General features: G+C 57.7%; 111 protein-coding genes and 1 tRNA gene (1 of these 112 only partly in view). 46 read left to right on the top strand and 66 right to left on the bottom strand.

Going from position 1 to position 113,814, the window contains the following annotated elements:
• Positions 1-2,173, top strand: the 3' portion of a protein-coding gene (locus tag B149_RS18015; RefSeq protein ID WP_018125405.1) for an ATP-binding protein. It extends 527 nt beyond the left edge of the window; 2,173 of the gene's 2,700 nt are visible here — the last part of the coding sequence; its start codon lies beyond the left edge, outside the window; its stop codon occupies positions 2,171-2,173.
• 323 nt (positions 2,174-2,496) lie between these two features.
• Complete coding sequence (locus B149_RS0111985; RefSeq protein WP_018125404.1) at positions 2,497-4,185, top strand: potassium channel family protein; 1,689 nt, start codon at positions 2,497-2,499, stop codon at positions 4,183-4,185.
• Positions 4,186-4,256: 71 nt separating this feature from the next.
• Here the strand turns inward: B149_RS0111985 and B149_RS0111980 are convergent.
• From B149_RS0111980 to B149_RS0111970, 3 genes are all read right to left on the bottom strand, one after another.
• A tRNA-Ser gene (locus B149_RS0111980) sits at positions 4,257-4,350 on the bottom strand.
• Between the two features lie 80 nt (positions 4,351-4,430).
• Positions 4,431-4,889 (bottom strand): nucleoside deaminase, encoded by a 459-nt coding sequence (locus B149_RS0111975; RefSeq protein WP_156816815.1) that lies wholly within the window; start codon positions 4,887-4,889, stop codon positions 4,431-4,433.
• A gap of 31 nt (positions 4,890-4,920) precedes the next feature.
• Positions 4,921-5,730, bottom strand: coding sequence for a phosphoribosylformylglycinamidine synthase subunit PurQ (locus B149_RS0111970; protein WP_018125402.1), 810 nt, complete (start codon positions 5,728-5,730; stop codon positions 4,921-4,923).
• Positions 5,731-5,898: 168 nt separating this feature from the next.
• On the opposite strand from B149_RS0111970, the gene B149_RS0111965 reads away from it, so the two are divergent.
• The 15 genes from B149_RS0111965 to B149_RS18730 all read left to right on the top strand — a co-directional run bounded on the left by B149_RS0111965 (position 5,899) and on the right by B149_RS18730 (position 17,630).
• Positions 5,899-7,536 (top strand): CTP synthase, encoded by a 1,638-nt coding sequence (locus tag B149_RS0111965; protein WP_018125401.1) that lies wholly within the window; start codon positions 5,899-5,901, stop codon positions 7,534-7,536.
• Positions 7,537-7,542: 6 nt separating this feature from the next.
• Entirely contained in the window at positions 7,543-8,349 is an 807-nt protein-coding gene (kdsA, locus tag B149_RS0111960; RefSeq protein ID WP_018125400.1) for a 3-deoxy-8-phosphooctulonate synthase, read from the top strand.
• The gene (locus tag B149_RS0111955; RefSeq protein ID WP_018125399.1) at positions 8,346-8,870 is read left to right on the top strand and encodes a KdsC family phosphatase; all 525 of its coding nucleotides are present in this window, start codon (positions 8,346-8,348) and stop codon (positions 8,868-8,870) included. Before kdsA ends, B149_RS0111955 begins: the two co-directional genes overlap by 4 nt.
• A 1-nt stretch (position 8,871) precedes the next feature.
• Complete coding sequence (gene lptC / locus B149_RS0111950) at positions 8,872-9,498, top strand: LPS export ABC transporter periplasmic protein LptC (protein ID WP_018125398.1); 627 nt, start codon at positions 8,872-8,874, stop codon at positions 9,496-9,498.
• Between the two features lies 1 nt (position 9,499).
• A complete protein-coding gene (locus B149_RS0111945) occupies positions 9,500-10,342 on the top strand; it encodes an LptA/OstA family protein (RefSeq protein WP_018125397.1) in 843 nt (280 codons plus the stop codon).
• Positions 10,343-11,068 (top strand): LPS export ABC transporter ATP-binding protein, encoded by a 726-nt coding sequence (lptB, locus tag B149_RS0111940; RefSeq protein WP_018125396.1) that lies wholly within the window; start codon positions 10,343-10,345, stop codon positions 11,066-11,068.
• Positions 11,069-11,309: 241 nt separating this feature from the next.
• A complete protein-coding gene (gene rpoN / locus B149_RS0111935) occupies positions 11,310-12,737 on the top strand; it encodes an RNA polymerase factor sigma-54 (RefSeq protein WP_018125395.1) in 1,428 nt (475 codons plus the stop codon).
• 39 nt (positions 12,738-12,776) lie between these two features.
• Positions 12,777-13,319 carry a ribosome hibernation-promoting factor, HPF/YfiA family gene (gene hpf / locus B149_RS0111930; protein WP_018125394.1) on the top strand — a complete coding sequence of 181 codons (543 nt, stop codon included), beginning with the start codon at positions 12,777-12,779 and terminating at the stop codon, positions 13,317-13,319.
• 3 nt (positions 13,320-13,322) lie between these two features.
• On the top strand, positions 13,323-13,772 hold the full coding sequence (locus B149_RS0111925) for a PTS sugar transporter subunit IIA (RefSeq protein WP_018125393.1): 450 nt from the start codon (positions 13,323-13,325) through the stop codon (positions 13,770-13,772).
• A 6-nt stretch (positions 13,773-13,778) separates the two neighbouring features.
• Positions 13,779-14,663 carry an RNase adapter RapZ gene (gene rapZ, locus B149_RS0111920; RefSeq protein ID WP_018125392.1) on the top strand — a complete coding sequence of 295 codons (885 nt, stop codon included), beginning with the start codon at positions 13,779-13,781 and terminating at the stop codon, positions 14,661-14,663.
• 6 nt (positions 14,664-14,669) lie between these two features.
• Positions 14,670-15,116: a PTS sugar transporter subunit IIA gene (locus tag B149_RS0111915; RefSeq protein WP_018125391.1), complete on the top strand. Its 447-nt coding sequence runs from the start codon at positions 14,670-14,672 to the stop codon at positions 15,114-15,116.
• Entirely contained in the window at positions 15,117-15,575 is a 459-nt protein-coding gene (locus B149_RS0111910; RefSeq protein ID WP_018125390.1) for a PTS sugar transporter subunit IIB, read from the top strand. It begins immediately after the preceding gene.
• A 4-nt stretch (positions 15,576-15,579) separates the two neighbouring features.
• Positions 15,580-16,266, top strand: coding sequence for a PTS sugar transporter subunit IIC (locus tag B149_RS17115; RefSeq protein ID WP_342661893.1), 687 nt, complete (start codon positions 15,580-15,582; stop codon positions 16,264-16,266).
• A 94-nt stretch (positions 16,267-16,360) separates the two neighbouring features.
• Positions 16,361-17,284, top strand: a complete 924-nt coding sequence (locus tag B149_RS0111900; RefSeq protein WP_018125388.1) for a manganese-dependent inorganic pyrophosphatase — start codon at positions 16,361-16,363, stop codon at positions 17,282-17,284.
• A gap of 187 nt (positions 17,285-17,471) precedes the next feature.
• Positions 17,472-17,630, top strand: a complete 159-nt coding sequence (locus tag B149_RS18730) for a hypothetical protein (RefSeq protein WP_018125387.1) — start codon at positions 17,472-17,474, stop codon at positions 17,628-17,630.
• A 42-nt stretch (positions 17,631-17,672) separates the two neighbouring features.
• Here the strand turns inward: B149_RS18730 and B149_RS0111890 are convergent, their stop codons facing one another.
• Positions 17,673-18,518: a sugar phosphate nucleotidyltransferase gene (locus B149_RS0111890; RefSeq protein ID WP_018125386.1), complete on the bottom strand. Its 846-nt coding sequence runs from the start codon at positions 18,516-18,518 to the stop codon at positions 17,673-17,675.
• Between the two features lie 113 nt (positions 18,519-18,631).
• Here B149_RS0111890 and B149_RS0111885 point away from each other — a divergent pair, with 113 nt between their 5' ends.
• Positions 18,632-19,921 (top strand): deoxyguanosinetriphosphate triphosphohydrolase family protein, encoded by a 1,290-nt coding sequence (locus B149_RS0111885; RefSeq protein WP_018125385.1) that lies wholly within the window; start codon positions 18,632-18,634, stop codon positions 19,919-19,921.
• 52 nt (positions 19,922-19,973) lie between these two features.
• On the opposite strand, the gene porB is transcribed toward B149_RS0111885, so the two are convergent.
• The 8 genes from porB to B149_RS0111845 form a co-directional block, all read right to left on the bottom strand.
• Positions 19,974-20,933, bottom strand: a complete 960-nt coding sequence (gene porB, locus B149_RS0111880; protein ID WP_018125384.1) for a pyruvate synthase subunit PorB — start codon at positions 20,931-20,933, stop codon at positions 19,974-19,976.
• Positions 20,926-22,098, bottom strand: coding sequence for a hypothetical protein (gene porA, locus B149_RS0111875; RefSeq protein WP_018125383.1), 1,173 nt, complete (start codon positions 22,096-22,098; stop codon positions 20,926-20,928). Before porA ends, porB begins: the two co-directional genes overlap by 8 nt.
• Position 22,099: 1 nt before the next feature.
• Positions 22,100-22,390: a 4Fe-4S dicluster-binding protein gene (locus B149_RS0111870; protein WP_018125382.1), complete on the bottom strand. Its 291-nt coding sequence runs from the start codon at positions 22,388-22,390 to the stop codon at positions 22,100-22,102.
• A 115-nt stretch (positions 22,391-22,505) separates the two neighbouring features.
• Entirely contained in the window at positions 22,506-23,294 is a 789-nt protein-coding gene (locus B149_RS0111865) for an amidohydrolase family protein (RefSeq protein ID WP_018125381.1), read from the bottom strand.
• Between the two features lie 88 nt (positions 23,295-23,382).
• Positions 23,383-23,796 carry an acyl-CoA thioesterase gene (locus B149_RS0111860; protein WP_018125380.1) on the bottom strand — a complete coding sequence of 138 codons (414 nt, stop codon included), beginning with the start codon at positions 23,794-23,796 and terminating at the stop codon, positions 23,383-23,385.
• 3 nt (positions 23,797-23,799) lie between these two features.
• Positions 23,800-24,987, bottom strand: coding sequence for a cofactor-independent phosphoglycerate mutase (locus B149_RS0111855; RefSeq protein WP_018125379.1), 1,188 nt, complete (start codon positions 24,985-24,987; stop codon positions 23,800-23,802).
• 9 nt (positions 24,988-24,996) lie between these two features.
• Positions 24,997-26,307 carry a homoserine dehydrogenase gene (locus tag B149_RS0111850; RefSeq protein WP_018125378.1) on the bottom strand — a complete coding sequence of 437 codons (1,311 nt, stop codon included), beginning with the start codon at positions 26,305-26,307 and terminating at the stop codon, positions 24,997-24,999.
• Between the two features lie 6 nt (positions 26,308-26,313).
• Entirely contained in the window at positions 26,314-27,489 is a 1,176-nt protein-coding gene (locus B149_RS0111845) for an aminotransferase class I/II-fold pyridoxal phosphate-dependent enzyme (protein WP_018125377.1), read from the bottom strand.
• Positions 27,490-27,841: 352 nt separating this feature from the next.
• Between B149_RS0111845 and B149_RS0111840 the strand changes: the two genes are divergently transcribed.
• The 6 genes from B149_RS0111840 (at position 27,842) to recD2 (ending at position 34,773) form a co-directional block, all read left to right on the top strand.
• Positions 27,842-28,768, top strand: a complete 927-nt coding sequence (locus tag B149_RS0111840) for a branched-chain amino acid transaminase (protein WP_018125376.1) — start codon at positions 27,842-27,844, stop codon at positions 28,766-28,768.
• 84 nt (positions 28,769-28,852) lie between these two features.
• A complete protein-coding gene (gene dnaX / locus B149_RS0111835; protein WP_018125375.1) occupies positions 28,853-30,916 on the top strand; it encodes a DNA polymerase III subunit gamma/tau in 2,064 nt (687 codons plus the stop codon).
• A 26-nt stretch (positions 30,917-30,942) separates the two neighbouring features.
• A complete protein-coding gene (locus B149_RS0111830; RefSeq protein WP_018125374.1) occupies positions 30,943-31,257 on the top strand; it encodes a YbaB/EbfC family nucleoid-associated protein in 315 nt (104 codons plus the stop codon).
• A gap of 9 nt (positions 31,258-31,266) precedes the next feature.
• A complete protein-coding gene (gene recR / locus B149_RS0111825) occupies positions 31,267-31,872 on the top strand; it encodes a recombination mediator RecR (RefSeq protein WP_018125373.1) in 606 nt (201 codons plus the stop codon).
• 80 nt (positions 31,873-31,952) lie between these two features.
• Positions 31,953-32,498, top strand: coding sequence for a pyruvate ferredoxin oxidoreductase subunit gamma (locus B149_RS0111820; protein ID WP_018125372.1), 546 nt, complete (start codon positions 31,953-31,955; stop codon positions 32,496-32,498).
• A 61-nt stretch (positions 32,499-32,559) separates the two neighbouring features.
• Positions 32,560-34,773 carry an SF1B family DNA helicase RecD2 gene (gene recD2 / locus B149_RS0111815; RefSeq protein ID WP_018125371.1) on the top strand — a complete coding sequence of 738 codons (2,214 nt, stop codon included), beginning with the start codon at positions 32,560-32,562 and terminating at the stop codon, positions 34,771-34,773.
• Between the two features lie 106 nt (positions 34,774-34,879).
• On the opposite strand, the gene B149_RS0111810 is transcribed toward recD2, so the two are convergent.
• From B149_RS0111810 to B149_RS0111795, 4 genes are all read right to left on the bottom strand, one after another.
• Positions 34,880-35,224, bottom strand: a complete 345-nt coding sequence (locus B149_RS0111810; RefSeq protein ID WP_018125370.1) for an Hpt domain-containing protein — start codon at positions 35,222-35,224, stop codon at positions 34,880-34,882.
• A gap of 23 nt (positions 35,225-35,247) precedes the next feature.
• Positions 35,248-36,699 (bottom strand): RtcB family protein, encoded by a 1,452-nt coding sequence (locus B149_RS0111805; protein ID WP_018125369.1) that lies wholly within the window; start codon positions 36,697-36,699, stop codon positions 35,248-35,250.
• Between the two features lie 178 nt (positions 36,700-36,877).
• Positions 36,878-38,254, bottom strand: a complete 1,377-nt coding sequence (locus B149_RS0111800) for a multiheme c-type cytochrome (protein WP_018125368.1) — start codon at positions 38,252-38,254, stop codon at positions 36,878-36,880.
• A 23-nt stretch (positions 38,255-38,277) separates the two neighbouring features.
• On the bottom strand, positions 38,278-38,808 hold the full coding sequence (locus tag B149_RS0111795; protein WP_018125367.1) for a cytochrome c3 family protein: 531 nt from the start codon (positions 38,806-38,808) through the stop codon (positions 38,278-38,280).
• A gap of 240 nt (positions 38,809-39,048) precedes the next feature.
• On the opposite strand from B149_RS0111795, the gene trkA reads away from it, so the two are divergent.
• Both trkA and B149_RS0111785 read left to right on the top strand, forming a co-directional pair.
• Positions 39,049-40,413: a Trk system potassium transporter TrkA gene (gene trkA / locus B149_RS0111790; protein WP_018125366.1), complete on the top strand. Its 1,365-nt coding sequence runs from the start codon at positions 39,049-39,051 to the stop codon at positions 40,411-40,413.
• Positions 40,414-41,865, top strand: a complete 1,452-nt coding sequence (locus B149_RS0111785) for a TrkH family potassium uptake protein (protein ID WP_018125365.1) — start codon at positions 40,414-40,416, stop codon at positions 41,863-41,865.
• An 89-nt stretch (positions 41,866-41,954) separates the two neighbouring features.
• Here B149_RS0111785 and nadB read toward each other — a convergent pair whose 3' ends face one another.
• From nadB to nadC, 3 genes are all read right to left on the bottom strand, one after another.
• Positions 41,955-43,544 (bottom strand): L-aspartate oxidase, encoded by a 1,590-nt coding sequence (gene nadB, locus B149_RS0111780; protein WP_018125364.1) that lies wholly within the window; start codon positions 43,542-43,544, stop codon positions 41,955-41,957.
• A 103-nt stretch (positions 43,545-43,647) separates the two neighbouring features.
• Positions 43,648-44,685 (bottom strand): quinolinate synthase NadA, encoded by a 1,038-nt coding sequence (gene nadA, locus B149_RS0111775; RefSeq protein ID WP_018125363.1) that lies wholly within the window; start codon positions 44,683-44,685, stop codon positions 43,648-43,650.
• A 10-nt stretch (positions 44,686-44,695) separates the two neighbouring features.
• Positions 44,696-45,559 (bottom strand): carboxylating nicotinate-nucleotide diphosphorylase, encoded by an 864-nt coding sequence (gene nadC / locus B149_RS0111770; protein ID WP_018125362.1) that lies wholly within the window; start codon positions 45,557-45,559, stop codon positions 44,696-44,698.
• A gap of 157 nt (positions 45,560-45,716) precedes the next feature.
• Here nadC and mgtE point away from each other — a divergent pair, with 157 nt between their 5' ends.
• Positions 45,717-47,051: a magnesium transporter gene (mgtE, locus tag B149_RS0111765; protein ID WP_018125361.1), complete on the top strand. Its 1,335-nt coding sequence runs from the start codon at positions 45,717-45,719 to the stop codon at positions 47,049-47,051.
• Positions 47,052-47,165: 114 nt separating this feature from the next.
• Here the strand turns inward: mgtE and B149_RS0111760 are convergent, their stop codons facing one another.
• From B149_RS0111760 to ileS, 10 genes are all read right to left on the bottom strand, one after another.
• A complete protein-coding gene (locus tag B149_RS0111760) occupies positions 47,166-47,693 on the bottom strand; it encodes a DUF3750 domain-containing protein (RefSeq protein ID WP_026167589.1) in 528 nt (175 codons plus the stop codon).
• Between the two features lie 251 nt (positions 47,694-47,944).
• Positions 47,945-48,208, bottom strand: a complete 264-nt coding sequence (locus B149_RS0111755) for an RNA recognition motif domain-containing protein (RefSeq protein WP_018125359.1) — start codon at positions 48,206-48,208, stop codon at positions 47,945-47,947.
• A gap of 334 nt (positions 48,209-48,542) precedes the next feature.
• On the bottom strand, positions 48,543-49,277 hold the full coding sequence (locus tag B149_RS0111750) for a protein phosphatase CheZ (RefSeq protein WP_018125358.1): 735 nt from the start codon (positions 49,275-49,277) through the stop codon (positions 48,543-48,545).
• A 28-nt stretch (positions 49,278-49,305) separates the two neighbouring features.
• Positions 49,306-49,815 (bottom strand): PilZ domain-containing protein, encoded by a 510-nt coding sequence (locus B149_RS0111745; RefSeq protein WP_018125357.1) that lies wholly within the window; start codon positions 49,813-49,815, stop codon positions 49,306-49,308.
• A gap of 14 nt (positions 49,816-49,829) precedes the next feature.
• A complete protein-coding gene (locus B149_RS0111740) occupies positions 49,830-50,273 on the bottom strand; it encodes an NIL domain-containing protein (RefSeq protein ID WP_018125356.1) in 444 nt (147 codons plus the stop codon).
• 54 nt (positions 50,274-50,327) lie between these two features.
• Positions 50,328-51,236, bottom strand: coding sequence for a tol-pal system protein YbgF (gene ybgF / locus B149_RS0111735; RefSeq protein ID WP_018125355.1), 909 nt, complete (start codon positions 51,234-51,236; stop codon positions 50,328-50,330).
• Positions 51,233-51,460: a PLD nuclease N-terminal domain-containing protein gene (locus B149_RS0111730; protein WP_018125354.1), complete on the bottom strand. Its 228-nt coding sequence runs from the start codon at positions 51,458-51,460 to the stop codon at positions 51,233-51,235. The genes ybgF and B149_RS0111730 overlap by 4 nt, the downstream gene beginning before the upstream one ends.
• Positions 51,453-52,211, bottom strand: coding sequence for a prolipoprotein diacylglyceryl transferase (gene lgt / locus B149_RS0111725; protein WP_018125353.1), 759 nt, complete (start codon positions 52,209-52,211; stop codon positions 51,453-51,455). The genes B149_RS0111730 and lgt overlap by 8 nt, the downstream gene beginning before the upstream one ends.
• Complete coding sequence (gene lspA / locus B149_RS0111720; protein ID WP_018125352.1) at positions 52,192-52,683, bottom strand: signal peptidase II; 492 nt, start codon at positions 52,681-52,683, stop codon at positions 52,192-52,194. The genes lgt and lspA overlap by 20 nt, the downstream gene beginning before the upstream one ends.
• Positions 52,684-52,685: 2 nt before the next feature.
• Entirely contained in the window at positions 52,686-55,505 is a 2,820-nt protein-coding gene (gene ileS, locus B149_RS0111715; protein WP_018125351.1) for an isoleucine--tRNA ligase, read from the bottom strand.
• Positions 55,506-55,759: 254 nt separating this feature from the next.
• Between ileS and B149_RS0111710 the strand changes: the two genes are divergently transcribed.
• On the top strand, positions 55,760-57,052 hold the full coding sequence (locus tag B149_RS0111710; protein ID WP_018125350.1) for an MFS transporter: 1,293 nt from the start codon (positions 55,760-55,762) through the stop codon (positions 57,050-57,052).
• A 101-nt stretch (positions 57,053-57,153) separates the two neighbouring features.
• Here B149_RS0111710 and proC read toward each other — a convergent pair whose 3' ends face one another.
• From proC to B149_RS0111590, 24 genes are all read right to left on the bottom strand, one after another.
• Positions 57,154-57,954 (bottom strand): pyrroline-5-carboxylate reductase, encoded by an 801-nt coding sequence (gene proC, locus B149_RS0111705; protein ID WP_018125349.1) that lies wholly within the window; start codon positions 57,952-57,954, stop codon positions 57,154-57,156.
• Positions 57,955-58,377 carry a nucleoside-diphosphate kinase gene (ndk, locus tag B149_RS0111700; RefSeq protein WP_018125348.1) on the bottom strand — a complete coding sequence of 141 codons (423 nt, stop codon included), beginning with the start codon at positions 58,375-58,377 and terminating at the stop codon, positions 57,955-57,957.
• A gap of 69 nt (positions 58,378-58,446) precedes the next feature.
• Positions 58,447-59,241, bottom strand: a complete 795-nt coding sequence (locus B149_RS0111695) for an ABC transporter ATP-binding protein (RefSeq protein WP_026167588.1) — start codon at positions 59,239-59,241, stop codon at positions 58,447-58,449.
• Between the two features lie 5 nt (positions 59,242-59,246).
• Entirely contained in the window at positions 59,247-60,146 is a 900-nt protein-coding gene (locus tag B149_RS0111690) for an ABC transporter permease (protein WP_018125346.1), read from the bottom strand.
• A gap of 98 nt (positions 60,147-60,244) precedes the next feature.
• Positions 60,245-61,192: an ABC transporter substrate-binding protein gene (locus B149_RS0111685; RefSeq protein ID WP_018125345.1), complete on the bottom strand. Its 948-nt coding sequence runs from the start codon at positions 61,190-61,192 to the stop codon at positions 60,245-60,247.
• Positions 61,193-61,329: 137 nt separating this feature from the next.
• Positions 61,330-62,307: a flagellar motor switch protein FliM gene (gene fliM, locus B149_RS0111680; protein ID WP_018125344.1), complete on the bottom strand. Its 978-nt coding sequence runs from the start codon at positions 62,305-62,307 to the stop codon at positions 61,330-61,332.
• A 274-nt stretch (positions 62,308-62,581) separates the two neighbouring features.
• Positions 62,582-63,898 carry a divergent polysaccharide deacetylase family protein gene (locus tag B149_RS17110; protein ID WP_018125343.1) on the bottom strand — a complete coding sequence of 439 codons (1,317 nt, stop codon included), beginning with the start codon at positions 63,896-63,898 and terminating at the stop codon, positions 62,582-62,584.
• Positions 63,899-63,916: 18 nt separating this feature from the next.
• Entirely contained in the window at positions 63,917-65,200 is a 1,284-nt protein-coding gene (locus B149_RS0111670) for a S41 family peptidase (protein WP_018125342.1), read from the bottom strand.
• Positions 65,201-65,255: 55 nt separating this feature from the next.
• Positions 65,256-66,362, bottom strand: a complete 1,107-nt coding sequence (locus B149_RS0111665) for a murein hydrolase activator EnvC family protein (RefSeq protein ID WP_018125341.1) — start codon at positions 66,360-66,362, stop codon at positions 65,256-65,258.
• Positions 66,363-66,974: an endonuclease III domain-containing protein gene (locus B149_RS0111660; RefSeq protein ID WP_425386879.1), complete on the bottom strand. Its 612-nt coding sequence runs from the start codon at positions 66,972-66,974 to the stop codon at positions 66,363-66,365.
• 41 nt (positions 66,975-67,015) lie between these two features.
• Positions 67,016-67,876: a 50S ribosomal protein L11 methyltransferase gene (gene prmA, locus B149_RS0111655; RefSeq protein WP_018125339.1), complete on the bottom strand. Its 861-nt coding sequence runs from the start codon at positions 67,874-67,876 to the stop codon at positions 67,016-67,018.
• 66 nt (positions 67,877-67,942) lie between these two features.
• Complete coding sequence (locus B149_RS0111650) at positions 67,943-68,185, bottom strand: hypothetical protein (protein ID WP_018125338.1); 243 nt, start codon at positions 68,183-68,185, stop codon at positions 67,943-67,945.
• Between the two features lie 60 nt (positions 68,186-68,245).
• Positions 68,246-69,058, bottom strand: a complete 813-nt coding sequence (locus B149_RS0111645; protein WP_018125337.1) for an alpha/beta fold hydrolase — start codon at positions 69,056-69,058, stop codon at positions 68,246-68,248.
• Positions 69,055-69,489 carry a tRNA (N6-threonylcarbamoyladenosine(37)-N6)-methyltransferase TrmO gene (tsaA, locus tag B149_RS0111640; protein ID WP_018125336.1) on the bottom strand — a complete coding sequence of 145 codons (435 nt, stop codon included), beginning with the start codon at positions 69,487-69,489 and terminating at the stop codon, positions 69,055-69,057. The genes B149_RS0111645 and tsaA overlap by 4 nt, the downstream gene beginning before the upstream one ends.
• Positions 69,490-69,497: 8 nt before the next feature.
• A complete protein-coding gene (thiL, locus tag B149_RS0111635) occupies positions 69,498-70,451 on the bottom strand; it encodes a thiamine-phosphate kinase (protein WP_040372719.1) in 954 nt (317 codons plus the stop codon).
• Positions 70,452-70,462: 11 nt separating this feature from the next.
• Positions 70,463-72,595, bottom strand: coding sequence for an ATP-dependent helicase (locus B149_RS0111630; RefSeq protein WP_018125334.1), 2,133 nt, complete (start codon positions 72,593-72,595; stop codon positions 70,463-70,465).
• On the bottom strand, positions 72,595-73,893 hold the full coding sequence (locus B149_RS0111625; protein WP_018125333.1) for an alkaline phosphatase family protein: 1,299 nt from the start codon (positions 73,891-73,893) through the stop codon (positions 72,595-72,597). Before B149_RS0111625 ends, B149_RS0111630 begins: the two co-directional genes overlap by 1 nt.
• Positions 73,894-73,937: 44 nt before the next feature.
• Positions 73,938-74,819, bottom strand: a complete 882-nt coding sequence (locus B149_RS0111620; protein ID WP_026167593.1) for a DUF2156 domain-containing protein — start codon at positions 74,817-74,819, stop codon at positions 73,938-73,940.
• On the bottom strand, positions 74,803-76,188 hold the full coding sequence (locus B149_RS0111615; RefSeq protein ID WP_018125331.1) for an MATE family efflux transporter: 1,386 nt from the start codon (positions 76,186-76,188) through the stop codon (positions 74,803-74,805). Before B149_RS0111615 ends, B149_RS0111620 begins: the two co-directional genes overlap by 17 nt.
• A 145-nt stretch (positions 76,189-76,333) precedes the next feature.
• Entirely contained in the window at positions 76,334-77,053 is a 720-nt protein-coding gene (locus tag B149_RS0111610; RefSeq protein ID WP_018125330.1) for an energy-coupling factor ABC transporter ATP-binding protein, read from the bottom strand.
• Positions 77,050-77,817: a cobalt ECF transporter T component CbiQ gene (gene cbiQ, locus B149_RS0111605; RefSeq protein ID WP_018125329.1), complete on the bottom strand. Its 768-nt coding sequence runs from the start codon at positions 77,815-77,817 to the stop codon at positions 77,050-77,052. The genes B149_RS0111610 and cbiQ overlap by 4 nt, the downstream gene beginning before the upstream one ends.
• Positions 77,818-77,888: 71 nt before the next feature.
• The gene (locus B149_RS0111600; RefSeq protein WP_018125328.1) at positions 77,889-78,443 is read right to left on the bottom strand and encodes an HDIG domain-containing metalloprotein; all 555 of its coding nucleotides are present in this window, start codon (positions 78,441-78,443) and stop codon (positions 77,889-77,891) included.
• A gap of 31 nt (positions 78,444-78,474) precedes the next feature.
• Entirely contained in the window at positions 78,475-79,428 is a 954-nt protein-coding gene (locus B149_RS0111595; protein ID WP_018125327.1) for an ABC transporter ATP-binding protein, read from the bottom strand.
• Positions 79,425-80,402 carry an ABC transporter ATP-binding protein gene (locus B149_RS0111590; RefSeq protein ID WP_018125326.1) on the bottom strand — a complete coding sequence of 326 codons (978 nt, stop codon included), beginning with the start codon at positions 80,400-80,402 and terminating at the stop codon, positions 79,425-79,427. Before B149_RS0111590 ends, B149_RS0111595 begins: the two co-directional genes overlap by 4 nt.
• Positions 80,403-80,476: 74 nt before the next feature.
• Here B149_RS0111590 and trmFO point away from each other — a divergent pair, with 74 nt between their 5' ends.
• The 6 genes from trmFO (at position 80,477) to B149_RS0111560 (ending at position 86,070) form a co-directional block, all read left to right on the top strand.
• The gene (trmFO, locus tag B149_RS0111585; RefSeq protein WP_018125325.1) at positions 80,477-81,790 is read left to right on the top strand and encodes a methylenetetrahydrofolate--tRNA-(uracil(54)-C(5))-methyltransferase (FADH(2)-oxidizing) TrmFO; all 1,314 of its coding nucleotides are present in this window, start codon (positions 80,477-80,479) and stop codon (positions 81,788-81,790) included.
• Positions 81,791-81,868: 78 nt separating this feature from the next.
• Positions 81,869-83,029: a M48 family metallopeptidase gene (locus B149_RS0111580; protein WP_040372716.1), complete on the top strand. Its 1,161-nt coding sequence runs from the start codon at positions 81,869-81,871 to the stop codon at positions 83,027-83,029.
• Between the two features lie 85 nt (positions 83,030-83,114).
• Positions 83,115-84,458, top strand: a complete 1,344-nt coding sequence (locus B149_RS0111575; RefSeq protein WP_018125323.1) for an MATE family efflux transporter — start codon at positions 83,115-83,117, stop codon at positions 84,456-84,458.
• A 32-nt stretch (positions 84,459-84,490) separates the two neighbouring features.
• Complete coding sequence (locus B149_RS0111570) at positions 84,491-85,075, top strand: TetR/AcrR family transcriptional regulator (RefSeq protein WP_018125322.1); 585 nt, start codon at positions 84,491-84,493, stop codon at positions 85,073-85,075.
• Between the two features lie 67 nt (positions 85,076-85,142).
• Positions 85,143-85,667: a carboxymuconolactone decarboxylase family protein gene (locus tag B149_RS17105; protein ID WP_018125321.1), complete on the top strand. Its 525-nt coding sequence runs from the start codon at positions 85,143-85,145 to the stop codon at positions 85,665-85,667.
• A 64-nt stretch (positions 85,668-85,731) separates the two neighbouring features.
• Positions 85,732-86,070: a hypothetical protein gene (locus B149_RS0111560; protein ID WP_018125320.1), complete on the top strand. Its 339-nt coding sequence runs from the start codon at positions 85,732-85,734 to the stop codon at positions 86,068-86,070.
• A gap of 78 nt (positions 86,071-86,148) precedes the next feature.
• Here the strand turns inward: B149_RS0111560 and greA are convergent, their stop codons facing one another.
• Complete coding sequence (greA, locus tag B149_RS0111555) at positions 86,149-86,640, bottom strand: transcription elongation factor GreA (protein ID WP_018125319.1); 492 nt, start codon at positions 86,638-86,640, stop codon at positions 86,149-86,151.
• Positions 86,641-86,806: 166 nt separating this feature from the next.
• Positions 86,807-87,562: a flagellar protein FliT gene (locus tag B149_RS0111550; RefSeq protein ID WP_018125318.1), complete on the bottom strand. Its 756-nt coding sequence runs from the start codon at positions 87,560-87,562 to the stop codon at positions 86,807-86,809.
• 230 nt (positions 87,563-87,792) lie between these two features.
• On the opposite strand from B149_RS0111550, the gene B149_RS0111540 reads away from it, so the two are divergent.
• Positions 87,793-89,352: a DEAD/DEAH box helicase gene (locus tag B149_RS0111540; RefSeq protein ID WP_018125316.1), complete on the top strand. Its 1,560-nt coding sequence runs from the start codon at positions 87,793-87,795 to the stop codon at positions 89,350-89,352.
• A gap of 58 nt (positions 89,353-89,410) precedes the next feature.
• Here the strand turns inward: B149_RS0111540 and aroC are convergent, their stop codons facing one another.
• The 4 genes from aroC to aroL all read right to left on the bottom strand — a co-directional run bounded on the left by aroC (position 89,411) and on the right by aroL (position 93,133).
• Positions 89,411-90,475: a chorismate synthase gene (gene aroC, locus B149_RS0111535; protein ID WP_018125315.1), complete on the bottom strand. Its 1,065-nt coding sequence runs from the start codon at positions 90,473-90,475 to the stop codon at positions 89,411-89,413.
• An 8-nt stretch (positions 90,476-90,483) separates the two neighbouring features.
• The gene (locus B149_RS0111530; RefSeq protein ID WP_018125314.1) at positions 90,484-91,143 is read right to left on the bottom strand and encodes a potassium channel family protein; all 660 of its coding nucleotides are present in this window, start codon (positions 91,141-91,143) and stop codon (positions 90,484-90,486) included.
• A gap of 12 nt (positions 91,144-91,155) precedes the next feature.
• Positions 91,156-92,520 carry a TrkH family potassium uptake protein gene (locus B149_RS0111525; protein WP_018125313.1) on the bottom strand — a complete coding sequence of 455 codons (1,365 nt, stop codon included), beginning with the start codon at positions 92,518-92,520 and terminating at the stop codon, positions 91,156-91,158.
• A gap of 100 nt (positions 92,521-92,620) precedes the next feature.
• Positions 92,621-93,133, bottom strand: a complete 513-nt coding sequence (gene aroL / locus B149_RS17100) for a shikimate kinase AroL (RefSeq protein ID WP_018125312.1) — start codon at positions 93,131-93,133, stop codon at positions 92,621-92,623.
• A 91-nt stretch (positions 93,134-93,224) separates the two neighbouring features.
• Here aroL and B149_RS0111515 point away from each other — a divergent pair, with 91 nt between their 5' ends.
• The gene (locus B149_RS0111515; RefSeq protein WP_018125311.1) at positions 93,225-93,716 is read left to right on the top strand and encodes a hypothetical protein; all 492 of its coding nucleotides are present in this window, start codon (positions 93,225-93,227) and stop codon (positions 93,714-93,716) included.
• 31 nt (positions 93,717-93,747) lie between these two features.
• Here the strand turns inward: B149_RS0111515 and B149_RS18925 are convergent, their stop codons facing one another.
• The 4 genes from B149_RS18925 to B149_RS0111495 all read right to left on the bottom strand — a co-directional run bounded on the left by B149_RS18925 (position 93,748) and on the right by B149_RS0111495 (position 95,937).
• Positions 93,748-93,879, bottom strand: a complete 132-nt coding sequence (locus B149_RS18925) for a hypothetical protein (RefSeq protein WP_018125310.1) — start codon at positions 93,877-93,879, stop codon at positions 93,748-93,750.
• A gap of 9 nt (positions 93,880-93,888) precedes the next feature.
• Entirely contained in the window at positions 93,889-94,197 is a 309-nt protein-coding gene (locus B149_RS0111505; protein ID WP_018125309.1) for a tetratricopeptide repeat protein, read from the bottom strand.
• A gap of 194 nt (positions 94,198-94,391) precedes the next feature.
• On the bottom strand, positions 94,392-95,009 hold the full coding sequence (locus tag B149_RS0111500) for a FlgO family outer membrane protein (protein WP_156816814.1): 618 nt from the start codon (positions 95,007-95,009) through the stop codon (positions 94,392-94,394).
• 85 nt (positions 95,010-95,094) lie between these two features.
• Entirely contained in the window at positions 95,095-95,937 is an 843-nt protein-coding gene (locus B149_RS0111495) for a purine-nucleoside phosphorylase (protein ID WP_026167585.1), read from the bottom strand.
• A 98-nt stretch (positions 95,938-96,035) separates the two neighbouring features.
• Here B149_RS0111495 and B149_RS0111490 point away from each other — a divergent pair, with 98 nt between their 5' ends.
• From B149_RS0111490 to B149_RS0111455, 8 genes are all read left to right on the top strand, one after another.
• The gene (locus B149_RS0111490; RefSeq protein WP_018125306.1) at positions 96,036-96,785 is read left to right on the top strand and encodes a motility protein A; all 750 of its coding nucleotides are present in this window, start codon (positions 96,036-96,038) and stop codon (positions 96,783-96,785) included.
• Positions 96,786-96,788: 3 nt separating this feature from the next.
• Positions 96,789-97,532, top strand: a complete 744-nt coding sequence (locus tag B149_RS0111485) for an OmpA/MotB family protein (protein ID WP_018125305.1) — start codon at positions 96,789-96,791, stop codon at positions 97,530-97,532.
• Between the two features lie 47 nt (positions 97,533-97,579).
• Entirely contained in the window at positions 97,580-97,951 is a 372-nt protein-coding gene (locus B149_RS0111480; protein ID WP_018125304.1) for a PilZ domain-containing protein, read from the top strand.
• A gap of 65 nt (positions 97,952-98,016) precedes the next feature.
• Entirely contained in the window at positions 98,017-99,369 is a 1,353-nt protein-coding gene (locus B149_RS0111475; RefSeq protein ID WP_051069564.1) for an ATP-binding protein, read from the top strand.
• Positions 99,370-99,372: 3 nt separating this feature from the next.
• Positions 99,373-101,640, top strand: coding sequence for an acetyl-CoA carboxylase carboxyl transferase subunit alpha/beta (locus tag B149_RS0111470; RefSeq protein WP_018125302.1), 2,268 nt, complete (start codon positions 99,373-99,375; stop codon positions 101,638-101,640).
• Between the two features lie 47 nt (positions 101,641-101,687).
• Positions 101,688-102,335: a biotin/lipoyl-containing protein gene (locus tag B149_RS0111465; protein WP_018125301.1), complete on the top strand. Its 648-nt coding sequence runs from the start codon at positions 101,688-101,690 to the stop codon at positions 102,333-102,335.
• Positions 102,336-102,344: 9 nt separating this feature from the next.
• Positions 102,345-102,689, top strand: coding sequence for a hypothetical protein (locus tag B149_RS0111460; protein ID WP_018125300.1), 345 nt, complete (start codon positions 102,345-102,347; stop codon positions 102,687-102,689).
• Positions 102,690-102,724: 35 nt separating this feature from the next.
• The gene (locus B149_RS0111455) at positions 102,725-103,261 is read left to right on the top strand and encodes a single-stranded DNA-binding protein (protein WP_018125299.1); all 537 of its coding nucleotides are present in this window, start codon (positions 102,725-102,727) and stop codon (positions 103,259-103,261) included.
• 39 nt (positions 103,262-103,300) lie between these two features.
• On the opposite strand, the gene B149_RS18010 is transcribed toward B149_RS0111455, so the two are convergent.
• From B149_RS18010 to B149_RS0111440, 3 genes are all read right to left on the bottom strand, one after another.
• Positions 103,301-105,463 (bottom strand): hybrid sensor histidine kinase/response regulator, encoded by a 2,163-nt coding sequence (locus B149_RS18010; RefSeq protein ID WP_018125298.1) that lies wholly within the window; start codon positions 105,461-105,463, stop codon positions 103,301-103,303.
• A gap of 96 nt (positions 105,464-105,559) precedes the next feature.
• Positions 105,560-106,468, bottom strand: a complete 909-nt coding sequence (locus tag B149_RS0111445; protein WP_018125297.1) for a hypothetical protein — start codon at positions 106,466-106,468, stop codon at positions 105,560-105,562.
• 3 nt (positions 106,469-106,471) lie between these two features.
• A complete protein-coding gene (locus tag B149_RS0111440; protein WP_018125296.1) occupies positions 106,472-109,681 on the bottom strand; it encodes a DEAD/DEAH box helicase in 3,210 nt (1,069 codons plus the stop codon).
• Positions 109,682-109,868: 187 nt separating this feature from the next.
• On the opposite strand from B149_RS0111440, the gene B149_RS0111435 reads away from it, so the two are divergent.
• Positions 109,869-111,455: a peptide-binding protein gene (locus B149_RS0111435; RefSeq protein WP_083909222.1), complete on the top strand. Its 1,587-nt coding sequence runs from the start codon at positions 109,869-109,871 to the stop codon at positions 111,453-111,455.
• 3 nt (positions 111,456-111,458) lie between these two features.
• A complete protein-coding gene (locus tag B149_RS0111430; RefSeq protein WP_018125294.1) occupies positions 111,459-113,630 on the top strand; it encodes a RelA/SpoT family protein in 2,172 nt (723 codons plus the stop codon).
• Positions 113,631-113,814 lie beyond the last annotated feature (184 nt).

The following is a 113,814-nucleotide window of genomic DNA, read 5'->3' as shown; positions in this document are numbered from 1 at the left end:
CGGCCTAGGACTCATATGTCGCGTTGCGGTGTATGATGAAGGGCATTTCTGGGGTCTTGTTTCCATGGTCCTTGATCTTCCTGAAGTATTTGATGAAATTAATATTTCGGGGCTTACGCAGAGCGTGGATATGAGCCTGGCCAATGAAGACGGAGCGGTCTTTTTCGGCCTTGATGCGGGGGACGGTCGGGAGATCATTACCAGCAGAATCCCCATGCCGGAGGGATATTGGACGCTTGCCATGTCTCCGAAACAAGGGTGGGGAGCAGATGACGGCTGGGCCTTGTGGCCGTTTCGCATTCTGGCTTCCCTTGTGGTGTTGCTAATTGGGATCGCCGTATACCTGCTTTCCAACAAGGCAGAAAGATTGAGACGGGCGGTGGATGAGCGCACGACCGAACTGATCGAGGTCAACTCGCAACTTCAGGCGGAGAACGACAGGCGCAAGGCTGCCGAAGAAACTCTCAGAAGAGAGCTGGCCATCAATCACGCCCTTGCCGACATAGCGGTGGCACTTACCGAACCCGGGGCCGATATCAACAGCGTTTCCAAAGTGGTGCACCGGCACGCTCTCAATATTACGGGCAGCAGGGTGGGCTATGTCTCCTCAATCGACTCCGAAAGCGGCGAAAACATCTGTCATGTCACCACTCCAATGTTTTCCGACGGCAGTTGCGATCTCGCCTCAGGCAGGGTCCCATTCCACAGCGGAACGGGTGGATATAAAGGAATATGGGGGCAAAGCCTCAATACCATGACGGGATTCTACACCAATGACGTTCGCTCGCACGAAGTGTATGGCGCCATCCCCGAAGGTCATCTTCCGGTGGAGACCTTTCTCTCCGTGCCGGCAGTTTTCGAAGGAGAGCTACACGGACAAATAGCATTGGGCAATGCCGATGAACCATATGATGAAAAGGACCTGAGCCAGATTCAGTCTCTTGCGCGGCTCTATGCCATGGCGATCTACCGCATCCGTTCAGAGAAAGCCGTAATGGATGCCAAGGAGCTTGCCGAATCCGCGAGTCGCGCCAAAAGCGAGTTTCTGGCCAACATGAGTCATGAAGTCCGCACTCCGCTTAATGGTGTGAAGGGTATGCTTCAGCTTATTCAGTATTCCAAGCTGGATAGCGAACAAAGCGACTATGTTGAGACAGCACTGGAATCCGTGGACCGGCTTACAACCCTTCTTGCCGACATCCTCGACATCTCCAGAGTGGAAGCAGGGCGCATTCAGCTCAGGCACGAACCGTATGTTCTGGCTGAAGCCGTGGAAAAAGTCAGACAACGTTTCGGGCTTGCCTATGATCAGGCAGGGGTGGAACTGAAAACGGATGTCGCAGCCAAGCTGCCTGCGGTTGTGATAGGGGATGGCTTCAGGGTTGAGCAAGTGTTGGATAATCTGGTTGGCAACGCTCTGAAGTTTACCGAAGCCGGGAGCGTGACCATTATGGTGCGCCTTGAATCTGATGAGGAGACCGGTGCGGAAATGGTTCTTTTTGCTGTCACTGATACCGGTATTGGGATCCCCGAAAAGAATCTGGAGAAACTGTTCGAGCCTTTTGTGCAGGGTGATCAAGGATATACACGGAAATATCAGGGTGCGGGGCTCGGTCTCGCCATTTGCCGGAAACTCGTTGAACTCATGGGGGGGCGGATTTGGGTTGAAAGTGAGCCTGGAGTCGGCGCCACGTTCTCGTTTACCGTTCCTCTCGAAAAAGGGATGAATGCACGGGATGCTGAAGCCGAGTCCGCGGTGGACTCCAATGAGATTGTGGGCTCTCCCAAGGTGCTGTTGGCCGAAGATGATCGGGTCAGCCGCATGTTCATCGAAAACGCCTTGAAGCGTATCGGCCTGCGATACGAGTCGGTGGCAAGCGGCGACATGGCTCTGAAATCTCTTGAAGAAGGGGATTACGATTTGGTGCTCATGGACGTGCAGATGCCAGTCATGAATGGAATCGAGGCCACCCGGCTTATTCGTGACGGCATAGCGGGGGATCGCCACAAGAGCATTCCCATCATCGCCATAACAGCCTACGCCATGAGCGGCGACAAGGAGATAATGCTCGAAGCGGGGATGGACGATTATCTTTCAAAACCAATGAACATCAGTGAATTGCACACGAAGCTGGCTCAAGTGACCTCCGCTCATTCGGCGGCCAATGACTGAGTGATATGTATACGGCGCAGCAGAAAGAAAGCATCGGCTCATTGGTCGGTGCTTTTGTTTTTTCAAGGATAAACGTGAGGGTGAATCTGCTCGGCGTTGTGATTAATTCTGTTCCCTTGCGAGTGGGTGAAGGGAAACAGGTATGGCCCTTGAAGGGGCTTCATGGTAAAGGTCAAAACCGTGATTGTCCTTTATGGTCGGCAGCTTGTTTCCACCATGCTGGCCGCTGTGAATAGGCGATAAGGACGGGCCGAACCTTTCAGACAGTCGTTACGGGGCATGACCGCTCAGAGTGGACGCAATAAACAAAGCAGAGCGAATCGATGAAATTTCTTCCTTCCCAGTTGCTGTATTTTTTTCATGATCGTCGTGCGCAACGGAATCTTCATTCCCTTATCAGATTCGTTCTGTTCCTCTGTTTCTTTATCGCGCTCTACAGTGTCCTTTTTCATATCCTCATGGAAATGGAAGGACAGCATTATTCATGGGTTACGGGCATCTATTGGACTTTGACGGTCATGTCTACGCTCGGCTTCGGCGACATTACCTTCACCTCGGACATCGGAAGGATTTTTTCTCTTTGCGTGCTCATGTCAGGCATTGTCTTTCTGCTTGTGATGCTGCCTTTCACCTTCATCCAGTTCTTTTATGCGCCGTACCTTGAAGCACAGAGCAAATCGAGAGCGGCCCGCGAACTGCCCGAGGATACCTCCGGACACCTTATCATCATCGGCTCGGACAGAATCGCGCTCAGTCTTGCGACTCGCGTCAGGCAGTTCAACTACAAATACTGCATTCTGGTCAACGAGGTTAACCATGCTCTTGATCTGGTGGATCAGGGGTACAAGGCCGTGGTGGGCGATTCGGACAACCCGCAGACATACAAGCTTCTGCGGGCGGATCAGGCGGCCATGATCGTCTTGTTGAGCGATGATTTAAAAAATACCAATGCAGCCTACACGCTTCGTGAAGTGGCTCCAGACGTGCAGGTGGTTGCCAATGCCGATTCGGAAGAGTCGGTGGATATCCTCCAGCTGGCAGGCGCAAGTCATGTTTTCCAGTTCATGAGTATGCTCGGTGAGATGCTCGCCCGGCGCACCCTCGGCACTGGCGCTCGGAGCAATGTCATCGGCAATATCAAGAAGCTCAACATTGCTGAGGCACCTGCCGTCAATACGCCGCTTGTGGGCCAGACCGTCAAGGGCTGCGGTCTGCGCGACGCCACCGGGATGAACATCGTCGGCTTGTGGGAGCAGGGCCGACTGGTGCCAGCACTGCCGGATACCGTCATCGGTGCCAAAACGATCATGATTCTTGCCGGGACCGAAGAGCAGCTTGATGCGTATGACGACTTCGTCGGCCCGGCCCCCTCCATGGATGCGCCGGTGCTTATCCTGGGCGGCGGACGAGTGGGGCAGTCTGCAGCCCGATTACTTAGTCGGCGAAACGTTGACTATAAGATTGTTGAGAAAAACAAGAAGCTTATCAAGGACGAAAAGCACTATGCCCATGGCAGCGCATCGGACCTTGAGGTATTGAAGGCGGCCGGAATCGATAGCGCTCCCTCGGTGTTCGTCACCACACACAACGATGACCTGAACATCTATCTGACAATTTATTGCAGGCGCCTCAGGCCGGACATTCAGATCATCAGCCGCGCCACGTTCGACAGAAACATTACGGTGCTGCATAAGGCTGGTGCCGACCTCGTCATGTCCTATGCGACCATGGCTGCCAACACGATCATCAACCTGCTGAGTCCGGGCAAAGTCATGACTCTCACGGAGGGCCTGAACATCTTCCGAGTCGAAGTAGGCTCATCCCTTGCCGGAAAAACACTCATGGAAAGCAACATCCGCGACGACACCGGCTGCAGCGTCATCGCCGTATCCCGCGGCGAAGAAATGGAAATCAACCCCGACCCGACACTCCCCCTTGAAAACGGCGCCTCTCTCCTCGTCATCGGCGCAGCCGAAGACGAGCGACGCTTCCTTGAGAAGTATCAGGTCTAAGGGATAATCTATGTTTTGATGAAGTGAAAAAGCCCTCACGACCATGGCCGTGAGGGCTTTTTGGATTGTTGTGGCGGAGAGGGTGGGATTCGAACCCACGTACGGGGGATACCCGTAACTCGATTTCGAGTCGAGCGCGTTACGGCCGGACTTCGCTACCTCTCCGCGTTTGGTGCGGCAATATGGCTAATGCCGAATGGGATGCCGTTTATAAACGCTGTCGCCGTTGGATGCAAGTATGAATTTCAACGGTTTTTACGGCGGCTTCGGAAAAACTGTTGCAGAACCGAGGCGCACTCTTTTTCCATGATTCCCCCGACCTGCCAGAGGCGGTGGTTGGAGAAGCTGAGGGAGTGTCCTTCAAGGTTGGACACCAAAGCGCCGCGTTTAGGGTCAGTCGCGCCGAAGATGACGCCGGATACCCGGGCGTGAAGGATGGCGCCCACGCACATGAGGCAGGGTTCGAGCGTCACAGCGAGGATGGTTCCGGGGAGCCTGTAATTGTTCAGCGCTGATGCGGCGCGGCGCAGACAGAGCACTTCGGCATGAGCGGTGGGGTCGTTGAGCGCGATGGGACCGTTATGTGCCGATGCGATCAACTTGCCGCTTGAGTCGAAAAGCGCCGCGCCGATGGGAGCTTCCTCCGCATCGGCCGCGGCGTGTGCTTCGTGCAGGGCGACGTCCATGAGGGCCCGCCAGTTCATATCCTCGGGAGGAACGGGCGAAGGACGCAACCTACTTCTCCTTCAGATACCGCACGCCACCTTCAAGCAGGGCGGTGCCAAGGGTGCCCACGTCACCTCGCGTCCAGTGCGGGTGGTTCGTGGGATGGTTGAAGGCTTCCGGGTGCGGCATCAGGCCGAGAATGCGGCCGCTGGGATCGGTGAGACCGGCGATGCCCAAGGGAGAACCGTTGGGGTTGTAGGGGTATTCCATGCTTACTTCACCCGTCTCGGGGTGAATGTATTGCAGGGCGATCTGCTGGGATTTGCTCAGCTCGTCGAGCATCTTTTCGTCACTGGCGATGATCTTTCCCTCGCCGTGGCGTACCGGGACGTAGAGGGTGTCTATGTCCTTGGTGAAGACACAATGAGAGTCGGGGTTTGCTTTGAGCGTGACCCAGCGGTCTTCGTATTTGTTCGAATCATTGTAGGAAAGCGATACCTGCCGCTCGAAGTACCTGCCGCCTACTGCGGGAAGCAGGCCCAGCTTGACCATGAGCTGGAAGCCGTTGCAGATGCCGAGGATGACTCCTCCCGCATCGAAGAAAGCTTTGAGCTGGTCCAGAACCGGCTTGCCGTTTTCGTCTTCGGACCAGCGCCAGCGGTGAGCCGCTGCCTGAGCCGCGCCCAAGTCGTCTCCGTCGAGGAATCCGCCGGGGAAAATCAGGTAGTTAAAGTCTTCCATGCGGACCAGACCGCGTGAAATATCGGAAAAGTGCACAATCGTGGCGTCGTCCGCTCCCGCCTTTTTGACGGAATGAGCGCATTCCTGTTCACAATTGGTGCCGTATCCGGTAATGACCAGTGCGTTGACGCGGGCCATGGATTCATCCTCCCGTATTGACATATCCGTGCGGCCCTGCAAAATACTCGTGGCCGCGTTGCTTGCCGACGTACATACGTGCGGGCGCGGCAGCAGTCAACAATCCGGGCAGGAGCCCGGTATCATTTTATTAAGTCAATAGGTTCAACCAAGGGGCAAACCGAAATCATGAAAACCAAGTTCATCTTCACAACGGGCGGCGTTCTTTCTTCTCTGGGCAAAGGCCTGGCTGCCGCTTCCATCGGCGCATTGTTGCAGGCTCGCGGGCTCAAGGCCACCATCCAGAAGCTCGACCCGTACATCAACGTCGACCCCGGAACGATGAACCCGTTCCAGCACGGTGAAGTATACGTGACCGACGACGGCGCGGAAACCGACCTCGACCTCGGGCACTACGAGCGTTACCTCGATGTGCCCATGAGCCAGCGAAACAACTACACCTCCGGCTCCATCTACAACACCGTCATCCAGAAGGAACGCCGCGGCGACTACCTTGGTGGTACGGTGCAGGTCATTCCCCACGTCACCAACCAGATCAAGGAATCCATCCTGAGCATGCCCCGCGACGAGGATGTGGCTCTCATCGAAATCGGCGGAACCGTGGGCGACATCGAAGGCCTGCCGTTTCTGGAGGCCATCCGCCAGCTGAAGAACGAGCTGGGCAAGGAGAACGTCCTCTACATCCACCTGACCCTCGTGCCTTACATGCGGGCTGCCGGTGAACTCAAGACCAAGCCGACGCAGCATTCCGTCAAGGAACTGCGCAGCATCGGCATACAGCCGGACATCATTCTCTGCCGTTCCGAAGTGAACCTTGATGAGGACATCAAGCGCAAGATCGCCCTGTTCTGCGACGTGGACCGCGACGCCGTGTTCAGTGCCGTGGACGTGAAAAATATCTACGAAGTGCCGCTTTCCTTCTATGAGGAAGGAGTGGATCAGAAGATTGCCATACTGCTCAAACTTCCGGCCAAGAACGCCGTTCTGGAACCGTGGGAAGAACTGGTGGACAAGCTGCAGAATCCGGCTGGCACGGTTCGCATCGGCGTCGTCGGGAAGTATGTGGATCTCACCGAGGCTTACAAATCCCTGCATGAAGCCCTTGTGCACGGCGGCGTGGCCAACGACGTGAAGGTGGAACTGGAATACGTCAATTCCGAAAAGATCACGCCCAAGAACTACGAGCGCAAGCTCAAGCATCTTGACGGCATCCTCGTTCCCGGCGGCTTCGGCTCCCGCGGCGTGGAAGGAAAGATCCTTTCCATCAAGTACGCACGTGAAAACAAGGTCCCGTTCTTCGGCATCTGCCTCGGCATGCAGTGCGCCGTCATCGAGTTCGCGCGCAACGTGGCCGGACTGGAGAGCGCCAACTCCGAGGAATTCGATCAGACCGTGCAGAACAACGTCATCTACCTGATGACCGAGTGGTACGACTTCCGCACCAAAAAGACCGAAGTGCGCGACGAAAGCTCCGAGAAGGGCGGCACCATGCGCCTTGGCGCCTACCCGTGCAAGCTGCACAAGGACACCAACGCGCACAAGGCCTACGGCGTTGCCAATATCGATGAGCGCCACCGTCATCGTTACGAATTCAACAACAAGTTCTCCGAAGTCCTCAAGGAAAACGGACTGGTTCTTTCCGGAACCTCGCCGGACGGTGAGTTGGTCGAGATCGTTGAAATTCCGGATCATCCGTGGTTCCTCGGCTGTCAGTTCCACCCCGAGTTCAAGTCCAACCCCATGCGTCCGCATCCCCTGTTCCGCGACTTCATCAAGGCCGCGAAGGAAAACAAGTCGGACGACTAGGAGCCTATGGAATCCGCCAAGCTTTACGAATCCTGCCGGTCCGGCCTGTTTTTCATGGCCGGACCGTGCGCGCTTGAGAGCCGGGAATTGGCGCTCGACGTGGCCCGTCACTTGGCGGACATGGCGAAGCGACTTGATCTGAACCTGATTTTCAAAAGCTCTTTCGACAAGGCCAACCGGACCTCGGTGACGAGTTTTCGGGGGCCGGGCATGTCGCGCGGGTTGGAGATACTGGCCGAGGTCAAGGAAACCACCGGACTGCCTGTGGTCACAGATATTCATATGCCCGAGCAGGCCGCCGTGGTCGCCGAGGTGGCGGACGTCATTCAGGTGCCCGCCTTCCTGTGCCGTCAGACGGACCTTCTCGTGGCAGCCGGTGAGACGGACCGGATCGTCAATGTCAAAAAGGGACAGTTCCTTGCTCCCTGGGACATGGACAATGTGGTCGGCAAGCTGCGTTCCACTGGCAATGAGAAAATCTGGCTCACCGAACGCGGTGCCATGCACGGCTACAACAACCTTGTTGTGGACTTTCGTTCCGTGCCCGAGATGCATGCGTTCGATGTTCCTGTGGTCTTTGACGCCACGCACTCGGTTCAGAAGCCGGGCGGTCAGGGCGCCAGTTCGGGCGGCAACCGTGAATATGTGCCCGTCCTTGCTCGTGCAGCCGTTGCCGCAGGCGTGGACGGAGTTTTCATGGAAGTGCATCCGGATCCGGATAAGGCGCTGTGCGACGGCCCCAACAGCCTGCACCTCGACAGTGTGGAGCCGCTCGTCAAGCAGCTGCTCGCCGTGCGGGAGGCCATCTCATGAGTCGTGCACAGGAGTTGGCCGCCAAAACGGAACTTCTGGTGCTCGACTGCGACGGCGTGCTGACCGACGGAGGCCTGTACTACGACGAGTCCGGGATGCGCATGAAGCGCTTCAATGTGCAGGACGGGCTGGGTATCAAGATCGCGCAGGCCGCAGGGCTTGAAGTGGCGGTCATCACCGGGCTGAATCAGCCGCCGGTAGAGCGTCGCATCAAGGAACTCGGCATCCGACATTATTATCCCGGCAATCATCACAAGGTTCCGCTTTTCGAGGAAATCTGTGAGAATGTCGGAGTTGGTGCGCAGAACGCAGCTTTCATGGGAGACGACTGGGTGGATGCCGGTGTGATGAAGGCTGCCGGATTCGCCATGGCCGTTCCCAACGCCCAGCCGGAGATACTGAACATGGCCGACTGGATATCCACGAAGCGCGGCGGCGACGGCGCGGTGCGGGAGGCCATATCCTTTATCCTCAAGCACCGGGGCCTGCTCGACGAACAGTGGAACAAGTGGGTGGGGTGACATGAAGCTTCGGCCGCTCCTGCTTTGGGGAGCGATCTTTTTCAGCGGCATCGTGTTCGGGTTCATTGTGAAGGAGTATGTTTCACAATCCGAACCCGAAAAGCCCGCGCGCGCCGAAAAGCAGACGCTTGAGGACAGTCCGCTGGTTTCCAGTACGGAAATCAGCGCGGAGGACATCCTGTTGGAGCAGGGGAGCGAAGGTGCGCTCGACTGGAAGCTGCAGGCGCGAAAGGCTGCGTACGATCAGGACAATGGGCTTGTCGTTGTCGAGCGTCCACAGCTCACTGCCTACTTCGGTGATGATCGGCAGGAAGTGTACGTGCGCGCCGACGCTGGCGAAGTGGACCAGCAGAACGATAACCTTACCCTGTACGACAACGTGGACGGACGTTTCGGCATGTTTACGGTTCAGGCCAAGAATTTCGATTATGTCGGAGCCATCGACAAGGTCGTCATCAAAGGTGGCGTGTCCGTGGCCCGGCCCGACCTTGAAGTGAACGCCACAGCTGTCGAGATAGACCTTCTCTCACGGCAGATGGTGGCGGCCGGCGGTGTCGAGGCGGTCGTGAGCACCAGCGCGGTCGGCTCAGACGGGACTTCCGAGCCTGACGAACAAGCGGAGCAGTAATATGTTTTTCAATCGAGTCCTGTACTTCATGTTGGCGGCCCTGTTTGTGGCGCTCCCCGTAACTGACACCTCTGCCCAGGAGTTGGGCGAACTGCGCGAAACTTCGGCGAATCTGAACGTTCGCGAGGCCAGAAATCCCGGCGCAGAGCACGTGCGGACCCTCATGAAAGGTGATCGCGTGCGGGTGGCGCATCCCAAGGACGGTTGGGTTGCCGTCTTTGAACCTGACGCCACCGATTATCCCGAAGCCGAGGCTATCGGCTACGCCAACGCAAAGTATCTCGATAAGGTTCCCGATCCGCGCAAGACCTCAGCAGACAAGGGCAAGGCTCAGGCGCCTGCCGAAGTCGAACCGGCCGAAGGTGCCGGACAGGTTGTATCCGACATTCAGGATGTCCCGCCCAAGCCGCAAGGGCCCACCGGCGTTCCTGTCAAGGTCAACGCGGACCGCATGACCTACGACGAGCAGGGTAAGGTCGTCGCATTCGAGGGTAACGTGGTTGCCAAGCACGAAGGACTCACGCTCACTGCGGACAAGGTCTCCGCTTTCTTCGTCACGGGGGATAAGCGTTTCGACGTGAAAGGCATTGACCGCATCGTCGCCACTGGCAACGTTCATGCGGAGAAGGGCAATACTTCCGGTGACTGCGGCAAGCTGACCTATCTGGTCGAGCCGCGTATCCTGGTCATGGAGCAGGAGCCTGTGCTGCGTGACGGCCCCAACAGCATCACCGGCGAGAAGATTCGTTTTTACGTTCGTGAAAACCGCAGTGAAGTGGTCGGCGGCAAGGGCAAACGCGTCGAGGCCGAGTTTTTCACCAACAGCGGTCTGGAGATTCAGTAGATGGAAAAAGGCCTTTCCGCCTCCGACCTCAGCAAACGCTATGGTCGCAAGGAAGTCGTTCACAGCATCCGGCTGTCGCTCGGTCGCGAGGAAGTCGTGGGGCTGCTCGGCCCCAACGGCGCGGGCAAGACCACGACGTTCTACATGCTGGCCGGGATCGTCAAACCGTACTCCGGTGACGTTTATCTCAACGGCAGAAATATCACCGACCTGCCGTTGCACGAACGGGCCCGTCTGGGCGTGAGCTATCTGCCGCAGGAAAGTTCCATCTTCCGCAAACTGACGGTTCGCCAGAACCTCCAGATAATCCTTGAGCAGACCGACATGACGCCTCGCCAGCAGCGCGAGCGTGCAGACGAGCTCATGGATATGTTTTCCATTACCAAGCTGGCCGATCAGGCATCCATGTACCTTTCCGGCGGCGAACGGAGAAGGCTTGAGATCGCCCGCGCGCTCATCATGAGCCCGGACTTCATTCTGCTCGACGAACCGTTCGCCGGCATCGACCCCATCGCGGTCATCGACATTCAGGAGATCATCTCCGTGCTCAAGAGCATGGGTATCGGTATTCTCATCTCCGACCACAACGTCCGGGAGACCCTGAATATCTGCGACCGTGCCTACCTCGTGTACGAGGGCACCATCATCCTCGACGGCACCCCCGCCGACATCGTCCAGAGCTCTCGGGCCCGCCAGATTTATCTGGGCGAAGACTTCTCGCTCTAGCTTTTTTCAAGAGTTCCACCCTTTGGTCGTTTACAGTCGCCCGGAAGGTTGGTACAGTTTTTTCATGCTCATTGTATTGCGTATGTAAAATCAACATTTGCGGTTGGTTATCCGGTCTTTCTTGCGGTAGCCGAAAGCATGTGGCATACTCTTACACAAGAGATTCGGGCTGTGTGCCCGAATCAAATGACCAATTTATGTCGAGAACCGGGTGGGACGCCCGCACGAATAGAGAAACCGTATGGGGCTTGAACTCAGGCAACAACTCAAGCTGACGCAGCAGCTGGTCATGACGCCACAGTTGCAGCAGGCAATCAAGCTGCTGCAGATGTCGCGCCTTGAGCTGGTTGAAACGGTTCAGCAGGAGCTTCTTGAAAACCCGTTCCTGGAGGAGTCCGAGAACGAGGCGGTTCAGGAGGCGCCCGAAAAGGAGTCCGACACGCTCAAGGAAGCGGGTGAGGGCACCGATGAATCCGTCATGCGCGATGCGGACTGGGACAACTACATGGGAGAATTCTCAAGCTCGTCCAAGCAGTCGCAGGTTCGTGAGTACGAGTCCCCTGAAGAGGGCCTGACGTTCGAAGCCCGTCTTGCCTCCAAGCCATCCCTTGAAGGGCACCTCGGCTGGCAGATCCGTCTCTCCGACTTCACGGATCAGGAAGTCGCAATCACTGACGTTATCATAGGCAATCTCGACTCCAACGGCTATCTTCATGCCAGCATGGAAGAGCTTTGCGAGATGATTCCCGGTGTTGATGGGGAGCTTGTCGAGTCGGTCGTCAAGCGCATTCAGCGCCTTGATCCGGTGGGAGTTGCATCCCGTACGCCGCGGGAATGTCTGCTCGTCCAGATGGAGATGCTTGGCATCGACGATCCCATCCTCGTTTCGATAGTCACCGAGCACCTTGAAGACATCGAAAAGAACCGCTTCAAGCCGCTGGCCCGCAAGTTCAAGATTTCTCTGGAAGAGCTCAAGGGGTACCTTGAAGAGCTTCAGAAGCTCGACCCTATGCCCGGAGCCAATTTTTCCAGTACGGAGCCGCATTACGTCAGCCCCGACGTGTATGTATACAGCTACGGGGACGACTTTGTGATCGTGCTCAACGAGGATGGTCTGCCGCGTCTGCAGATGAACCAGTTCCTCGCCGATACGGTGCAGGGCAGGGCGGACCTGGACAAGGAATATTTCCGTGACAAGATGAGCTCCGCCGCGTGGCTGATGAAGAGTCTGTATCAGCGTCAGCGCACGCTCTACAAGGTCATGGAGAGCATTGTGAAGTTCCAGCGCGAGTTCTTCGAGGAGGGCGTGACCAAGCTCAAGCCGCTGATCCTCAAGGAAGTGGCCGAGGACATCAACATGCATGAGTCCACGGTCAGCCGCATCACCACGAGCAAGTACGTGTCCACTCCGCACGGTATTTTCGAGCTCAAATTCTTTTTCAACAGTGCTCTCGACCTCGGCGACGGTTCGCAGGTCGGGTCGGAAAGCGTCAAGGCGCTCATAAAAAAACTCATAAGCGAGGAGGAGCCGAAAAAACCGCTCAGCGACGAAAAGATCGGCGAGATACTCAAGGAGCGTTTGGATGTGAACATCGCCCGCAGGACCGTGGCAAAGTACCGGTCCGCCATGGGGATTCCATCATCGTCCAAGCGCAAGAGCTATTTTTAGTAAAGGCTTGTCATTACCCAATAACCAGGAGGGTATACCATGAATGTCAGCTTCACCTTCAAGAACTTCGATCCGTCTCAGCATCTGCGGGATTACGCCAACAAGCGCTTCGCCAAGCTCGGCAAGTTCTTCAAGGACACCGACAATGCGGATCTTCAGGTGAACCTCATGGTGGAGAAGCTCCGTCACAAGGCGGACGTTATCCTGGATGCGGACACCGTGCATCTGACGGCTATCGAAGCCTCAGAGGACATGTACGCCACCATTGATCTGGTGCTGGACAAGCTTGAGGCGCAGCTTCGCAAGCAGCGTGAGAAGATGAAGGGCAAGACCAGAAAGGTCCGCCAGGAGCGGGAAGTTCGCATGAACTACCTGAACTACGGTGATGACCGTCGCGCCGAACCCACCATCGTGGGGACGGACAGCTATGTGCCCAAGCCCATGTCCGTGGACGAAGCTGCCATGCAGCTCGACACCATGGATCATGAGTTTCTCGTCTTCAGAAATAGCGAAACCGAGGGCGTCAACGTCATCTACAAGCGCGACAACGGAGACTTCGGCCTCATCGATCCCGGATTCTGATCAATGAAACTTGGTGATTACCTTGATAAGGACCTGATTCTCTCCGACATGGCCTCGGCCGACAAGGCCGGGGCCCTCGGAGAGCTTGTCGTTCCACTGCAGGAACGCTTCCCGGAAATGGATTCCGACCTTGTTCTGCGCGTTCTCAAGGAACGGGAGGAGCTCGGAACTACCGGCATCGGGGACGGCGTGGCCATACCTCACGGCAAGCTGGATTCTCTGGACCAGATTGCGGTGGTGGCGGGCCGAAGCCGCGACGGACTTGATTTCGAGGCGCTCGATTTCAAGCCATGCCACATTTTCTTTCTCGTGCTCGCGCCGGAACAGGTTGCCGGGATGCATCTGCGTATTCTTGCGCATATTTCAAGGCTCCTGAAGGACGATTCCTTCCGTAAGGCATTCATGGAAGCGGAAGGGCAGGATGAACTCTGGAAACTGCTCAAGAGCGCATAGCAGGCCATGACTCCACGCAATGCTTTTACGGTGATCATCGTAACCGGTCTTTCGGGCGCGGGTAAAAGTACCGCCATCCGGGTTTTTGAAGACCTTGGATTCTTTTGCGTGGACGGACTGCCGGTGAGCATGGCACCTAAGCTGGCCGAGCTTTTCCGCCAGAAGGACGACCCCCGGCAGCGCGGACTCGTGCTTGGACTCGATCTGCGGCAGGACGATTTTCTCGAAGAGTGGAATGAAGCGTTGGAATCCATGGACAACATGGGTGCCCGTGTCGAAATCTTTTTCGTGGAAGCGCGGCTCGAAACGCTCGTGACGCGTTACGCCATGACTCGCCGTCCGCACCCTCTTGAGAGTTCCAGCCTCGGCCTGGAACAGGCTCTGGAAAAGGAACGTGATCTGCTCGCGCCGATCCGCCAGCAGGCTGCGCTGGCCATCGACTCCACACAGTACTCGGTGCATGATCTGCGCCGCGTCATTCAGGAGAAGTGGACCACAGTACAGGAACCCGCCCGCGGTATGCGTGTTCATGTGTTGTCCTTCGGTTTCAAGTATGGAATGCCGATTGAAGCGGATCTGGTGTTCGATATGCGCTTTCTGCCCAATCCTTACTTCGATGCCGACCTCAAGGCGGGGTCCGGCAAGGATGACGAAGTGGCTGAATTCGTACTCGGCAGGGAGCCGGGCAGTGAGTTCATTGGCCGGTTCAGGGACTTCATTGACTACATTCTGCCTCTCTATGCTGACGAAGGGCGGTACAGAATAACCATTGCCATCGGGTGCACCGGCGGCAGACATCGCTCCGTGGCAGTGGCAGAGAATCTTTTTGCCAATCTGAAGGACAACGGATACTCCGTAACTCTGGAACACCGACACATGGAACTTGGGTAGGCACTCATGGCTGAGACCGGACAGGAAATCGGCGCTGGCGTCCTCGTGGTGACGCACGGAGCCTTCGGAAGGGAACTCATCAACGCGGCAGAGACCGTGCTCGGACCGCAGGAGCGTACCGAGTCGGTGGGCGTGGATGTGGACAAGGGCGTGGACAAGACCGTGGAAGCCATCAGGAGCGCCATTCAGCGCAACTCCGACAACCGCGGCACCATCATCCTTACGGACCTTTTCGGTGGCTCTCCAACGACCTTGAGCCTTTCGTTGCTCAAATCGGAGAAGGTTGAAGTTGTCACCGGCGTCAACCTGCCGATGTTGGTCAAGGCGCTTCAGTCACGCCAGAAGCCGCTTGCGGAAATTGCATCTGACGCGGCGGAGGCCGGACGACAGGGCATCAAGGTGGCCGGCGCGCTGCTCAATGCCAAACCGGGCTCCAAAAAGGGGAAGCACTAGATGGCGCTCATTCGCATCGACAGCCGCCTCATTCACGGTCAGGTCATTGAGTCCTGGCTTCCCTACACCGGTGCAACGGTCATCGTCGTGGCCAACGATGAGCTATCGGTCGATATTATGCAGCAGCAGATAATGTCGCTTGCCATCCCCGGCGGGGTGGAATGCCTTTTCGTTCAGCTCGACGAGCTGGAGGCCCAGCTTTCGGATCTGGCCGAAGAAGACGTGCTGGTGCTGGTTTCCAATTGTGCCGATGCCCGCCGCGCGTACGATCTGGGGTGGTCCTACGATGACCTGAATATCGGCAACGTGCATTATAGCCCCGGAAAAAAGCAGTTTTCTCCCAGCGTCTCGCTCTCCTCGGAAGAGGAAGGGTGCCTGCGCTATCTTTACAAGAAGGGTGTCGTGCTCGATTTTCGGTGCGTGCCCAACGATCCGGTACAGGTGAGGTTCCCCGCATGATCGCATCGCCATACATCTGGTTCGCTGTCGTCGCTTTTTTTTTGCCCTCTTCGCTCTTTTCCGAAGCACTATAAGCATCGGGCTGCTTGAACGCCCGCTCGTCATCGGCCTGTTCTGGGCGATGGTGACTGGCCACTTCGAAACATGCATGGCGATCGCCATCTTTTTCGAGTTGTTCTGGCTTGATCTGCTGCCGGTGGGAGCTTACATTCCGCCGCACCTTACCGCCGCCGCGTTCGCCTCGCTCGCCATCGTCAGTTGGTTTGAGATGGTGGATCCTTCAAGAGTCATGGTGGTCCTTTTCGCTTCCATGCCGCTGGCGTGGCTGGGAGCCCAGCTTGAGGGCGTTCAGCGCATGCGTGAAAAGAAAAGCTACAACCGGCTTCTCAACTGGTCACGCAAGCCCGTTCGACACGATCTGCCGGGACAGCTCATCCTGCGCTCCGCGCTAACGCATTTTGTTGCCGCCTTTGTCCTTTTTTATGTCATACTTCTCGGATATGTTTGGATTTTCGAGATGCTTCTGCCGCGCATCGGTGGCCTGTTGTCCTCATTGCAGGTCCAGTGGGCACATCTGCTCGTTGCAGCCACGCTCGGCGGGGTCATGGCGCTACGCGTAAGGCGTGCATATGCCGTACTTTTTGCCTGTGCAGCGCTTGTGCTCTTTTTCTCATTCCGCCATGCTTTCTGACTTGGCAGTCGGTGGACTTTGTGATAAATGGAACATTCTTGATTTTAGGGTGTAGCCGTTTGCTGCAAACCAATCCATTTTAGGAGGACTTGATATGGCTATCGTAGTTGTTGGACACAAGAATCCGGATACCGACACCATTGCTTCCGCCATTGCGGTTGCTGATCTGTGGACCAAGCGCGGAATGGAAGCCAAGCCCATCGCTCAGGGCGAAATCGCTCCCGAAACCGCCTTCGTTCTGGAAAAGTTCGGTTTCTCCGCTCCCGAAGTGATGACCGACGCCACCGATCAGAAGATCGTGTTGGTCGACCACACCGACCTTTCCCAGTCCATGGACAACCTGGACAAGGGTGAACTTCTGGGCGTTGTGGACCACCACAAGCTCGGTGATGTCACCACCCCGAACCCGCTCGAAATGTGGGTCTGGCCCGTCGGCTGCACCGGCACCGTCATCAAGGCCATGTATGACTTCTACGGTATCGAAATGCCCAAGAACGTCGCCGGCATCCTGCTGTGTGCCATCCTGTCCGACACCGTCATGTTCAAGTCCGTCACCTGCACTGACGCCGACAAGAAGGCCGTTGAAGAACTGGCCAAGATCGCCGGTGTTGCTGACGTGATGGCTCTGGGCATGGAAATGTTCAAGGTCAAGTCCGCCGTTGACGGCGCTTCCGCCGACGAACTGGTTTTCCGTGACTACAAGGACTTCGACATGTCCGGCAACAAGGTCGGCATCGGCCAGCTGGAAGTCGTGGACCTGTCCATGCTGGACGCCCACAAGGAAGCCCTGCAGGCCGAGATCGAAAAAGTGAAGGCCGATGGCCGTCACTCCGTCTTCCTGCTGCTCACCGACATCATGAAGGAAGGCTCCGAAATGCTGATCGCTTCCGACGACGCTTCCGTTGTCGAGAGGGCTTTCGACGGCATCAAGGTCGACGGCAACTCCGTCTGGCTGGAAGGCGTGATGTCCCGCAAGAAGCAGGTTGCTCCCAACTTCATCAAGGCTTTTGAAGGCTAATAACCGCAAGAGCTTGTTGTAGCGCAAAGTCAGGCCCGGTGCGATCGGCGTACCGGGCCTTTTTTGTGTCAAAATTTCACAAGCTCAGTTATTAATTCGTGGCGCTGCGTTTACACGGTTCCCCCGGAACGGTATAAGAGAGAATGTGATAACACCCTTTCGAACCGTTAAATTGGAGGAACGATCAATGGCAAATTGTCATGAAATGAAGCCCGGCGATATCTACTACTGCGAAAAATGCGGGCTTGAACTCAAAGTCGAAAAGTCCTGTTCATGCAGCCCGGGCGGAGGAGATTCCTGCACCGTGCCGCTTTCCTGCTGCGGTCAGGAGATGACCAAGAAGTAGGTTCATAAAAATCCCCCTGCCGAGCTTCGGCAGGGGGATTTTTTACTCTTCGGTGGTTCTTGCAAACTCTTGTGCACAACGCCAGAACCCTTCCGGGTTGCCGGTATCGTGTACCTCTTCGGCGATGGGTAGCCCGTAGATAGGAATGTCAGCTTCAAGCATCGCGCGCCGGACCATTCCGTCACTCAGCTCCTGCCGTCCTATCTCGGCAAGCCCCTTTTCAATGAAGTCGAAGTAGTGGGGTAAGGCGATATACATGCCGCAGGTCCGCATTTCGCCTTCATGCCGAGGTTCGAAATGGCCTTCTTCCTTGGCAAGGATGGTCTTCAGGCGGATGCGGTTTCCTTCGGAGAAATCCTCAAGATCAACACGTCCGGAATTGCTGATGCAGTGTTTGTTTTCGTCGTTGACCTGCATAAGCGCGACAAGGTCGGCTGGAGCTTTGGCAAACTCGTCGATCAACCTTTTCATCACGCCTGACGGCCTGCATACGTTGTCAGGATAGACAACGGCAAAAGGGTTTTCCTCCACCACTTCCCGGGCAAGAAAGATGGCTCCGCATTCACCGTCAAGCTGTTCCTGTTCTATGAAATGAAACCTGCTTTCACCGAGCACCGCATCCAGTTCGTTTTGATGTTCATCCTTCATGCCGCCGGGATATTCACCTTTTTCGAACAGCGTGCGGATGATTTCCTTGCCGCGTCTGAGGATGATGGTGAAATCCCGTATGCCGGCATTGAAGCCGTCGAGCACCACATGCTGAATGGCTGCACGACCACCAATGGGGAGCATTTCTTTGGGAAAATGGCCGGGGATGCCTGGAATCGCACCTGCCATTCTTCGCCCGAGTCCAGCCGCGGGAATGACCATATGTCGAATCTCGTTCATGGAGTATCCTTTTTGTTTTCCGGACCATATCCTGCGTAAGCCCGCTTGTCACCGACAGGTTTTCTTTTTACGGATGCTGGGCTAGATTGCCGGAAACCCTCTGGAGATCAATCGTGCTCAGCAGCTTTTACAACGACTTCGACACCGAATGCCAGAACCATGGTCAGACCCGAAAGGAAAAGGGGCGCACCCCTTTTGAACAGGACCGTGACAGGATCATATATTCACCGGCGTTCCGCCGTCTGCAAAACAAGACGCAGGTTTTCCTGTCCGGCGAGTTCGATTTCTACCGCACCCGTCTGACTCATTCCATCGAGGTTTCGCAGATTGGCCGTTCCATCTGCAATCACCTGAACCGACAAGACGAAAGCCCGCTCGGCGACGATTTCATCGTGGACCAGAATCTTGTGGAAGCGATCTGTCTGGCGCACGACATCGGGCACCCCTCATTTGGACATGCCGGTGAGGCCGTGTTGAACGAACTCATGTACAAGCGCGAGGCGGGTGGCTTCGAAGGAAACGCCCAGAATCTGCGCATCCTTGATGATCTGTTCTATCGCAACGGAGCGGAATGGAAGGGCATGAACCCCACTCGTGCTTTCCTTGACGGGATGCTCAAATACAAGACTCTTCATGCGGACTCGGAAAAGAAGGAAAACCATTTCGTTTACGACTTCCAGCAGACCACGCTGGATTTCGTATCAGGTCAGCCGTCGTTCCGTGATGCCCTTGAGGGTGACGAGGACAACCTCAATTCCTTCAAGAGCATAGAATGCCGCATCATGGACTGGGCTGACGACATCGCCTACAGCATCCACGACGTCTCCGACGGCATTCAGGCCGGATTCGTTACCGTGAAGACGATTCGCAACTGGCAGGAATCCAAGAGCGAGGACTACACTGGCGAAGACGACGCACATCTTACTCGATTGTGCGAAGCCGTCATGAACGATAGGCATAACGGTTATCTCAACGGCATGATCGGCAAGTTCATTCACGGCACCACCGTTGTGGAAAGGCGAAATTTCCTCTCGGACCGCACCAACCGTTACGCGTACGACATCAAGGTCGATCCTGCCATGCGTAAGCTTTGCAAGCTCATGAAGAAGCTTTCCATGGCGCTTGTGTTCCGGACACCGCAGATTCACCAGACAGAGTACAAGGGCCGCAGGATTCTCAAGAAACTCTTCGAGGTGTTTGAGAAAGAGTACGTGCTGCTGGAAAAACCGCGCTATCAGCTTCTGCCCGCGCATTACGGGCGTGCCATTGCGGCCGCGGCGGATGACAAGTGGAAGTATCGCATTATCTGCGACTACATCTCCGGCATGACCGACGGCTTCGTGGTGCGGACCTACCGTAGGCTGTTCGATCCCCAGTTCGGCTCCATCACCGATCTGGTCTGATTCGGATCGAGCAACGAAGAATCCCCCGCATCGTTTCGATGCGGGGGATTTTTTATTCTTCACACTTGGCGGTAGCCTGACAGAACCGTTCAAGCTCCTCGTAATTATCTTCCACCGTTTGCTGGATGAAGCCGATTTCCTTCTCCGTGAGGTGCCGGAAGCGGCGCTGAAGCTTCAGGTAGTCGCCGATGGGCTTGACCTTCTTGATCTTTTTGGTGAAGCCGAATCGGCCACCCACCACTTCATAGAGTGGGAACAGGTTGGTTTCCACCGCGAGTTTGGCGATCTCGATGGATTTTTCGCCCTTGCTTCCCCAGCCGGTGGGGCAGGGGGAGTAGATATGCAGATAGGCCGGGCCGTCCACGGCGAGCGCCTTGGCTACCTTGTCCATGAGGTCCGTGGGATGGCTCGGGCTGGCCGTGGCAACGTATGGCACGCCGTGCTCTGCGATGATGCGCGGCATGTTCTTCTTCTGCGTGTGTTGGCCTATGCTCTCCGTGCCGCAGGGCGAAGTAGTGGTGGATGCACCGTAAGGCGTAGAGCTTGAACGCTGAATACCCGTGTTCATGTATGCCTCGTTGTCGAGACAGACGTAGAGCAGATTGTGCCCGCGCTCCATGGCTCCGGACAGGGAGCCGAAGCCGATGTCCGCCGTGGCGCCATCGCCGCCGAAGCACAGGATATTCGGTTTTGACGAGACTTTTCCTTTGCGGTGAAGTGCCTTGATGGCTGCTTCCACGCCCGATGCCACTGCCCCCGCATTTTCGAAGGCCACGTGAATCCACGGCACCTTCCAGGCGGTCTGCGGGTAGGGGGAGCTGATGATTTCCATGCAGCCGGTGGCGTTGCATACTATGGTATCCGGACCGGCCACACGGGTGACCATGCCCATGGCCAGTACCTCGCCGCACCCCTGACAGGCGCGGTGTCCCGAGGAGACCATGGATTCCATCTTGTGAATTTCCTTGAGCTTCGTCTTGTCGACACCGCTCAGGTCGATATCTTTAAGCATCGCTGTCCAACCCCCAGAGCGTGTAGGTTTCGGCCAGTTCGCCCTTTTCTGCCAACTCGACCATCTGCACGAAGTCGTCCACCGGCACGTCGCGTCCGCCTATTCCGGCAATGACGTTGACGATTTCCGGAGCATCAAGGCGACCGTAGAAGACGCTTTTCAACTCCTGCGCCACGGGACCGTTGACGGAACCAGGGCTTATGGCGCGGTCGATTACGACCAGCTTTTTGGCGCCGCTGACCGCGTCCATGAATTCCTCGACCGGGAAGGGTCTCCAGAGACGGATGCGAGCCTGTCTCACGGCTTTGCCATTGGCGTTCATGCGATCAACGGCGGTCATGACGGATTCGCCGAGTGACCCCATGGTCACTATGACGGTTTCCGCATCCTCGGCGCCGTTGGTCTCCACCAGTCCGTACTGTCTGCCGAACGTGTGGTTGAGGTCATCTATCACCTCGCTGACCACGGCCTTGGAGTCGAGAAGCGCTTGTTCACACTGCTTTTTGGCTTCGAGGTAGACCTCTGGGACGCCAACCGGCCCGAAGGTGACGGGATCGGCGGTGTCCAGCTTGATCTGCGGTTCATACGGCTTCAGGAAGGCGTCCACCACCTCCTGGTCCGGGATGGTGATGGGTTCGATCATGTGGGACATGATGAAGCCGTCCATGTTGACCACCACGGGCAGCATCACCCGCTTGTCTTCGCCGATGCGGAATGCGGCCCACGTGAATTCGAGCGCTTCCTGACCATTCTCCACGAACAGCTGGACCCAGCCTATGTCGCGTTCGGCCATGATGTCGGAGTGGTCGTTCCAGATGGAGATGGGGCCGGACAGGGAGCGGTTGGCCACGGTCATGACCATTGGCAGCCGCATACTGGATGCGATGAACAGAATCTCGTGCATCAGCGCCAGTCCCTGCGAAGACGTGGCCGTGTAGACGCGCGCTCCGGCCGCCGCGGCGCCCACCGCCGCGCTCATGGCTGAGTGCTCGGACTCTACAGGAATGTACTCTGCATCAAGCTCTCCGTTCGCCACGAATTCGGACAGCTCTTCCACGATGTGGGTCTGGGGGGTGATGGGGTAGGCGGAAATCACGTCCGGCGCGGCCATTTTGACCGCATCCGCCACTGCCAGGGATACTTCGGTTCCGATTCTGCGTGCCATGCTACTTTTCCTCCATGACCATCGTGATGGCGGTCTTGGGGCATTCGTTGGCGCAGATGCCGCAGCCCTTGCAGTAGTTCAGGTCCGGACGGAAAAAACCGTCCTCGTGTTCCGAAATGCAGAACTCGGGACAGAATACCGCACACATGGTGCACTTGATGCACTCATCCTCGTTCAATACGGGGACGAGCGTCCGCCAGTCGCCTGTCTTGAGCGCGGCGGCGTTGCCGGGATCGCGAATGGCCGCTCCCGGTTCCAGCCGCTGCCACGCGCAGATGGACTGTTTGCTCATGCCAAGCCTCCTCCTTGGTTGACTGTAATGCAATCCTTCGAGGCTTCTTTTTTAGCAAACTCCCTGCGCTTTCACAAAAGCAATTCGGCAAACGGCAGGAGGAAACCGTGAACGGTTACACGTCCAGCAGGACGGACGCGTGGGTGAGAATCCTTTCCATCTGGCTGCCGTTCAGACCGAGCCGATGTTCAAGGGTATGCAGCTCCCCGCCCGGGTCGTAGAGGGGGTAGTCGCTGCCGAACAGCAGGTGCTCAAGTCCGTGATGATTCGCGAGGTCGCCGAGAAGTTTGTCGTCCACGAATTCGAGCGTGCTGGAGGTGTCGAAATAGACGTCCTTGCCGCAGAGGTATTCCAGAACGTGGTCCCAGTGACGATAGCCACCCATGTGTGCGGCGATGATGGTCGGCTCCGGGAATGTCTCGCGAATGGCGGCCAGTTTTTTGGGGCAGGAGGGGTTTTTGTCCGGCGGCAGCACGTCGCCCACGTGGAACATGAGTGTGAAACGACCGTTCACGATTTCCATGAGTTCGTAGAATTCGGGATCATCCATTCTAAATCCCTGAAAGTCGGGATGGAATTTCAGGCCCTTGATACCTTTGCGCTCCAGCCGCTGCAACTCTTCCTCGATGCGGTCATAGCCCGGATGCATGGTGCCGAAGGCGATGATGCGCGGGTCACCGGCCATGAGCTCAAGTGCCCAGTTGTTGGCGGGAATGACCTGCGAGGGATCGGTGGCGGCGGTGTGGATCACCACTCCGTCCAGCCCGGCCTTGTCCGCTCGGTCGAGCAGATCGCAGGGGGTGCCGGTGCCGACGGGCGCAATCCCGTAATGACCGTGCAGCTGCTGTAGGACCTTGTCGGCAATTTTCGGATGGAATGCGTGTGTGTGAACGTCGAGTTTCATGATGTGTTTTCCCGTTTGATGCTCGTACGAAAACAATGTGCCTGCCGTAACGGCAAGCCATTTCAGAGAAAGCGGTGGTGGGCGAAGGTTATCGGAACAGGTCGCGCAGCCAGTCCGGGCAGCGAACGATGCGTCCGTCCGGGGACACGCAGGCGTGTTCGGTCATGCCTGTGGCGTAAACCGTGGACATGTCCGCGTCGCGGATTTCGTAGGCGAAACGCATGGAGGCTTTTTTCCATTCCTCCACGCCCACGCGCACGATGACTTCCTGATCGTAGCTCACGGGCTTGCGGTATCGGCAGCAGGCCTCGCGCACGGGCAGGATGACGCCGCGTTTTTCCACCTCTGCGTAGCTCATGCCCAGCTCACGCATGGCGAAGCTGCGGGCACGCTCGAAGAGGTGCAGGTATTCGGCGTTGTACAGGACGCCCATGGCGTCGGTTTCACCGTATGAGACGAAGTGGCGGTATCGGAACTCCGGCTGGGGGAACTCCCGGGGCATTGGCTATTTCCTTGTTTTTTCGACGGCGAAGGGCAGAAGGCCGTGTCCGTCTTCTATGCGGATGCCTGTCGAATCTGCGCTCTTCTCCGTGAAGTTGTCAAGGTTGGATGCCTCGCATCCGGGACCGTTGACAATGAAGGGTACCGGGTCCTTGGTATGCGTGCGTTCCACACAGGGGGTGTAGTGGTCACAGCAGACCAACCATGCGGTCTCCTCATTCCTGAGCGCCTCGCGAAGCGGGGCCAACACGCGGCTGTCGAAACGTTCGATAGCCTCGCGCTTTTCCTCCGGGTCGCCACCATGACCGCATTCGTCCGGGCCTTCCAGGTGGACGAAAACAAAGTCGCCGGTCTCAAGGAATTTGAGCGCGGCTTCGACTTTGCCTTCATAGTTGGTATCCAGCAGCCCTGTTGCGCCGGGAACATCGATGACCTCCATGCCGGATGCGAAACCGAGGCCCTTGATAAGGTCCACTGCGGATATGACAGCACCCTTCATGCCGAAAAGATTCTCAAAGCCGGGGAGTGAGAGCGGACGGCCCTGACCCCACGGCCAGATGGCGTTGGCGCGCGTGGTTCCGTTCCTTACCAGAATTTCACGGGCTTCCTGCAACAGATCCCAGAACTCGGGGTTGCGCGAATAGCGCTGCATGTCGCGGTTGATGGGCTTGTCGAGAATGTCGTGGGGCGGGTTGATGTCCAGCTCCGCCTCTGCGTCGAGCGCGCCGTCTTTCTGCACCAGCAGGTGCCGGTACTGGACGCCCGGAACAAAGCTGTAGGTGTCGTTGCCTACCAGCTCCTGCATCTTCTCCACGAGCGGTCTGGACTGCTCGGTCTCGATGTGGCCGGCCGAGTAATCGCGCATGATGCCGTCCGGACCGTAGTCCTCGACGGTCACGAGGTTCATGCGCCAGATCAGGTCATCCTTGCCTGCCTGAAGATTTTGCGCGGCGGCCTCGATGGGGCCGCGTCCCGTGTGGTACTTTTCGGGGTCGAACCCGAGCAGTGCCATGTTGGCCACGTCGGATCCCGGGGGCATGGATTTCGGGATGGTTGCGCAGCGGCCGACCATGCCGGTGCGGGCCAGTTCATCCATGGCGGGCGTGTTCGCCGCTTCAAGTGGTGTGCGGTGTCCGAGTGCCTCGTGCGGCCAGTCGCCCATGCCGTCGGCAACGAGAAAGAGAAATTTCATATGCCTTCCTTAGAGGATTCTGAAGCTTACGCAGGGCTGAACAGTGAAGTCCATGGCGTCGATTTCGTCAATGCAGGCGGCTACGTCGCGGGCGCGGGATTCGTGGGTGATGAAGACCACGGGAACGCCTTCGGACTGTTCGTCGCCTTTCTGTACCGCCTGGGCGATGGAGATGGAGTGGTCGGCCATGCTCTTGGAGATGGCAGCCATGACGCCGGGGCGGTCCGCCACGGTGAATCGGAAATAATAGCTGCTGCGGGATTCCTCCGGCGGCAGGATTTCGGCCAACGGGATATCCGCGTTGCGGAAACCGGTGTTGTCCGGGCGATACGCTTCGTCGCAGCCGCTACGGTCGATGTGCTTGGCGAGGTCGATGATGTCGGCCAGGACGGCGCTGCCGGTGGGTGTGTCGCCCGCGCCCTGGCCGTGCAGCATGACCGGACCCACGGCGTTGCCCACCACGCGCACGGCGTTGTAGTTGCCGCCAACGCGGGCCAGCAGGAAGGTGTACTTGACCAGCGCCGGGTGCACGCCCGCCTCAATCTTGCCGTCCACCACGCGGGCGTGCGCCATGAGCTTGATGCGGTAGCCGAATTCGCGGGCCAGCTCGATGTCCAGCGGGGTCACGGCGGTGATGCCCTGAATCGGCAGTTCTGAAAGGGGATAGTCCAGCCCGAACGCGAGGCGGGACAGGACGCAGAGCTTGTGCGCGGCGTCGAAGCCCTCCACGTCGAAGGTCGGATCGGCCTCGGCATAACCGAGGTCCTGCGCCTTGGACAGGGCGGTGGCGAAATCCATGCCCTTGGTGGTCATTTCGGAAAGAATATAGTTCGCCGTGCCGTTCAGGATGCCGAGCATTTCCAGCACGCGATCTCCCGCGAGGCTGTTCTTGAGCGTCTGAACGATGGGGATGCCACCGGCGCAGCTGGCCTCGAAGGACAGCCCTGTGCCGTTTTCCCGAGCGATGGCGAACAGTTCCGGCCCGCGCTCAGCGAGCAGATGCTTGTTGGCTGTGACAACGTGCTTGCCCGCTTCGAGCGCGGACCGGATCAGGTCATATGCGGAATCCAGACCGCCCATGCATTCCACCACGATGTCAATTTCGGGGTCCGTGGTGAGTCGGGTGAGGTCCGTGGTGAACTCGGTGCCGGGAGCGGTTGCTGCGGCGCGGGGCTTGTTGAGGTCGCGCACCACCACGGTGGCGATTTCAAGCCTGCGTCCGATGCGGCGTTCGATCCATTCCCCGTTTTCTTCGAGGATTGCGGCAAGGCCGGAGCCGACGGTTCCGAATCCGGCGAGTCCGAGTTTCACACTTTTCATCTGATATTACCCCTTTGCGAAGAATTTTCGCAGATTTCGTATTGCCTGATTGGTTCGGTGACGGTTTTCCACGAAGGCGAACCGCACGTGGTCGTCGCCGTACTGGCCGAAGCCGAGTCCCGGAGAGACGGCCACTTCCGCTTCCTTCAGGAGCATCTTGGAAAACTCGACAGATCCCATGTGCCTGAATTCCTCGGGAATCTGGGCCCACAGGAACATGGTCGCCTTGGGCGGTTCCACTTCCCAGCCGATGCGGTTGAGGCCCTCGCACAGGGCGTCACGCCGATCCTTGTAGATGTCCATGATCTCGGTCACGCATTCCTGATCACCGTTTAATGCGTGCGTGGCTGCCACCTGTATTGGAGTATAGATGCCGTAGTCAAGATAACTCTTGATTCTGGTGAGCGCCTGAACCATGTCCTGATTGCCGCAGCAGAAGCCCACGCGCATGCCGGCCATGGAGTAGCTCTTGGTGAGCGAGAAGAACTCGACGCCCACGTCCTTGGCCCCGTCCGCCTGCAGGAAGCTCGGCGCTTCGTAACCGTCAAAGGTGAAATCCGCGTAGGCGAGGTCGTGGATGACGTAGAGTTCGTGCTCCTTGGCGAAATCCACGATGCGCTGGAAGAACGCGATATCCACGCACTCGGTGGTGGGGTTGTGCGGGAAGTTGATGATCAGCAGCTTGGGGCGCGGCCAGCTGTGCGTGACGGCGACCTTGAGATCCTCGAAGAAGTCCCGGTCCTTGCCAATGGGCACGCGGCGCACGTCGGCCCCCGCGATGATGGATGCGTAAGGATGGATGGGGTAGGCCGGATCCGGTGCGAGCACCACGTCGCCGGGCGTGAGCATGACCAGCGCGAGGTGCGCGAGTCCTTCCTTGGCACCCATGGTGACACAGGTCTCCATGTCCTTGTCGAGGTAGACGTCATAGCGGCGCTTGTACCAGTCCGCTATCGCCTTGCGCAGCCCCTTGATGCCCTTGGACGCCGAATAGCGGGAGTTGCCGGGGCGGTACGCCGCCTCGCTGAGCTTGTCCAGGATATGCTTGGGGGTGGGCACGTCGGGGTTGCCCATGCCCAGGTCGATGATGTCGGCGCCCTGGTGGCGCATCTTCATCTTCAGTTCGTTGACCTGAGCGAAGACATAGGGCGGCAGCCGGTGCACGCGGGCGAATTGCTGCATGGACGGAACTCCTCGCTGTTGAAAGGTTTTTGTTGGAACTTGTTTTCATATCCGCGCCCCATGGCCGCTGTCAAAGTGAAATTTGTTTTCCGAAAAGGTTTTTGAAGGTATGAAATCCCATTGAAGACGAGGGGTTGCGTTTCCAAAGCAGCGGAAGAAAAAGCCCGTTTCTTTCAGTTCGGGTGAATATGTTTCGCAAAAGCTTTTTCATTGGAAAAAACAAGGGGAAGCCGGGAGGTTGAAGAACCGTTTTGTGTCCGTCTTTTTTACGTCGATTCTTGACCACGGCACCGCCTTTTATTAGCTTCATTCGTTCAATAGTCGGGAAATACCCATTAAGGAGAGCATAGAAATGGTTCAACAGTCCGAGTACATCTGGTTCGACGGCGAACTGGTCCCCTGGGAGCAGGCTAACGTCCATGTCCTTACCCACGCCCTTCATTACGGCACGGGCGTTTTCGAAGGCATTCGCGCTTACGAATGCACCGACGGCAGCTCCGAGGTCTTCCGTCTGAAGGAACACATGGTCCGTCTACTGGATTCCGCCAAGATTCTCGGCATCAAGGTGCCCTACAGCCTCGAAGAGCTGGTTCAGGCCACCGACGAAACCCTCAAGGCCAACAAGCTCAAGGGCGCCTACGTTCGTCCGCTGGTCTTCGTGGGCGATGGCGCCATGGGCGTTCATCCCGGCAACAACCCGATCCGCGTGTGCATCGCCACCTGGCCGTGGGGCGCGTATCTGGGCGACGAGGCGCTTGAAAAGGGCATCCGCGTCCGCTGCAGCTCCTACACCCGTCACCACGTGAACGTGATGATGACCAAGGCCAAAGCCTGCGGCAACTACGTGAACTCCGTTCTGGCAAAGACCGAGGCCGTTGCTGACGGTTACGACGAAGCCATCCTGCTCGACACCACTGGCCACGTTGCCGAAGGGTCCGGCGAGAACATCTTCATGGTCAAGGACGAAGTGCTCTACACCCCGCATCTCTCGCAGGTGCTGGGCGGCCTGACCCGCGACTCCGTTATTCAGCTCGCATCCGATCTGGGATACGAAGTCCGCGAAATGGCCATCGGCCGCGACATGCTTTACACCGCCGACGAAGTGTTCTTCACCGGCACCGCCGCCGAGCTGACCCCGATCCGCGAGATTGACCGTCGTCAGGTGGGAGAAGGCAAGGCCGGGGACGTCACCAAGGCGTTGCAGACCGAGTTCTTTAAGATCCTCAAGGGCGAAAACGAAGATTACGAGCACTGGCTGCACCGTTATTCGGTGGATTAGCGGCCGCTGTTCTGCTATTGACCGGGGAGTCCGGCGGCACTGGCCGGACTCCCCGTTTTTTATATCGACCGAGCGAGCATCAGCATGAGCACCAGCAGCCTTACCGCCAAGTACCGTCCCCAGACCTTCGCCGACGTGGCGGGGCAGGAGGCGGTCAAGACCATCCTTTCCCGCGCGGCCGAAAACGACCGCGTCGCGCCCGCATACCTTTTCAGCGGCACCCGGGGGGTAGGCAAGACCACCGTGGCGCGAATCTTCGCCAAGGCGCTCAACTGCGTGAACGCGCCCACGTCGGAGCCGTGCAACGAATGCGCCCACTGCAAACAGATCACCGCAGGGGCCGCCGTTGACGTCATCGAAATGGACGGCGCATCCAACCGCCGCATCGACGACATCCGCTCCCTCAAGGAAGACGTGGGGTACGCGCCCATCGACGCCCGTTACAAGGTGTTCATCATTGACGAGGCACACATGCTCACCAAGGAGGCCTTCAACGCGCTGCTCAAGACGCTTGAAGAGCCGCCGCCGCGCGCCACCTTCATCATGGCCACCACCGAGGCCCACAAATTTCCGGCCACCATCATCAGCCGTTGCCAGCATTATACCTTCAAGATGCTGCCTCAGGCAGGTCTGGTGGCGCATCTGGCCGCAATCCTCGACAAAGAGGGCATCCCCTTCGAGCAGGGCGCGCTGGACATTATCGCCAAACGTGGCGCTGGCAGTGTTCGCGACTCCATGTCGCTTCTCGGACAGTCCCTTGCCCTTGGCGGCGACAGTCTCAGCGAGGCCGATGTCCGCAATTTCCTCGGCCTTGCCGGACAGGACGTCTTCTTCCGGCTCATGGAGGCCGTTCACGAGCGAGATCTCGTGGGACTCGGCACCATGCTTCGCGAAGTGCTCGATCAAGGGCTGGACCTCGGGTTCTTCCTGCGTGAACTCGTGGGCTGTTGGCGCAACATGTTTCTGCTGCGTCAGTCCGGCCGTTCCGCTTTGGAGTTGCTCGGATTGTCCGGCGAGGAAGCCGAAACATGGATGGAATGGGCAGGCAAGTTCGAGCCCGCGCACATCCACGCAGCTTGGCAGATGACGCTGGACGGCCAGAAGCGGGTCATGTCGAGCCTTGAGCCGGCACTGGCCCTTGAACTGCTGCTGTTCAACCTCGCCTCGCTGCCGGAACTGGTGAATCTTTCAGATGTCGGCAAGGGCGGAGCACCGCAGGGACCTTCCCGCGGTGCTCCGACAGCTGGCCCGCGTCCCGGTCAGCCGGGGATGAATCGCGGCCAGCAGACGCCGCGTCCGCAGAACAGACCGGCACCGCCCCAGCCGGGTGCGCCGCAGGGCGGGCAGGCTTCCCGGCCGCCACAGTCTCCGCAGCGTCCCAATCCTCAGGGCGGAGCGCAGCCCAAGGCTGCCGCACCGCCGCCTCAGGCACCGCCGCAACCGCCGGCAGGCGCTCCAAATCCGCCGCCCGCGCCGCCGAGGGGGGCGCCGAATCCGCAGGTGCCACCGCCACCGCAGCCGCCGGGGCAGGGTGCCATCCCGCCCCCGCCTCCTCCGCCGCAGCCCATGGATCCCACGGTTCCGCCGCAACAGTCGCCTCAGTCCGGGCAACGGGAATCCGGCGCGAAACCTTCGGCTCCGAGGCAACACGGACAGCAGCAGCGCCAACCGTCATCGACTCCCGACCAGGAGCCTGAGCCGGGCCGGTTCGAGGGCATACCCGATCCGGCGGACGCTGAAGGATGTTCCTGCGAGATACCCGATCGATCGGGCGATCTCCCGGAGCCGACCGGTCCCCGATCGTGGAACGGCTTCGTTGAATACATCTGCACCTCGGATTGTCAGGGCAAACCTGCTCAGATTCGGCAGGCCACGGGGGAATTGAAAGGGGACACCCTGACGATCACCTGCGGCAGCAACTTCCTTTGCAGAACGCTTACGGAACCGGCCACGAATGGACTGCTCAAAGGATTCGCGGAGAAATATTTCGGACCGGGCACGAAAGTCGTAGTGGAAACCGTCGACCTGCCCGAAAGGAAAAGTTACAAGCAGCTTCATACCGAGGCCGAGGCCAATCCGGTCGTGAAGAAGGTGCTTGATCGCTTCGGGGCGCTGATTGAAAACGTGTCCCCGATCAACGGTTATTAATCGAATAGAACAGCAAGGAGATCATAATGCGCGGAATGAATGAAATGATGCGTCAGGCCCAGATGATGCAGAAGAAAATGACCCAGATTCAGGAAGACCTGAAGACCCGCGAAGTGGAATCTTCCGCAGGCGGCGGCATGGTCAAGGTCAAGGCCACTTGCGGCAAGGAAATTGTTTCCGTGGAGATCGAACAGAGCGTGGTGGATTCCGGCGACGCCGAAATGATCCAGGACCTCGTGCTGACCGCCGTGAACGACGCGCTCAAGACCGCCGGCGAAGTCATGGAAAAGGAAATGTCGGCCGTCACCGGCGGCATGAAGCTGCCCGGCGGCCTCTTCTAGGGGGATTTTGTGAGCAGACTTCCGGCCCCGCTTCAGGAAGCGGTGGACCAACTCTCCAGCCTGCCGGGCATCGGCCCCAAGTCGGCCCTGCGCATTGCGCTCACGCTGCTGAAGATGCCGCCTGAGAAGGCGCGCGGAGTCGGCGGCAGCATCATCGAGCTGCGTGAAAGCCTGTGCATGTGTGAGGACTGCGCGAGTCTGGCCGAAGCCAGTCCCTGCGCTCTGTGCTCGGATCCGGAACGCGAACGCTCGCGCATGTGCATCGTGAGCGAGTGGGACGCGCTTCTGGCTCTTGAGGAGATGGGCATGTTCAAGGGGCGTTATCTTGTCCTCGGCGGCCTCATCTCTCCTCTGGACGGGGTGGAGCCGGGGCACCTTGAGTTCGACAGGCTGCGACGGCACCTCGACTCCGGCGAAGTCGAAGAGCTGATTCTCGCCCTCGGTGCGACCATGGATGCGGAAAGCACGGCTTCCTACATCAAGAACATGGTTGAGAAGGAATACCCCGGCGTGACGGTGACCCGTCTGGCTCAGGGGATTCCCATCGGCGGCGAAGTCAAGTATATGGATAAGGAGACCCTCAGGCAGTCCCTGTTGCACAGGCACGGGTTCTGACGGTCCAGCAACGCCAGGGTCGGTTTCTTTTGCGAGGGATTGCGTGCCGGCCCCAGGCACAACCTTCCAACGGGGGAAACATGATCGAGATCAGGCTGCACGGCAGAGGTGGACAAGGTGGCGTAACGTCCGCGGAACTGCTGGCAAAGGCTGCCATTGCCGAAGGCAAGTACGCGCAGGCGTTTCCGAGCTTCGGCCCGGAACGGCGCGGGGCGCCGGTGATGGCATTCGTACGTGTCGATGACGAGCAGATCAGGCTGCGGGAGAAAATCTACTCCCCGGACATCGTGCTTGTGCTCGACCCAAGCCTTCTGGACATCGTGGATGTGGCGGAAGGCCTTTCGGAAAACGGAACCGTGGTGGTCAACTCCGCCATGACGCCCGAGGAACTGAAAGAGAAGTACGGATTCCCGAAGGTCGCTACCGTGGACGCCAACAAGGTCGCCATGGAAGAACTCGGGGTTCCCATTACCAACACGACCATGCTCGGAGCGCTGCTCAAGGCCTCCGGCATCATCGGTGTGCAGGAAATGGAAGAGCCCATCGGCGAACGCTTCGGCGGCAAGCTTGGCCCCAAGAACTTCAAAGCTCTTGAACGGGCCTACGGCGAAACAATGGTTGCCTAGCGGCCACACACGACGATTCCATCAGGGCCGGGGAGGACCCGGCCTTTTTTCATGCGAGCCAATGAGCGATAACGAACTGAAAACACTTGCCTCCGCTGAAGTCCGCTCCATCGTCTTCCAGAACGAGGAGAACGGCTACACGATCGCGCGCGTTACGGCCAAGGACGAACCGGGACAGATTACCGTCACCGGAACCATGGGTGATATTTCACCTGGCGAGGTGCTTGATCTGCGTGGCAAGTGGAAGGTTCATCCCAAATTCGGACCGCAGTTCGAGGTCCGCACTTTTGAACAAACCAGACCCGCCACCGAGCAGGGCGTTGTCCGCTTCCTTCAGACCTCCATCAAGGGAGTAGGCGAAAAAACCGCCCAGTTGCTGTTGGAAACCTTCGGCATGGGGATTCTGGACATCCTCGACGAGGACCCGGAACGGTTGCTTGAGGTCAAGGGCATCTCAAAGCGCAAGCTCAACGACATCGTGGAATCGTGGTCCAAGCAGAGAACCATCAAGAATCTGCTGGTATTCCTGCAATCCAATGGAGTGCCTACCACGTGGGCCGGAAAGATATTTCATCTCTACGGTGCCCAGGCCGAACAGAAGCTGCGCGACAATCCGTACGATCTCGCTTACGAGATTCGCGGCGTCGGGTTCCGCACGGCGGACCGCATGGCCCTGAAGCTGGGCTTTCCCCCGGATGCTCCGCAGCGGCTTGAGGCGGCCATCATCTACACGCTTTTCTCCCGGTGTGAGCGAGGAGGCCACCTTTTCATCTCCAAGGATGCACTGTTGGACGAAGCCGCGCGCATGATGGAGGGCGTGGATTTCGACAAGCTCGAAACCGCCCTCTATTCGCTTGAGGAAAAGAAGCGCGTCCGGATCGAGGACCTGCCCGAACAGGAAGTGGACGAGGCGGTCTACCTCATGCATTTCTACCATTACGAAAACGAAGCGGCCCAGCGATTCTACCAGCTGGTGAGCCACCCCACGCCGGTCAGTCGCGACAAGATCGCCGAGGCGCTGCCCAAAGTCGAGGAGACTCTCGGCTTTTCCCTCTCCGACGAGCAGCGCGAAGCGGTCTTCGAGGCGTGCGGGAACAAGGTCTTCATCATCACTGGCGGTCCCGGTACCGGTAAGACAACCATCACCAAGGCCATCGTGCTCACACTCAAGGAGCTCGGGCTGAAGATCAAGCTGGCCGCTCCCACGGGACGTGCGGCAAAACGGCTTTCCGAAGCAACCGGCATGGGTGCGCAGACCCTGCACAGGCTCTTGCAGTATCAGCCGGACGGTGGCTTTCATTACGATCAGGACCAGAAGCTCAAGGCGGACGTGCTGGTGGTGGACGAAGCCAGCATGATTGATGCGCAGCTTTGCGTGGCGGTGCTCCGGGCGTTACCCCATACCTGCCGTCTGGTCTACGTCGGTGATGTGAACCAGCTACCGAGCGTGGGACCGGGCAACGTGCTCGCCGACATGCTCAACTCCGAGCGCATCCCCAGCGCGCGACTGTCGCATATTTTCCGTCAGGCGCAGGAGAGCTTCATCGTCGTCAACGCGCACCGCATCAATAACGGGCAGATGCCGAGACAGCATCCCATGCCCGCTCCGGAGGCCGATTATTACTGGATTCCACAGGAAGATTCGGCAAAGGTCCAGAAGCTGATTCTGGACAGCGTGTGCGAGCGTATCCCCGAGGTCTACGGCATGGACCCCATGCGGGACGTGCAGGTGCTCACACCCATGCATAAAGGCGATGTGGGCACGCAGGCGCTCAACCTTGCACTTCAGGAGCGCCTGAATCCCTTCAAAGGTCGGGAAGTGAAGCGGGGCAACACCAGTTTTCGCAAAGGCGACAGGGTGCTCCAGTTGCGGAACAACTATGACAAGGACGTTTTCAACGGCGACCTGGGCTGGGTGGCGGATCTTGATCCGGAAGATACCGAATTGTTGGTAGAATTCGACGACGGCAACACTGTGCACCTCGAAAGCTCCGATTTGGACGATCTTTCTTTGGCCTACGCCGTGAGCGTGCACAAGTCGCAGGGCAGCGAGTATCCGGCGGTGGTCATGCCCGTTGTGACCCAGCACTACATCATGCTTCAGCGAAATCTACTCTACACGGGACTGACCCGGGCGCGAAGCCTCGCTCTGATGATCGGCTCGGACAAGGCGCTCAAGCTGGGATTGAACAACGTCACCTCGGGCAAGCGGGGGACGAACCTCTCGTTCCGCCTGCGGCACCTCTTCGACAACAGTCTCCTGCACGCCGGGTAGGCTGCTCCATAAAACAAGGGCTGCTCCGGGGGGAAACAGCCCTGAATTCCGAACGTCAGCGGTGACGTCGGAGACATGTCCTTTGCGGCGAACGGCTCGCCTTTGATTACTCCCGAGCCATGAAATCGAACATGAAGGCGTAAGTGTCGTGCATCTCGGTCTCCAACTGGCTGAAACACTGTTGGGCCTGCTGCATGTCGTTCGCCTTGGTGGCCTTTTCCAACAAGAGACAGGCCTGCCTGACGCGTTCCGCACCGATGGTGGCGGAGCCGCCCTTGAGCGAGTGGGCCAGATGCCTCAGCGTATCCACGTCTCCCGAATTCAGCGCTTCTCGAATCTGTTGTATCCTCTTGGGTTCCTGGCTGACGAAAACCGCGAACATCTTCTTGATGAAAGGTCGCTTCTCAGCCATGGAATCAAGGAAGGAAGAGTCGATAATCTCCGTGGTCATGGTGGTATACCTCCCCTCGACTGTTACCCTTTTATGCAAATCATCGGCATGAGTCTGGCAACCGGAGCCGCGAGACCCGCGCCTGTCACGGACGTAATGACATCGCTACTTTTCTTGTACGCGTCCGGAGCTTCTTCGGCAACGGATTTGAGACTTTTGCTGCGAACAAGTATCCCTTTGTGACGAAGGGATTCCCCGATGTCCATGCCGTCGAATTTTCTCTTCGCTTCCGTGCGGGACAGAGCACGCCCGGCACCATGGTTGGCCGAGCCGAAGCTCTTGCGCATGGCCTCCTGTGTGCCGGCCAGAATGTATGAGGCAGAACCCATGCTTCCGCCGATGAGCACTGGCTGTCCCGCTTCCCGAATGTCTTCCGGAAGGGAGGGATGACCGGGAGGATAGGCCCGCGTGGCACCCTTGCGGTGCACGAAGAGTTTGCGCGTACCGTGCTCGCCCTCATGCCGTTCGACTTTGCAGGTGTTGTGCGACACGTCATAGAGAAGGGGCAGGGTGGCTTCGGGCATGACCGAGGCAAAGGCCTTTCTCACAAGATGCGTGATGACCTGCCGGTTGGCGAGGGCACAGTTGATACCGCAATGCATGGCGGCCAGGTAGTTCTGTGCTTCCTTGGAGTCGATGGGCGCGTGGGCGAGCTGTCTCGGATGTTTCGATTTGGGGGCACCGCTTTTGGATTTCTTCCCCTTTCTGCTCTTGGTTGGAGCCATGGCGTTGAGGAAATCCGTACCGATCTGATGACCGAGTCCGCGCGAGCCGCAGTGGATGCTGACTAGTGCGTCACCCTCTGAAATCCCGAAGATGTCGGCTTTTTCCGCGTCCAGTATTTCCTCGACATACTGCACTTCGAGGTAATGGTTTCCACCGCCGAGGCTGCCAATCTGGTTGCGGATGCGTTTTTTGGCCTCTTTTGAAACTTTGGAAGGATTGGCCCCGCGCGAAATACCGTTGTCCTCAATGCGCTCCAGATCGGCCTTTTGGCCGAGGCCGCGTTGCACGGCCCAGGTGGCTCCCCTTGTCAGCATCTCATCCAGTTCGTCGCCTTCAAGGACAATGTCACCACCGCGTCCGACTCCGGCCGGCACGGATGCAAACAGTGTGTCTGCCAGTTTTTCCTGATGAGCGAGGATGTCGTCCCGAGTCAAGCCGGTCAGCAGGGTACGGACTCCACAGGCAATGTCGAAACCGACACCTCCCATTGAAATGACGCCCCCTCGCTGCGGATCGAAGGCCGCAACACCGCCGATGGGAAAGCCGTATCCGGCGTGGGCGTCGGGCATGGCCATGGATGCGCGGACGATGCCGGGCAGGCAGGCCACATCCCTTACCTGTTTCAGCACCTCTTCGTCCATGTCGGCGAGAATGGATTCGGAAGCGAAGATAATCCCGGGCACCCGCATGTCGCCATGGATGGGCAGTTCCCATTCGAATGGGCTTTTCTGGACAAGATGACGCTTCATATCGAAGCATTATAACTCGATATGCGGCTTGTGTTCAATACATTTTCCGTAGACAGGCTTTCGCGGGGCGATTTTGTTGAAAGCGGGTGCAAAACGGGTTCTACCAACGTCAGGAAAAAAGGCCCCCGCCTTCAAGTTGAAGACGGGGACCGGGGTTCCTTGTCGCGATCCGGGCGGGCTACTTCATGGGCATGTTGGGGCGTTCCGTGCTTCCGCCGGTGCCGGGGAAGGGCTCATACTTCGGAGCGGGTTCGCCGGTGCCGAGGATTTTCTCGGCCTCTTCCATGAAGACCATGTAGCGGTGCTTGCACTCGAAGAAACCGTGCCACCACGCATAGTCCGGGGCCATCATGGCCGCGCCCATGCGTGCTCGACGTCCTTCGTGGTGCCAGAGGAAGTAGTACTCGATTTCGGGCTTCTGGTCGAAGGGGTTATCCTTGTCGAGCAGACCCTTCTCGTACATTTCGTCCAGCTTGGCCTTTACAGGCTTGTAGTACGTCTCGTTGTAGTTCTCCACAGCCTGATCAAGCTTGTTGTAATGGTCATCAACCCATTTCTGGCCGTGGCACTGCTTGCAGATTTCCTTCATCTTGTCGCGCTCGGTCTTCCAGTCGGTCTTGGCCGGGAACGGCTTGAAGTTCTCGGGGCGGACCGTGAGCGGCGCCTGAGTTTCCCAGCTGAGGCGTTCGGTGACGTCATGAGTGGTCATGACTTCGCCCGCGCCGGACATGTGGCAGCTGGCGCAGGTGGGACCGCGGTAGTCCACGCCGGGCGTCCAGGTGCCGGGTGCGGCACGCCAGTTGTACTCGTCGCCGAAGGCGTCATAGATGGCGCCGTGCTTGGATTCGTTGTAGATTTCGATCTGCGGATGGTCCGGACCGAGGTGGCACTGGCCGCAGGCTTCGGGCTTGCGAGCTTCCATGACCGAGAAGCGGTGCCTGGTGTGACAGCTGGAGCAGGAGCCAAGGCTGCCGTCCAGGTTCACGCGGCCGACGCCGACGTTCGGCCAGGTGTCGGGGTCGAGTTCACCTTCTTCGTTCACCTTCAGGATGCTGCCGTGACAGGCGTAGCAGCCGGTGGAACGTTCGACGGTGTTGTTCAGACCCTTTTTCATCCAGAAGTCGATCTTCCAGACAATGATGTTGGTGTTGGCGTGCTTGGAGCGGCTGTACTGCTTTACCTCGTCCGGGTGGCAGCGGGAGCAGTCCTTCGGGGTGACCACGCCTGCCACCGGGACTTTGTATTCGCTTACACCCCATTTGGTGTCGGAGCGCTCGTACTGTTTGTAGTGAGATTTACTGACGTCCTTGTCGTGTTCGTCAGCCTGGTGGCAATCGAGACAGGTGATGTTGGCGGCAGCGTGACGGCTTGCCGCCCAGTCCGCGAAGAGTCCGGGTGATTCCTGCTTGTGGCACTGGAGACAGGCCATGGCCTGTTTCGACATGCCGCGCTCAATGCGGAATTCCTTTTTCTTCTGCAGATCAGCGCCGGAGGCCGGGGCTGCCAGAAGCAGCAACGCGGCCAGAAGCGTCAACAGCGTGTAAGTCTTTCTCATCTCCTCTTATCCCCCTTTGATGATTAGAGACCTGGTCGCTTGTAGTTGTAGTAGGGCCGGTCGACGTGAACCAGATTCTTGTGGCAGTCGAGACATTTCTTCTCGTAGCCGGGCCTCGGGTACATCACCTGCTTGTGCGCCAGCATGGCTCCTCGCTTGTAGGGCATGTAGAGCAGGTTGCGGTGACATTTGAGGCACTGTTCGTTCTTGATGGACTTGCGGGCCTTGGCGGCTTGTTCCTCCCGGTCGTACTCCACCCCCATGAAGTGCGCGACAACGTCTTTTATGCCGTGTGCGGTCTTGGTATAAAAGAAGTTCACAGTGTCTTGAGGGGCCGGAAGGTGGCAGTCCATGCAGTCTGCCACGAAGCCCTGTGGGTTGTTCACGTGCGTCGACGTCTTCCAGGCCATGTAGGCGGCCTGAATCTCATGGCATGAAGCGCAGAACTCCGGCGTGGAGGTCCGCACCATCGTGTAGTACGCCATGCTGAAGATCGGGAAGCCGAGAACAATCCCGAGGACGATCCACAGGATCGGCCGATAGGGTTTTTTCATAGGCAAGCTCCGTCCTGTTTTTGGTTTTACGACAAGGATTTAAGCCATGTTACTCCTTTGCGACCATCAAAGATTTGATTCAGGTCAAAAAAGCACGACTGTTTTAAGGGGTATCACAAATTTATAGAATTTCCAGAATTATTATATTGCTTATCAAGGGTTAAGGGAAAGTTGCGAAAAGGGGTAAACGAGCGTAGAGAGTTGGCCGTCGGCAATAGCTGAAACAGCAAGGAGTCTGAATTGCGGATAATCATCGTCGGAGCCGGAGAAGTCGGCTTTCACATCTCGCGCCGTCTGGCCGTGGAGAACAAGGAAGTCGTGGTCATCGACCGATCGGAGAAAGCCCTCAAGAGGGTTGCCGAGGCCACTGACGTGCAGACCATTCAGGGTTCCGGCAGCAGCCCGCAGGTGCTTCTCGATGCAGGCATCAAAGGCGCGGACATCATGCTTGCGGTGACGGACAGTGACGAGATCAACATCCTCTCCTGTTTCTACGCCAATCAGCTTTCTCCCAACCTGACCAAACTGGCCCGCATCAGAAACGATGACTACACGCACTTTGCCGAACTCATCAAAAACGACGCCATCGGGATTCGCAAGATCATCAACCCCGACCTTGAGGTGGTCAACGCCATCCTGAGGCTGATGAGCGTTCCCGGAGCCGTGGAAATCAATGAGTTCGCGCAGGGCAAGATCCGCCTCATCGGCGTGAACCTGCCTGCCAAATCTCCGGTCATCGGCACCAAGCTTTTGAACCTGCGCGACCGCATCGGCGAGACCCCGGTGGTCATCGCGGCACTGGTCAGGGACGACGAACTCATCATCCCTAGCGGCGTGGACGAAATCCGACAGGGCGACATGGTCTATTTCGCTTGCGACATCCGCGATCAGGACGAAGTGCTGGAAAGCCTCGGCATCCACAGCGAGCCGGTGAGCAAGGTGCTGATCGTGGGGGGCGGCAATATCGGCTATCATCTGGCCAAGGCGCTTGACTCGAAACATTTCCATACCCGCGTCCTGGAGACCGATCCGGAACGCTGTCAGTTCCTGTCCGAAAACCTCGACCGGCCCATCGTGCTACAGGGCGACGGAACCGATCAGGACGTGCTGCACGAGGAAAACGTCGGCAATATGGATATGGTTATCTCCGTGACAGGGGATGAGGAGATCAATATCCTTACCTGTCTGCTGGCCAAGAGCCTCGGCGCGAAGAATACCACCACGCGGGTGAACAACTTCGCCTACATGCGGCTCATCGACCCCATCGGCATCGACCACCTCGTGTGCCCGCGGCTTTCGGCCATCAACTCGATCCTTCATTTCATCAGGCGCGGCAAGGTGATATCCACCGCCAGCATCAAGGCCGACGCGGCCGAAGTGCTCGAAGCCATTGCACAGGAAAATTCGGACGTAGTGGGCAAGCCCATCATGGAACTCGGTTTCCCCAGAGGCACACTGGTACTGTGCTTCCAGCGCGGCAACGACGTCATCATCCCTCGCGGCGACACCGTCATCGAACCGGAAGACCGTCTGATCATCCTCACCGCTCGCAACAACATCAGCAAGGTCGAAAAGGCGCTGGACGTCAAGGTGGAGTTCTTCTAGATGCGCTGGCGCAACGTACTGCACATTATCGGCGCCCTATGCGCCTGCGTAGGCCTGACCATGCTCTGGCCACTGCTCTGGGCGCTGTGGTACGGCGACTCCGGCGTGCAGCCGTTCCTGCTGGCCTCCGGCCTGACCGTGGCTTCGGGGGCGGGCCTCTTTTTTACTTTTCGTCAAAGCGGCATCAAGGTCATCAGCCACCGAGAGGGCATGGCCATCGTGGCGCTCGGCTGGTTGGTGGCGGGCGCGTTCGGCGGCCTGCCGTTTTTCTTTGCGGATACGTTCCCGACCTTCACCGACTGTGTCTTCGAATCCCTTTCAGGGTTCACGACCACGGGAGCCAGCGTGCTCTCCGACATCGAGTCCGTACCGCGCAGCATTCTGTTCTGGCGGAGCCTGACGCATTGGCTGGGCGGCATGGGCATCATCGTACTCTCTCTGGCCATCCTTCCCTTTCTCGGCGTCGGCGGCATGCAGCTTTACAAGGCCGAGGTTCCCGGACCGGTCCCCGACAAGCTCAAGCCGCGCATCAAGGATACGGCCATGGTGCTGTGGAAGGTCTATCTGGCCTTCTCCGTGATCGAGACCGTATTGCTCATGTTCGGCGGCATGGATCTTTTCGATGCGCTCTGCCACACCTTCGGAACCATGGCGACCGGAGGGTTCTCCACCAAGAACACCTCTGTTGCGGCATTTGATTCAGCCTACATCGACTACGTGATCACTGCCTTCATGTTCATCGCCGGGATCAACTTCTCCCTGCATTACCTCATGCTCAAAGGTAGGCTGAGCGCCATGATCAAGGACCCGGAGTTTCGGGTCTTCGCGGTGTTGTTCCTTGGTTTTACCGTGGTGCTGGCCCTTAGCGTCTATCTTGGCGGTACGTATGACTCCACCGCAGACGCGGTTCGGTTTACCTCGTTTCAGGTGGCCTCCATCCTGACCACGACCGGCTTTGCCACGGCGGATTACGAGCTCTGGCCAGCCCTGTGTCAGGCCATTCTGCTTTTCTGCATGTTTGTCGGCGGCTGCGCCGGATCTACTGCAGGCGGCATGAAGGTCATGCGTATCATGCTTATCCTCAAGCAGTCCTATCAGGAGCTTTTCCGCTTGATTCACCCGAGAGCGGTTTCCAAGGTGAAGCTCGGGCGCAAGCCGGTTTCAGATGATGTCATTCGCGGTGTGTGGGGCTTTTTCATCCTCTGGATCGGGCTGTTCATGCTGGCCGCGTTCGTGGTGTCCGCCACCGGAATAGACGTGGTTTCCTCATTTGCCGCCGCGCTTGCCTGCATCGGAAACATCGGTCCCGGCATCGGCTCGGTGGGGCCGACTGACAACTATGCGCATCTGCCGCAGTTGGCCAAGATGGCCCTGACACTGTGCATGGTTCTGGGACGGCTTGAGATTTACACCGTCATCATTCTTTTCGTGCCGGAGTTCTGGCGCAAGTAGTCGCGAGTTCATATCCATCGTCGCAGACAACAAAAGCCCGCCGGATGCATCCGGCGGGCTTTTGCGCTCTGGGTGGATACGGGCGGAACTCAATCTGCCCGAAAGTGGCAGCCCTTGGACTGCCGGTTCCGCATCGCGGAAAGCGTTATGACGTACGCCGTCTGGCAGCCGTGGAAAAGGTCCACTAGCGGTTTGCTGATCGGCGTGTTCTTGTAAAAATCCTGAAGGTTCTTGGCCAGAGTACGCATGTCCGAGAAAGCGCGGTGCAGGCGTCCTGCACTTCTGGAGATGCCCACGTAGTTCCACATGGTGTTGCGGATGGTGGCCCAGTCCTGATTGATGAGTGCCGGGTCTTCGTTATGCTCATCGCCTGCGTTGACCCAGTCTCGGATGGAATCCCTGAGCTTCTCGCTCATGGGTTCGGTCTTGCTGATGCGGCGCGCAATGTCCCGGCCGGAGGTCACACCCCATACCAACCCTTCGAGCAGAGACGTGGAGGCAAGACGGTTGGCTCCATGGACGCCGGTACAGGAGCATTCGCCCACTGCGTACAGCCGCTCCAGCGTGGTGCGGCCATTGAGATCCGCGAGCACGCCGCCACAGAAATAGTGGGCGGCGGGCACCACCGGGATCGGCTCGCTGGTGATGTCCACGCTGATGTTGCGGCAACGCTCGCTGATGGTCGGGAAGCGTTTGACGATGTCCTTTTTGATGTTCCGCGCCGCGTCGAGATACACGCAATCGTCGCCGGTCTTGAGCATCACGTCCATTATGGCGCGCGTCACGATGTCGCGGGGCGCGAGGTCGGCACGGTCATCGTAACGCTTCATGAAGGCATCGCCGCAGCTATCCACGAGAACGGCACCTTCGCCGCGCACCGCCTCGGAGACAAGGAAGCGCTGGCCGCCGCGTTTACCCGCATAGAGTGCCGTGGGATGGAACTGGACGTATTCGCAGTTCAGCAGCCTCGCACCGGCGCGATGGGCCATGGCGATGCCGGAGCCAATGGAGCCCGGGGTGTTGGTAGTATGCAGATACACCTGCCCGATGCCGCCGGTGGCCAGCACTGTATAGCGCGACAGGAGCGTTTCCACCTCGGCGGTATGCTCGTTGAGCACGTAGGCCCCGACACAGCTGTTGGCGAGGCTGTACTTGAAATCCATGTGCGACGAATGGTGATGCGTGGTGAGCAGGTCGATGGCGGTACGTTTGGTCAGCACCGTGATGTTGGGATGCTCGCTCACGGCCTTGGAAAGGGCTTCCATGATGTTGCGGCCGGTGTGGTCGTGACAGTAGAGGATACGGGGGAGGGAGTGTCCGCCCTCGCGGGTAAGAAACCAATCACCGGGTTTGCGCTGGTTGAACGGTATGTGCAGCTTGTCGATGAAGAGCTCCTGCAGCACGTCTGGACCTAGTGCGCAGAGCTGTCGGACCGCCTTGGCGTAGTTGTGATTCCACCCGGCGGTCATGATGTCTTTTTCGAGAATCTCGGGCTCGTCGTTTTCCGCATGGAAGACGATGCCGCCCTGTGCCAGCTCGGAGTTGCCGTAGGAAAGGCGTTCCCCGGCCGTAATGACCGTGCAGTGAACGCCTTCTTCAGCCATGGTCAGGGCACTTACGCAGCCGGCGATGCCCGATCCGATGATCAGAACATCGCTGATGGACCTGTGGTGTTCCATTCTTCCCCCTTCGAGGGTGGCGCAGGAACGGTATTGTCCCTGCCACGGTCCGAAAGCTCGATCTCCGGACCTTTCAAGTTGCCGCCTACGTGGGCCGGAAGGGCTATGCGCAGGCTTTGAGCATGCGTTCCAGCGCTTTGCGCGCGGGTTCGCGGACCTCCTCGGCAACGTCAACGGGTTCGGCGGTGTCGAGTTCCGAAAGTTTTGCGGCCAGTCTGGCTTCGGTGGTCTTACCCATGTCCTCGCAGCGCTGTACTGTGAGAGGGCGGATGATCTTTTCGCCCTTGTGACGCTCGGCAAGGCGTTCCACGAGGTTCGCTTCGGTGGCGACATAGATGGTGCTGCCTGCCGGAGCTTCCGCCACGTACTTGATGATGAACGAAGTGGAACCGTCGGCGTCCGCCTCGCGGGTCACATCAGGCGTGCATTCGGGATGCACCACGATCTTGGCTTCAGGTTCCCTGTCACGAATCTCAAGCATGGTGTCGAGCGTAAACTCTTCGTGAATGGGACAGCATCCCGGCCAGATAAGCAGCTTCTTGCCTTCGACCTCATCCGGGCTGACATACAGGGATGGATCTTCTTCAATCACGCTTTCATTAAGGATGTGACGTTGTTCCTCGGGAATTCCGAGAGCATCGGCGGTGTTGACCGCAAGGTGCCGGTCGGGAAGGAAGAGGACCGCGTCGCCACGTTCCATGGCCCATTCGAGCATGCGCTTGGCATTGGCGGAAGTGCATACGGAGCCCTCCCAGCGTCCCACCACGGCTTTCACGCCTGCGGAAGAGTTCACGTAGGTCAGCGGGATGATTTTCTTGCCGCTGCGGGAAAGGATTTCCAGTGCTTTCTCCACGGATCGCGACACGGCCATGTCTGCCATGGGGCAGGACGCATCCGGAGCCGGAATATGGATTCTCTGCTCGGGACGGCGCAGAATGGCAGCGGTTTCAGCCATGAACCAGACGCCGCAAAAGACGATGTGCTCGGCTTCAAGCCCCTCAATGCGACGGGCCAGTTCAAGGGAGTCTCCGGTTATGTCGGTATGCGCGAGTACTTCGTCGGACTGATAGTGGTGTCCGAGGATTGCGAGGCGGTCGCCCCGTTCACTCTTGATGCCTTCAATGCGGGCTGCGTCGCTCATCTAACACCTCTTAAAGAGTTATGAATTGCATGCTGAAGTCGGCTGCCGGTGCGGAGTGGGTGAGTCGTCCCACGGAAACGTAATCAGCACCGAGGCTGCCGATCTCGGTGATGTTGTCGAGACTGACGCCGCCGCTTATCTCCGTTTCGATGGTCTCGGGGATGTTGGACAGCGCTTCGCGGATCTGATCCGGGGTCATGTTGTCCAGCATGATGCGCTCAGGCTCGGCCTGCACGGCGGTCATGACCTCATCCAGATTGCGGCACTCGACTTCCACCGGCGGGCAGGGATCGTATTCGGAGCGGACCAGTCGGACTGCTTCGAATATTCCGCCTGCACGGTCGATGTGGTTGTCCTTGAGCATTATCATTTCGGACAGGTTTTTGCGATGGTTCTGCCCGCCGCCGACGAGAACGGAATATTTCTCGACGTAGCGGAGCCCCGGAAGGGTCTTGCGGGTGTCCAGCACGATGGTTTCGTAATCGTCGAGCGCCTGTACGTAGCGGCGGGTTAGCTCCGCTATGCCTGACATGTGGGAAATGAAGTTGAGGATGACCCGTTCGGCCTTAAGCAACACGGTCGCAGGGCCCTGCAGGGCGGCAATCATGGTGTCAGGACCGATTTTCTCACCCTCATCCACATTCAGCATATGCTTGCAGCCGCCTCCGGCCATCTCAAGCACAAGCGGGATGATGGGCAGTCCCGCAATGACGGTATCCTGCTTGGCGACGATTTGCGCGTTTGCCTGATCATCCTCTTTGAAGAGGGCGGCCGACGTCAGGTCGGAGCCGTCCTCGGCAAGGGCCACCTTGATGGCCGTGATCAGGAACATGCGGGCTTCAGACTGGAAAAATTCGTCAAACGATGTGTTCATGGCGGTTCCCAATGGTTTTCTTCAGGATAAATGGGAGTATGACAACGATTCCTTTTCGTCAAGTAGGTGAAGAGTTCATGAAATATTTCACAAAGATGTCGTCTGCGAAAGTCCTTAATCTTTGACCTGAAACCGTGATTGGTCTAAGAGGGTTCGGATGAGCGTGAAAGAATCCATTCCCGAGCTTTTCGAAAAGGAAGAGCACGGAAGNAAAGAGCACGATTATGACCAGCATCCCGCGGACGCCGCTGAACATATCGGCGGACTGGATGTGGACGAGCAGGTCAAGTTCATCAAGCAGCTGACCATCAAGGACGCTGCCGACTCCATTGCGGAAATGGATGCGCAGGACCAGCATGAACTCATCAAGAATCTGCCGCAACGGCTTGCCGCACGCATCATCGGGCAGATGTATCCGGATGACGCTACCGACCTGCTCGAAGAGCTCGACGAGTCGCACCGCAAGAATCTTCTGGGCAACCTGAAAGCCGAAGACCGGGCAGAGCTCAAGACACTCATGACATTCGACCCGGATACCGGCGGCGGCGTCATGAACACCGAGGTTGTGGTCCTTTCGCAGGATCTTTCCGCCGACGAAGCCATCAACAAGCTCCGCGAGGAAGTAGAGGACAAGGAAATTCCTTACTACGCCTACCTCGTTGATGAGCGTGAAAGGCTGACCGGCGTCGTCTCCCTGCGCGACCTGCTGCTTTCCAGAAGGGGCAGGAAGCTCAAGGAGCTCGTCAAGACGCAGAAGCTTATTTCGGTGAGCTACAACGTTGATAAGGAAGAAGTCGCCCGCCTCATCGCACACTACAATTTTCTGGCGCTTCCCGTTGTCGATTTCGGCAACCGCCTGCTCGGGGTCGTCACCGTTGATGACGTCATCGACATTATTCATGACGAGGCCTCCGAAGACATGCAGACCATGGTCGGTGCGGGCGCGGACGAAACCATCGATTCTCCGGTGGGCTTTTCCGTTCGCAAACGGTTGCCGTGGCTGCTGGTCAACATGCTCTTCTCCGGCGTTTCTGCGTGGGTGGTCCATCTTTTCGAGGGCAATATCGCCCAGATGGCCGTGCTGGCCGTGCTGATGCCTATGGTGGCCAATCAGGCGGGCAACACCGGCCAGCAGGCGCTCGCGGTCATGATCCGCCAGCTTGCCATGGAGAAATTCGACCGCAAACGCTCATGGCTGGCGGTATTCCGAGAAATGAAGATCGGCCTGCTCAACTCGTTGATGATCACCCTGATGGTCTTCGGCGTGATTTTCTTCATGTTCGGCAATCTGGAATTGGCCGGAGTCATGTCCTTCGCCCTGGCGTTCGACATGCTGATTGGGGCTTTCGCAGGCGCGGCCATTCCCTTGCTGCTGAAAGAGATGGGTCGTGACCCGGCGCAGGCGTCCAGTATCTTTCTTACGACCATTACCGACTCGCTCGGCTTCCTGTTCCTGCTCGGTCTCGGCGGCGTTGTTCTGCTGACCCAGTAGCCTGTCTTCAAATAATTGAAAGCAGTAAAGGGGCCATCTGATATCAGGTGGCCCCTTTACTGCTTTTTGAACGTTGCTTGAACGCAATGCTTTCCGTTTGATCAACAGGCGATGCTAGTCCTCGTATCCGCTCCCGATTGCGGAGAATGGCAGTTGAACGTCAAGCTCAGGAACTCGCTCAAGAACCCATGCAGTAAAGGTGTTGCTGTTAGGTCCCGGGAAGGCCTTGTATGTGTCCGGCCAAGGGTATTCACGAGCCGCATCATCAATTCGACGGATTAACTCATCAGCATCAGCGCCTCGCAGATCAGCCAGAAGTTCAGGCCGTTCTCCGAACCAGTAGCGGTCCGGAGTATCGTTCTCAATGCGAACGACCGGAAGGCCGCGCTTTTCCCGCCACCCGATCACTTCGTAGACGGTGTATTTTTCCTCATTGGTCTTTTTGGTGGCAATCCAGGTATGAACCGCAAACCACCCCCGCCATCCCCATGTGGGAGCGGCATAGACCTGAATGACCGCCTCTTTCGTCAGCGCCGGGTCCGGAGCAATGCCGGCTGCCTCTCTGCTGGCCGTTCTCCAGTCGCCTGTGGAACAACCTGCAAGGCACAGGATGATCAGAAAAACACAATATACCTTTTTCATCGGATTCATTCTCATACTTGTTAACATTCAAGAAGACTCCAGAGGCGTCAAGCGTGAAGCGCATCCATCTGGTTTCCCGCTGGGAGAATCGTCTCAAATATATATGTTCGAGATGATTAAAGTCCATCCCTGAGGCTTTCAGAAGCAGATAAGAAAGCAGAGGATAGATGGCTTCTTTCCTTGCCTGTTGTTTTTCAAGCATAAAAAAAGCCCGCCTTGCGGCGGGCTCGATATCGGAATCGGGTCCCTTGCTAGAAGCGGCGGGGACGACGTTCACGAGGCTGGGCTTCGTTGACGCGCAGGTCACGGCCCATGAAGTTGAAGCCGTTGAGGGCTTCGATGGCTTCGTCGCCACCGGACTCCATTTCCACGAAACCGAAACCGCGAGAACGGCCGGTTTCACGGTCCTGAATGACACGTGCGGAGGAGACTTCGCCATATTCGGCAAAAAGGTTGTGAAGATCAGAATCGGCCGCGGACCAGGCAAGGTTGCCTACGAAAATGTTCTTGGACAAGGGAAAAACCTCAAACTAAAAAATGAAACCTAACACCCGAAAACTGTTTCACCAGATTCGGGCTCGAACGGAGCTTCGGCAGCTGCAACGACGCAATGTGCACCGATTCCGTTCACTCAACTCTAAAGCCCAATATCTGTCATTCCCCACTTGGGTCAATAGTTTTTTATGGAAGATTTTAATTTTTTCATCATAAAGACGGACGCACTACGGTGGTGAGGCGCTCGAAATATCACTGTCCGATACAGTTCGACAGGCCCAAACCCCGCTTGTGCCGGGCATGAAAAAAGGCTCTCGCATAGCAAGAGCCCCTGAAAACGGTATGATGTGGAAGCTAATCCATTCCAAGTGAAGCAAGCAGGTCATCCACATCTCCCTGACTGCTTTCCTCGGTCGGTCCCTGCAGGTCGCTGGCCTTGGACTGCGCCTCTTCCCGCAGGCCATTGATATCCTTCTGGGGGGCTTCCTCTCTGGCCTTGATCATCAGGCCCGTGGACACCATTACCTCACGCACGATCTCTTCAACCTTTCGCAGGGAGTTGATGATGATCTTGATGCGCTGGCCGGTAAGGTCCTGAAAACTCAAGGTGACCATGATCTGGCTAAGATCGTTGGAGAGGGTGGAGTTGATCTCCTTCAGCTTCTCACGGTTTTCCTTGGTGACGCCTCCGGATTCGAAACCCTTGACGATATCGTCGAGCGTGGTGGACATGTCCTGAAGCTTTTCCACGATGTCGATGATGTCCACCGCGGCCTTTTCCGTGGTGCGCAGCACGGCATCGAGCTGGTCGGACGTCTCGGAGAATATTTCATCGGGATCAATGTCGGCCTCGATGTGCTTGACCACCTCGCCGGTCTTGGCCGCCTTGACCTCATTATAGATCTGCTTGAGACCTTCCTGAAGGTCCGCGTTGACCCGGCGGTAGAATTCGCCTTCGAGCAGTGCGGTGGAGAGATGGTTTGCTATCTCTTTTTCCACCGACTTGGTGATGGAGTCACGAAGGCTTTCGGTCAGCGTTGCCGCAACCTTGTCCATCATGTCTCTGACGATATCTTCATTGGCCGTCATGAATCCCCTCCCGGATGCACTTATGCGATCAGGTTCGTCTAGAGCTGCGGATTTCTTCCCGCTGACGCTGAAATACGAACTGGATGATCATCTCAAGGTCGTTTTCATTCATGTTGACGAATTCAAAGCGATGGACTCCCGAACTCTTGTCGCCGTCTATTACCTTGCCCTTGGAACCGGCCAGACGAAGGGGAACCCTGTCCAGCACGATAACCACCTCAAGCAGGTCTCCGGCGCGTACGTTCTCCGAAGTGCTAAACTTCATGCCAGCGCCGGAAATCTCGATGACTTCGAGGTTCAGCGGGAAATCGTCGCGAAGGTGTTCCCGGCTGAGCAGTCCGAGAATGGTATCGAGCTTACGGTCCATTTCCTGAAGGAACCCGGTGACTTCCTCCGGAAGCTTCCCGCCGCGCAGGTCCGCCTGCATGGGCTGGGCATGGCTCTGGAAGAGCCGGGGAGAGTCGAGGGCGTGCGCCTGTCTTGCGTGCGCCTTCAACCTGACCGGGACCCGTGAAAAAGACCGCTTTTCACTGCTCATACCAATCTCCGTGGCTATTGCCTGTCCGCGTCCTCAAGATCCAGACTCATGGCCTTGACCGGACAGACCCTTGTACACATGCCGCAAGCGGAGCATTTTTCCACGTCGAACTCCACGGTGCGGTCGGACTTGTTGATGACGAGGGCCTTGGTGGGGCACATGGAGATGCACAGCCCGCAGTGGACGCAACTGTCCTCGTCGCGGAATATCTTGTGGGCGACCGGCGTAATGCGGATGCCAGCTTCCTTCAGGTATGCGATTCCCTTGTGGAAGTCTTCCTCAAGCCCCGTGATTTCGAGTGTCATGGTGCCTTCGTGCCTCGGGCTGATATCGGCCTTGAGAATGTTGAAGCTCAGGTCGAACAGCTTGGAGAGGTTGGAGACAACGGGCCGTCCCGACTCTTCCGGCGGGAACGTGAGGTAGACGATTTTCCTGAATCCTTTGATGATTTCGTTCATGGGTATCCTACTGATATTCGTTTTATGGCATGCCTTCATTCAAGGGGCAAGCCGCTACTTCTTTTCGAGATACTGCAAAGCCTGCTTGGCTTCCCGCGAGTCCGGAAAGCGCTTGACCAGCAGATTGAGCGCCGCCTTGCCGGCTTTCTGCTTGCCGAGATTCATCAGGGCGTATCCCTGCTTGAGCATGGCCGCAGGGACCTTGCTGCTCTTGGGATACTTCTTGATGACGTCATCGTAAAGCAATGCGGCGCGGCCGTAGTCCTTGAGCTTGTAATAACTCTGACCCTGCCAGAAGATGGAGCTGGCGCGATAGGGGTGTTCCTTGAATGTCTCGGAAAACTCGGCCCAGTAGGTGCGCGCCTTCTCGTAATTACCCTGCTTGTATTCGCCCATGGCCCTGTCGTAGAGCGCCTTGGCGGGGTCGGCAGGTTTCTTCTCGGGTTCCGGAGCAGCCACCGGTTCGGCAGCAGTTCCGTTGGATTCCGCGGCCGCGACGCCCTGTTTTTCACTCTGGGGGCTGGCGGACCGGGCTGCTTCCATCGCCGCAACGGTTTCCAGCTCGACATTGAGGTCGTTTTCCATGGCGAATTCCACCGCGCTCAGTCGTTCGCGCAGGGTGGGCATGGTGGCGTTAGCCGAGCCGAGCTGGTTGTCCATCCTCACCTGCATGACCTCGACCTGACCGGTGAGAAGGGCGAACTGTTGCCTCAGGCTGTTCAGTTCCACCCATATATCGGCGGTTTTCTGGGCTACCGGAGTGTTGGTCCTTTCGATCTCCTGGCTGAGCTGCTGCCGCGCTTCGGCAAGCTCTCGCTCCAGTTGCATGATCAGGCGGCGTTGCTCCTCGCTGGTTCTGCGCGAGCGTGCCTCGATGGATTCTACCTGCTGCTTGGAAGCGCATCCGCCCAAAAGAAGCGAAAACATTACAAGCATCATCGATAGGGTGATGACCTTTTTCATTGGATGGGCTCTCCTCGTTTTCTGCCGATGAGAACATAACTTAATGCCCCGATGAGGGGAATGAAAATGATGAGCTGGATCCAGCCCACCTTTTCTCCGTTGCTGTCAAAGTCGCGTTTCCACGCGTCAAGTATGGCCCATGCGCTGAACGCGAAGAGGGCGAGCACAACGCCGCCCGCGAGCGCCCATTGGGCGGCTGTTATCTGGGAAATACGTTCAAGCATTTGCGTAGCTCCTGTTATTTCGCGTGAGAAGGTGAAGTCCGAGCAGCAGGAAAATACCGGTGACAACCTGTGTTACGCTGGCGAATCCGAAATCGCCGCGCCAGTCGGCCCTGAAGAATTCCACGAAAATGCGGAATGCGCCGAACAGGACGAGATACAGGCCTGCGGTTCTGCCCGGGGTTGGATTTCTGCGGGAAAACCAAATCAGTGCAAAGAAAGTCAAAAAGCCCGCCGCGCTCTGGTACAGTTGCGCAGGATGCACAGGCGTGCCGATGGGGGCGAGACCGTTCGGATCGGAGAAGATCATTGCCCACGGGACATGGGTCTTTGCTCCGTAACAGCAGCCTGCCAGGAAACAGCCAAGGCGGCCGATTCCCTGACCCAACGCCACGGCAGGGGCCAGCGCGTCACACCAAGCCAGTCGATGCGGCTCACGCCTCAGTTTCATGAACCCCAGCACGGCGGCAAAAGTCAGACCGCCGGAAAACACAAGCCCGCCGTTCCAGAATGCTACAATCTCAGTAGGGCGTTGCAGGAAGTAGGGCAGGTCAATGAGCACATACAACAACCGGGCACCGAGAACAGCGCCCAGTACGATGCGGAACGCAAGTCCCGGCAGGATATCGGTATTCAGACCACGGCGTTTCGCCTCGCGCGTTGCCCACCAGATGGCAGCCAGAAACGCCAGCGCAACGAACACTCCGTAAGAGTGCAGCGTGAGTGGTCCGAGCCTAATCAGTACCGGATGCATCCTTCCTGTTTATCCAGAGCGAGACAAGCACCGCACCTGCGCCAACGGTCAGGGCCGAGTCAGCCACGTTGAAGGCGGGCCAGTGGTATGTTCCCACGTAAAAGTCCAGAAAATCGACAACTTCTCCGAGGCGAACCCGGTCGATGAGGTTGCCGACCGCTCCACCGGCGATCATGCCGAGCCCGGCGATCATGAACCTGTCGGACTCCTCAGTCTTGCGCAGCAGTTGCGCGATGAATACGAGAGCGACCACGGTAATGCCGACGAAGAGCGGTACCTGCCAGTCGATATCGTCACGGTCCAGAAAGCCCCATGCCGTTCCCTTGTTGCGGACGTGGACGAGGTTGAAGAATCCGGGGATGACCTTCTTCCAACTCCACAGGGGGAACGTTTCCATGATCAGCCATTTGGTCCATTGATCAAGGGCGACCATGACGGTCGCCCATATTCCGGCTATTGCGTAGCGGTTCATTCCTATTCCTGATCCAGCGTTTCGAGAACAGCGGTGCAGCGCGGGCAGGCTTCCGGATGATCCGGGTTGCCGCCAAGGTCTTCGCTGATGCGCCAGCAGCGCTGGCACTTCTCGCCCGGGGCACGTTCGACAAGAATCCTGAGACCGGAGACCTCTTCCGCCTCAAAGGCTTCGGAAGTGGCTTCGGTTTCAGGAGCGAACGCCAGTGAGGAAACGATGAAGAATTCCTTGGCGTCGAAGTCTTCCAGTTCGAACAGGGGCTGGATATCGCCGAAGAGGGTCACGCGGGCATCAAGCGGTTTGCCGATGACGCCTTCCTTGCGCTTGGGTTCGATGGTTCGGTTCACTTCGTGACGGATGGCCAGGCGCTTTTCCCAAGCGGTACGCTCTGCCTCGTCCATGTTCACGGAATCCGGAGCGAAGCGCAGGGCGAACACGGTTTGCTGCTGCGGCAGGGAGCTCTTGATGGCCTCGGGCAGATTCTGGAACGCTTCCTCCGCAGTGAAGGAGAGCACCGGAGCCATATCCACGAGCAGCATCATGAGAATCTGCCACAGGGCGGTCTGCGCGCTACGGCGCTTGCGGCCATCCTGTTCCTCCACGTAGAGGCGATCCTTGAGGATGTCCAGATAGAAGGAGGACAGGTCCACGACGCAGAGGTTGTGCAGCGTGTGGTAAACCTTGTGGAACTCGTAGTTCTTGTAGGCGTTCTGGATGGTATCGTGACTGCGGGTCACCAGATCCAGCGCATACCGGTCCAGCGGGAGCATGTCCTCGGCAGACACGCGATCCTTCGCCGGATCAAAGTCGTTCAGGTTCGACAGCAGATAGCGGCAGGTATTGCGGATGCGGCGATAGGCGTCCACGAGCCTGTCCAGCGTCTCGTCGGAGATGCGCACATCTTCCTGATAGTTGGAGGCGGAGACCCACATGCGCAGAATTTCCGCGCCGTATTTGTCGATGATCTCCTGCGGCGCGATGACGTTGCCGATGGACTTGGACATTTTGCGTCCTTCACCGTCCACAACGTAGCCGTGTGTCAGCACGGATTTGTAGGGCGCCTTGCCGCGCGTTCCCATGGAGGCCAGCAGCGAGCTGTGGAACCAGCCGCGATGCTGGTCGGAGCCTTCCAGATACAGGTCGGCGGGGTAGGTGGTCTCTTCACGCTGTTCGACAACCGCGGCGAAGCTGGTGCCGGAGTCGAACCACACGTCGAGGATGTCGCGTTCGCGCTTCCAGTGGGCGGCGCCGCACTTGGGACAGGTCAGTCCTTCGGGGACGAGCTCCTCGATGGGGGCTTCGAACCAGTAGTCGCATCCCGTGGGGTGCTTGGCGTATTTGTCGCAGATGTCGTAGACCCACTGCGCGTCGAACCACGTCTCGTCGCATTCCTTGCAGATGAGCGCGGAGATGGGTACGCCCCAGTTGCGCTGACGGGAAATGCACCAGTCGGGACGGTTGGCGATCATGTTATGGATGNGCTCCCTGCCCCATGCCGGAATCCAGTTCACGTCGCCGTCAATGGCCTTGAGGGCGCGACCGCGCAGGTCGTTTTGTTCCATGCCGATGAACCACTGGGTGGTGGCGCGGAAGATGACCGGCTGCTTGCAGCGCCAGCAGTGCGGGTAGGAGTGGCTGATTTTGGAGGACGCCAGCAGGTTGCCCAGTTCTTCAAGTTTCTCGATGACCTTGGGGTTGGCGTCGAAGACGTTCATCCCGGCGAAGAACTCAACCTCGTCGAGGAATTCGCCGCGGTCGTTCATGGGGGAATAAATGTCCAGTCCGTAGCGCTTGCCGGTCACGAAGTCGTCGGGGCCGTGTCCGGGGGCGGTGTGAACGCAGCCGGTACCCGCTTCGAGGGTGACATAATCAGCCAGAACCATGGGGGATTCGCGGTCGTAGATGGGGTGCTTCGGCTTGAGCCCTTCCAGCTCGGAACCCTTGACCGTTGCGACGACCTTCGGGGAGTCCCATCCGGCGGCTTCGGCAACGGTCTCCAGCATACCTTCGGCAACCACGTAGAAATTACCTTCGACCTCGACGAAAACGTAGTCAAAATCGGGGTGCACGGCCACGGCCATGTTGTCGGGTATGGTCCACGGTGTGGTGGTCCAGATCACGACGTAGGTCTTCTGCGGATCGACACCGGCGATGTCCTTGACCTTTTCATCGAACATGGGAAAGCGGACGTAGATGGACGGGGAAGTGTGGTCCGCGTATTCGACTTCAGCCTCGGCCAGTGCGGTATGGCAGTCGCAGCACCAGTAAATGGGCTTCTTGCCGCGAACCACGCCGTTGTTTTCCATGAATCTGCCCAGTTCGCGGGCGGTGGCAGCTTCGTATTCGGGCTTCATGGTCATGTAGGGATCTTCCCAGGTGCCGAACACGCCGAGACGCTTGAACTCCTTGCGCTGCACGCCCAGCCACTTCTCGGCATACTCGCGGCAGATTTTGCGCACGGTGAGGGTGGGCAGCTCTTTGCGTTTCTTCTTCAGCTCCTGCTCGACCTTGTGCTCGATAGGCAGGCCGTGACAGTCCCAGCCCGGCACGTACTGAGCCTTCTGCCCCTGCATGTTGCGGGATTTTACCACGATGTCCTTGAGCACCTTGTTGAGCGCGGTGCCCATGTGAATGTGGCCGTTGGCATAGGGAGGGCCGTCGTGGAGGCAATATTCACCGTTCTCGCCACCGGAGGAAATCATCTGGTCGTAGGCGTCGATCTCTGCCCAGTACTTCAGGGTTTCCGGTTCACGCTGCTTGAGGTTCGCCTTCATGGGGAACTTGGTTTTGGGCAGCAGAAGAGTTTTCTTGTAATCACTCATGGTTGGCCGATCCTCCGGGGACGTATATTTCTTTGAATAAAGTAGGTGGTCCAAAAAGAGCGGCTAGAATGGTTCAAGGGGGTGCGGAAGTCAAGGCCCGAAGCGGAAGAGTGCGACGATACACCGTGTTAGACGCAAACAGGCAATCTCGTTTTTCCATTTGGAAACGGTCTGTGGTATTGCCCGAGGCATCGCAGGTGAAGATCCGATACGGAAACGATCAGATTCGGCAAACAGGGCCAAGGTTGGTACTCATGACGCTCTCATCGAAAATTTTCAATGAAAACACTGAAAAATGGTATTCGGGGTATGCTTTTCAAGGTGCCGTGGTGCTCGGCATCGCCCCCATCCTGATTCCGATAATCGTCGGCAAGGCTGCGGGAAATGGCGCGGCGGGTATTGTCGTGGCCGCGTTCTACGCCGGCCAGTTGCTTTCGCCACTGCTTGGAGGGCTGGCCGACAGAACCGGCAAACTGCGCATGATTTGGGCGTTCGGCTATGCGATTCTGGGGCTGTGTCTTGCGCTCTTTGGCGGAACGTCGAATCTGGTTTTCTGGATGACCCTTTGTTTCCTTCAGGGCGTGGGGGCCGCCGCCAGCAATACCGTGGCCGCCATGTTTATCGTGGAGTTCAAGCCCAAGGCGCAATGGGATGATCGAATAGGATGGCTTCAGACGTTCTACGGAGCGGGACAGGCCATTGGGCTGGGCCTTGCCGCGGCGCTTCAGGCCACGCCGGAGTTGGGAATGCTCGCTTCCGGGCTGCTCATGCTTCCCGGCTGGTGGCTGGGGCGCAAAGGGCTGCCAGCCGAGGAAGATCGAACCCCTCAGGAGTCGGCACAGAGAACCGGAGGCAACCGCCCGGCGCGTCAGCCGGTGCCGCACAGTCATCATAGGCTTGGCCGACTCAAGCATTTCTACAACCTGTTGACGCGATTGAAATCCGGGTACGGGCTGTTCATCTTCAGTTGGTTCCTTTCCATGCTCTCCATGTGGCTCATCTTCAATCTGTATCCGCTTCTGATGCAGCAGACTTATGGCATCGGGGCCTTTGCTTCATCCCTGTACTATGCCGCGGGGGCTTTTATAGGAATCTTTGCGTATGCACCGTCAGGCGCGCTGGGAAGAAGGGTCGGCAATGGCTTTGTGGTCATGCTTGCCTATGCGCTCGTCATCGTGTCCGTGGCCGGGATGACGGTGCTTGCATTCACGAACAGCGCACAGAGCGTCTGGCTGGCACCGCTTTTCTTTTTGCTCACGCCCATTGCGTGGTCGCCGGCAATCGTCGCAGGTACGGCCTATGTGGCGGAGCTGGCCGATTTCGAGGAAGGCAGCGCCATCGGAATATTCAATGCCACCACTGCCATCGGCAGCGTGCTGGCAGCGCTCGGCGCAGGCGGCATCGCGGATTCCCTCGGTTTTTCAAGCGTGCTCGTGCTTTCAGGCGTACTCGGAATCGCGGCCTGCGTCCCGCTTGCCAAGGTCATGATCTCGCGTAAAAAAGACGCTGTTGAAACAACAGGGGAAGGCGGGAAGAGGGTGTTTTAGCTGGAGAGAGACGGGCCGGAAGCCGTTATATGGCAATGGCGGCATCGCTCGTGGCATGAGAAAATGAAAGGGCGGGAAAGCTGCTTTCCCGCCCTTGTCAATTACTTGGAACCGAGTTCGATACTGCGCAGATAGGATTCCGTGACCGCGTCCACAATATTGCCTCGCGTCGCCGTGCGATCCAGATGCAGCAGCGCCTTGATGGTCGTTCCGGCAGGGGAGCTGACCATTTCGCGCAACTGGCTGACATGGTGATCGGACTCCTTGGCGAGTCTGGACGAGCCGCTGAAGAGCGCTTCGACCATTTCCGTGGACTCCTGCCGCGTCAGCCCGAGATTGACCCCGGCCTCCATGAGCGCCTCCATGAAATAGAAGACGTATGCGGGACCGGAACCGATGACTGCCGTGAAGGCGTCGAACTGCTTTTCCGAGAGCACCTTGACCAGCCCGAGCCCGTCAAAAATCTCGGGAATGAAGCTTTTGCTCTCGTCGGACAGTTGTTCGTCGTCAAGACAGATCGCGAAGACGCCTTCGCCGACCATGGCGGGCGTATTGGGCATGATGCGGACCACGGGGCATTCCTGTCCGGACATCTCGCGGAGCGTATCCACGGTCAGTCCGGCGCAGATGGAAACGAGGCACTTGTCCGGGCCGAGGGCGGGGGAGATGCTTTCCAGAACCTTGGACGCGTGCTGCGGCTTGACCGCGAGTACGACATAGTCCACCGCTTCGGCGAGCGCCTTGGCGTCCGGCTGGGCCTTGAGGCCGTATTCATTTTCGAGGGTGGCGATGACCTCGGCGTTGAGGTCGGTGCCGTGAATCTCGACGTCATCACGCACGGCCATGCCGCGGATGATGGCGGACCCCATGTTTCCTACGCCTATGAACCCGATTTTTTTCATTTAGTTCACCTGTTCGATGCTGCTGAAGAAGTAGGCCGTTTCGACTGCGGCGGTTTCGGGAGCGTCGGAGCCGTGAACGGCGTTGTTCTGGATGTTGGTTGCAAAATTCTTGCGGATTGTGCCTTCCTCTGCCTGTTCCGGGTTGGTGGCGCCCATCAGTTCCCGGTAGCGGGCGATGGCGTTCTCGCCTTCGAGGATTGAGACCACTGCCGGGCCGGAAGTCATGAATTCCACCAGTTCGCCAAAGAAAGGGCGTTCCTTGTGAACCGCGTAGAAGCCTTCGGCTTCCTTCTGGCTCATCTGGACCATTTTCATGGCCTTGATCTTGAGGCCCGCGTCGCTGATCATCTGCAGGATGGCGCCGATGTTGCCCGCCGCGACGGCGTCGGGCTTGATGATGGAAAGAGTGGTTTCTACAGTCATACCTAATTGCCTCCGATTATTTGTTTTACCCATGTTACCATGACGGTCCCCCCGGACCGCCTTTTGGCGCTAGCCCAGCAACATGCGGTCGGTGACCCCCTCACCGCCGCGAAGCTTGGCAAAGCGCTGCAAAAGATCTTCGACTTTCAGGCCTTTCTTCTCCTCGCCGCAGATATCCATGACTATCTCACCCCGGTGGAACATGATGAGTCGGTTGCCGAGGCTGATGGCCTGCTGCATGTTGTGCGTCACCATCAGTGTGGTCAACCGCTGCCCGGAAACCAATTCGTCCGTCAGGTCGAGGATCATGCTCGCGGTCTTCGGGTCGAGGGCGGCCGTGTGCTCGTCGAGCAGGAGTAGGCGAGGGCGCACCAGTGTGGCCATGAGCATGGTCAGGGCCTGACGCTGGCCGCCGGAGAGCAGGCCGGTTGCTGTCCCGAGCCGGTCTTCAAGGCCAAGGTTCAGCGTCTCCAGCCGTTCGCGAAAATAGTCGCGGTCGCGGCGCTTCACGCCCATGCCGAGTCCGCGCCGCTTGCCACGTTTCATGGCCAGAGCCAGATTCTGTTCGATGGTGGCTCCGGCGCAGGTGCCCATGAGCGGGTCCTGAAACACGCGGCCGATGCGTCCGGCGCGCTTGTATTCCGGCCAGCCGGTTACGTCGTCGCCATCCAGCTCCACCTTGCCCGAGTCGAGCCGGAACGTACCGGCCACCGCATTGAGAAACGTGGACTTGCCAGCGCCGTTGGAGCCGATGACAGTGACGAAATCGCCTTCGCGCACATCAAGGCTCACGCCGTTCAGGGCCGTGACTTCGTTGACGCCGCCCTTGTTGAATACCTTGATTCCGTCGGAAACGTTCAGCATGGAACTCATGCCCGCCTCCCGGCAAAGAGCTTCTGCTTCATCTTGGGCGCGGTGAGTGCGATGACCACCAGCACGGCGGTGATGAGGTTCAGGTCGCTCGGCGTGATGGAGAAGGAGCCGAGCTTGAGGCCGAGGGCGAGGGCGATGGCCACGCGGTAGAGCACCGAGCCGAGCACGGCGGCAATCAGAGCGCGGCTGATGGATTTATCGCCAAAAACTGTTTCGCCGATGATGACAGAGGCAAGGCCCGCGATGATGGTTCCCACCCCCATGTTGACGTCCGCCGCTCCCTGATTCTGGGCCACGAGAGCGCCGGAAACCGCCACAAGAGCATTGGAGAGACCCACGCCGAAGATGATGACCGTGTCGGTATTCACACCCTGACTGGTGATCATTCGCGGGTTGTCACCGGTTGCCAGCACGGCAAGGCCGATTTCGGTATGCATGAACCAGATCAGCAGTCCGACCACGGCAAAGGAGATGATTCCGAAAAGAATCGGCGTGGACTGGAACATGGGCAGGCCGGTGAAGGCGTTGAACTGATCCACCACCGTGTCCGCGCCGAGAAGTGTCATATTGGGTTTGCCCATGACCCTCAGGTTGATGGAATACAGGGCGATCATGGTCAGGATGGATGCCAGCAGGTGCAGAATCTTGAGCTTCGTATTGAGGATGCCGGTGACCATGCCTGCGAGAAATCCCGCCCCCGCAGCCATGGCGCAGGCCAGCGCCGGGGAGTGGCCGCCGGATATCGCAACGGCGGAAACCGCTGCGCCAAGCGGCAGGCTGCCATCGACCGTGAGGTCCGGAAAATCGAGGATGCGGAACGTGATGTATACGCCAAGGACCATCAGGCCGAAGGCGAACCCCTGTTCCAGCGCCCCCAGCAGGGCGTACGTCGTCATGTGAGCTTTCTTCCTGTCCTTTGAGGCGGCGCGCAAAAAAACAAGGCGCGTCCGACAACGCGCCTTGTATCGTCATTATGTTCTTTTCGCAACGCCTGTTACTTCACGACCTCATCGGCCTTTTCAAGCATCTCGGCCGGAATTTCAAGACCCATGGATTCGGCTGCGCCGGGGTTCACGTAAAGCTGAAGCCGCTTGATGGTTTCCACCGGCATTTCGGCCGGATCGGCACCTTCATTCAAAATTCTGGCGGCGATGTCAGCGGTCTGGATGCCCATCTGACGATAATCGATGGCCAGCGCGGCGATCGAACCGCGGCGAACGGAGTCGGTATCGCCGGTGAACAGGGGGATGCGGTTCTGACGACAGACCTTGATGGCGGATTCAAGAGCGGAAATGGCGGTGTTGTCCAGCGGGATGTAAATGGCGTCCGCGCGTCCCACAAGGCTCTTGGCCGCCTGATACACGCCGGAAGAGTTGGCGATGGTGGCTTCTTCGATGGTCACGCCCTCTTTCTTGGCAAATCCCTTGAGCAGGTTGATCAGGGTCACGGAGTTGGGTTCGCCGGCATTGTAGATGACGCCGAGGCTTTCCAGTTCGGGCATGAAGTCCTGCACGAGGTTGAGGTGCTTGTGCATGGGGCTCATGTCGGTCATGCCGGTGACGTTGCCGCCCGGCTTGTCCAGATGGGCCACGATGCCTGCACCGACCGGATCGGTGACGCCTGTGAAGACGATGGGGCGGTCCTTGATCTTCTGCACCGCGTGCTGTGCGGAAGGCGTGGTGATCGCCAGCACGAGGTCGGGCTGCTCGCCCTTGATCTGGTTGGCGATCTGCACGCTGGTGGCGGGGTTGCCCTGAGCGATATGTTCCTTGAATTCGGCGTCGATGCCGAGTTCGATGATCCTGTCCTTGAATCCCTGACGCATGGCATCGAGGGAGGGATGTTCAACGATCTGGGTGATGGAAATGAGGCGGGACTCTCCGGCTGCGGCGCCTGTTGCCATGAGCAGGGTCAGGCAAAGCGCGACGATGATGCGTTTCATTATTCTCTCCTTAAAATGGCGGATAGGTATGGCGTATCACGACATCAAGGAGCGAAGAAAGTCAAGTATCAAGAGAGGGGAAACCTCGGTCACGAGGCTGTGCAAGTGAAGGCTGACAAAGGTGGATCAGGATGGAATCAGAATCTGATGTCCTCTTCCTTCGAGACCTTGAAGGCCTTGTTGCCCTTGACCCGTCCGGGCAGGCCATAGAACTTCTTTACGCCCTCGATCTCGGCTTCGAGCAGGTTGTCCTCGTCGGTGTCGAGCAGCATGATGTCGCCCTCTTCAAGGTTCAACAGCTGGCGGCCGGTTATAGTTGTCTTGCCGAGGCGGACCACCATTTCCACCGGCGTGTCCATGAGCCGCTCCTTGAAGCGGTTGATCCACACGTGGTCCACTTCGAGGCGCTCGGACTGGAAGGAGGCGTGCAGTTTGGAGCGGATGGGCTCCATGGTGGCGTAAGGCAGGCAGACGATCAGCGAGCCGATGGCGTTCTCAAGCTCGACCTCAAAGGTGATGACGATGACCACGTCAGAGGGCGGAACAATGGCAGCGAACTGCGGGTTCACCTCGGTGCGTACCATTTCGATATGCACCTCGTGCACCGGTTGCCAGGACTCCTCCATGTTGTTGAGCGCGATGAGTACGACCTTCTCGACAATGGCCTGCTCAATGGGCGTGAAATCGCGGCCTTCGACCTTGGGCTGGCTGCCTGCGCCGCCGAAGAAGTTTTCAACGAGGGCAAAGACGAGTCGGGAATCAACCACGAGCAGGGCGTTCCCGCGAAGGGGATCCATTTTGAAGATGGAGATGGAGGTCGGAACCGGCAGGGAACGCATGAAGTCGCCAAACTTGGACATGTCGATGGAGATCGGGTTGATGTCCACCCGTTTGCGCATGGTGTTGGCCAGCGCATTGGTGCAGAGCCGGGCAAAGCGGTCGTTGACGATTTCCAGAACCGGCATCCGCCCTCGGATGATCCTGTCCTGGTTCGCGAGGTCGAATGATACGACCCCGGAATCGTCTTCCGGCAGCTCCGCCTCGGTTTCGACATCCCCTCCCGAGAGTCCCCGGAGCAGGGCATCGACTTCATCTTGTTCAAGAATCTTGCTCATTCGGCATCCCTGTGCATCGTTCTGTTCGCGAAACCGTCACCGTCATCTTTTACACGGTCACGGCATTGTAAAGCAAGAAGCGGACCGTTTTTCATTCCAGGAAACTGCATAACCGGAACAAACCACTACCTTTTCTCTACACGCCACGTGCCGCCTTTGCAAGGATTGCGCTTTTTCCGACTCTTTTTTCATCAAGAGAAAAATTTGAGAAAGTCTAGAGCTGGTAAAATATTATGCAATTAAAAGGTTTTGAATGCAGGTTCGGACAAGCGGGCTATGGAGTCTCTGTCGGAGTTGTTCCAAGGGAGACGATCGGCGCCTGCTCTTTGAATTCCGGGGAAATCTGAGTGATGGGAACGATGGAAACCTTTCCGTCAAGGCTAGCCTGCCACTTTTCGAGGGCGGCAACCGTTTCCTTATGGGGGTGTCCGATGGCTATTGCCATGCCATGCTTTCGGGCGATCCGTTCCGCTTTCTTGAGCTGAAGGATGATTGCCTGAACGTCTCGGGTGTTGTCTATGAACACGTCACGACGGTAGAACGGAATGCCAACCTTGCGCGCCGCCTTGCGGCCTGCGGAGCGCGAGGTGGTGCGGCTGTCCAGAAAGAACAGCCCTTGTTGATCAAGCTCGTTGAGCACGACTTTCATTCCGGTGTAAAACTCCGTGAAAGCCGAGCCCATGTGGTTGTTCACACCCTGCGCTCCGGGGACCAGCTCAAGATTCTCCCTGACGATTCTCTTGATCTGATCGGCGGTCATATCCGTGAAAACTGCCCCTTTACCGGGGTTGGTCTCAGGCCACCCCTGAGGCTGCATCGGAAAATGAATCAGCAGGGGATTACCGGATTCGCGTATCAGCCGGGCGGACTCAAAAGTGTGTGTGCTGTGCGGCCAGACAGCATAGGCAAGGGGGATGTCGAGCTTGAGCATCCTGCGCAGCAGATACAGGTTTTCGCCAACGTCATCGATGACCACGGCCATGATCGGCCCCTGCGGAGCTCCGTCGCCAAGCAGTGGCGCCTTCGGTTTATGGGAGAAGGTAATGGTGTGCGTCTGCACGCCGTCAACACTGATGCTGACGAGATCGCTCCCCCTTTTTTCAACCTGTGCGCGGGAAAGACGCCGCTCAAGCGCCGTGTGCAGGTCAGCAAGAAAATCACTGATGTCTTCAGGCTCCGGGAGCGTCATTTTCTGGAAGTGGTAGTCCTCGCCTTCGTGCGAACGTACCTCTACGTCGTCGAGATGCAGTTCGCTGAAATCGGTTTCATGGACTTTCAGGGCTTCGAGAAGAGAAAAATCGACCAGACGGACCTGTTCGGCAATTCCGGGCCCTTGCGGCTCTTCATAGGCACGTCCTGCATTCATGTTTTCCGATGCAGTGGCGTTGTCGGTGGCCACCTCGACCCCGGAGGGCGGAAGGGCGGCATCAGGGGCCGACCTCAGGCTGATAAAAACGAACAGCGTGACCAAAAGGCACAGGGCCACTGCGGTAGCCGCGATGGGGACGGGCCGGAGGAGCTTGTCGCTCCACCGGCCCTTATTGCCTTCCTGTTCCTGAACCTCTTCAGGTCCTTTGTATTCGTCGTTCATCGGCGTGATGTATTGTCTTTACTTGATGCTGCGAAGCTTGGGCAGCTTCTTGACCAGTTCCAGAGCCATGCGCAGCTGGTTGTCGCGCCTGAGCATTTCGGCGACCTTTTCGGAGACGGCCTTCTTGTGGACCTTGTCACCGTTAACGTTTTCCAGATGGCCGCTCAGGTCCTTCTCGCGGAAGAAGCGGTGGGGGCGATCATCATCCTTTTCAGTCGGTTGAATGAAGGGGATGGTCAGGTCGGGTTCAATACCTGTGGCCTGAATGGAGCGCCCGCTCGGAGTGTAGTACAGGGCGGTGGTCAGCTTGATGCCTGCTCCGCCGGGGAGAGGGTAGAGCGACTGCACCGAGCCCTTGCCGAAGGAGCGTTCCCCGATGAGCAGGGAGCGGTCGTGATCCTGCAGCGCACCCGCCACGATTTCGGCGGCGGAAGCGGAACCGGAGTTGATGACCGTCACCAGCGGCACGGTAACATCGTCACTTTTGCGTGTGGCGAAGTAATCCTGACGGTTGTTTTCGTCGCGACCCTGCACGTAGACGAGCAGGCCGTCCTCGATAAAGGTGTCGGCCACGGAAACGGCCTGTCCCAGAACGCCGCCCGGGTTGTTGCGCAGGTCGAGAACCACACCCTTGAGTTCGGAGCCATCCTTCTGGAAGTCCCGGATTCCCTCACGAAGCACGCGGGTGGTGTTTTCGTTGAAGCGGGTGAGACGAACCAGCATGTAGCCGTCGCCGAGGCTGTGCGTCTTAACGCTCACAATGGGCACGGTGCCGCGCACGATGTCGATATCTTCGGAGGCTTCAGCGCCTTCATGCAGTATGTTCAGCGTGACGGTGGTGCCCTTTTCGCCGCGGATCAGTTTGACCGCGTCGTTCAGGGTCATGTCGTAGGTGGGGGTGCCGTCGATTTCGAGGATGACGTCCCCGGCCTTCAGTCCCGCTTCATACGCCGGGGTGTCCTCAATGGGAGTGACCACTGTCAGGCGATTGTTCTCCATGCTGATTTCTATGCCGATGCCGCTGAATTCACCGCTGGTGCTTTCCTGCATTCCGGAGAATTCGGCGGGTGTCAGATAGTTGGAGTGCGGGTCGAGCTGTTCAAGCATGCCCTTGAGTGCGTCATCGATGAGCTCCTCGCGGGAGATGGGATTGACGTACTGTTCTCCGACCAGCTCAAGAACCTGGCTGAAACGGCTCAAAACCTGAAATCTATCCGGATCCTTACCCGCGACGCTCGGTCCCGGGGAAACCGCGAGTGCGAAGAGAAGAAGGGCCGTGGCCAGCCAAAGAGTGATTCTCATCAGGTCCTCCCGTGGTGGGGGAGCTTTCGGGCCCGAAGCAAGAGCCCGCTTAGTTTTATCGAGAAGTTAACCAATGCTTTGGATTAATGGGTTTTTGGTGAAAACGCAATTCAAAATACAGCCCGGGCCCGCCCACGAGCGGGTAATACCCGGTTTTTCCGATGGGTTCATCCTTCTCCACTTCCTGTCCGGTTTGAACAAACGTTTCGGACATGAAGGCATAGAGGCTGTAATAGTCAAACCCATGGTAAACGATAACCACCTGCCCAAAGCCGCGAAGTAGGTCATTGTGCACCACTTTGCCCCAGAATACGGAGCGCACCTCTTCCTGGTCACCGGTTTCGATGGCAAGTCCACGCCGAGGTGGAGTGGCTGAAGGGCTGAACCCGGCTGCAACGGAGCCTGCGGCAGGCCAGGGCAGAGCACGTTTATAGTGTTTGAAATTCTTGGTCTTCTGCGTCTGGAGGCGGTAGTTGAGCGTCTTGATGTCCGCAAGGATACCCTTGAGCTGGCTTTCAAGATCCTGCTTTTTCTCCCTGACGTTACGCAGTTCGCGTCGAAGAGCCAGCTTGTCCCGAAGCAGCCTGTCCTTGGAGGCGTTCACCCGCTTGAGCTGCGCTTCGGCCTCTTTTTCAAGCAGTTTCTGCCGTTCCAGATTCTTTGCCAGCTTTTCGGTGGTCTCGCGGACCGCCACGAATTTTTCGCGTGTCGCGCCGTACACCTCGGCCAGCCATGTGAACCGACGGTCCGCGCTGTCCCAGCTCGCAATGTTGCCAAGCTGGGCCCGTAAATTCGTCAGGTGCACCGGCCAAATTGATTTGACGAGATTTTGCAGCTCGGAGAGCAACTGTTTGCGCTTGGCGTCGAGCTCGTAATGCTCCTTGCGCGCTTCATGCTCATGTTCGCGAATCTTATGCAGCTCGGCTTCTTGCGCACGGACCTCCGGCAGCAAGGTCTTCATGCGTGAACGAATATCGCGCAGCTTTTGCGAAAGACCGCCCTCACGCGCCTTGAGGCGTTTCATGAGCTGTTCCGTCCGGTCGGCTTCCTGCTGCTTTTCCTGCAATTGCTTGTGCACCGCCTGAGCCATGGCATGCGTCCCGAAGGCCGCAACGGCGAAGATAGCGAGGAATATGATAATCAACCGGTTGGAATGCTGCATCTAATCCAGAAATGTCTTGAGTGGGCAGGTTTCACAAAGCGGTGCTTTCTTTTTACACCAGTCCTTGCCCGTGCGCACGATCAATGCATGAAATTCGTTGTACAGTGCCACATCCTGATCCAGAGCGTCCATGAAAAGAGCCTGTAGCTCATGATACTCGACTTCCTCAGAAACCATGCCGTGTCTCGCAAACATCCTTGCAGTGTAGGCATCCACCACGAAAACGGGTCTGCCAAAGGCATAAAGGAGCATGGAATCGGCTGTTTCCGGACCGATCCCTTTGACTGAAAGCAGGGTTTTGCGAAGCTCTCCGGTTTCGAAGTCATCAAACGCCGCAAGATTCCAGTCGCAGCGGTCCCGAAGAAGTTCAAGAAACCCGCGCAGCCGTGCGGCTTTTATGTTGAAATAACCAGCCGGTCGAATAAGGACGGCGAGTTCTTCGGGGGGTAAGGCGTACATGGCCTGTGGCTCCATGCACTCCGCCTCCTGAAGGGCAGCAATCGCCTTTTCGACGTTGGTCCACGCGGTATTCTGGGTGAGAATGGCACCGACGCATANTTCGAAAGGTGTTTCACCGGGCCACCATCCGCTTGATCCAAGCGAATCGAGCATGGACCGGTACATGCTCTCAAGCCGTGCGGCGGTGCCCATGACTAGATTGCCACCTCTTTCCAGAGCAGTGCCACCCATTCACCCTGCCTGAAGATTTCAGGCCTGGGCAGTCCCCGACGTTCATACGCTGCGGCTACGCGTTCGGCTTGCTCGGCAAGGATGCCGGAAAGGATAAGGCTGCCGCCTTTCTTGACGTGCCGGACAAGATCGCCCGCCATTTCGATGAGCGGCCCGGAGAGGATGTTTGCAACCACCAGATCATAGGTTCTGTCCGCCGCGACGCTTTCGACGCCACCCACGGAAAGCGCAATGTTTTCAGCGCAATCGTTGGCATTGACGTTCTCGCGTGCGCAGACCACGGCCTGCGCATCAATATCCACGGCGAGCCCCTCAAGGCCGAGCTTGGCAAGACCTATGGCGAGGATGCCGGAGCCGGTGCCCATGTCGAGAAACTCCATGCCCTTGGCGATGCGTCCTTCCTTGGAGAGTTCGCCGATGAGCTCAAGGCACAGGGATGTGGTGGGGTGGTGGCCGGTGCCGAAAGCCATTTTGGGTTCGATGACGATGTGCGTCATGCCGTCGTCCATCTGATCCTTGAGCCACGGCGGCAGGATTTCGAAACGGTCGCCGCAAGAAACCGGGGCGAAAAAATCTTTCCAGGCCATGGCCCAGTCCTCGGATTCCTGTTCGTGATATTTCAGGCCGCAGCCGGGGAATCTGGTTTCAATCTCGCGAACGAGTTCCATGCCCAGAGGGTGGTCTTCGAGAAAAAGGGTATAGTTTGCGCGACCGCCTGATTCGATCTCCTCCCAGCCGTGGGGGACTTTGGAGGAGAGAAATTCGGTGCATTCGTCGGACTCGTCAGCGGGAACGGAGAATTCTATCTTGAGCAGGGTCGCCATATCGCCTTCATCTTCCCTTGAAGTAGAGGTTTAAGAAAAAAACAAGCTAATTCGATGTGTTCAAAATTAAGTCATGAAATCAACGAGGGAGCCCTTGCCAGTATACACCTGATTCATGACCGAGTCGTTGAAACTGCGGCTTTGTTCGACGGGGTCATTATGCGGAGAATCGGTGCGCTGGCCGGTCTGCGTGTCGTTGTCGGGACCGCTGGAGCGTTCGACGGAGCCTCGCTCTTCGCGTCGGGAGATGTTGTCCACGCCCGCATCGGCGAGTCCTTCGTACGCATTGTTGATTCCGGATATTTCCATAAGGCCCTCCACGTTGCTCTACAAGGATAAACCCCCGGAGCAACGTGGTCAAGAAAGCGCCTAGGACGGTATTCTGGCGGCCAGAGCCTCAATAGAACGGTTGAACGCTTCGGCTTCTTCCCAGAAGGGCATGTGACCACTCTGGTTGAAGATCTCAAGACGGCAGTCCGGCATGGATTCGGCGGTGAACCGTCCGGTCTTCGGGCCGAAACAGACCTTGGCGTGTGAGCCGAAGGCGGCCAGCGAAGGAACCGAGACCGTTCCGAGCGCATCCACGTAGTCGCATCGCGCATAATCCCTGTAGATGGCTGCGGCCGAGGACGGTTTTGCCAGAAGGTATTCCGCAAACATCCAGTCGAAGTCCCGGCCTGCCGCTCCTGCGGCGAACATGCCGTTGACAAAGGAACGCCCGTATCCGCTGCGGTTGGCGACAAAGGCGTTCAGAAAGATGTCCAGCGCCATGGCGTCGCGCCCGCGCAGACCGTGAGTATTCCATTCGGCGGGATGCATGGGGGCGGGCGTGGCTTCAATGAGCCCGAGCGCGGCAACACGGTCACTCCCGAAACGGCTCCAGTAGTCCAGCACCAACGGCCCTGCAAGCGACCAGCCGCACAGGATGCAGCTTCGCAGGTCCAGCGATTCGATCAGTTCCCGCAGGTCTTTCGCGTATCGTTCAAGCGTGTGTCCGCGGCGGGATGTTTCGGAACGCCCGTGGCCGCGCAGGTCGTAGGTCACCACCTTGAACCGGCTCGACAGGCCGTTCACCTGACGATCAAAGAAACGGCAGCTCATGCTCCATCCGTGGACAAGCACGAGGGGACGGCCGCTACCGTGCGTCTCGACATGCAGCCGGACGCCGTCGCTGGTGATCATTCCTTTTCGTTGAGTTCTGCCAGTTTACCCTTCCATTTCTTGGGGAAGGGCTTGATGTCCATGACGGGTGTGCCGTCGATGGCTTCCAGCGGCTCCACTTCAAGGCGGGTGCCTTCAATGCGCATGACGCGAACCCTGTGCAGCCCCACCGGATTGGGACGGAAGGGCGAGCGGGTGGAGAACACGCCGCGCTGAGGCTTGTCTTCCTTGCCGCGCGGATGAACCTTCAGCGTCTTGCGATTCGACTCGTGGAACCACGTGAACAGTTCGACCCAGTCACCCTCGGACAGGCCGTCGAGCCCGGCTTCATACTCGGGTTCGATGTCGATGACGGCCCGTACCGCGCCGTCCTCGTCCTCCATCTTGGGGGCGGTGTTCCTGTCCGTGATGCTTGAACTGATCCAGCCGACGGGATGAATGGTAAGGTCCATGATGCCTCCTACGCGAAATGGTCGAAGCCGCTGGTTGAAAAATCCTTTCCGTTGACCCGCACGCCGGGGGTGCCGCTCACCTTGCCGAGCATCTGAACGCCCGGAACCGAGCGTACCTTGAAACCGGTCTCGAAGTCGGCGGTGCCGAGAAGTGCGTAGTCCTCGCCGCCGAGAACGAGGGTCTCCACCGGGTCGAGTCCCTTTTCCTCGCAGTAGCGTACCACCTCGGCCGGGATCATGTCTTCGGAAATCTCAATGTCCACGCCCTGTTCGGGAGTCACCAACCGGGGCAGATCCCTCGCCAGCCCGTCCGACACATCCATGAGCGAAGAGGTGCCTGCCGCGGTGAGCAGGGAGGCGATCATCAGCTTCATCTTGGGGCGCAGGTGGGCACGGCAGGCGGCGGGATAGGCTTCCTTGGCGGCGTCGCCCATTTCTTCCATGGCGAGCATACCCACGCGGGCAAGCCCGAGATCACCGCAGACGAAGACCCCGTCACCAACGGCGGCTTTTCTGCGCTCGATAAAACGACCCTTGGAACCACCGGCGCCGAAAATGGTGATGTTCACGCCGAGCTTGTCGGCCCGGCTCAGATCACCGCCAGCGAGCACCAGATCGTTCTGGCGGGCGAGGGCAGACATGGATGAGAAGAACTCATCCCAGAATCCGTCCGGCAGGCCATCGGGAATCATCAGGTCCATGTTGAAGGCAATCGGTCGCGCGCCCATTCCGGCTATGTCCGAAAGGTTGACCGCGAGTGCCTTGTAGCCGATATCGCCGGGTGAAAAATATGAGCGCCGGAAGTGGACATCCTCCAGAAACAGGTCCGAACTGACGCACAGGTCCGATTCATTGGACAAAATGCAGCAGTCGTCCCCGCGTCCGAGCTTCACGTGCGGATTGCTCAGGGTGAAATGGGAATCGATGAGTTCCAGAAACGCGTCTTCGCTGGCAGGGTTCATGACATTCTCCATTACAAGAGTTCCACGTAATCTTTGATGATAACCTTGAGTCCGAAGCCCGGGAAGTTGATGCGGTACTTGTCGGGCGGGATACGGGCGATGATCTTGCCTTTTCCGAAAATCTTGTGGCGGCAGAAACCGAGCTTCTCGGAATCGTCGGAGCCGGATTCCGATGCGCTGCGCACCTTGTTGGTCACCTTGGAGCTCCCCTTCGGTTTCGGGGCGTTCTGCTTGCGCTCAAGACCGCCGGAATAGGACTCGTGCAGCCTCTCGAAGCATTCGTTGGGCAGTTCCATGACGAAGGGCGAGGGCATTGCCGGATCCGAGGTGCCGTTAAAGCGGTTGTAGATGGTCTTGGGCACCATCAGGCTCAGATGCTCCTTGGCCCGCGTGCAGGCCACGTACATGAGGCGGCGTTCTTCTTCGAGGTCCTCGGGGCGCTGTATGGCCCGCTTGGAAGGGAAGCGATCCTCAACGAGGTCGATGAGGATGACCGCGCTCCATTCAAGTCCCTTGGAGGAGTGAACGGTGGACAGCACCAAGGCGTCCTCGTCGATCTCATCGTCTTCGGGATCGCCGTCGAGGGAAAGGTCGGCCAGAAACTGATCCATGGTGCGGTAGTTGGCGGCAATCTGCGCCAGCTGCTCCAGTCCCTGCTGCCGTTTGGGATAGTCGTCCGGGAATTTCTCAGTGAGAATGGGCTGATAGAACGCCATGAGGCGATCCAGCGTCCCGGCGGGTGTCAGCTGGGAGCGGCGCACGGCGTCCAATTCATCAAGCAGCTCCGCCACGGCGGGATGCTTCTTGCGCATACTGGCCAGATACTTCTCTCGTCCCTGTGTGTGCAGCGCCTCGTAAATCTTGGCCACGGTCTTGGGCCCGACCCCTTTCACGTGATCCAGTGCCCGCTGCCACGCCAGCAGATCATTGGTGTTCAGGCTCAGGCGCAGAAGCGACATGATATCCTTGATGTGCGCTGCTTCGCTGAAGCGTATACCGCCGAATTTGCGATAGTTTACCCCAAGACGCGTGAGCGAGGTTTCCAGATGGAAGGACTGAAAACCGGCCCGAAAGAGCACGGCGATCTCCTTGAGCGGATACCGCTTCTCAAGCTCCAGAATCTTGTCCAGCACGATGCGCGCCTGCGTCTGGTCGCTGATGGGATAAACCACTTCGGGCTTGCCGCGCCCCTTGATCTCAGAAAAAAGGTGCTTGTCGAATTTGGTGCGCGCGTTTTCCAGAATGTTGTTGGTCAGATCGAGGATTTCCTGCGTACTGCGGTAGTTCTGCTCCAGCCGGATGACCTTTGCGCCGGGAAATATTTCAGGAAACTTGAGGATGTTGTCCACTTTCGCGCCACGGAAGGCGTAAATGGATTGGGCATCGTCACCGACAGCCATGACGTTGCCGCTGGTTCCCGCAAGCTTTTGCACGATGCGCGCCTGCACGAGGTTGGTGTCCTGATATTCGTCCACCATGACGTAGCGATAGCGCGTGGAGAGCTGGTTGCGCAGCGGCTCGTTCTCGGTGAGCAGTCTGTCGAATTCGAAAAGCAGGTCGTCATAGTCGAGCAGGGCGTGCTTGCGTTTGAATCCTGCGTAAGCCGAGGCGATTTCCGCGATATCGTCGATGTAGGGGGAGAGGTGGTAGGCCTCGCGCTGCACGATGGCGTCCAGCGGCTCCTCCTTGTTGCGGGACTTGGTGATCATGTCCAGCACGGTGTTTTTCTTGGGAAACGACTTGTCTCCCTTGCCGAGTTCGAGTTCGGCACGAATGTCTCGCACCGCGTTTTCCTGATCCCCGCGATCCATGAGCGTGAAGCCGCCGTCAAACCCGAGGTCCATGGCGTTACGGCGAAGGGTGGCGTAAGCAAATGAGTGGAACGTCCCGCCGCTGGTGCCGTCGAGCGGGCGCCCAAGGATGCCTTCGGCACGGGCGAGCATTTCCTGTGAAGCCTTGCGGGTGAAGGTCAGCAGCAGGATCTGCGCAGGGTCTACGCCCTGTTCCACGAGGTGGGCCAGCCTGTAGACGATGGTCCGCGTCTTGCCGGAACCGGCCCCCGCGATGACCAGCACCGGGCCTTCGGTTGTGGTGACGGCCTCGTACTGGGCCGGATTCAATTGATTCTTCAGGTCGATGCTCATTATGGGTCCAGATTGAAATGCTTGAGTATTTCCTGCCCGATTTCGCGCATTCGGCGCGGCTTCGAGCCATGGGAGTCGTACCAGATGGCACCACGGGCGGTATGGGTGCCGGTGCGTCCGTGAAATCCGAAAACGCTGTCGCGACCGAACTTCGCCTTGAGGTCGTACCCCGGACGGGCCAGACAGACAAGGTCCGGCGCACGGTCACGGAGCGTGCCGGAATAGAGTTCGTCAGCCGTGAAGACACGTTCCATGACCCGTTCCCCCGCATGGGTCAAGCCCTCAAGGGCCGCTTTAAGCTCCGGGATCATCCTGTCTGCGTCTGCGTCTCGCAGGCAGCCTCGCGAAAAGCGGGAACGGCGGTGCAGATAAATTCGTCCCGGATCAAGGGCAAAGGCGCGGGCCTGCGGCGAAATCTTGGAGGAATCCCATTCGCCTTCCGGCGGAAAATCCAGCGAAAGCAGACCGTTTGAGACAAGCCATGTGTTGAGGCAGACTTCGGTCTTCAACTCCGTGAATCCGTGGTCCGCATGGACCATCAAACGCTTCGGCTCCGGCAACGCATCATACCGTTCAAGAAAGTCACCCACCGCTTCATCCCAATCGTGCAGGAAATCCATGCATTCCCGGTGCAGCGGATGCATGGAATCCGTCACCGCAGTGTACAGAAAATGGAAAAGCCGATCCGTTTCCGTCAGCACGAAGATGAAAAGATCCCAGCCGTGGTCGGGCCAGAGCATGTCCAGCGCCTTGCGCCGCGTCTTGAGGCTTTCGCGCAGGCCCAGAAGAAGTCCCGCAGGGTCAGCGGAAGCATTGGCGGTCTCCGGCTCAATGAGGTAGCCCGCTTCCTTCAGCTTCGGCAGCAGAAAGGGCGGATGCACGGCGCGGGCGAGGTCTTCGGCTACAAACCCGGCCACCAGCATTCCCCGGATGGGACGAGCCGGATAGGTGTTGGGCAGGTTGATGACCCGTGAAACGCGACCGGCTTCCCCCAGACGATCGAATATGGTGGGACAGGCCACGGCTTCGAAACTGGCTGGCGAGGAGCGGTAGGTGTCCGGGTCAAACCGCGCAAATCCGAAAACCCCGTGCTCTTCAGGTCCTTTTCCCGTGAACATGGAGGTCCAGTTCACCGGAGAAAGTTCGGGAATTTCAGCGTCAACGGTGTCCGCTTCAGCGGCGATACGGGCGATATTGGGCAGGGTGTCGCCGAGCTTGCGGGCAAGGTCTAGCGGAAGCCCGTCCAGACCGAGCACGGCCAGCCGATGCCACTGCCTGTCCTTCAGTACGATGCTCACGGATACACTCCGAAAAGGACCGCCGAAGCGGCCCCTTCAGGGGGCTACTTGAGCCGCGCCTCGTATTTCTTCAGCAGAAAGGCCGGATTGTACGAGAGTTTGGCCTTGCGCAAGCCCTCGTCACCAAGGTCCTGCTCACGGTTCACGTATTTGAACTCCTGGGCGTTGTGCTTGAGGAACATCTGGTTGATGGCCTGATAAACACCCTTGTAGCGCACGTCGCCCTTTTCGAAATGAATGACCACCGTTTCCTCGTCCAGTGCCTCGGCCACGGTGTAGGCGATGACCCGACCGTCCACGCGAATGGCGCCGCCGTAAAGGGTTCCGATACGGTCGAAGTCATGCAGTACACGCTCGATGGCGTGATTCTCGGCCACAAGCGCTTCAGACGGGTTGTTTTCCTCATACCAAGCGATCCATTCGGCCTGCATGGCGAGGACTTCCTCCACGCACTCCGGCTCCATGGGATGGTAATTGAAATCCGTTTTCTTCACGAACTGGTTGAGCAGGTTCTTTTTCTTGTGGAACTTGTTGCCCCGCAGCTCGGTGAGGTCTTCGACCGAATAGAGGTAGTCGAAATGGTCCCGGTTTTCAGTCAGTTCGATGCGGTCGGCGTACGCTTCCTGCCAGAGTTTGGCGAGGTAGTCGGGCACGCGGGTGAATTTGCCTGCTTCCACCATGGCCTTGCACCCGAACCAGTCGTACTCGTGCCATGGGCCCACTGGGGCCCAGCAAACGGTTTCCGGCTTGGTCTGACGGATGAAGACCATGTTCTTGTGAAAGGCCCATTCAAGCCCGTAGTGCTCGGCCCAGCCCCAAATGTTGGCAAAGGCATAGTCTGAGCTGGCCCTGTCCGGGCAGCTGAACAGTGCTTTGTGATATTCTTCCTGACGCGCAAGGCTGATCGGTTCAAATTCTAGCGCCATTGAATGTACCCTTCTTGAGTTTTCGTTCCTTTATCATTGCGAATTTCTGCCAGTTGCGGGTGGCGTAGGTGTGCAGCAGAACTGCAGCCTGTATCACCTGCGAGCAGAGCATTGCTATCCATATCCCTTCGGCCTCGTTCATGAAATGATGGCCGAGCATCCATGCCAGCGGCAAACGCACGAACCATGTGGCCGATCCCATTATTATCATATTATATAAGGTCGCCCCGGCACCGTTGAGACAGCCCGCCATGATCATGCTGGTAAGCGTAAACGGTATCGCGAGCACGTTCCATTTCAGGTAGCTGAGTGCCTGCGCCTCAACGAGCGGCTCCTGCGTCAGCAACGCCACCCATGGCGGCAACAGCGGCCAGATGGCGAAGGTCAACAGGCTGATGCTGACCACCCCGATTCCGAGAATCTTGTACCCGAACGCCTTGGCGGTGTCCGGGTCGCGTGCACCAAGGTAATGCCCGATGAGGATGCTCGCCGTCATATTCAGTGCGAACGCGGGCAGAAAGAGCAACGACTCGATGCGCAGGCCGATGGACATGCCGGCCAGCGCGTCCACTTCGCCGCGGGGCAGGCTCGCCGTGATGGCGTACAGCACGAGATACCCGGAATGCCAGACGATTTGCATGAGACCAGAGGGCCATGCCACCTTCACCAGATACGGCAGTGCCGCCTTGATCCAGCGAACCGGCGGAAAACTTGCGGGGTCCAGGGCGCCCTGCTTGAGCAGCACGATGAGGTTGCTGATCGCCCCGGCCGTCACGGAGCCGAAGGTTGCCCACGCGAGCCCTTTGTATCCGAGGTTGGGCAGCCCCCACATGCCAAGCCCGAGGCCAACGTCCATGACCGCGTTGACGGTGGTCACGACCACCATGGAATACAGCGGCACCATGACCTGCTTGCGGGCCCTGAAAACGGCGTTTGTGGTGATGAGCAGATAATAGGAGGGCAGGATCATCAGGTAGACGTTGAGGAAATACTCCGTGACGTAGCGCATCTCCTGCGGCACCTGCAGCGCGTCCTGCAAAAGCCCGCGGCAGGGCATCCCCACGAGGAGGAAAACGCCCCCGAGCGCCAGCGCACAGGCTACGGCAAGACTGACGTAGCGCTTGACCCGCTTATGGAGTCCGGCGCCCTCGGACTGGCTGATGGCCGCGACCGCACCGTTGGCCACGGCGATGGCCACGACCAGCAAAAAGAACAGGGATTGGGTGATGATTCCCAGCGAGGCCTGAACTTCGCGGTTGATCTTGCCCGCCACCCATACGTCGGCCATACCGATAAAAAAATGGAATACCATCATGAGTACCTGCGGCCAGGCAAGTCCCCAGATGGTTTTATAGGGAGAACGCGTCATGCGCTCCGAGAGTTCAGGACTGCTCAACGATTCGCTCCTCGATCAAGTGCATCCCGACAGGATAGCCATTTTACGGAAAAAGCCAAGAGGCGGGAGGCAGGAAAATCCTCCCCAGTCTGATCGATCTGGATCGCGGCCGGTTCGGCTAGTCGTGCCGATGCGGGACGTCGCCCTCTACGTGGACGTGGGTATGGGTATGCGGAACAAGGGTTCCCGAGACTACTCTTCCGTCCTTCATGGCGGCGATACGCTGCGTGGTGGCATCGAGAAAATCGGCCTCGTGGGAGACAATGAGCTTGGGGACGTCCAATGAATTAAGCGTCTCGACCAGTTGCTCCCGCGCCTCGGGAGACAGGCCGGTGGTAGGCTCGTCGAGCACCAGCAGGCCGGGGCGCATGGAGAGAACGGTAGCCAGCGCCACAAGCCGCTTTTCGCCGCCGGAAAGTCGGTACGGGACGCGATCCTCGAAGCCGTGCAGCCCGAGAGATTCGAGCGTGCTCACGGCGAGTTCACGCGCCTCGGCGCGGTCCATGCCCTGATTCAGCGGGCCGAAGGCCACGTCGTCAAGAACCGAAGGGCAGAAGAGCTGATCGTCCGCATTCTGGAACATGAAACCGATTTTCAACCGGACCCGTTCAAAGTCGTCAGAAGTCTCCACGGACTGATCGAAAATACGGATGCTGCCGCCATCGGGCTTGATCAATCCCATCAGCACGTGCAGCAGGGTGGTTTTTCCGGCACCGTTGGGTCCCATGAGCCCCAGACTTTCGCCTTGATGCACGGTCAGGTCGAGGTTGTCGAGCACCTTCCCGCGACCGGGCCACGCGTAGGAAATCTGTTGCAGTTCGACGAGGTGGTCGTTCATGCGGTCCTCCGGATGAATTCTAGCCAGATGAGTCCGGCGGCGACGAGCAGGATGAGGGTCAGGAAAGCCACATCACGCCCGGATGTTCGGAATATGGCGAGGGAGTGGAAGCGTCCGGAGAAGCCCCGGCAAATCATGGCGTCACGAACACGCTCGGCCCGGTCCCAGCTGCGCACCAACAGCATCCCGGCCAACCATGCATAGGAGCGGTAGGTGTGCATGTCAGTGCGGGGACGAAAGCCGCGGGCACGCGCTGCTCGGTTCATCCGGTCCAGCTCCTCGCGGATCAGCACGGCGTACCGATGCGTGAAAACCAGCATGTGGCAGAGCTTGTCGGGCACGCGCAGGGACTGCATGGCCGGACCCAGGTCGCGAACCGGGATGCTGCCCATAAGCGCCGTAAGCGAGAGCACTACGGCGTTGGTCTTCAGGGTAATAAGCCCGGCCAGCCGAAGACCTTCCAAGGTCACTTCAAGCCCGGCAACACTCGTCAGCGGCGTACCAGGGGTGCTGAAAGGAAGAAATATCCACATGAAAAGCGTAAAGAAGTTGACCGCCAGCAACCGCTTTGCCAGCCGCCCAAACGGAAGCCGCGCCGCAAACGCGAGCAAAGCCCCCACAAGCAGGGCGCCACCGGCCGCCACGGGACTCGTCAACAGCGCGGCGGGCACAGTCAGGACCACTGCGGCAAGCAGCCTGAAACGCGGGTCCAGCGAGTGGACCGGTGAGGCGGTATGCGCGAACGGTTCGGTTGATTCCGGCAAGAGGTTACTCCGGGCTGACGGGTGTGCTACGTGATGCGATCAGGTAGCACACGGCAGGTCGTCCCGCAAGATCAGGCCAGGTCCACTTCCGGGGCGATGGCCGCGATGGCACCGATGGAAAGCGTCAGAAATTCGCCGAGATCCATGCCGATTTTCTCGCATTCACGAATGCAGTCACGGTTGACACTGGCCGCAAAAGCCTTGTCCTTCATCTTCTTCTTGAGGCTTTTGGCCTTCATGCCGTCCATCTTGGTGGGGCGGACGAGGGCCGCCGCGTGGATGAGGCCGGTGACGGTCTCGCCGCAGCGAAGCGCGTAGTCGAACTCGGTTTCCGGGTCTTCGGCCCCGTTCATCTCACAGGCGTGGCGACGGATGGCGTTGATCGCGTCTTCGGGCAGGGCGCCGTCAAGCATATCGACCGTATCGAGGCCGTGCCGTTCGCCGTTTTCCTTGGTTCCGGCGTAGTCAAGATCGTGCAGCAGGCCGGTGACGCCCCAGAGATCTTCATCCTTGCCGAGCTTGCCAGCCAGCGCACGCATGACGGCTTCGGATTCCAGGGCGTGGTTGATGAGGTTGTCTTCGCTGTTGTGCTTCTTCAGCAGTTCAAAGGCTTCCTGACGGTTCATGGTCTCTGATTCCTTGAAGGTCTTTACGGTTTCAATACAGCCAGCAGGCAGCTTCCACGCCCGGAGCGACTTCCTTGAGCGGCGGCTCCTCTTTGGGGCATTTGTCAAACGCCTTGGGACAGCGCGGGTGAAATGGACATCCCGAAGGCGGCGCGGCGGGGTTGGGTGGTTCACCCTGAAGTTTGACGGCGTTGCTCACCGCACCGGGGATCGGGACAGGCACCGCCGCGAGAAGCGCCTGCGTGTAGGGATGCCTGGCGCCCGCAAACAATGTCTCGCTTTTGGCGAGTTCAACAATTCTTCCAAGATACATGACGGCCACGCGGTCGCACAGATTGCTGACCACGGACAGGTCATGCGAAATGAAGAGATATGTCAGGCCAAAGCTGCTCTGCAACTCGCGCAGCAGGGAGAGCACCTGCGCCTGTACGCAGACATCCAGCGCGGAGACCGGCTCGTCGCAGACGATCAGTTCCGGCTTGAGGGCCAACGCGCGGGCAATGGCGATGCGCTGACGCTGTCCCCCGGAGAATTCGTGCGGGTAGCGCGAGGCGTAATCCTCATCCAGCCCGACCTGTTTCAGTAGCCTGACGGCTTCGGCCTTTCTCTCGGCACGGTTGCCGAGCTTGTGGATGTCCAACGGCTCCCTGACCGCGGAACCGATACTTTGGCGGGGATTGAGCGAGGAATACGGGTCCTGAAATATGATCTGGATGCTGCGCCGAAGCTCGCGATCGTCCCAATCATCAAGCGCCTTGCCTTTGAATTCGATCTGTCCGGAGTCCGGCGGTTCCAGGCCACAGACGAGCCTGCCGAGAGTGGACTTGCCGCACCCGGATTCGCCCACGAGACCCATGGTTTCACCCTCGCGCATGGTCAGGCTCACCCTGTCCACGGCGCGAAGACGCGAGGCTTCAAGGCCCAGCAGTCCGCCGCGAACACGGTAGGTCTTGGTCAGTTCCGAGAGGGTGAGCAGGGCGGTCATCCCTTCACCCCCTTGTCGAACAGCCAGCAGCGCAGGTGCCTTCCCTCACGCACCACCTCGCGCGGCGGAACGGTACGGCAGATATCCATGCAATGCGGGCATCGGGGATGAAAGCGGCATCCTTCGGGGCGATGAAAAATGGATGGGACCGTGCCGGGCAGCGCCTGAACCGGCGTTCTGTCGCCAAGTCTCGGCACCGAGGCCATGAGTCCCTGCGAGTAGGGATGCAGCGGCTCGGAAAAAAAATCTTCGGCAGGAGAGAGCTCCACCAGCTCGCCAGCATACATGACCGCCACGCGGTCCGCCATGCCCGCCACCACGCCGAGGTCGTGCGTGATCAGCATGAGCGATCCATTCATGCGCTCCTTGAGCTCGGACATGAGTTCGAGCACCTGCGCCTGTATGGTCACGTCGAGCGCGGTCGTGGGTTCGTCTGCGAGCAAAAGCTCCGGTTCACAGGCTAGCGCGATGGCAATGACGACCCGCTGCCGCAGCCCGCCCGAAAGCTCGTGGGGAAAGGACCTGGCGACCCGCTCAGGGTGCGGAACTCCTGTGAGCCGCAGTGTCTCCACGGCGCGAGCGTCGGCTTCGGCCCGTGACAGGTTCATGTGCAGCCGCACGGCCTCGGCGATCTGTTCGCCCACGCGAAAAACAGGGTTTAGGGCGGTCATGGGTTCCTGAAAGACCATGGAAATGCGATTGCCGCGCATGGCCCTGAGCTGGTCAGGGTCCATTTCGGTGGTATCGTCGCCATGGAAAAGGATGTGTCCGTGCGTGATCCGGCCTGGCGGATCCGGGACGAGCCCCATGACGGAAAGGGCCAGTACCGACTTGCCGCAGCCCGATTCTCCGACAAGGGCAAGGGTTTCGCCTTGCATTACGGACAGGCTGACGGTATCCACCGCCTTGGCCACGCCCTTGGGGCTGGCGAAGCTGGTCGTGAGGCCCTTGATTTCGAGGACGGGTTGCGCCATGTGGGTCGATACTCCGGAGTTTCCGGATGTATACAGCAAATCCGTCCATTTAACAACGATCCCCGGGAGTGAACGTGAAGAAGGTAGCCGTTGTCGGCGCAGGACTGGCCGGATGCGAATGTGCTTGGAAACTGGCGGAATCCGGTGTTTCCGTGACGCTTTTCGAAATGAAACCCGTCAAGTACTCGCAGGCCCATGAGCGCGACACTCTTGCCGAGCTGATCTGCTCCAACTCTTTCCGTTCCGCGGACATCACCGCAGGCGTTGGCCTGCTCAATGCTGAAATGCATGAGCTGGGAAGCCTCGTAATGGAAGCGGCCGACGCCACCTCGGTTCCGGCAGGCAAGGCTCTGGCCGTGGACCGCGAGCTGTTCTCCCGCCACATAACGGACCGCATCGAGTCTCATGAAAACATTGAACTCAAGCGTGAGGAAATAACCTCCCTTGATGACGAACGCATTCAGGGCTTCGACGCGGTCTGCATCACCGCCGGACCGTTGGCGAGCGAGCCGCTTGCGCAGAGCCTGACACAGACCGTGGGCGGAGAGGGACTGTATTTCTACGACGCAATCGCGCCCATCGTGACGCGTGACTCCATAGATTTTTCCAAGGCGTTCTGGGGTTCCCGCTGGCGGCCCGAGGATGATGACTATCTGAACTGCCCCATGACCGAGGACGAGTACAAGTCGTTCATCAAAGCCCTTATGGAAGGGGAAAAGGTTCAGGCTAGGGACTTTGAAAAGGAAATACATTTCGAGGGCTGCCTGCCGGTGGAGGAGATGGCCGAGCGCGGCGAGATGACGCTGGCATTCGGCCCTCTCAAGCCGGTAGGGCTGACCAATCCGCACAGCGAGGAGCAGCCTTTCGCCGTTGTGCAGCTGAGGGCCGAGAATCGCGACAAGACCGCCTTCAACCTCGTAGGTTTTCAGACCAAGCTCAAATACCCCGAGCAGAAACGCATCTTCCGCATGATTCCGGGACTGGAGAATGCCGAGTTCCTGCGTCTTGGTTCCATTCACCGCAACACTTACGTGAATGCACCGGAAGTGCTGAGCGAAGAACTGGAGCTCAAGGCCCGGCCGGGTGTCTTCCTTGCAGGCCAGATAACCGGTGTCGAAGGGTACCTTGAATCCGCCGCCTGTGGATTGTGGCTCGGCATGCTCCTGCGTGCGAGACTCGAAGGCAACGACCTGAGTCACCCTCCGGCGGAAACCGCGCTCGGCGCGCTCATGGGGCACCTGAAGACCACACCGCACAAACGGTTCCAACCTTCCAACATCAACTTCGGCCTCATGCCGGGACTCAAAAAGCGTGTGCCAAAGAAATTCCGCAAGGAAGAATATGCAAAACGCGCAAGAGATGTATTCAATAACTGGCTGAATTCATAGCCTTCGAGTATGCACAATTGATTACTGATAGAATTTCGGGTAAAGGAGTCGAAATTCAATATCGAGAGAAGGTTTATTGTGCGTACTCATGTTCGTCTGATTGCTCTGGCCGCGGTAACCGTCATTCTCTGCGGATGTTACAGAAACACAACCGTCAACCCACACGTGGATGAAAAACTGGTTGAGCGAGAACAGCTTTACCAGAAGACATTCGCCCTTGAACGCCGCCTTGGATATGAAAACAGGGCCGAAAGCGTGGGGCTTCGCATTTTGCAAGCGGGTATGCCGTTTTGCAAAGACAACTGGAACTACGCACAGGGTTTGAAACTGAGTACCCTTGATTCGATTGATGAAGAATGGCAGCAGGCGTATATCGATTATCTTGATCTCCCTCGCGGCCGCGAAAATTACGTTTTCATCGAATCCGTGCAGGCCAACGGTCCGGCGGATAAGGCCGGATTGAAACCCGGAATGGTCGTCCTTGCCGTCAATGGCAACGAATTCCCCAGCGAAGGATGGGACTGGAAGCACAAGGTGGCCGACATCTGCGAGGATGCCTCGGACGAGCCGAGGGTCGTGCTTACGGTGGATGACAAGGGCAAGGAGAGAAAGCACTCCATCCACTCCGTCAAGGTGTGCGACTACGATGTTATTTACTCAAACAAGCCGGAAATCAACGCCTACGCCAGTGGCGAAGAGATCATTATCTGCAAGGGGATCATCAAGGAATTCACTAATGACTCCCAGCTTGCCCTCATCGTAGGGCATGAACTCGGGCACAACATCGCGGGTCACATCGACCAGAGTCAGGCCGCACTGAACACTGGGCTTTTCGTGGACATCCTCATCACCGGCCTGACCGGCGTAAGTTCCAATGCCGGAGTATCCATCGCGAACCAGATGAATTACAGCAACAGCATCGATCACGAAAAGGAAGCCGATTACCTCGGCCTCTATTTTGCTTACCGTGGTGGATACAATGTGGAAGATGCCGCAAACGTGTGGCGAGGCATGGGTGCCGAAAGCCCCTATGCGATTTCCCATGATACGACGCATCCCAACTCGGCGAGCCGTTACGTCTATATCAATGAAACCTATGATGAAATCATTGAAAAAGAGCAGCGTAACGAGGTCATCCTGCCCAACCTGACGCAGGAGGCTCTCGACCATTACGGCGGTGTGGAAGAAGTTCCTTACGGAAGCCCCCGCGAGCGGGGCGAGATCATCGCCTCAAAGTAGACACAAGCCCCGCTTCGGCGGGGCTTTTTTATGCTTGATTCCCTAACGGGCCGGGAGTAGGCATTACCGGAACCCGGAGCTTTTCATGCCGCATCACGACCATCCCTTTCACCGTTCACCCAATCGAACCATACTCAAGCTCGCGATTCCGGTATTGTTTTCCCTCGTGGCGGAACCAGTCACGGGGCTGGCAGACACTGCTTTCGTCGCGCGTCTGGGATCTGAGGCAACCGCCGCACTCGGCATCGGAACCATGGCTTTTTCCGCCGTGTTCTGGGCCTTTTCGTTTCTCGGCATCGGCACGCAAACCGAAGTCGCCCATTCTCTGGGTGAGGACGATCCTTCACGAGCCGCGAGAATCAGTTCCCTCGCATGTGCCATGGCCGCCTCGGTTGGGCTGGTTCTTTTTTTCGGTGCCCTCCCGCTTCTTGACGGCATCGGCGCGCTACTGGGCGGCGACGGGGCTGTACTGCAAAACGCCTCGGAATATATGGAATACCGATTGCTCGGTGCGCCGGGTGTTCTGGTAACCGTTGCCTGCTTCGGCGCACTGCGGGGAGCGCAGGACATGAAGACCGCTCTGTATGTTGCGGTGGGCGTCAATGCGATGAACGTGCTTCTGGACTGGCTTCTGGTCTTCGGCGTGGGACCGTTCCCTACCATGGGCGTCGGCGGAGCAGGGCTTGCCAGCTCCATCAGCCAGTGGTGCGGGGCCATCTGGGCCCTAGTTGCGACTGGTCGGATGGTCGGGCTTTCACGAGACCTTCGCCTTACGGACTGCCGCAAGCTTCTTTCCATAGGAGGCGACATCTTCGTGAGGACCGGAGCGGTTCTCATCTTCCTGTCGCTCTGCACCCGTGCGGCCAATCAGGTCGGCCCCGAGGAAGGGGCGGCCTATCAGGCTATCCGTCAGTTCTTCATCTTTGCCGCATTGTTTCTGGATGCATTCGCCATCACCGCGCAGTCGCTTGTGGGATATTTTGTCGGACGCGCCGACCGGGTGACGGCCAAAAGCGTTGCCCGGCTGACCTGCTTCTGGAGCATCGGCACCGGAGCGGCATTGTGCTTCGGGATGATCCTCTTCCGAGCACAGGTGGCATGGTTGCTCGTCCCGGCCGGAGCAATCGCCGTCTTCCACCCCGGATGGCTGACGGCGGCCCTGATGCAACCGCTCAGTTCGCTGTCATACGCCACGGACGGCATCCATTGGGGCACCGGCGACTTTCGATTTTTACGAAACGCCATGGTCATTGCCTCCATTTGCGGTGCCGCCGCCGTTATAGGCATAGAACACTTTCGACCTGCCCCCGCGCTTGTCTGGATATGGCTTGCCGCCACGCTCTGGACATTCATTCGTGCAAGCTTCGGAATCGCCAGGATCTGGCCCGGCATTGGTGACGCTCCGCTGAACAGACGTGATGCTATTTGACAAGACTAGACCGATCGGTCTACAGAGTTTCCATGGGAAAAAACACGAAAGAACACATCCTTGAGATCGGCGCGAACCTTGTGCACCGGCAGGGGTTCAACAATACCGGTATTTCCGAGGTCCTTCGGGAAGCGGACGTCCCCAAGGGCTCGTTCTATTTCTATTTTTCCAGCAAGGAAGCATTCGGTCTGGAACTGGTGGAGTTCCACAGAATTCGCTTTGTTGAAGCCATGCGCCGGCAGTTGGAGGAGTCCGAACTGCCGCCGCTTGATCGACTCAGGGGCATGTTTGCCGGCCTGCGCAACAGACTTGATGAAAGCGGTTATGCCCTTGGATGTCCCATCGGCAATCTCTCCCAGGAAATGGGAGACTTGAACCCCTTATTCGCAAAGGCTATTGCTCGCGTGTTCGACGCCATGTCACGGTATGCGGAGGGAGTCCTTTCGCAGGCCAAGGAGCGCGGAGACATTCCGGTCATAATTGATCCACGGGAAACGGCGGACTTCATCGTCAATTCCTGGCAGGGAGCTCTTGTGCGTATGAAAGCCAGTAAATCTCCGGAGCCGCTGGATCAGTTCGAAAAATTCGTTTTCTCCATTATTCTGGACCAATATTAGCAGGTCACGAGGTGACCTTTTTTACACCTCTCAACTAGACGACTGGTCTACTACAAAGGAGATTTTCATGTTCATGCTCAACCATGTTGCCCCCGAGTCAGCTGAAGGAGAGATAGGAAAAGCATACTCGGCTTTTCCGGAAGCATTCGGTGTTCCGGCTCCATTGCAACTCCTGAGTGCAAGCCCGGGGCTCTTCGAGTGCCAGATGCGACAGATTGGTTACTACCGAGACCGCTCCGCGCTGGATTTCGCGTTGACAGCTTCAATCCGCTATCTCGCTGCCGATCACTTCGGTTTGAGCGAATGCGTGGATTTCAGCAGGAACCTGTTGCTCGCAACCGGAGTTGATGACGCCGAGTTGGAAGAGATGCGCAATTCGCCAAATAATGCACCGCTTTCTGATGGGGAGAAAAGCCTATTGGTGTTCGTCATGCGCGTGGTGCGCGGCGAAAGGGTTTCGAAAGAAGACATCACCGAGCAGCGTGAAAATGGCTGGAACGACGCGGCAATACTGGATGCCTGCAATCAGGGAACGTTCATGGCAGGCACCCGGTTGCTCATGCAGGCCTTTTCCGACAAGCGTGGGGCTTGATGAATCCACGGGTCATGGGATATGAGTCCTTAGTCACAACCGATTCAAATCCAAGGATTCTCCAATGGCGCTGATATTCGGCGGGCCGAAAAAGCCCGTATACAAGGAAGAAAGCAAGAATGACCAGAGGCTTGAACTGGCCAAGAACCTGTATCTTGGCGGCAAGATCAAGATCGTGACCACCGATGAGATGCCGGGCCGCGAAATAGCTGGGGCGTTCGGTCTCATCGTCTGTCGCAGCTACATCTTCGACAACGCCTTCTACGGCCTGCTGGCTCAGGCGGTGGACGTCAACGCGGACGCCATCATCGCCTACCGCGAGAACGTTTCCTTTCATCCGGAAGGGGACAAGTACTATTCCTGCTACGGCACCGCCGTGCGCCTGAAGCCCGTCAAGAAATAGCGGCATGCAACAAAGACAAGAAAAGCCCCCGTCCCGAGAGGGAAGGGGGCTTTTTAACGCTCTATGGGGCAGGCGGACCTAGCGCTTCACAGCGGCGGCACCCTCGTATTTGACGGAAATGATCTCGTATTCGATCTTCCCACGCGGGGCGTCAACAACGATTTCGTCGCCTTCCATCTTGCCAAGCAGCGCCTGTGCCACCGGAGACATGATGGAAATGGTGCCGTTCTTGTAGTCGGCTTCGTCGGCACCGAGAAGCGTGTACTTCTTGACTTCCTCGGTTTCCATGTCCTCAATCTCAACAGTCGCGCCGAAAAGAATCTCATCGCTGTTCTGCTTGTCGAGGTCGATCAGGTCGAAATACGGCATGCGGGATTCAATGTGGCTGATGCGCGCCTCCAGCATGCCCTGACGTTCACGGGCCGCGTCGTATCCGGCGTTTTCCTTGAGGTCGCCTTCTTCACGGGCTTCCTTGATTGCCTGAATGACTCCCGGACGTTCCTTCTTCAGTTCGTCCAGTTCTTTTTTGACGCTCTCATAACCCTGAATCGAAATGGGAATGCGGCTCATGATGATCAGTCCTTGAATTTCTGTTGATAATAGTAAAGCACACCGGCCGCCGCCTCGGCGGCTGGATTGGTAGTGGTGTGCGACTGCAAAACAGTATCCCTAAGGCAACCGCAACGAGTGGTCAAGAGAAATCGAATGGAGAAGGTATTTCTGGCTATTCAGGAGCTTAGCCTTGAGAACCGCAAAGCATGAACCCCAATATCGGGCGGCATTTTTCAATGCAGGCAGGATAGAAACGAGCGTGTTCCCTGGTGCCTGAACGATTTTCCCGCCCCCAGAAGAATTCCGCTATTCCAAGAGGTCGCCAGCCATTGACGGCTGCCAACTGGAGCAGCTTGGGCGCGCAGCAGTCACCGGTTCCGGTTGGAATCCCCTTGCCTTGAAAGACGTGCTGAAGCTGGGCGCTCTCATTCTTGAAATTTCTGAGAACGTATAGTTCATGAATCTCCCGCATGAGTTGCGAAGACAGCTCACGTCGCATGCGTTTGAGTTCCGCGCGAAGCGTGGCATCCCCATTAAGAGCCTGAATTCTGCGCCCCAGCCGTTTGATTTCCGGCTCAATATGGCGGGAAACCTCGTCAAAAGCCTCCTGCTCGACCAACGGAGGAGCCCAGCCCTTCACGGCCCAGACGCCATTGAACTGACCGGAAAAGGCTTTTGCAACGCCCGGGTTTCCTGCGGCATCCTCGTACGTCATCACACCGAACATCTGGCCACGCGGCTGACCGAAAAGCGGTGTGGTCGAAAGCCTTGGGTCAGCCTCGCTTTCCGGCAGATGCCAATCAATGCGTCCATGACGCTCCAGCTCGGTCATGAGTTTCCGGCACGCCTCCATGGCCGAACCGGCCTTGAGAGAATGCTCGGTACCGCATCGGGGGCAAAAGCCCTGGCAGGAAACGGAATCCGTAGAAAAATCGCACATGACCGGAGACATTGCCTCAAGGACCTTGAAGAGTAAAGCGACAGACCTCGCCGGAATCGACGGTCTCCGTGCCTTCTTTCCGGCAGCGACGGAAGGCTTCAATTATGGCGCAAAACTGCCCCGATTGCAGGGATTGCCAGGTCTGAGCCTTGCTCTTGAGCCATATCTCGGGTAGGCGTATTGACACGGATTGCGACATTACCGCACCGAACAGGAGTATACATCACCATATGACTGACGACACCAGACCCGACCAGGGAGCCGAAACCGAAAGCAAGGGCTCCGAACAACTTCCCGAAATTTCCTTTGATCAACTGCCCGAACCGCTTATGGACGCCTGCAAACGTGTAGGCTGGTCCGACATCATGCCCGTGCAGAAGAAGGCGCTGCCTTACGTCATGCAGGGACGCGACGTCATGGTTCAGGCCCGCACCGGCTCGGGAAAGACCGGCGCCTTCGTGCTGCCGCTTCTCGACCGCATAAAGCCCGACTCCACCGACTGTCAGGCACTCGTGCTTGTCCCCACCCGCGAACTCGCAAAGCAGGTCGCTCAGGAAGCCAAGAACCTTGCCGGAGACTCCGGTATCAACGTCGTGGCCGTCTACGGCGGTGTTGGCTACAAGGCCCAGCTCGACGCCTTTTCCGAGGGCGCACAGATCGTGGTGGGTACGCCCGGTCGAGTGCTCGACCACCTCAAGGGTGGCTCGCTGAACCTGAACAAACTGCAGGTTCTCATCTTCGACGAAGCCGACCGTATGCTCTCCATCGGCTTCTACCCCGACATGAAACGCATTCAGGCATTTTTACCCGACAGGCTCGCCGGCGCGTTCATGTTCTCCGCAACCTATCCGCCCGTGGTACTGCGTCTGGCCGACCAGTTCCTGCACAAGCCGGATTTCCTGAGCCTTTCGCAGGATCAGGTCAACGTTGCGGAAATCGAAAACATTTTCTATGAGGTCCCGGCCATGGGCAAGGAGCGCCATCTGCTCAAGCTCATCGAGACCGAGAACCCCACGTCCGCCATCGTGTTCTGCAACACCAAGCGCAACGTGGAATTCGTGGCCACGGTCATCAAGCAGTTCGGCTTTGACGCCGAACCGCTGACCGCCGACCTTTCGCAGAACAAGCGCGAAAGCGTGCTGAATCGCATCCGCGAAGGCCAACTCAGGATTCTCGTGGCCACCGACGTCGCCGCGCGCGGCATCGATATTCCCGAGCTTTCCCACGTCTTCATGTTCGAACCGCCGGAAGACCCGGAGTCCTACATCCACCGTGCGGGCAGAACCGGCAGGGCTGGCGCGTCCGGAACCGTCATCACCCTCGTGGACCTCGTCCAGAAGGCCGAACTCAAGCGCATTGCCGCAAAATTCAAGATAAATCTCGTCGAACGCGAAATCCCGGACGACGAGGAGGTGGCCTCGGTCATTGAGGAACGCCTCACGGCAATGCTTGAGAAAAAACGCCGCGACCTGACCTATTTTCAGGGCGAACGCATTTCCCGCTTTCTGGACATCGCCAAACGTTTTGCCGAGGAAGATGATACGCTGGTGCTGCTGGGCATGTTGATGGATGAATTCTATCAGCAGTCGCTGCATACCCCGCCCGAAGTGCCCCTTTCGGAACAGCCCAAGAAGAGTCCTCAAAAGGGCAAGGGAAAACCTGACCGAAAGCCTTCCGGCGACAAAAAGCCCTCAGGCGACAAGGCGGGCTCGGATGACAAGCCCAAACGCAAACGCAGGCCGCGCAGGCGAAAGAAGAAGCCCGCTGAAAACAAAGGCTCGGGTGAATAAATCAAAAAAGGGAGAACGCCGAAGGCGTCCTCCCTTTCTTCTTTTCAGATAATCGCGACTACGGTCTGACGCCGAGCCGACGGTCACGGAGAATCAGGTCTGCCAGCGTGAGGGCCGTCATGGCCTTCAGCACCGGGTTGATTCTTGGAATGGCGCAGATGTCGTGCCTGCCGCCGATACGCATGCATACCCGTTTTCCCTCCACGTCCATGCAGTGCTGTTCCTGCGCGATGGATGGGATGGGCTTGACGAATGCGCGAGCCACCACGTCCTGCCCGCTGGAAATACCGCCGAGGATCCCGCCTGCGTTGTTGGACGAAAATCCGGCGGTGGTCATATAGTCGTTGTTCTCGCTACCGAGTTTACGGGCCGCATCGCAGCCGGAGCCAATCTCGACGGCCTTGACCGCGCCTACGCCCATGAGGGCGTATGCCAGACGCGCGTCCAGCTTGTCGAAAACCGGTTCCCCGATGCCCGGAGCCAATCCAGCTATGCGGACCTCGACAACACCGCCAAGGGTGTCACCCAGCCCCTTGACCTCACGGATACGCTCCTCCCATTTCTCCACCACCTCTCCATCAGGTGAAAAGAAGGGATTATTCTGGGCATTCTCCATATCCACCGGGTCTGCGGAAATTCCTCCGATCTCGGCCGTGTAGGCAAAGACGGAAATCCCTTCACTACGCAGAAACTCAAGGGCTACAGCTCCTCCCGCCACGCGGGCCACGGTCTCACGGCCGGAGGAACGTCCGCCGCCGCGGTAGTCGCGCACGCCGCCAAACTTCGAGTGATACGTGAAGTCTGCGTGGCCGGGGCGAAAGACGTCCTTGACGCGTGAGTAGTCTCTGGAACGCTGGTCCTCGTTCTCCACCACGAACCCGATGGGGGTGCCGGTGGTCTGCCCTTCGAACACGCCGGAATAAATCCTGACGGTATCGGATTCCTTACGTGCGGTGGAAGCCGCTCCCTGACCGGGTTTGCGACGATCCAGCTCCTGCTGGACGATCTCTTCGGACATGGGGATTCCGGCGGGACAGCCGTCCACCACGCCGCCGAGGCCGGGGCCGTGGGATTCACCGAAGGTGGTGAGCGTGAAGAGCTCGCCGAAAGTATTGCCGCTCATCGTACCCCCTAGGTTTTCTTGAGCTTGAGAACGTTTTCCGCTTTGCCGAGAACCACGAGCACGTCGCCTTCCTCCAGCGGTTTGTCAGGACTCGGGACGAATGTGAAATGCTCGCTGCCCTTGTATTTGATGGCAACGACCTGCACCTGATGCTCGTTGGTGAGATCCAAATCCCTGAGCGTGCGGTTCTGCCATTCCTCCACTTCGATCTCGCGTGTCAGCACGTCGTCGCCGAGACCGAGGTAGTCCATGATGCCGGGAACAGCCAGCCTGTGAGCCATCTGCTTGGCCACGAACTGCTCGGGAAAAACCACGAAGTCCACCCCGAGCCGCTGCAGCACCTTTTCATGCTGTGAACTCACGGCCTTGACCCAGATGTTCTTGACCCCCAGGTCCTGCAGGTTCAGCACAACCAGAATGCTGGATTCCATGGAATTGCCGATGGAAACCACCACCTGCTCCATATCATTGAATCCCAGCTGTTCCAGTGCGGCCTTGTCAGTGCCGTCGGCCTGAAAGACCTGCGGCAGCCGGTCACGCATCTGGCGCACATTGGCCTCGTAACGGTCTATGGCCAGTACGTCGATCTCCAGCTCCTGCAGAGCCAGCGCAAGAGAACCGCCGAATTTGCCGAGTCCTATTACTCCGATTTCGCGTTGTTTCGTCATGATTATCCTCGATTAGCCAAGCGGCAGGCTGTCTTCGGGAACCTTGTATCTCGTCGGCCGCTGCCAACTGTGCAGTGCCGAGAGCAGCCAGATGGGGCCGAGCCTGCCCACGAACATGAGCATGATTATCACACCTTTGCCCGGAGCGGAAAGCGAGTCGGTGATCCCGGTGGAGAGTCCCACGGTTCCGAATGCAGACACCACCTCGAAAAGTGTATCCAGAAAATGCCCGCGAACCATGTGATGCGGCAGGTCGCCGCCTTCAGTTATTTCGAGTGCAAGGGAAGAGAAGCCGACGATGAAAGCCGCGAAGACAGCCAGCGTCAGCGCCCGCCGCATGGAATGCAGATCCAGAGCGAAGCGTCCGACCCGAGCCTGCTCGGCACCTTTGAACTGGGCGACGATGAATCCCCAAATCGCGCGGAACGTGGTGGTTTTCACCCCGCCAGCACAGGATCCAGGCGAGCCGCCGATGAGCATGAGCATGAGAATGAGCACCAGCGACACGTTCGTCAGGTCTGCCATTTCCATGGTGTTGAATCCGGCGGTACGGCTGGTAACCGAATTGAACAGGGCCTTGAGCAACTCCTTGTGCCATGGCCCGGACCAGCCGCTGCCGTACATCTCGGCAAAATAGATGGCCAGAGTTCCTGCCACTATGAGAAAAGCGGTCGTTTTGAGCACGACGCTGGTATGCCATGTGAAAAAATAACAACTTCCGTTTCTGGGAGGTCGCAGACGGGCCGCGTCCGCAATTCGGGTCGCCAACTCGTTGAGTACGTAGAAGCCAAGCCCACCGAGGATGATGAGTGCCATGAAGATCGAACAGACGCCCCAATCACCCTGCCAACGGGTCAGGCTGTCCGAATACAGTGAAAAACCGGCGTTGCAGAATGCGCTGATGGAGTGAAAGAAGGCGGACCAGAGGGAGAACCCGCCGGGATGAGAGAAGTAGAGCAGGGCGGTTCCGACCAGCTCTATGGCAAAAGTGCCGATCACCACGCGCAGCAGGAAACTCTTCAGGCTGAAGCTCGGATCGTGCAGGAGGCTGTTGCTGACAGCCAGCCTGTCCGCAAGTGAAACGTGTTGCCCCAACAGGTAGAGGGCCAGACTGGTGTAAGTCATGATGCCGAGGCCGCCCAGTTGGATCAGGGCGAGGATTACCCCCTGTCCGTAAGGGGAGAAGAACGACCCCGTATCCACGACGATCAGGCCGGTGACGCACATGGCGGAGGTAGCCGTGAACAGGCTGTCCAACCACGAAAGCGTCTGGCCGGGATGAGCCGCGTCAGCATGAAGCAGCACTGTTCCCACAAGAATGCCGAGAGTGAAGAAATGGACCGGCAGCCAGAATGGCGTCAGCAGCTTGGTTCGCATCACACGTCCTTACGCCCGCCGCGTACGGAACGCAACCGCCTCGAAACAGGAATTCTTTTCAGGACCGTGCCACAAAAGACGGTTGAAGGAGACTTCCGGTTCAGAAGAAGCCGGATTTAACCTTTTCCGCAACAAAATCAGCGATGCGCCAAGGCTCGGAGACTTTCATCACCAGATTGGCGCAGTCAAAATATAGCGGCTCCCGCTCCTGCAACACCTGTCGTATTTCATCGTCGAGCGGATTGCCTGTCAGGGAAGGGCGCTGTTCCTGAGAGGGGTCAGCCCTGAGTCGGCGCGCAAGCTCATCCGCGGATGCCTTGAGATAAACGCAGAAACCTTTCCTGAGGAGCTCGCGATTGCTTTCGCGAAGAACGATTCCACCGCCGCATCCGACAACAGTTCCCGCCCTGTCGGCAATAGAAGCGAGAATTTCGGCCTCGGCGTCGCGAAAAGCGTCCCACCCGTTGTGGGCCACGAAATCGGCTATGGTGCCGTGCCTGTCAAGAAAGACAGCATCCGTGTCCACGAAGGGCATATCAAGCCTGTCGGCCAGTTCTTTGCCGATGGTCGTCTTGCCGCAACCGCGGGGGCCTATCAGGTAAATGTTTCGCATAAGAACAAAATAGCTCAACCAATCGCCTCTGGCAACGGCAAAGGAACGTTTTGCACAGGCATGTCCCGGGCGGACTTGCGTGCAGTCGCCAATGCGCGTAACCGTTACATCATGGCAGGTTCCGGTTCCCAAGGAAGATTTGAACCGCACACTTGACGCATCCAGCGGGGAAGCCATGCAACACGCCTTGTATTCCATGAATCTTGAGACAGCGCGCATCATCTTTCGAGACAACGATACGATGCACGATTTTTTCACGGATATAGCAACTCGGCACGGCATCACGCCCGAAGAGGCGCTGTTGGTTTCCGGATATCTGCAAAGCTCCATGCCAAACGGACGCTCCGCTCCGCGTGAGGCGCTGGATGAGCATTGCGAGCGCTTCGCACAAGGGAAATATGCAGCGGTCACGTCCAATGGGTACCTGTATCTGGTACTGCGAGACGGGGCCGAAGAATTCGCGGGGGCCGGAGCACCGTCCACGCCGGACAGATTCAGAAGCATCCCGGTGCCGCTCATGCTTCTCGGCGGGGCAATCGCCGTGGTCCTCGTCTTTCTGCTCGCCAACAGCCTTTTGTCATGAAAAAACCCGGCCGGGCCGGGTTTGATGAGTTCTATCCGTCGCCGCTGGTTTTGGGCGTTCCATCCCGCCTTGAAGGACGATCCGAACTGCTGCCGAACGCCTTGAAGGCGTTTTTGAGAAATCGCTTCCTGTCACCGGAGGAAAGGGTTGGCCTGTTGCTCATGAGGCTCTCCTAAGCTGCGCAACCGCAGCGGCGGTAATTCGTTTCGATTCGCTTAAAAATTCCGGTTTCCTCACCAACTTCATCTCTTACAATTTTCAATGCAGCCTGAAAATTCTCGGACGCAGAATTCAAGTCCCCATCCTGCTGAAGCACCAGCCCGAGATTGTTTCGAATCTTTGCTTCGTTGAGAGGCGATTTGAAAAGACGGCATTTGTCGAGAGCCTGATACAGGAGGAACCTGGCGTTCATCAGGTCTCCTTCGGACAGGGCCTTCATACCTTCACGATTGAGATGTCCCACAAATTTTACATTATTCATTCGGAATCTCCTTTGAAAGATTTCGCCGGGACCGAGGGGGGATCGGTCCCGGCAGGTTACAGTGAAGAATGGAGGTGTTTTCTGTCATTGGGTTCAAGGAGGTTTCGTTCGCCTTGAACTCTTTGATAGTGAAAATCGTTTTCAACGTCAAGGGGGAAAAGAGTAGTTTTAAGACAAACCGAGAAAAGGGAAAATCAGAATTCGGTCCGGACGGTGGGCCGCATACTATCAGCCGGTTCGGTCAGGCCAAGGAGGTCGCGCACCCTATCATTCATGGGCAGTGACCATGCGTGCGCTGCGACCACAAGTTTGTCCCGCAAACGGACGACGCGCGCATGAACCAGCACAGACTCGTCGCCCACTTCGTAGCTTCCGACGAGCATGGACGGTTGTATATTGTAATCCGTCTCACGCAGGATGAGGTCCTTGTCCTCGTGCTCTTCAGCCTGCTTGTCGAACTTGGACACGGCATCCTCAGGCGGCGCTCCGTCGGCAATCCGCCAGCCGCGCTGAAAGAGCCTCACGGCAATCTGCTCGGATACGACTTTTCCGAAAGGGGACCTGTCGGCGGTGTTTTCAATATTCACGAAACGGGTGATATATACCGGAGAATCAGCCGGAAGCAATGTCCGGTTCACGTTGGAATGCATCTCGTCGGCGGCATCAAACGCGGCATCTACCAGAACATCGTCCTTTTTCGGAAAAACGGGAGTGGCGGTCGGTTCGCTATCAAAAACAAACTCGTAGGTTGAAACCGCGCCATCTTTCACGGTGGAACAACTCGCGGCCAACACCGACACGAGTAAGAGCATGAGAAAAACACAAGCCGCCTTGTTCATTGGATACCCCGTATTGAATTTCTGCGCAGCACGATCCCCGAATTCGGGCGAGTCCTGACTACTCTTCGGCAGTATCTGGAATATCCTTTAGGATTTCCATGAGTAGAGATGCGATGGATCTGGAAGCTCGCTCTGCAGCCTCAAGCACGGCTTCGTGGGACGTTTCTTCCATGGCATCGGGGACGTTCTTGTTCGTCAGGCATGAAAGCGCCATGACACGCATGCCGCAATGCACGGCGGCCATGGCTTCAAGAGCAGTGGACATGCCGATGGCGTCTGCTCCGAGCCGACGGTAGGCGCGGGTTTCGGCCGGAGTTTCCAGATTGGGTCCGGGAACCTGAACATAGACCCCGCGTTCAAGAGGAATTTCGAGTTCCAACGCCTTGCGAACGGCCAACTCACGCAGAGCGAGATCGTAGACCCGGCTCATGTCGGGAAAACGCGGGCCCCAATCCTCCACATTTTCTCCGGTGAGGCAGCTCGCGCCGGAAAAATTGATGTGGTCGGTCACGAGCATGGGACGACCTACCTCGAACCGTGGATCAAGGGCACCCGCTGCATTGGTGAGAATGACGGTTCTGATGCCCAGCTCGTGAAAAACCCGGATGCCGTGCACCACTTCGTCCGGCGTAAAGCCTTCGTAAAGGTGGATTCTGCCCTGCATGACGACGATGGGGCGGCCATAGGCATGACCGAAAACCAGCTTCCCGGCGTGGCCCTCCACAGTCGAAACGGGAAACCCCGGAATCTCGGAGTAGGGCAGGGAGTGTTCGACATCCAAAGCGTCCACCACGGCGCCCAAGCCTGAGCCCGTAACGATTCCTGCGCTTGCGGGTTGTATTTTCCCCACATTTTCCTGTATATATCGAACAGATTGCAGCACGGTCCTGCGCTTGTTCATGAACAATCTCCCTGTGAGGACGTGGTTTCAACCGTGTCCGTTTTAGTTGCAACCTCTCGGATTAAATGCAAATCCGACATAAGGCAGGTTAATTTCTGATGGATATAGCAACCCTACTCGGACTCATCATCGGCCTCGGACTCGTCGTGGGCGCCATTGTCATCGGCGGTGCCGTGGACGTATTTCTCAACGTCCCCGGCATGATGATCGTGGTGGGCGGGACCCTTGCATCGATCATGGTCGCCTTTCCGTTCGAAGAAGTCTTACAAGCGGTGAAGGCGGCGTTCAAGGTCTTTCATCAGAGAAAAACCAGCGCGCGCGACGTGGTGAACATCATGGTCAAAGTGGCTGAAATCAGCCGCCGAGAAGGATTGCTGGCCCTTGAAAATGTCCAGACCGAGAACATGGTTCTCAAGAAATCCTGCCAGCTCATCGCGGATAACGCGGACACGCAGCTCATCCACGCGACGCTGGCCATCGAAATCAACTCCATGCGCAGACGCCATCAGGTGGGGCAGGACGTATTCAAGCGCCTCGGCAGCCTCGCTCCGGCCTTCGGAATGATGGGAACGCTCATCGGTCTCGTACAGATGCTCTCGCGACTCAACGATCCCTCCACCATCGGCCCGGCCATGGCAGTAGCCATTCTGACCACCTTCTACGGTTCGGCAATGTCCACGCTGATTTTCATTCCGCTCGCCGCAAAGCTCAAGGCGCGCACGCTTCAGGAGCAGCTCAACCTCGAAATCATCTTCGAGGGAGCCAAGTCCATTCTTGAAAACAACAACCCGCGACTGGTTTACGAGAAGCTCTCCTCGTTCCTGTCGCCCTCCGAGCGCGGGGACTAGATCGTGAAAGAAGATTACGATCTGTACAATATCCCCTTGCAAGAAGAAGAGGGGGACCAACAAGACTGGCTGACGACATTTGCCGATCTGGCCATGCTGTTGCTCGTTTTCTTCATCCTGCTGTATTCCATGTCTACCCTCGACACCACCAAGTTTTCCGAAACATTTTCATCAGTAACCCACGCCCTGTCCGGCAAGATGGAGAAGATCGCCACCAGCCGCATCACCCGCGAGGAAGCAGGGGTGCTCATAGATCAGGCACTCATGCGCCGCCAGATCATCGAATCACAGCGCAAGGTCTTTGCTGAGGTTAAGACCCTTCAAACCACCAAGGGGCTTGAAGGGGTCGTCAGCGCAAATTTCGAAGACGGCGTCATCACAATCCGCGTCCCGGGCGACGTCATGTTCGGCTCCGGCAGGGTGACCCTCAGCCCGGAGGGTAAAAGGCTGGTTTCGCAACTCAGGGATTTCTTCATCAAGCACCCCGACCAGACCATCAAGATTCTCGGATACACCGACAACACCCCGGTGAGCGGACGGGGACGTTTCAAGGACAACTGGGAGATTTCGGCCATGCGGGCCGTTAACGTCCTTCGCATGTTGCTGCAGATGGGCATTGAGCCCTCGCGACTTACAGCAACCGGCCTTGCGGACATGAATCCTATCTATCCGAACACAACCCCCGCCTATCGCGCCAAGAACCGCAGGGTGGAGTTCGTGCTTGAAAAACGGGTTACCGGACGGTAAGGGATTACCCCCTCGGACTACGAGGATGAACCATCGAGGTATTTTTTATGGACTTCAACATTTCCCTGCCTGACGCCGAAGAAAAACTCCGAAGGGCCTTCAGAACCCGCGTGCCCGGCCTGACTGTGGAATTTCTGGAGCAGGGCAAAACCTTGCCCGTCAAGGACATCTCCGCGACAGGATTTGCCGTGGAAGGTGACTCCACCATGCGCGAAGGCACATCGCATCCGGTCAAGCTGCTCCTCAACGGCAAACTTTTTCTTTCCGACATCAAGGCCAACGTCATTCGCGTGGCGGAGAACGGCATTGCCGGACTCAACTTCGAACAGCTTGACCGCCGGCAGCAACAACGGCTGGACAAACTCGTGCTCGAAGTGCAGAAAAGACTCATTGCCCTGAAGAAGAACAAAGACAAATAGGCGCGCCCTTGGCTGAGAAACACCGCATACTCATAGCCAACCGCGGGGAAATCGCCATCCGTATCATGCGGGCCTGCCGCAAGCTCGGACACGATTTCGTCGCCCTTTACACCGAACCCGACAAGGACTCGGGTCATGTCGCCCTTGCGCGGGAATGGGGCGGTGACAAGTCGCTCTATCGCATCCACTCCTATCTCGACGCCAACGAAGTTCTCTCGGTGGCCGATGAATCCGGCGCGACTGCCGTGCATCCCGGCTACGGTTTTTTCGCCGAGGACTTCCGGTTCGCCAGAAGGGTGGTTCGCCGCGACAGGCCGCTGCTCTTCATCGGTCCTTCCTGGTGGGTCATTCGCGACCTCGGCGACAAGATCAATACCAAGCGCATCGCCCGCGGCCTGGGCGTTCCGACCATTCCGGGGTCGGACCGACCGATCTACAGCGAACTTGAAGCCGAGGAAATCGCCGAGACCCTTTTTGCCTTCCAGGCCGAGCAGGGCATGAAGGACTCCTGCGTGCTGGTCAAAGCCTCGGCAGGCGGAGGCGGAATGGGCATCGAAGAGGTTGAGGACCCTGACGAGTTCCGCTCCGTGTACCGGCGCATCCGCAACTACGCCAAACGGAATTTCAATGACGAAGGCGTGCTCATCGAGCAACGCATTTTTGACTTCAATCATTTGGAAGTGCAAATGCTTTCCGAACGAGAGGGAGTCTCGCACGTTCATTTCGGCACCCGGAACTGCTCCGTGCAATCCACGGGTAAACAAAAGCGCATCGAGGTCGCTCCGGGGTTCGTTCCGGACGAACTGGGATATGCCTTTGACGCGGCGGGGGTGCTACAGTCGATCATTGACCACTCCCTGAAAATGGCAGCCGAAGTTGGTTATGACTCCGTCGGAACGTGGGAATGGATCGTCACGCCAAGAGGCGAACCGTTCCTCATGGAAGTCAATACCCGCATTCAGGTGGAAAACGGGGTTTCCGCCGCTGTTTCCCGCATCAAGGGCGAGGACGGCACCGACCTCATCGCCGAGCAGATTCGTCTGGCTTTGGGACAGCCCATGGGATACGGTCAGGAGGACATCACCTTTGAAGGTGTCGGCATCGAATACAGGATCATAGCCGAAAAAACCGCCGAGCGCTTCGCTCCCTGCTCCGGAACCATCACACGTTTCGAATGGCAACCGCAGCCGTGGCTGACCATGCACACTCAGATTCCAGTGGACCGCGAATACGAAATTCCCATGGAATACGACCCGAACCTCGCGCTTGCGATCATCCGCGGCGCAGACCTCGCCGAAGCCAAACGCCGCGGCGTGGAGTTTCTGGACAACCTCGTTCTCGAAGGCAGGGGAGTTGGCGGTTTTGCCACCAACATCGACTACCTTCGCGAACGCACCGCGACACTGCTGGAGTTCTAGGGCATGGACAGCGATAAGAGAATTCTGGCCCTCAGGGACCGCCTGAACTACGCCAAGGACATTGTTGGCGACGGTGAAGGCCGTGCCAGCGTGACCATCCTTGAAGCCAAGTTTCAGGAACTGCTCGAAAAGCTCAAGTCCGACCCTGAACCGGATTCTACGCGCGACATCGCCCACATGGAAGGGCTGTTCGACTTTCTCGAAATGAAACTGGACCAGAGCCTGTCACCCATGGACAAGGTTCGCATAGTGCGCCATCCTCAACGCATCTGTCTCAAGGACATCCTAGAGAACGTCTACGACAACTACTCCGAGATAGGCGGGCAAGGCGAGTTCAGCATCGACCCCAGCATGGTCATTGCCCGAGCCTACCTCACCCGACGCGTCGGCCAGAAGGTTTTCAACCAGTCGGTCATGGTCATCGGACAGGAGAAGGGGCACGGCGAGGAATTCAGGAACGGCGGTTCGGTCAAGCCGTGGGGCAACGCCAAGGCGCTGCACTACATGAAAGTCGCCGAAACCGAGAACATTCCGGTTCATTCGTTCATCTTCACTCCCGGCTCCTACCCTATCGAAGACTACCCCGGCGCGGCACAACAGATCGCGAAGAATCTTTATGAAATGGCAGCGCTGCGAGTTCCGGTGATTGCCACCATTTCCGAAGGCGGCTCGGGTGGAGCGGAAGCCATCGGACTTGCAGACCGACGCATCATGCTTTCTCACGGATACTATTCCGTCATTTCCCCGGAAGGCGCCGCCGCCATCGAAGGACGACTGCGTGACGGCAACCGGGCTGGCGCGGAACTGGTGGAAAAGTGCGCACGACAGCTTGGCATAACCGCCGAGGACAACCTGAACAACGGGTATGTGGACAGGGTCTTGAACGAACCTCCACTGGGGGCGCGTCCGAATCATTACAATTTTTTCAAGGATCTCAGGCGGGAACTCATCCAGTCCACCAACGAGGCGGTGCTTGGCGTCAAGTCCATGCAACTGTTCCGCTCGCTTGCGCTCAAACAGCAAAAGCGCGGCAGGGATGCCGACGCAGAAAGCATCTTCGTCCGCTGGAGTCTTTCCAAAGGCGCCCGGACGCGTCTCGTGGAAAAGAGATGGGACAAGTTCCGCCACATGAGCCAGCACGCCTACCGTGACAATCGCTCCGTCATGAAACGAGTGACGGAGTCGTGCGAAAACATGGGGCTGGCCATGAACTCCTTCGTGCGTCATGACCTGCTGGGTCGTCACAAGAAGAAGCTGGACAGCTTCATGGAAGAAGTGGCCGCCGAAGTCCACCTTGTGAGCGAGAAGCTCGTCAAGCCCGTCAAGAAGCTCATTACGAGTACGGCATCCGGAGACGGCTCCACGACCAACACGGACATCAAGAAACTGACCCGGCTTTCAAGGCCCGAGGAAGGCGCCTACCTTGGCGACGACCAGTGGCTCTGGATCAGCCCCCGCAGCAGGGACGACAAGACGATATCCTGCCCCAACGTGCGTACGCACGGTTGTCAGGATGTATGGGCTCCGGATCTGTTCGGGGAATTTGCGGGCGTCTGCCCGAACTGCGGACATCATTTCCGCATGGAATACCAATGGTATCTGCACAATGTCTTCGATTACCCCCACGCCCACGAATTCGGGCGGGAAATAGAATCCGTCAACCCGCTGGACTACGAAGGATTTCAGGTCAAAATTGATCAGGCTCGTGAACGTACCGGCCTGAATTCGGCCTGCATCACCTTCGAGACCAACCTCAAGGGCATCGACACCGTGGTGGCTGTGCTGACGGCTCCGTTCCGGGGCGGCACTGTCGGAGCCGCGGAAGGGGAGAAGTTCATCCGTGCCTGCGAACGCGCCATGAAACGACGCTATCCGCTCATAGCCTATGTGCACGGTACCGCCGGTATCCGCATTCAGGAAGGGGTCAACGGAGTCATTCAGATGCCCCGCTGCACACAGGCCGTACGCCGCTATATCGATGCGGGGGGCCTGTATCTCGTCGTTTACGACACCAACTCGTACGCCGGACCGCTGGCAAGCTTTTTGGGCTGCTCGCCTTACCAGTTCGCCATCCGGTCCACGAACATTGGCTTTGCCGGCCCCGGCGTCATAACCGAGACGACCGGGATTGAAGTGCCCCCAAACTACCACAAGGCCTACCATGCCTTGTCCAGAGGGCACATTCACGGCATATGGGACCGCCGCGAGCTCAAGGGCAATCTTCACAGAGCGCTCTTGACCATGGGGGGACGCAACCTCTATTATCGCTGACCCCGCGTGGCACCGCTTCAAGAAAACATATCCGGGAGGAGAATCCCGTGCTGAACGTCAAGGAACTGCTTGAGGAGATCAAGGCATCTCCCTACAAGGAAATAGTTGTCCGCGCCCCGCATACCGGGGTGGTGGAATTCGCGGGACTGAAAACGGGCGAGCAGGTCGTCGGCCGCTCCGGCTCCTACAAGGAAAAGCCGGGCACACAGGTGGCGACGCTGACCCGCGAGAAAAACCGCAAACCGATCAACGCCCCGGAAAAAGGGGAAATCCAGTCGGTCCGCACCGAACTGGACGGACAGTTCGTGGAAGCGGGTGAAGAACTGCTGACCATTCGCCACTTCCTGACGAAGAATGAAGTCATCGAATTGATTCTTCAGCAGGCGCTGCACCTGTTCCGTGCGCCCGAGCGAGCCAAGTACTACTTCATTCCGGAAGTTGACCAGAAACTCAAGGTTTCCGGAAAACAGTCGGTGAAGGTCCATGAGGGCATGGAGATCCTTATCGTTTCCCGCATGAAGCGTGAGACCCCGCTGACATACTCCGGTCCCGAGGGCATCATCTACTCGGTCTACTTCCACCGGGGCGACAACGTCGATGCCGACGAGCCCCTGCTCGGCATTTGTCCGGAAGACCAGCTCTCAACCATTCAGGACGTGGTCAACCGTGTCCAGAGCGAATGGGAAGAAGAATAGGAGGAAATCATGGGCGGTATCCTGCAGGTACGGGTCTCGGCCTGGACCTTTGATGAAAAGGAAGTTTCGAAGCGCTGGCCTTCCCTGGCCTCCCTTGTATGGGAGGACGGCACGTTCATAACGCCAGCCAGAGGCGTCATGGAGCTTGCCGAAGCCGTGCAGACAGCTTGTCACGCAGAGCTTATCGACAAAAAAAAGGTCGAAGCGCTGGAAGACAAGGCCAAAACCGCCCACGATACGCTGCAAAAACTTCGCGCCAGCCTTGCGGACTGGCAGCCGCAGGAGGCTGACAAGCTGACCTATGCGCTGGAAGACAACCTTGACGCGTTGGAAGACATTGCAGCGAAATTTTGATACTTGAATTCCACAATTCAAGATGAGGAGAAAACATGGCTGGAAGCCTTAACAAAGTTATATTGATAGGCCGTCTTGGACGTGATCCCGAGCTGTCCTACACCGCCAACGGACAGGCACTCGCCAAAATGTCCGTAGCCACGGACGAGGGGTACCGCGACAAGCAGAGCGGACAGCGCGTTGACCGCACTGAATGGCACCGCGTGGTCGCATGGCGGCAGACCGCCGAATTTTGCGGCAACTACCTGAAGAAGGGCAGCCTCGTTAATGTCGAGGGCAAGCTGCAGACCCGCAAATGGCAGGACCAGAACGGTCAGGACCGTTGGACCACCGAAATCGTGGCCGACCGCGTGCAGGGTCTGGATTCTCCGAGGGACAACCAGCAGCAGCCGCGTCAGCAGGGTGGCGGGTATCAGCAACAGGGCGGATACCAGCAGCAGGGCGGCTATCCTCAGGGTCAGCAGCAGGGCGGCGGATACCAGCAGCCCCAACAGCAACAGCAACAGCCCGAAGAAGATCTCGGTCCGGCCTTTCCCTCCGAGGCGAGCGGAATGGACGACGTTCCCTTCTAGCCAAGATCCCTTTTTACGACCGGTCACAACGGACGGAACTCAGGTTTCGTCCGTTTTCTTTTTGCCAATGGTATCGCATAAAACCTTAATGAGCTGCTCCACCTCGAAGGGCTTCGATATATAGCTATCGGCTCCCTTCTTCAGGAACTGCTCTCGGTCACCCTTCATGGCATGCGCTGTCAGGGCAATGATCGGTATTTCAGAATCGATTTCAGGGAATTTTCCATCCCGTATTCGGGATATTGCCTCAAGACCGTCCATCTCGGGCATCTGAACGTCCATGAGCACGCAGTCGAAGCTCTGCTTTTTGAGCGCATCAAGCGCCTCGATTCCGTTACCGACAGTGGTAACCTCATGCCCTGCCATTTCGAGAAACCGTTTGGCCGCAATGGCGTTGATCCTGTTGTCCTCGGCCAAGAGAATGGAAAGATTCTGCAACGGCTCGGATGCTCCGAACAGGTCATCCTCAACCGTTTTCGGATCGCTTTTTAATACCGTAATCCAGAAATGAGCCGCTGTTCCCTCGCCCTGAGTGCTTTCAATATTCAGATCACCACCAAAGAGATGGCACAGCTTTTGGGCAATGCCGAGCCCAAGACCAGACCCTCCGAAACGTCTGTTGAATGTTTCGTCTGCCTGCGTAAAGGGAGCGAAAATGGATTCAAGCCGGTCTTCCGGAATACCAATGCCGGTATCCTCAACCACAAAATCGAGATGATACCTGTCGCCTTGCAGCGCATGTCCTGAAACTTTCAGCCGAACACTTCCCTCAGGGGTGAACTTGACCGCGTTCCCGACAAGATTGAAGAGAATCTGCCGCAACCTGGCCGGGTCACCGATGAAAGCTTCGGGAAGATGAGAATCGACATCGACTTCCAGGCTCACTCCCTTGAGCTTGGCGGTATCGACAAACGAGGCGTGCACACCCTCGACCACTTCGGATAGTTCGAAATAGGTTTCCTCAAGTTGGGTTTTTCCAGCCTCGATTCTGCTGAGATCAAGAATGTCATTGATGATTTCAAGCAGGCTGCCGCCTGCGGTTTTGGCATGGTCCAGAAGTTTCCTCTGCTCTTCGTTCAGGTCAGTATGCGTCAGGAGTTGCACCATCGCGAGCACACCGTTGAGGGGAGTGCGAATTTCATGACTCATGTTGGCAAGAAACTGCGATTTGGCCTCGTTCGCCAAGAGCGCCTCTTCATTTGCCAGACACATACTGTCTTCCATGCGTTCACGCACAATGGCGCTACCGATAATGCGAGCGGCCGTACTGAGCGCTTCGACCTCGCCGTAATTCCAGTCCCGCTCGCGTTTGCAGTCATCCAGGCCCAAAAAGCCCCACCATTCACCATCAGCATGAATAGGCGCAGCCACGAGGGACTTTATTCCCTGAGGCACCAGGACCGCCTGCTCTCCCTCGGGGAAATCAGCCACTGCACCACTGACAATCTCTCCCTTGGAAAGCATCTGCTTCCAGCGAAGAGCCCCTACATCCTCATAGGTCTGCTCCTGTAACGCAGGATTCTCGATTTGAGGGCTGACGCCATCGCTAACCCACTCCTGCAATTGGCTCATGGTCAAACGTCCGTCGGCAGTCAGTGAATTTTTGAAAATGTAAACGCGGTCTGCTTCGGAAGCATTACCCAGATCGAAAAGCGTCTCATCCAGATATTTTTTCCAGTCGCCCTCCCGGAGCATTCGTTCTGCAATACGGTTGACGGAAGCAAGAATGTTGTTCCGCGAAGAGAGAATATCCTCGTAGCGCTTTCGGCTTGTAATATCGGTCGCGATCTCAAGACGGGCCATTCTGCCGTCCCACCACTGAATGGCGCGATCCTGAATAAGATACCAACGGTCGTTGAGCGTATTCTGGAACTCCCAGACTATGGAGTCGCCGGGGTTGCCGGCTTCATCGAGCAAAAGGTCGTTCGTGCAGAACGGGCAGCGCTCGTTCTGTCCCTCCTGAAGAACCTCCCAACACTTGCAGCCGGAATAATCCGTGGAAAGGTTGAGGGCATCGACGGCCTTTTTGTTAAGGAAGAGTATTTCATCGGTCTGGAGGTCGGTGGCGTACACGACGGCATCAAGACTGTTCAAAACCTGTAGAAGGCTTCTGAAACCAACCTTGTGCTCTGGAAAACTCTTTTGAAGAAAAGCGAGCCTCTCCTCAGGTGCGAGCTTCTTTTTGTTGCGGTCCGAACTCATCGCAACGCCCCGAATTTAACGCTGAAATATTCAGCTTCACAAAGTAATCAGCTCAAAAATAGCATAATATGATGAAGATTGTCTACTAAGCCGATCTTATTTCCTGTGTCCGGCTCTTCCGGGGGCAAAAAAGGCATTATAGGTAAGCGTGAGGAGGACCGCATAAGCGGCAGCCCCAACCCCGATGAGTGCGTCATAATAAATCGGTGCGGTCAGGGCGAGGCGGATGAGGAGGGTGGCAAGGGCAAAGCCCGAGTTACGAAATACAGCTCGGAACTGAGGAAGGAATCGCTGCGAGATGAGTACGAGCAGGATGTCGCTGAAGATCAAAACCGTGAACATGGCATGGAAAACATCAAAGGTCTCGCCATTCATGAAGAACTGAACCCAGTTCTTGATACCCAAGGCAATGAAGGCAACCAACAGCGACAAGGCCACGATTTTCTTGGCTGAGACGAAACGAAAGAGAATCTGTCCTTTCGAACCTTCGTCTTCAATGGGCCGATTGATCATGATGTATACGCCGAGGATGGCGAAAATGAGCAGTGCGCCGGTGGCATCGGACACTATTCGCAGCAGAGCGTCCATGTGGCCGGAAAGGGCGATCGGCTCCGGAAACTCGGCCAGTTCCTTGAAGGAGCTTCGCAAGAGGATGAGAGCAAGAATCTCGAACTGCTTGCCGAGTGCGCGGGATATGGAGCAGGGCAGAGCGAAGATAAGCCCGACAACTTCCACCACAAGCACCAAAGTGAAGGCCAGGTTGATGGCCATGTAGTGACTTGTAGGCGTGGATGCCGCCATGGAAGCGGGCAGGAGTCCCTGCCTGTTCAACTCAATGGTCACAAGCCCCAGCAGGAAGACCCCGATGAGGCCGCCGGCAACCGCCCGCTGCGTAGTATCCCGCTCCCAGAAGTGATGCAGCGGGTCGAAGATGTATGTGGCAAGCCGATAGATGCGGTCCATGAGTCCTTCTCCGGTTTCCGCGATGTTCCTCGGCTCGTGCATGGGCTATACCTCGAAAAGCATTTCCAGATCGTCCCGTGTGAGGCTCTTGAGCGCCGCCTGTCCGGGAATGACCGCCTCCGCTACATCCTTCTTCGCCTCCTGAAGCTTGAGGATTTTTTCCTCCACGGTGTTCTGGCAGATCATCTTGTAGGCAAACACCTGTCGCTTCTGGCCGATGCGGTGCGTACGGTCTGTGGCCTGATTCTCAACAGCCGGGTTCCACCACGGATCATAATGAATGACATAGTCCGCTGAAGTGAGGTTCAGGCCGGTACCGCCTGCCTTGAGCGAGATCAGGAATATCGGGATATCCTCGTTCTCGTTGAAGCGGTCCACCTGCTCGAAACGGTCCTTGCTGGCGCCGTCGAGGTAACAGAAGGGAATTTCCTTGATCTGCAGCCAGGAACGGATGACATGAAGCATCTGCACGAACTGCGAGAAAACGAGCACCTTGTGCCCCCCTTCGATGACCTCATAGATAAGGTCCTTGAACGCGTCAAACTTGCCAGAGGGCAGGTTGGTGTCCACGCCCGGCATATCCAGCTTGAGCAGGCGGGGATGGCAGCAGATCTGGCGCAGCTTGAGCAGGGCGTCCAGAATGGACATCTGGCTCTTGGCAAGCCCCTTCTCATCCACGTCCTTGAGCACCTGATCCTTGAGCTTCTTGGCCAGAGCATTGTAGAGATCGCGCTGCTCGTCGATGAGTTCGCAGTAATGCGTGGTCTCGATCTTGGGCGGCAGATCCCGCGCAACCATGTTCTTGGTGCGGCGCAGTATGAACGGCTTTACGCGAGAGCGCAGATAGTCCAGCGTTTCCTCGTCGCCATCCTTGATGGGCTTGACGATGCCGCGCTGGAAGGAGTGCTGCGAGCCGAGGAAGCCGGGCATGAGGAACTCGAAAAGCGACCACAGCTCGAAAAGGTTGTTCTCGATGGGCGTACCGGAGAGGCAGAGCTTGGTATCAGCCTCCAGCTTACGCACCGATCTGGCGGTGATCGTGTTGGGGTTCTTGATATTCTGGGCTTCGTCGAGAATCACCGAGGAGTACTTGTACTTGAGCAGCTCATCGAGGTCCCGACGCAGCAGGGCATACGTGGTGATGACAAGGTCCGAGTCCTTGATCTTGGCGAACAGGTCCTCGCGCTTGGTGCCATAGATGGTCAGCCGCTTGAGCTGCGGCACGAACTTTTGCGCCTCACGCTCCCAGTTGGGCAGAACCGAGGTGGGGACGATGATCAGGTTGGGCAGCTCCGAACCGGCTTCTGATACCGAGAGGATGAAGGAGAGCGTCTGGATGGTTTTTCCAAGCCCCATTTCGTCCGCAAGGATGCCGCCAAAGCCGTAGTCGCGCAGGAAGTTCAGGTAGCTCAGGCCCTCAACCTGATACGGTCGCAGGGTAGCGTTCAGGCTCTTGGGTTGTTCGACCTTTCTGATTTCTCTGAAGTTGTGGATTTTCTCGCGCAGCTCGACAAAGAATTCGTCCGTATGCGTGTTCGGGATATCCTCAAGCAGTTTGTCCAGCACCGGAGCCTCGAACTGCTTGAAGGTCTGCTGAGGCGGCTTTTCAGGGTCAAAGCCGAGATTCTTGAGCTTGTGCCCGAGGCGGTTGAGCCACGACTCGGGAAGGCTTGTATAGGAGCCGTCCTTGAGTTGCACGTAACGCTTGCCCTGAGTCCACGCTTTCCAGATCTTGTCGATGGGCACGCGCTGGTCGTCGTATTCCACCGTGAGGTCGAGCTTGAACCACTTGTTTTCCTCGTCGCTCTCCACCTCTGCCACGATCTCCGGCTTGGAATTGCGCACCTTGTAGCGCGTCAGGTTCTTTTCGCCAAAAACGCGGTAGGCTTCGACCAGCATCGGGTAATAGTCGAGCAGGAAATTGATGGCCTCTTCCTGCTCCATGAACCAGATGTGATTGCTGCGCGGCTGGAATCCCATGTCGGAGAGTTCCGCCAGCAGCATGGCTTCCTCATCCTGCGCGCGGCGGATGAGGTAACTCTTGCCTTCATAGTGATACGAGCCGGTCTGAAGGTCCGGGTTGGGCCCGGGCAGGGAAAATTCCCCGTGTTCGTTCTCGTACATGTTCTGGACCTTGAGCGTAAGCAGGCTGCCTTCCTCGTCCAGATACAGCTTCGGGTTGTACGAGGCATCCTGAAAGATGGGACCGACACGTTCGAGAAAGTCGTCGTGCCCGTAGAGGTCCGAAACCGGAATCTTGGTCCAGACGCGGTCCAGAAATTCCGAAACATCGCTGTGCGGAATGATGGGAACCTGTTCCACCATGTCCTGAATCAACTCAGGGTCGAGCCCCGTCTGAACAGGATAGAACCCCTGCTTGTAATAGACCCAAAGAGGCAGCCGTCCATAAAAATAGATTTCCTCTTCACCGGTGATGGAGAAGGGGATCTGGTCCTCGCGTGAGAGCAGGATGTCGAACTGCAGACCGTCCTCGCTCAGATGCGGGGAGAGCTTGAGCTGCATGGTCTTGCTTTCTATGCGAACGGGCTGATCGGTTTCGCGCAGGTAGAGATAGTACTCGTTCTTGATGGCGCGGAAAAACCACGAATGCAGACCGGCCGGAATCTCCACGCGATGGCCCCAGTAGTCCAGATAATGGCCGATCATTTCGGCCACCCTGGGCAGGGAAGGCGATGGATCGCACCATTCGGGGTTCTCCACGATCTGGTGCAGCGTGATCTCGTTCTGGACCGAGGAAATACCGGATTTGTTCTGTCTGGCGCGGAAAAAGGCAACCTGAAGTCGTCCCGGTTCGGGATACAGGCGATAGATTATGTAGTGTTTGCCCGCTTCGGGTTCCAGTTCGGTAGCGAAGAAGGGGCGGAAAGTCTGGTGCCAGTCGGTTCTCGCGGTAGGGACGGATTCTCCCTGCTCACCGTTCACCGAATGGTGCAACTTGATGGCTGTGGCAGCCACGTGCTTACACACTCCCGAAAAGGATTCCGGGCAGTTGCAATAGTAATTGATCGTGTTGTCGCCGAGGTTCAGGCCGATTTCCGAGGCGTAATTCTGAAAATCATCACCCTGGACCATCCCGTCGATGTCCCAGTACTGATCCCTCTTTTTGAGGTCGATTTTCATGACACCGCTGCTCGCAACGATGTCCTGCGCCATTTCCAGAATATATTCGGGAACGGTATCGTCTATGAATTCCTGAAGTATTTCCTTGACGATTGCTTCTTCGCCGTTAGCCATGCCGGACAGACTCCTTGGCCGGTTTGTCCTGATGTGTCCCTTCCGAAACCGGGGAGGCTCGTGCCCCGGTCAAAACATCTCGATTCCGTTGAGGTATTGGCTTTTGCGCCGCTATGGTTAATACTCTAAGATGTCCAGCGGGCAACCGAGTTTATATGATCAAAACCAGACGATTTGGCAAGGAAAAATGAGACTCGCCTTACTACTGATTTTAATTTTTGCAAGCATTTCAAATGCATCTGCTCAAAGCGGTCCAGACTACGGCGGACGGTTCGTGGAGCCCATGCTCGGCAGGGTGACGAACCTCATTCCGCCTCTTGCCACGGATGCGGGCTCTCACGCCATAGCTTCCTACATCTATGTCTCGCCGCTCAAGTACGACAAAAACATCACGCTGAAACCCTACGCCGCCAAGTCCTATCAGGTTCTGGACGGCGGCCGACACCTCAAATTTACGCTTCGCGACGACATCTACTGGACCGACGGCGAACCGCTAACAGCCGAAGATGTTGAGTTCACTTATGAACTCATGGTGGATCCCGAAACCCCTACGGCTTATGCCGCCGACTGGAAACAGATCCGGGAGTTCCGTCGCACAGGTAAGTATACCTTTGAAGTTTTTTATGACAAGCCCTTTGCGCGCTCCCTCGTCACATGGGCACAGGAAATACTGCCAGAACACGTTCTGGAAGGCGAGGACCTGCTGGATACCGAGTACAGCAAAAATCCCGTTGGAGCAGGCCCCTACAAACTCAAGGAATGGGTCTCCGGCCGACATCTCACCCTCGCGGCAAACAATGATTATTTCGAGGGCAGACCCTACATGGACGAGATTCACTACCGGATCATCCCGGACATCTCCACCCAATTTCTGGAACTCAAGGCAGGGGGACTGGACACCATGGGTCTGACACCGCTTCAATATCTGAGGCAGACCCAGAGCAAAGACTGGCAACAGCGATTCAATAAATTCAAATACCTGTCCTTTGGTTACACGTACCTTGGCTTCAACCTGCGCCATCCGTTCTTCAAGGACCGTCGCGTACGCAGGGCGCTGAGTCTGGCGATCGACAAGGAAGAGATCGTCAAAGGCGTGCTCTTCGGCCTCGGAACGCCAGCAATCGGGCCATACAAACCCGGAACGTGGCAGTACAACGAGGCTGTTGAAGATTACGGCTACCAGCCTGAAGAAGCCCTGAAGCTGCTGGAAAAGGCTGGGTGGAAGGATAGAGACGGTGACGGCTGGCTGGACAGGGACGGAAAGCCGTTCTGGTTCACCATCATCACCAATCAGGGCAACTCGCAACGCACCAAAAGTGCCGTCATCATCCAACGCAGGCTGGCCGACATCGGCATCAAAGTGGAGATTCGGGCCATCGAGTGGTCCTCCTTCATCAGCGAGTTCGTGAACAAGGGCCGGTTCGACGCCCTGATTCTGAGCTGGAACATCCTTCAGGACCCGGATCTTTACAACGTCTGGCACTCGGACAATGCCAAACCCGGCGGCCTGAACTTCATCGATTACAAAAACGAGGAACTTGATGAACTGCTCGTCCGTGGCAGACAACTCGTAAACCGTGAGGAACGAAAGAAAATCTACGACAGGGTGCAGGAAATACTTCACGAGGACCAGCCTTATGTGTTCTTGTATGTCCCGTATTCACTGCCGATTGTCTCTTCACGTGTCCGGGGGATCGAACCCGCTCCCGCCGGCATATCGCACAACTTCATCCGCTGGTGGATTCCCGAGAAACTTCAGCTACGCGCACAGTAAAATATGATACGAATCAATGACATAACCGACCAAGTCGCCTCATACATCGACAACCCCGATCTGGAACTCATCCAGCGGGCCTATGTCTTTGCCGCACAGTCGCATGACGGCGTGATCCGCCTTTCCGGCGAGCCCTACATATCGCACCCCATGTCCGTGGCCTACCAGCTTTCGGTGATGCAGCTCGACGAAGCCACCGTGGCTGCGGGGCTGCTGCACGACGTGGTCGAGGACACCGACACGAGCGTGGATGAGCTGGAGGAAATCTTCGGCGTTGAAGTGGCGGACATCGTTGACGGCGTCACCAAGATCAGCAAGATGCAGTTCGAGTCCAAGGCCGTGGCTCAGGCCGAGAACATGCGCAAGATGATCCTGGCCATGGCCGAGGACATCCGCGTACTCATGGTCAAGCTGGCGGACCGCCTGCACAACATGCGCACCCTTGAGCACATGAAGCCCATCAAGCAGCGCATGATCGCTCAGGAGACACTGGACATCTATGCGCCGCTGGCCAACAGACTCGGCCTGCACCGCATCAAGACCGAGCTTGAGGACATGTGTCTTCAATATCTCAAGCCGGACGTGTACGAGCAGCTGACGGACGCAGTTGCCCAGCATCGATCCTCCGGACAGGAGTATATCGACAAGGTCATCGAGATGGTCCAGAAGATGCTCAAGAAGAACAAGCTCGACGCCCATGTCTTCGGCAGGACCAAGCACCTGTACTCAACGCACCAGAAGATGGAGCAGCAGGGCCTGAGCTTCGAGGAAATATACGACCTCATCGCCTTCCGTATCATCGTGAAATCCATCAAGGACTGTTACGCAGTCCTTGGGCTGATTCATGCCGAATGGAAGCCCATCGCCGGACGTTTCAAGGACTACATCTCCATCCCGAAGGCCAACATGTACCAGAGCCTTCACTCCACGGTAATCGGCCCTGACGGGGAGCGTATCGAATTCCAGATTCGCACCGAGGACATGCACCGCGTGGCGGAATACGGTGTGGCCGCGCACTGGCAGTACAAAGAGACCGGAAAGGGCGCCAAGAAAGGCAAATCCTCGGGCCAGCGCGACGCGGAACGCTTCACGTGGTTGCGGCAGATTCTGGACTGGCAGCGCGAACTCAACGACCCGCGCGAATTCATGGCCTCCCTGCGCATCGACCTCTTTCAGGACGAGGTCTACGTCTTCACGCCACAGGGAGACATCAAGGAACTGCCGGACGGCGCCACTCCCATCGACTTCGCCTACCTCATACATTCCGAGGTGGGAGACCACTGCGTCGGCGCCAAGATCAACGGCCGCCTCGTGCCCCTGCACACCGAACTGAAAAACGGCGACTCCATCGAGATCATCACGGACAAAAACCGCGTTCCAAGCAGGGACTGGCTCAAGTTCGTCAAGACGGCCAAGGCCCGGACTCGCATCAAGCAGTACATACGCACCATCGAGCGAGAACGCAGCATCTCGCTTGCCAAGGAACTGCTGGAGAAGGAAGGCCGCCGCCACGGCATCAACGTGCAAAAGGCCATCAAGGACGGGTATTTCGTCAAGCTTGCCGAGGATTTCAACTGCGGCAGCGCGGACGACCTGATGTATCAGGTGGGCTTTTCGCGCCTGACGCCGAGAAAAGTCCTCAGGCGCCTTTACTCCATAATGTACGACGGCCAGAAGCCGGACAAGCCCGGTGCACGCCGCCACCATGGTGGTGGAGAAGAGGAGAAAAAGCCGAAATCCGACAGCTTGACCATCAGCGGCGTGGACAACGTGCTCGTGCGCTTCGCCAGCTGCTGCAACCCGCTGCCCGGCGAACCCATCATCGGCTACATCACCCGCGGGCGCGGCGTCACGGTGCACCGTTCGGACTGCCACAACGTCAAGAACTTCGAGTCGGAGCGACTGATCAACGTTTCGTGGGAAGGCGAGGAAGAGCGCTCGTATCCTGCGAAAATCCGGGTTCGTTGCCAGAACAAGCTCGGTATGCTGGGAAGCATCTGCAACATTCTTGCGCAGGCCGAGGTCAACATTGATTCTGGCACGTTCCAGTCCAACGTTGACGGCACGTCAGACCTGAATTTCACGGTGGACGTGAAGGATCTCAACCAGTTGTATTCAGCCTTGGCCAAGGTCAAAGCCCTGAAGGCAGTCAGCGAAGCCGTCCGCGTGTCATAACCTCCCTCCCAATAGCTAAAAAAGCCCTCGACGATCCATCGCCGGGGGCTTTTTTTTATTACCAATCACACCCGACCTCACCCACACCCTTCAAAGTCATTTCCCCAAAAACCTACCAGCAACAACCGGGCGAAGCCCAAGCCAAAGGTTTCTTGGAGAGGGGGAAGGGGAGTCTGAGGGGAAG

Source organism: Desulfovibrio oxyclinae DSM 11498 (assembly GCF_000375485.1).
In the GTDB taxonomy this organism is placed as follows: Bacteria; Desulfobacterota; Desulfovibrionia; order Desulfovibrionales; family Desulfovibrionaceae; genus Pseudodesulfovibrio; species Pseudodesulfovibrio oxyclinae.
This window is presented reverse-complemented; position numbering and strand designations above follow the sequence as displayed.

Excerpts from the sequence above, each read along its gene's own strand:
- B149_RS0111645 (WP_018125337.1), bottom strand. The coding sequence starts at position 69,058 with ATGATCACCAGCGACGGCGTCCGGCTGCATGTCGAGACGCACGGTAGC.
- B149_RS0111435 (WP_083909222.1), top strand. The coding sequence starts at position 109,869 with ATGAGACTCGCCTTACTACTGATTTTAATTTTTGCAAGCATTTCAAAT.
- B149_RS0111690 (WP_018125346.1), bottom strand. The coding sequence starts at position 60,146 with ATGACGACGTACGCCCTGCTGGGGGCGCTGGAACAGGGGTTCGCCTTC.
- B149_RS0111925 (WP_018125393.1), top strand. The coding sequence starts at position 13,323 with ATGAAACTTGGTGATTACCTTGATAAGGACCTGATTCTCTCCGACATG.
- B149_RS0111560 (WP_018125320.1), top strand. The coding sequence starts at position 85,732 with ATGGCGCTGATATTCGGCGGGCCGAAAAAGCCCGTATACAAGGAAGAA.
- B149_RS0111455 (WP_018125299.1), top strand. The coding sequence starts at position 102,725 with ATGGCTGGAAGCCTTAACAAAGTTATATTGATAGGCCGTCTTGGACGT.
- B149_RS0111845 (WP_018125377.1), bottom strand. The coding sequence starts at position 27,489 with ATGCAGCAATTCGCCCGCGTGCACCGGCTGCCGCCCTATGTCTTCGCT.
- nadC (WP_018125362.1), bottom strand. The coding sequence starts at position 45,559 with ATGAACACATCGTTTGACGAATTTTTCCAGTCTGAAGCCCGCATGTTC.
- recD2 (WP_018125371.1), top strand. The coding sequence starts at position 32,560 with ATGAGCGATAACGAACTGAAAACACTTGCCTCCGCTGAAGTCCGCTCC.
- B149_RS0111445 (WP_018125297.1), bottom strand. The coding sequence starts at position 106,468 with ATGCACGAGCCGAGGAACATCGCGGAAACCGGAGAAGGACTCATGGAC.
- B149_RS0111710 (WP_018125350.1), top strand. The coding sequence starts at position 55,760 with ATGACGCTCTCATCGAAAATTTTCAATGAAAACACTGAAAAATGGTAT.
- aroL (WP_018125312.1), bottom strand. The coding sequence starts at position 93,133 with ATGCGAAACATTTACCTGATAGGCCCCCGCGGTTGCGGCAAGACGACC.
- B149_RS0111915 (WP_018125391.1), top strand. The coding sequence starts at position 14,670 with ATGGCTGAGACCGGACAGGAAATCGGCGCTGGCGTCCTCGTGGTGACG.
- B149_RS0111440 (WP_018125296.1), bottom strand. The coding sequence starts at position 109,681 with ATGGCTAACGGCGAAGAAGCAATCGTCAAGGAAATACTTCAGGAATTC.
- B149_RS0111460 (WP_018125300.1), top strand. The coding sequence starts at position 102,345 with ATGGGCGGTATCCTGCAGGTACGGGTCTCGGCCTGGACCTTTGATGAA.
- lspA (WP_018125352.1), bottom strand. The coding sequence starts at position 52,683 with ATGAACCGCTACGCAATAGCCGGAATATGGGCGACCGTCATGGTCGCC.
- B149_RS0111810 (WP_018125370.1), bottom strand. The coding sequence starts at position 35,224 with ATGACCACGGAGATTATCGACTCTTCCTTCCTTGATTCCATGGCTGAG.
- B149_RS0111955 (WP_018125399.1), top strand. The coding sequence starts at position 8,346 with ATGAGTCGTGCACAGGAGTTGGCCGCCAAAACGGAACTTCTGGTGCTC.
- B149_RS0111750 (WP_018125358.1), bottom strand. The coding sequence starts at position 49,277 with ATGACGGCCAATGAAGATATCGTCAGAGACATGATGGACAAGGTTGCG.
- B149_RS0111745 (WP_018125357.1), bottom strand. The coding sequence starts at position 49,815 with ATGAGCAGTGAAAAGCGGTCTTTTTCACGGGTCCCGGTCAGGTTGAAG.
- B149_RS17110 (WP_018125343.1), bottom strand. The coding sequence starts at position 63,898 with ATGAACGACGAATACAAAGGACCTGAAGAGGTTCAGGAACAGGAAGGC.
- B149_RS0111985 (WP_018125404.1), top strand. The coding sequence starts at position 2,497 with ATGAAATTTCTTCCTTCCCAGTTGCTGTATTTTTTTCATGATCGTCGT.
- lptB (WP_018125396.1), top strand. The coding sequence starts at position 10,343 with ATGGAAAAAGGCCTTTCCGCCTCCGACCTCAGCAAACGCTATGGTCGC.
- B149_RS0111490 (WP_018125306.1), top strand. The coding sequence starts at position 96,036 with ATGGATATAGCAACCCTACTCGGACTCATCATCGGCCTCGGACTCGTC.
- B149_RS0111910 (WP_018125390.1), top strand. The coding sequence starts at position 15,117 with ATGGCGCTCATTCGCATCGACAGCCGCCTCATTCACGGTCAGGTCATT.
- B149_RS0111600 (WP_018125328.1), bottom strand. The coding sequence starts at position 78,443 with ATGAACCGTCAGGAAGCCTTTGAACTGCTGAAGAAGCACAACAGCGAA.
- B149_RS0111665 (WP_018125341.1), bottom strand. The coding sequence starts at position 66,362 with ATGCAGCATTCCAACCGGTTGATTATCATATTCCTCGCTATCTTCGCC.
- B149_RS0111550 (WP_018125318.1), bottom strand. The coding sequence starts at position 87,562 with ATGTGCGATTTTTCTACGGATTCCGTTTCCTGCCAGGGCTTTTGCCCC.
- B149_RS18925 (WP_018125310.1), bottom strand. The coding sequence starts at position 93,879 with ATGAGCAACAGGCCAACCCTTTCCTCCGGTGACAGGAAGCGATTTCTC.
- B149_RS17105 (WP_018125321.1), top strand. The coding sequence starts at position 85,143 with ATGTTCATGCTCAACCATGTTGCCCCCGAGTCAGCTGAAGGAGAGATA.
- B149_RS0111685 (WP_018125345.1), bottom strand. The coding sequence starts at position 61,192 with ATGAAACGCATCATCGTCGCGCTTTGCCTGACCCTGCTCATGGCAACA.
- thiL (WP_040372719.1), bottom strand. The coding sequence starts at position 70,451 with ATGAACCCTGCCAGCGAAGACGCGTTTCTGGAACTCATCGATTCCCAT.
- B149_RS0111475 (WP_051069564.1), top strand. The coding sequence starts at position 98,017 with ATGCGGGCCTGCCGCAAGCTCGGACACGATTTCGTCGCCCTTTACACC.
- B149_RS0111575 (WP_018125323.1), top strand. The coding sequence starts at position 83,115 with ATGCCGCATCACGACCATCCCTTTCACCGTTCACCCAATCGAACCATA.
- B149_RS0111850 (WP_018125378.1), bottom strand. The coding sequence starts at position 26,307 with ATGAAAAGTGTGAAACTCGGACTCGCCGGATTCGGAACCGTCGGCTCC.
- B149_RS0111855 (WP_018125379.1), bottom strand. The coding sequence starts at position 24,987 with ATGAAATTTCTCTTTCTCGTTGCCGACGGCATGGGCGACTGGCCGCAC.
- B149_RS18730 (WP_018125387.1), top strand. The coding sequence starts at position 17,472 with ATGGCAAATTGTCATGAAATGAAGCCCGGCGATATCTACTACTGCGAA.
- B149_RS0111900 (WP_018125388.1), top strand. The coding sequence starts at position 16,361 with ATGGCTATCGTAGTTGTTGGACACAAGAATCCGGATACCGACACCATT.
- dnaX (WP_018125375.1), top strand. The coding sequence starts at position 28,853 with ATGAGCACCAGCAGCCTTACCGCCAAGTACCGTCCCCAGACCTTCGCC.
- B149_RS0111760 (WP_026167589.1), bottom strand. The coding sequence starts at position 47,693 with ATGAAAAAGGTATATTGTGTTTTTCTGATCATCCTGTGCCTTGCAGGT.
- rapZ (WP_018125392.1), top strand. The coding sequence starts at position 13,779 with ATGACTCCACGCAATGCTTTTACGGTGATCATCGTAACCGGTCTTTCG.
- B149_RS0111540 (WP_018125316.1), top strand. The coding sequence starts at position 87,793 with ATGACTGACGACACCAGACCCGACCAGGGAGCCGAAACCGAAAGCAAG.
- B149_RS0111695 (WP_026167588.1), bottom strand. The coding sequence starts at position 59,241 with ATGCTGAACGTTTCCGACGGAATCAAGGTATTCAACAAGGGCGGCGTC.
- B149_RS0111870 (WP_018125382.1), bottom strand. The coding sequence starts at position 22,390 with ATGAGCAAACAGTCCATCTGCGCGTGGCAGCGGCTGGAACCGGGAGCG.
- B149_RS0111515 (WP_018125311.1), top strand. The coding sequence starts at position 93,225 with ATGCGCGTAACCGTTACATCATGGCAGGTTCCGGTTCCCAAGGAAGAT.
- B149_RS0111505 (WP_018125309.1), bottom strand. The coding sequence starts at position 94,197 with ATGAATAATGTAAAATTTGTGGGACATCTCAATCGTGAAGGTATGAAG.
- prmA (WP_018125339.1), bottom strand. The coding sequence starts at position 67,876 with ATGGCGACCCTGCTCAAGATAGAATTCTCCGTTCCCGCTGACGAGTCC.
- B149_RS0111650 (WP_018125338.1), bottom strand. The coding sequence starts at position 68,185 with ATGGAAATATCCGGAATCAACAATGCGTACGAAGGACTCGCCGATGCG.
- B149_RS0111590 (WP_018125326.1), bottom strand. The coding sequence starts at position 80,402 with ATGGCGCAACCCGTCCTCGAAATCAAGGGCCTCACGACCAGCTTCGCC.
- B149_RS0111865 (WP_018125381.1), bottom strand. The coding sequence starts at position 23,294 with ATGAAACTCGACGTTCACACACACGCATTCCATCCGAAAATTGCCGAC.
- lgt (WP_018125353.1), bottom strand. The coding sequence starts at position 52,211 with ATGCATCCGGTACTGATTAGGCTCGGACCACTCACGCTGCACTCTTAC.
- fliM (WP_018125344.1), bottom strand. The coding sequence starts at position 62,307 with ATGAGCAAGATTCTTGAACAAGATGAAGTCGATGCCCTGCTCCGGGGA.
- hpf (WP_018125394.1), top strand. The coding sequence starts at position 12,777 with ATGAATGTCAGCTTCACCTTCAAGAACTTCGATCCGTCTCAGCATCTG.
- B149_RS0111800 (WP_018125368.1), bottom strand. The coding sequence starts at position 38,254 with ATGAGAAAGACTTACACGCTGTTGACGCTTCTGGCCGCGTTGCTGCTT.
- B149_RS0111970 (WP_018125402.1), bottom strand. The coding sequence starts at position 5,730 with ATGGCCCGCGTCAACGCACTGGTCATTACCGGATACGGCACCAATTGT.
- B149_RS0111480 (WP_018125304.1), top strand. The coding sequence starts at position 97,580 with ATGGACTTCAACATTTCCCTGCCTGACGCCGAAGAAAAACTCCGAAGG.
- B149_RS0111620 (WP_026167593.1), bottom strand. The coding sequence starts at position 74,819 with ATGGCGCTAGAATTTGAACCGATCAGCCTTGCGCGTCAGGAAGAATAT.
- B149_RS0111830 (WP_018125374.1), top strand. The coding sequence starts at position 30,943 with ATGCGCGGAATGAATGAAATGATGCGTCAGGCCCAGATGATGCAGAAG.
- aroC (WP_018125315.1), bottom strand. The coding sequence starts at position 90,475 with ATGAGCGGCAATACTTTCGGCGAGCTCTTCACGCTCACCACCTTCGGT.
- lptC (WP_018125398.1), top strand. The coding sequence starts at position 8,872 with ATGAAGCTTCGGCCGCTCCTGCTTTGGGGAGCGATCTTTTTCAGCGGC.
- B149_RS0111670 (WP_018125342.1), bottom strand. The coding sequence starts at position 65,200 with ATGAGAATCACTCTTTGGCTGGCCACGGCCCTTCTTCTCTTCGCACTC.
- kdsA (WP_018125400.1), top strand. The coding sequence starts at position 7,543 with ATGGAATCCGCCAAGCTTTACGAATCCTGCCGGTCCGGCCTGTTTTTC.
- porB (WP_018125384.1), bottom strand. The coding sequence starts at position 20,933 with ATGCTTAAAGATATCGACCTGAGCGGTGTCGACAAGACGAAGCTCAAG.
- B149_RS0111820 (WP_018125372.1), top strand. The coding sequence starts at position 31,953 with ATGATCGAGATCAGGCTGCACGGCAGAGGTGGACAAGGTGGCGTAACG.
- B149_RS0111730 (WP_018125354.1), bottom strand. The coding sequence starts at position 51,460 with ATGCTTGAACGTATTTCCCAGATAACAGCCGCCCAATGGGCGCTCGCG.
- B149_RS0111615 (WP_018125331.1), bottom strand. The coding sequence starts at position 76,188 with ATGACGCGTTCTCCCTATAAAACCATCTGGGGACTTGCCTGGCCGCAG.
- rpoN (WP_018125395.1), top strand. The coding sequence starts at position 11,310 with ATGGGGCTTGAACTCAGGCAACAACTCAAGCTGACGCAGCAGCTGGTC.
- nadA (WP_018125363.1), bottom strand. The coding sequence starts at position 44,685 with ATGAGCGACGCAGCCCGCATTGAAGGCATCAAGAGTGAACGGGGCGAC.
- B149_RS0111610 (WP_018125330.1), bottom strand. The coding sequence starts at position 77,053 with ATGAACGACCACCTCGTCGAACTGCAACAGATTTCCTACGCGTGGCCC.
- B149_RS18010 (WP_018125298.1), bottom strand. The coding sequence starts at position 105,463 with ATGAGTTCGGACCGCAACAAAAAGAAGCTCGCACCTGAGGAGAGGCTC.
- B149_RS0111840 (WP_018125376.1), top strand. The coding sequence starts at position 27,842 with ATGGTTCAACAGTCCGAGTACATCTGGTTCGACGGCGAACTGGTCCCC.
- proC (WP_018125349.1), bottom strand. The coding sequence starts at position 57,954 with ATGAAAAAAATCGGGTTCATAGGCGTAGGAAACATGGGGTCCGCCATC.
- B149_RS0111795 (WP_018125367.1), bottom strand. The coding sequence starts at position 38,808 with ATGAAAAAACCCTATCGGCCGATCCTGTGGATCGTCCTCGGGATTGTT.
- B149_RS0111805 (WP_018125369.1), bottom strand. The coding sequence starts at position 36,699 with ATGAAGCGTCATCTTGTCCAGAAAAGCCCATTCGAATGGGAACTGCCC.
- B149_RS0111570 (WP_018125322.1), top strand. The coding sequence starts at position 84,491 with ATGGGAAAAAACACGAAAGAACACATCCTTGAGATCGGCGCGAACCTT.
- B149_RS0111495 (WP_026167585.1), bottom strand. The coding sequence starts at position 95,937 with ATGAACAAGCGCAGGACCGTGCTGCAATCTGTTCGATATATACAGGAA.
- B149_RS0111530 (WP_018125314.1), bottom strand. The coding sequence starts at position 91,143 with ATGACGAAACAACGCGAAATCGGAGTAATAGGACTCGGCAAATTCGGC.
- B149_RS0111470 (WP_018125302.1), top strand. The coding sequence starts at position 99,373 with ATGGACAGCGATAAGAGAATTCTGGCCCTCAGGGACCGCCTGAACTAC.
- greA (WP_018125319.1), bottom strand. The coding sequence starts at position 86,640 with ATGAGCCGCATTCCCATTTCGATTCAGGGTTATGAGAGCGTCAAAAAA.
- tsaA (WP_018125336.1), bottom strand. The coding sequence starts at position 69,489 with ATGGACCTTACCATTCATCCCGTCGGCTGGATCAGTTCAAGCATCACG.
- B149_RS0111890 (WP_018125386.1), bottom strand. The coding sequence starts at position 18,518 with ATGAACGAGATTCGACATATGGTCATTCCCGCGGCTGGACTCGGGCGA.
- B149_RS0111430 (WP_018125294.1), top strand. The coding sequence starts at position 111,459 with ATGATACGAATCAATGACATAACCGACCAAGTCGCCTCATACATCGAC.
- B149_RS0111500 (WP_156816814.1), bottom strand. The coding sequence starts at position 95,009 with ATGCTCTTACTCGTGTCGGTGTTGGCCGCGAGTTGTTCCACCGTGAAA.
- B149_RS0111740 (WP_018125356.1), bottom strand. The coding sequence starts at position 50,273 with ATGAACGAAATCATCAAAGGATTCAGGAAAATCGTCTACCTCACGTTC.
- ybgF (WP_018125355.1), bottom strand. The coding sequence starts at position 51,236 with ATGAAAAAGGTCATCACCCTATCGATGATGCTTGTAATGTTTTCGCTT.
- B149_RS0111945 (WP_018125397.1), top strand. The coding sequence starts at position 9,500 with ATGTTTTTCAATCGAGTCCTGTACTTCATGTTGGCGGCCCTGTTTGTG.
- B149_RS0111525 (WP_018125313.1), bottom strand. The coding sequence starts at position 92,520 with ATGCGAACCAAGCTGCTGACGCCATTCTGGCTGCCGGTCCATTTCTTC.
- nadB (WP_018125364.1), bottom strand. The coding sequence starts at position 43,544 with ATGGAACACCACAGGTCCATCAGCGATGTTCTGATCATCGGATCGGGC.
- porA (WP_018125383.1), bottom strand. The coding sequence starts at position 22,098 with ATGGCACGCAGAATCGGAACCGAAGTATCCCTGGCAGTGGCGGATGCG.
- B149_RS0111595 (WP_018125327.1), bottom strand. The coding sequence starts at position 79,428 with ATGACCGCCCTGCTCACCCTCTCGGAACTGACCAAGACCTACCGTGTT.
- B149_RS0111860 (WP_018125380.1), bottom strand. The coding sequence starts at position 23,796 with ATGCCCCGGGAGTTCCCCCAGCCGGAGTTCCGATACCGCCACTTCGTC.
- B149_RS0111785 (WP_018125365.1), top strand. The coding sequence starts at position 40,414 with ATGCGCTGGCGCAACGTACTGCACATTATCGGCGCCCTATGCGCCTGC.
- ndk (WP_018125348.1), bottom strand. The coding sequence starts at position 58,377 with ATGACTGTAGAAACCACTCTTTCCATCATCAAGCCCGACGCCGTCGCG.
- B149_RS0111975 (WP_156816815.1), bottom strand. The coding sequence starts at position 4,889 with ATGAACTGGCGGGCCCTCATGGACGTCGCCCTGCACGAAGCACACGCC.
- B149_RS0111630 (WP_018125334.1), bottom strand. The coding sequence starts at position 72,595 with ATGAGCATCGACCTGAAGAATCAATTGAATCCGGCCCAGTACGAGGCC.
- B149_RS0111965 (WP_018125401.1), top strand. The coding sequence starts at position 5,899 with ATGAAAACCAAGTTCATCTTCACAACGGGCGGCGTTCTTTCTTCTCTG.